The sequence below is a fragment of the Mycobacterium sp. 236(2023) genome (genome assembly GCF_029623955.1).
GTDB lineage: Bacteria > Actinomycetota > Actinomycetes > Mycobacteriales > Mycobacteriaceae > Mycobacterium.
The window spans coordinates 1,140,933-1,255,860 of record NZ_JARSBP010000002.1 but is presented as its reverse complement, the minus strand read 5'-3'; the positions used below and the strand labels follow the sequence as shown (position 1 = coordinate 1,255,860).

The following is a 114,928-nucleotide window of genomic DNA, read 5'->3' as shown; positions in this document are numbered from 1 at the left end:
CGGCAAGGTTGTCGGCGACTGCATCGAGTGCCCGTTCCACGGCTGGCGCTGGGGCCCCGAGGGCAACAACACCTACATCCCCTACCAGCCCGACCGGCCCAACCGAGGTTTGCGGCTGCGCTCCTACCCGGTCAAGGAGCAATACGGCTGTGTCTTCATGTGGTACCAGCCCCAAGGAAAGGAACCGCAGTGGGAGCTTCCCGACATCTTCCACAAGTTCCCGCAGTTCGAGACGGACGCGAACGCCTACTACCGGCCGTACCCCGAGTTCTCCAGCCGGGCCGACGCGATCCCGGTGCACCCGCAGATCGTCGCCGAGAACGGACCCGACAGCTCACATTTCCGCTACGTGCACGGCGCCTCCGTCACGCCCGTGTGCCTGCACTGGGAGAACGTCGATGAGGAATGGCGCTTCCTGACCGGATGGCCGGACGCCCGCAGTGACGACCCCGACAAGATGGCGCTGAAGATCCATAGCCACTTCTCGGGCCTCGGCTTCGCGATGAGCGCGTTCGAGGGATCCTCGAACCACCGCCTGATCTTCGCGTGCACGCCCGTCGACGACGAGGTGTCCGACATGTTCTATTCGATCTGGTGGCCGAAGGTTCCCGGTGAAGCGTCGGACATCCCGCCAGACGACGTCCGCGCCAAGGTGGAGCGCCAGTTCCTCAAGACCGTGTGGGAGGACTGCGACATCTGGCGATACCAGAAATACGTCGAGAACCCGCCATTGGCGAAGATCGACGCCAAGCCCTACATGACGATGCGTAAGTGGGCGCAGCAGTTTTACGAGGTGCCCCCGGTCGGGGAATCCGTCAAGGCATGAGGATTCCGCTCGCCGAACTGGTGGCACCCGGCCACACCGCGGTCGTCACCCAGGAGTGCCAGGGTGCGGTCGTCGGCCCCGACGCGGGGTTGGCCGTGCTGGCCGACGAAGCCAGGCGGGAGGCGCTGCCGAACATCGCGCGGCTGTTGCCCGTGGCGCGCGCCGCGGGCACGTCCGTCGTGCACTGCCTCGTGCAGCGCCGCGCGGACGGACTGGGCGCCAACCACAACGCCAAGATCTTCGCCGTCGGCGCGTCCGGTGTCGACATCACGCCCGGCAGTCCGGGGACGCAGCTGGTCCCCGAACTCGACCAGCAGCCAAGCGATCTCGTGCTCTACCGCTGGCACGGCCTCGGCCCGATGGGCGGCACCGACCTCGACGCGATCCTGCGCAACCTCGGCGTGACGACGATCGTGGCCGTCGGCGTCTCGGTCAACGTCGCGATCACCAACCTGGTGATGGACGCGGTCAACGCCGGCTACCGCGTCGTCGTCCCCCGCGACGCCGTGGCCGGCATCCCCACCGCCTACGCGACGGCGGTCGTCGACAACACCCTGTCGCTGCTGGCCACGGTGACGACCACCGATGACCTGCTCGAAGCGTGGAAGCCGTGAGCGCGACTAGACAACTTTCACCCAACTGTCCACTCGTCCCGCGGGGCCGTCTAGAGTCCATCGCATGAACGAGTCGATTCAGTTCACCGTCCCGGCCGCCGCCGACGCCGTCGCGGCAGTGATCGGCGAGCGCGAGTTCATCATCCAGGGTGATCGTCGGTTCACCTTCGCGCAGATCGTCGAGCGGTCGAACCGCCTCGCAGCGTTCCTTCACGCGCAGGGCCTGGGCTGCCACACCGAACGCTCGGAGCTGCCCGGTCACGAGGTGGGCCAGGACCTGCTCGGCATTTACGCCCACAACGGCCCCGAGTACGTCGAGGGCATGCTCGGCGCCTGGCGCGCCCGCGTCGCACCGTTCAACGTGAACTACCGCTACGTCAAGAGCGAGCTGCAGTATCTGCTGTCCGACGCCGGCGCGACAGCGCTGCTCTACCACGCGGCGTTCGCCCCGCGCCTGGCCGAGGTCATCGCCGACCTGCCCGACTTGAAGGTCCTGATCCAGATCGCCGACGGATCCGGTAACGAATTGCTGCCCGGCGCAGTCGATTACGAATCGATCGTGGCCGAGGGTCCCGCGCAGGCTCCGCCCGTCGAACCGTCGCCCGACGACCTCTACGTGCTCTACACGGGCGGCACCACGGGGATGCCCAAGGGGGTGCTGTGGCGCCAGCACGACATCTTCATGACCTCGTTCGGCGGCCGCAGCCTCTACACCGGGGAACTCGCCACGTCCTACGACGACATCGCCAAGCGCAGCGCCGAGAATCCGGGCACGAAGCTCATGGTGCTTCCGCCGTTGATGCACGGCGCCGCGCAGTGGGCCCTGTTCACGGCGATGAACACCGGCCAGACCGTCGTGTTCTCCCCCGTCGTCGATCATCTCGACGTCGATGACGTCGTCGCCACCATCGAACGCGAGAAGGTGCTCGCGGTCACCGTCGTCGGCGACGCGATGGCCCGCCCGCTGGCGGATGCGTTCGAACGCACCAGCGCCGACCTGTCGTCACTGGCGGTCGTCGCCAACGGCGGCGCGCAGCTCACCCCGACCGCCAAGCAGCGCCTCATCGACGCCAAGCAGAACCTGATGGTCGTCGACGGTGTCGGCTCGTCGGAGACGGGCGCGCAGATGACGCACATGTCGGCCCCCGGTGCAGTGTCGACCGGAAAGTTCACCGCGGGACCCGACACGTTCGTCGCCGCAGAGGATCTCGCGACGATCCTGGAAGCGGGGCACGACGGCATGGGCTGGCTCGCCCAGCGCGGCTATGTCCCCCTCGGCTACAAGGGCGACGCGACGAAGACGGCGGCGACGTTCCCCGTCATCGACGGGGTGCGCTACTCCGTGCCGGGTGACCGCGCGCGCCATCTCGAAGACGGAGCGGTCGAGTTGCTCGGCCGCGATTCGGTGACCATCAACTCCGGCGGCGAGAAGATTTTCGCCGAAGAGGTGGAGTCGGCCGTCGCATCGCATCCGGCCGTGGCCGACGTCGTGGTCGCCGGCAGGCCCAGTGAGCGGTGGGGTCAGGAAGTCGTGGCCGTGGTCGCGTTGGCCGACGGTGCCACCGCGACCGCGGAGGAGCTCATCGAGCACGCGTCGGCGGTGATCGCCCGCTACAAACTGCCGAAGGCGGTCGTGTTCCGCTCCGTCATCGAGCGCAGCCCAGCAGGCAAGGCCGACTACCGCTGGGCGCGCGAACAGGCCATCAGCGGGTCCTGAGCCTTTTCTGCGTGCGGCGGTGCGCCATCCGCAGCGCCAGCGTGGTCGTCAGCCGCATCGACCGGGTGAACGGCGGTGCCGCGCGACCGGTGATGGTGAACGGCAGATCTGAACCGACGACGGTGCGGTGGTGGCTGAACGCGTCGAAGCCCGCCTTTCCGTGGTAGGCGCCCATCCCGCTGCGGCCGACGCCACCGAACGGTGCCGATGACGGAATCATCTGGGCGGCAAAGTCATTGCGGGCCACCCCGCCGCTGCGCGTGGTCCTGACGAAGCTGCGGAACTCGTCGTCGTCGGGCCCGAACCAGTACGCCACCAACGGCGACGGGCGGGCGTTGACGTAGTCGACGACGTCGGTGAGCTGCTCGTAGGGGCGCACGGTCAGGACCGGACCGAACGTCTCCTCGGACGCCAGCAGCATGTCGTCGTCGATCCCCTGCACGATCGTCGGAGCGATCTTGCGGCTGCCGCGGTCGGGCAGCTTCTCCCCCGGCGGGCCGACGGATTCGACGTGCGCGCCCTTGGCTCGCGCATCCTCGATGAGACCGACGACGCGGTCGAAGTTGGCCTCGTTGACCGACGAACAGTAATCGTCGCTCGCGATGATCGACGGGAACATCGCTCGCCAGGTCTCGCGGACGGTGCCGACGAACTCGTCGACCCGCGCGGCGGGAACGAACACATAGTCCGGACAGACGCAGACCTGACCGCCGTTGATCATGCGGCCCTGCGCAATTCGGGTGGCAGCGCGCAGGACGTCGGCGCTTCCGGACACGACGACAGGGTTCTTCCCGCCCAGTTCCAACGTCACCGGGACCAGGTTGGGTGCGGCAGCCTGCTGGACCAGCGCACCCACCGACGGCGACCCGGTGAAGAACAGATGGTCGAACGGCAGCGCCGCGAAATCCGCTGCGACATCGGCACCCCCGGTCACCACCGACAGTTCGGCCGGCGTGAAGTAAGCGGCCGCCAACGATGCCATCAGCTCGGCGGTGCGCGGCGTGACCTCCGACATCTTGATCATCACGCGGTTGCCCGCGGCGAAGGCCGCCGCGGCGGGCAGGATGACGAGGTTCAACGGGAAGTTCCAGGGGCCGATGATCCCGATGACGCCAAGCGGCGACGGTTCGACTTCGGCGCGCAGCCCGAAGACGCGGGCCGGGCGCATCAACCGGTTCGGGCGCATCCACTGGGCCACATGGGATCTGGTGTGCTCGATCACCGACATCATGCCCATGATCTCGGTGAACAGCGAGCCTGCCCGCGGCCTCGTGCCGAAGTCGGCGGCCATCGCGTCGACGAAGTCGTCGACGTTGTCGAGCACCAGGGCCGTCAACCGGTCGATGCGATTGCGCCGCAAGGCCGCATCGGGTGGGCCGTCGGCGATGAACGCAGCACGCTGGCGTTCGAGGACGGCCGCCATGGGTTCCTGCCGACGGGCGTTCACGCTGTCGAGTACCACGGCCATGCGCGACTCCTCTGTCTTGCGGTAAGGGCAACAGTAACAGTCGCCGGGTGATTGTCGGAGGCACGCGGATTGTTTACAGTCATGCCTACTGTCGTAATTTCGGGAAAGCGGTGCGCATGGGTGTCGATAGGCGCAGGATCGTCGTCGTCGGAGCGGGTTCCGGTATCGGGGCCGCCGTCGCCACGCACTTCCACGACGCCGGTGATCATGTCCTCGCCGTCGATCTGCGCCCCAGCGATACCCCGGCCTCTGAACACGCCCAGTGCGACCTCCGCGACCCTGCGAGCGTCGCCGCACTGCTGGAGCGCATCGGCACGGGGTGGGACATGCTGGCCCACGTCGCGGGCGTTCCGGGGACCGCTCCCGCCGACGACGTCCTGACCGTCAACTACCTCGGCATGCGCCGGATGGTCGAGGGGATGCTGCCGCGGATCCGGCGCGGCGGCTCCGTCGTGGCGGTCGCCTCGATCGCCGGAATCGGCTGGGAGCAACGGCTCGAGGAACTGTCCGAACTTCTGTCGGCCACCGATGCCGAGAGCGTCGCGGCCTGGCAGGCCCGCCAGGATCCCAACTATCCCGTCTACACGTCGTCCAAGCAGGCCGTCATCCTCTACGCCAAGCGTCTCGCGGGCGCGGCGCTGGCCAAGTACGGCGTGCGGATCAACACCGTGAGCCCCGGACCCGTCGAGACGCCGATCCTGGTCGACTTCGAGAAGACGATGGGCAAGGACATCCTCGACGTGCTGCGCGACACCTACGGCAGGCATGGCACGGTGGCCGACATCGTGCCGGTCATCGCGTTCCTCGGCTCCGATGCCGCCCAGTGGATCAACGGCCAGGACGTGCACGTCGATTCGGGCTTCGTCACGTCGATGACCTCGGGCGTACCCATCGCACTCTGAGCGATGCTGTACAGGTAGATACTGTAAGAGTTACAGTAACCGCGTGGAGACTCCGGTACTGGACGTCGCGATGGAGGAACCCATCGACTTGCGCGACCCCTACCCCATGTTCGCGCGCCGCCGCGCCGAAGGCGGCGTGTTCCGCGGTTCGGTGATGGACTGGTCCAAGACGCCGGACTCACTCAAGCCCGAGAACCTCTATGCGGCGGTCTCGTTCGATGCCGTCAATCGGGTGTTCCGCGACGGCAAGGTGTTCAACTCGAAGATCTACGACGCCACCATCGGCCTGTTCATCGGGCCGACCATTCTCGCGATGGAGGGCAAACCCCACTGGGAACACCGCAATCTGGTCTCCGCGGCGTTCAAGACGCGTTCGCTGGCGCGCTGGGAACCCGAGATCGTCCGACCGGTGGTCAACGAGCTGATCGACGAGTTCATCGACACCGGCGAGGCAGATCTGGTGCGCGACTTCACCTTCGAGTTCCCGACGCGCGTCATCTCGCGACTGCTGGGACTCCCGCAGGAGGACCTGCCGTGGTTCCGCAAGCGCGCGGTCGAACTGATCAGCTACACGATCAAGTACAAGCGCGCCTTCGAAGCCTCCGCCGCTCTGAAGGACTACTTCCTCGACCAGATCGAGAAACGGCGCTCCGCCCCGACGGACGACATCATCGGCGATCTGGTCTCGGCCGAGATCGACGGGGAACGCCTCACCGACGAGGCCATCTTCTCGTTCCTGCGGCTTCTGCTGCCCGCCGGACTGGAAACCACCTACCGGTCGTCGGGCAACCTCTTGTACCTGTTGCTGACTCACCGGGATCAGTTCGAAGCGGTCAACGCCGACCACGAGCTGATCGGCCCGGCGATCGAGGAGGGCCTGCGACTCGAGACCCCGCTGACCACAGTGCAGCGGTTCGCCACCGAGGACACCGAAATCGACGGGGTCGCCATCAAGGCGGGCTCGGTGATCGACGTGTGCATCGGCTCGGCGAACCGTGACGAACAACGCTGGGAGCGCTCCGAGGAGTTCGACATCTTCCGAAAGCGAGTGCCGCACTTGTCTTTCGCCGCGGGCGAGCACACCTGCATGGGCCTGCACCTGGCCCGCATGGAGACCCGGGTGGCCGTGGAGACCTTACTGACCCGGCTGTCCGACATCCAGCTGGTCACCGACGGCGACCCGCACATCTACGGTCAGCCGTTCCGGTCGCCGACGGCGATCCCGGTGACGTTCACCCCCGCGCCCGCGGAATAGCATTCCGGGCTGCCGTTCTCGCCGAAACCACAGCCCTGGCTTCACGCTCGCGGCCGGGCGTCAGCTCTGCCGGCGTTCGCGCCGGGCAATGGTCTTGGTCTCGAGGTACTGCTGAAAGCCTTCGATGCCGCACTGCCTGCCGACGCCACTGCTCTTGTAGCCCCCAAAGGGTGCGTCGGCGCCGTAGAACATCCCGCCGTTGACACCGAACGACCCGGTGCGGATGCGACGGGCGATGCTCATGCCGCGCTCGGCGGAGCGCGACATCACCGCCCCGGCAAGGCCGAACGCGCTGTCGTTGGCCAGTCGCACAGCCTCGTCGTCATCGTCGAACGGCAGCAGCACCAGCACCGGACCGAACACTTCCTGCTGGGCGATCCCGGCACTGTTGTCGACGCCGGTGATGACCGTCGGTGCGACGAAATGCCCGCCGGCCAGATGCTCGGGCAACCCGGCGACCTCGCCTCCCCCCGCGGTGATCTCGGCACCGTCGCGGCGCGCCCCGTCGATCGCCGACAGCACGCGCTCCTTCTGCGCGGCGCTGATCACCGGCCCGACCAACGTGCCGGGATCGGCCGGATCACCCACCGGCACAAATTGATACGCCATGGTGATGTCGGCGACGGCCTGGTCGTACAGAGACCGGTGGATGAGCATCCGGCTGGTGGCCGCGCAGGCTTGCCCCGCATGAACGCACACCCCGACGGCGGTCGGCACGATGACAGCGGGGTTCGCGTCGTCGAGAACGATGGCGGCGGACTTGCCGCCGAGCTCGAGGAACATCCGCTTCATCGAGTCCGCGCCCTGACGCATCAACAGTTTCCCCACGGCGGTGGAGCCGGTGAACGACACGAGGTCGACGCGCGGGTCGGTGCCGAGCAGGCCGGCGACGTCGTTGGACGGCGTCGTGACGATGTTGAGCACACCGGGCGGGATGTCGGTCTTCTCCGCGACGAGACGGCCGAGGCGGGTCGCGTTCCACGGTGTGTGCGGGTCGGGTTTGAGGATGACGGTATTGCCCGCGGCGAGCGCCGGGCCGAGCTTGTTGAGGATGACCTCGATCGGGAAGTTGGACGGCGTCACTGCGGCGACGACACCGGCGGCTTCCTTGACGACGAGCCGGATGTTGCGGTCGCCGAACAGGCCGCCACCGTCGAGCACCCGCTCCCACTCGAAATCGTCGATCAGCGTGGTCGGGTACCGAAGCCCCTCCGACAGCGGCCAGTCGAGCTGTGCGGACTCGGTCGTCATCACCGGGCAGCCGACCTCAGCGACGAGTTCCTCACGCAGCGCGTCCTTCTCGGACTCGATGGCCGCCTGCAATTGTTCGAGGCACCGCTTGCGCAACGCGCGGTTCGTCGACCAGTCGGTGGTGTCGAACGCTCGGCGCGCCGCCGCGATGGCCCGGTCCATGTCGTGTTCGTCGGCGGCCGCCGCCACGCCGAGTACCGCACCGGTGGCGGGGCTGTGGTTGTCGAACTCCGCGCCGGAGGCGGCAGCGACAAGCTTCCCGTCGATCAGCATGCGACGCTCGGCCCCGGCAGCGGCGCGCCGGCCTATCTCGACACTCGAGCTCACCTGGCACCTCCGGCTGTTTCTCGGATGATCAACGGTAAACATTACAGTATCTGACCTCCGCTAGACTCCCCCCAAGGCCGAAAGACGTCGTCGTCAGAAGGGGTTCGCATTGATCAAGGTGATGGAGGGCGTCCGCGTCCTCGAGGTTGCACAGTTCACGTTCGTCCCCGCGGCAGGTGCGATCCTGGCCGACTGGGGCGCCGACGTCATCAAGGTCGAACACCCGGTCCGCGGCGACACCCAACGCGGGTTCGTCAACATGGGCGGGTTCCAGCTCGACCCGAATCGTCATCCGCTGATCGAGCACCCCAACCGGGGAAAGCGCAGCGTCGGCATCGACGTGTCGAAACCCGAAGGGCAGGAGGTGCTCTACGAGATCGCCAAGACGGCCGACGTCTTCCTGACCAACTACATGCCGCAGGCTCGCCAGAAGAACAAGTTCGACATCGAGCACATCCGCGCCGTCAACCCGAACATCATCTATGCACGTGGCAGCGCGTACGGCGACAAGGGACCGGAGCGGCTGGTCGGCGGATTCGACGGCACCGCCTTCTGGACGCGCAGCGGCGTCGGCCACGCCCTGACCCCCGAGGAGCTGGGTGGCGCTCTGCCCCAGGGCATTCCGGCCTTCGGAGATTCGATCGGCGGCATGAACATCGCGGGCGGGATCTCGGCGGCGCTGTTCCACCGCGAGCGTACCGGGGAGGCCGTCGAGCTCGACGTGTCACTGCTGAGCACGGCGTGGTGGGCGGCGGGCGCCAGCGTGACGCAGGGCATGGAGACCGGCGAGACGATGCGCTCGCTGATGCCGGGCACCACGACATCGGTCAACCCGTTCATGGCCAACTACGCGACCTCCGACGGCGGCACGATCAACCTGTGCATCGTCAGCCCGACCGGCTACATCCGCGACACCTTCGAACATCTGGGCTTGCCCGAACTGGCCGACGACCCGCGGTTCTGCGACGTGATGCCGCTGATCCAGAACGCCGAAGCCGGTGTGGAACTCATCGCCGCCGCGATCGCGGCCAGGCCCTTCGAGTACTGGCGTCAGCACCTGAAGTCGATGAAGGGTCAGTGGGCCCCGTTCCAGAGCCTCGTGGACCTCGGCACCGACGAGCAGGCCATCGCCAACGACATGATCACCGAGGTGGAGGCGAGCGACGGCGGCAGACCGTTCAAGGTGGTTCGTGGTCCCGTGCAGTTCAACCACGAGCCGCTGGAGACCACGCGCGCCCCGCAGGCCTCCGAGCACACCGAACTCGTGCTCATGGAGATCGGGCTGGAATGGGACCGCATCGAAGAGCTCAAGGACGCCGGCGCAATCGCCTAGACCCGATCGACGCGGACGGGAACTCCTGTCAGCCAAGCCATCCCGGACAACGACTCCACGTCGCCGGGATCACTCGACGTCAGCTGATTCACGTTAGCGCCACCGGCCTTGTTGGCGACCTTCCAGCCGCCGGTCCCCTTGTGTCCCCAGCCATGTGGCACCGCGATCACCCCGGGCATGATGTCCTTGGTCAGCGTGATGGGCACCGTGATGGCGCCGTAGGGCGAGCTGACCCGCACCTCACTGCCGTCGATGACATCCAGCTCCGCGGCGTCGTCGGCGTTCATCAGCCCGTGGTGGCTCCGATCGCCGCGCATCAGCAGCGGGGCGTTGTGCATCCACGAGTTCTCCGAACGCGGTTCGCGCATCCCGATCATCCGCAGCGGAAACGACTCCGGCTGTTCGAGCCCCAGCAGCGTCGCCACCTCGTCGGCGACGTCCCTGTGCTCCAGCTGAATTCGACCGTTCGGGTAGGAGATCGCCTCCTTGAGCACCCCGGTCTTCAGGTGCGGTGTGATCACCTTGCCGTGCGCGTGGTCGCGCGACAGCCGCCCGAAGTTCAGCCCACCACGACGAAGCCCGAAGAAGTCCCCGCCCGCCGAGAACCGGATGATCCCGTCGGCGATCATCCGCGGATCGAACTGAATGCCTAACCGCCGCATGGCCTTACCCGATGCGGTCAGCGCACCGAACACCCGTGATTCCTTCGACAGCCGTCCGATCAGATCGCCGACGATCTCCCACTCCTGGCGGGCCTGCCCCCGTGGCGCGACGACGGCTTCGGTGGCCTGACGGAACGGTGTCGCCTGGAACGGCTGGAACGTCAGCGGGAAGTCGTCGCGCTCGTACATCGTCGTCACCGGCAGCACGTAGTCACAGTGCGCCGTCGTCTCGGTCAGGTAGAAGTCAAGGGCGACAGACAGATCCAGCGCGTCGAGCGCTCCCTCGAGTTCGTCGCCGTTGGGCACCGACAACACCGGGTTGCCCGCGCTGATGAACATCGCCCGGATCTGCCGCTCCCCCGGCGTCAGCATCTCCTTGGCCATCAGTGCCGCCGGCTCGGAGCCGATGATCGCCCGGAAGCCGCCGATACGGGACTTCCTGCGCCGGTAGGTGCGGCGCAGGATCGCGCCCATGCCGATGTTCACCAGCCGCTGGGCCGGCAATCCGAGGCCACTGATGACCGAACCTCCCGGCTTGTCGAGGTTGCCCGCGACGAGGTTGACGACGTCGATCAGGTACGACGTCAACGTTCCGTACCGGCCGACGCATGTCCCCAGCCGGCCGTACACCGCCGCACGCGGGGACGCGACCAGGTCACGGGCCAGTCCACGCACCACGTCGGGGTCGATGCCGGTGTGCGGTGCCGTCGCCTCGGGCGAGAACGGGGTCACCTGCCGCTGGAGCCAGTCGAACCCGTCGACCATCGAGGCGGTTCCTCGGGTGCGGGCCAGTCCTTCGGCGAACATCACCTGCAGCAGCGACAGCAGCAGCAGCGCATCGGTGTCCGGGACGATGCCACACCATTCGAACTGCGCGGCGGTCTCCGTCTTGCGCGGGTCGATGACCACGACCCGCCCGCCGCGCTTGACGATGTCGTGCATGCGGTCCTTGATGCGTGGCGCGGTGAGGAAACTGCCATGGGAGACCACGGGATTCGCGCCCATCACGACGAGAAGATCCGTCCGGGTCAGGTCCGGGATCGGGACACTCGTCGGCGTTCCGTACAGCAGCTGGCTGGCCATCAGCCGGCTGTTGGTGTCCTGCGAGGACGCCGTATAGAAGTGGGTGCCGCGGCCGATTCCCTTGATGAAGGCCATGATCGACGACACGTGGGCGTAGCTGAACGCCCCGGGGTTGCCCATGTACCAGCCGACCGAACCGGCCCCGTGCGTGCGCAACACCGTGGACAGCCGAGACGCGATGTCGCCGAGGGCTTCGTCCCAACTGACCGGCACGAACCCCTCCGGCGTGCGCCGCAGCGGCGTCGTGACGCGGTCGGGGTCGTTGACGACCTCGGTGAACGCGATGCCCTTCTGACAGGCGAATCCCGCCGACAGCGGATGGTCCTTGTCGGGGCGCAACGCGGTGAGCTTGCCGTCCTCGACCGTGGCGATCATCCCGCAGAGGGGCTCACAGATCCGGCAGAACGTGACCTTGTTTTCGACGTGCGTGGCCATATCGATCCTCTTCTGGGGCTGTACTACTTCGATAGTCTGCGGTGGATGCGCTGGATTGTCGATGGAATGAATGTGATCGGGTCGCGGCCCGACGGCTGGTGGCGTGACCGGCACGCCGCCATGGTCACCCTGGTCGAGCGACTGGAGCGGTGGGCCGAGATGGAGGGCGCCGACGTCACGGTGGTCTTCGAGCGTCCCCCGTCACCACCCATCGAATCCGCCGTCGTCACGGTGGCCCACGCACCCGCGTCCGCACCGAATTCCGCCGACCACGAGATCGTCAGGATCGTCGGCTCTGACCCGAACCCCGACGAGATCATGGTCGCGACGTCGGATCGGGAGCTCGCGGGGCGAATACGGGACTCGGGCGCGAAAGTCTCTCCCGCCGAGAACTTTCGGAGACTCATCGACGAGTGATTTCGGCGTAGTTGGTCACGCTGACGTTGACCAACTACGCCGAAATCGCGAGTCACGGCAGGATCCGCACCGGTACGTTGGCCCACCCCGACACGTTCTGCATGCTGACGCGGCGGCAGCCGTCCCAGCGCACCTCGTAACGAGGCATCAGGTCGAGGAGTTTGTTGATCGCCACAGAGCTCTCCAGCCGCGCCAGCGCCGCGCCCAGGCAGCTGTGGATGCCGTAGCCGAACGCCAGGTTCTGCGCCTCGGCGCGGTCACGATTGATGTCGAACACATCCGGGTCGGTCCACGCGTCGGGATCGCGATTGGCCGACGCGCCGAGCAGGAACACCGGCGCTCCTGCCGGAATCGTCACGCCGTGCAAAGTCACCTCGGTGTTGGACCGGCGCACGTTGTACTGCACGGGCGCGTCGTAGCGCAGCAGTTCCTCGATCGCGACTGCGACCTTGCTGCGGTCGTCGAGCAGTTGTTGCCACTGGTCGGGGTGCTTCGCGAACGTGTACACGGCGCTGCCGACGAGCTTGGTGACGGTCTCGGCGCCGGCGCCGCCCAGGAGGGTGGCGAACCCGGCGATCTCGGAATCCCTGAGCCGGTCGGAGGTTCCGTCGTCGCGGGTGACCTCGGCGGCGATCAGGGCGGTGATCATGTCGTCCTGCGGATCGTCGCGCCGCTGCTTGATCAGGTCGTAGTACATCAGCCACATCTCGGCCATCGCCTGCATGCCGGACTCCGACATGTCGATCTGGCCGGGCTCGCGGTGCAGTGACTCATCGATCCACAGCCGGACCTGCTGTCGATACCTGTCCGGAACCCCGAGCATCTGGGTGATCACGTCGACCGGGAAGTACACCGAGAAGTCCTGCACCACATCAAATTCCCGATCGCCGGCTTCGACCAGGAAGCGCTCCACGGTGTCGGAGACCATCGCGCGCAGGGCTTCGATGGCACGGGGCGTGAACACCTTGTTGACCAGACTGCGCATGGCGCGGTGCTCGGGCGGGTCGATCGAGATGATCATCTTTGCCGGCACTTTCTCGCCCCGGCGGACCATACCCAGATCCACTCCGTAGGCCGACGAATACGTGGTGAAATCCTTCAACCCTGCCGCGACGTCGGCATGCCTGCTCAGCGCATAGAAGTCATGGGTGGCGTTGTAGAAGACCGGCGCCTGCGCGCGCAGCCGCGGGTACCAGGCGTGCGGATCGCTGTAGAAGTCCGCGCTGAACGGGTCGAAGACCACGTCCGTCTCCACGACGCCCACGACGACCTCCTGTAAGCCATCCAGTTGTGCTTTCGATAACCGTCACCATATCCTGCTGATGGCCGCCGCCGCGCGCAGACAGGACGGGACGTGACTGACGCCTATTACGAGCTCGTCGACAGCGACGATCCTCGCGGGGAGAGGTTCGCGGCGTCCGACCACGTCATCAGCACCTGGGGCGCCTCCATGCAGAACGCGGCACCGGTGTCGGCGCTGCTGGTGCGGGCCGCGGAGAACTGCGCACCCCGTGACGACGCCCGGCTCAGCCGCGTCGTCGTCGACCTGTGGGGCCCGGTGCCGACGAGCGATGTCTGGGTGCGCGCCACCGTCGAAAGGCCGGGCCGCCAGATAGAGTTGGTGGGCGCCGAGATGACTGCGGCAGGTCCCGACGGCGCGCTGCGGGTTGTCGCCAAGGCGTCCGCATGGCGGTTCCTGCGCTCGGAAACCGAGACGCTTCCCGCCACCCCTATCGAGCCGATGAGACCGGTCGGTGACGGCACCCGCCGGCTGCCCGACGACGGAGCCGACCCGACGTACATCCAGAGCCTGGATTGGCGCTGGCTCAACGACATCCTGCACAGCGTGCAGGCCGAATGCTGGGCGACCCCGCTGGTGGATCTGGTCGCCGGCGAAGAGATGACGCCGCTGCAGCGGTTGTTCTCGGTGGCCGACATCGCCAACGGCATGGGCAGCCGGCTCGATCCGAGCAAATACACGTTCCTCAACACCGATCTCGCCGTACACATCCACCGCGTCCCTGAGGGACGCTGGATCGGCGTGCGGTCGGAGAACCATTACGGCTCCGACGGAGTCGGGGTATCCAAGGGCACTCTGTTCGACGAACAGGGTCCGGTGGCGGCCATCCAGCAGGCGCAACTGGTGCGCGCACGGCTTTGAGTGAAAGGAAGCCTGACCCATGCACGACGTCGCGATCATCGGGGTGGGACTGCACCCGTTCGGCCGGTTCGAAGGCAAAACCGCCATGCAGATGGGTGTCGACGCGATCGCCGCCGCGGTGGCCGATGCGGGCATTTCGTGGAACGACATCCAGTTCGGCGTGGGAGGCAGCTGGACGGTCGCCAACCCCGATGCGATCGTCGGGATGATCGGGCTGTCAGGCATCCCGTTCACGAACGTCTTCAACGCCTGCGCGACGGCGGCAAGCGCCACCAAGGCCTGCGCTGACGGAATCCGGTTGGGCGACTATGAGATCGGCATCGCCGTAGGGCTCGACAAGCATCCGCGCGGCGCGTTCACCGAGGATCCCGGACTGGTCGGAATGCCCAGCTGGTACGCGGAGAACGGCCAGTACCTCACGACACAGTTCTTCGGCATGAAGGCCAACCGGTATCTCCACAGCCACGGCATCAGCCATCGAACGCTGGCCAAGGTCGTCAACAAGAACCTGCGCAACGGAGCCCTGAACCCGAATGCATTCCGGCGCAAGCCGATGGACGAGGACGCGATCCTCAACTCGCCGATGCTCAATTACCCGCTGACGCAGTACATGTTCTGCTCCCCGGACGAGGGGGCCGCCGCCGTCGTCATGTGCCGGGCCGACCTTGCCCACAAGTACACCAACAAGCCCGTCTTCGTCCGGGCCGTCGAGGTGCGCACCCGCAAGTACGGTGCCTACGAGGTCAACACGACGTTCGCGCCGGTCGACGAGGATGTCGCCCCGACGGTCTACGCGTCACGGGCGGCTTTCGAGAAGGCGGGAATCGAGCCGTCGGATGTCGACGTGATCCAGTTGCAGGACACCGATGCCGGCGCCGAGATCATCCACATGGCCGAGGCCGGTTTCTGCGCCGACGGCGATCAGGAGAAGCTGATCGCCGACGGCGCGACGGAGATCGGCGGCGCGATGCCCGTCAACACCGACGGCGGCCTGCTCGCCAACGGGGAGCCGATCGGCGCGTCCGGGTTGCGGCAGCTGCACGAGATCGTGCGCCAACTGCGCGGTGAGGCCGGCGACCGCCAGATCCCGGGCGAGCCGAAGGTCGGCTTCGCCCAGCTCTACGGCGCCCCCGGCACGGCGGGCGCCACCATCCTCAGCACGTAGCGATTTGGGCGTGCTGGGTCGCGCTGAGCGCGACCGCGCACGCCCAAATCACTTGGCAGGCGAGTAGCTCGGCTTGCCGAGGCCCAGGACGTGCTGCGCGATCATGTTGCGGAACACCTCGAGCGTGCCGCCGTAGATGCCGACGAGCGGGGCAAACCGGTACACGTACTCGGCGGCACCGTCGTCGGCGGCACCGTCGGTCCCCACGGGCAACGCCGAGGCGGCCCCGAGGATGTCCATCAGATCGGGTGAGATGTCGCGCATGGTCTGCGCGAGCGCCACGCGGCCGAAGATGCTCGGCGCCGACAGCGACGCTTCGAGCCGGGCCACGCTGCGGCCCAACCGGTACGCCACCGCACCGTCGTCGATCAGCCTGCGGCCGCCCGGATCCGCCACCGCCGACTTCTCGGCGGCCTTGTCGACGGCGTGCGCCATGAACATCGCCTGATGCATCATGATCGCCACATCGGCCAGGCCGTCGTCGGCCGCCGCCACATCACCGTGCTCGGCGTTGAGCGGTTCACGGACGACGGTCCAGCCTCCGTTGACGTCGCCGAGCCGATAGCGATCAGGCACCCGGACATCGCTGTAGTAGACGATGTTGGTGCGGTCACCGTCGACGGTGCGGATGCCCTGGATCTCGACGCCAGGGGTGTCGAGCGGGACGAGAAACATGGTGAGGCTCTTGTGTTTCGGAGCGCTCGGGTCGGTGTTGGTGATGAGGAAGACGTACTGGCAGTTGTGTGCGCCGGTGGTGAACATCTTCGACCCGTTGATCACCCAGTCGTCACCGTCGCGGACGGCTCGGGTCTTACAGGTCGCGACGTCGGAGCCGCCCTCGGGCTCGGTGTAGCCGAGGCACATCCGAACGTGTCCGCTGTAGACCCGCGGCAGCACTTCGTCCTTGAGCTCTGCGGACCCGAACTTCTCCACCGACTTGGTGATCATCGCCGTCGTGCCCGAGGTCACCCACGGCACATGGTAGCGACGCTTCTCGAGTTCCCAGATCCGCCGCTCGACCCGACTGAACGCCTGCGCGGAGCCGGTTTTCCACTCACGCTCCAGGTATCCGGCGTCACCGAGCGCGAGGTGCACGCCCTCGTCGAAGTTGTCGCCGGTCTCCCGGTCGCGACGGATGACGTCGTCGGTGACGATCTCGCTCAGGAACGACCGGACCTCGTCCTGAAACTTCTGCTCGTCATCGGACAGTGCGACCTGTGAGAAATCCATGGTCAGTTCCGTCCTTCGCGGTCGGCGACGATCGAGGCGATGTACTTGGCGGCAGCTCCCGGGTCTCCCCCGGCGACCGCCCATCCCCTGGCCCGCACCAGATAGGCCGTGGCCGCCGCTTCCGCGGAGACGCCGAGGCCGCCCTGGACGTGGACGGCCATCGTCGCCGCCTTGGCGGCCTCCTCGGCCATGAAGACGAACACCGACGGCGCCAGCTCGCGCCGCTCGTCGGGCTCGTTGTCGAGAAACCATGCCGCGCGGCGGGCCAGGTTGCGACCGGCCTGCACGGTGATGGCGATGTTGGCCAGCGGATGCGAGATCGCCTGCAGCGTCGAGATGGGGACGCCGAGGGTGTAGCGCGTCTTGGAGAACTCGGCGGCGATCGTCATCGTCGCCTCGACCAGACCGACAAGTGCGGCACCGGTCAGAAGCCGCCATTCATCCACGGCGACTTGATATTCGGCGAGCGCTGCCGCCCCACTGCCCAACACCTCACGGTTGTCGGCGGCAGCGGGATCCGCCCACGCCATCGGCAGCTTGCCGATATTGTCGACCCGCGCGGGCCGGGACGAGAAGCTGAGGAGCACGATGTTGTCGCCGTCCCGGACGATCACGTGGTCGGCGACCGATCCCGCCGGCACCAACCTGGCGCCCGAGACGCCGTCCTGCGCCGGGTCGAGCGCGACGAGTTTCGTGCCGTTGACGACGTCGGGTTCGACCGCGCCGAGCCGAGCCAGCAGACGCGCGGCCACCACATGGTCGATCCACGGCACCGGCGCGAGCGAGCGCCCGATCTCCTCGGCGACCAACGTCAGATCGACCAGCGTCGCGCCGTCACCGCCGACCGATTCCGGCAGCGCCATCGTCGTTGCACCCATGGCGCACAACCGCTCCCAGAGGTTCTTGTCGAAGCCTGACTCCTCGGCGGCGCGAACCGTCTCGATGGTGCAGCGGGTTTCGAAGAAGTCCTTGTAGGCCGCCTGCAGCGCACGATGATCCTCGGACAGGCTGTAATCAAGCCTGCGCAGTTCATAGCGGTCCATCAGGATCCCTTCTGCCCGAAGAAGAAGTCGTCGGCGTTGTTGTAGAGGTAGTTGTCGAGCACATCGGGCGGCAGATCGAGCGCCAGGGCCTCGGGGACGACGCGGCTCTGCCGCAGCACCGGCCAGTCGGAGGCGAAGATCACCTTGTTCTTGCCGCGGGTGCGCATGAAGTGAAGCAGGCTGTCGGGCAAGCGTTTCGGCGACCAGGCCGACGTCATGATCCGTAGGTTGGCGTACTTGATCAGCAGCCGGATCGCGACGTCCCACCACGGGTCGGCCCCGTGGATCATGCACAGTTTGAGCTCGGGGAATCGGACGCACACCCGGTCGAGGTGGATCGGGTTTTGCACCTCACCGGGGATCGGCGGCCCGGGCAGCCCGGTGTTGATACACAGCGGCAGTTCGAGTTCCGCACATTTCGTGTACAGCGGGTAGTACACGGCGTCGCTGGGCGGGTACATGCCGTCGCCCCAGAAGCTCGGCCCCACCGCCACATAGGCAACGGGGAGGTCGGCGACGACGGCCGACAGTTCCCGCAGTGCCGGCATGGGGCGCAGCAGGTTGACGCCGCCGATCGCGAGCGCGAACTTGTCGGGTCTCTCCTCGGCGAACTTGCGCGCCGTCACCGATGGCTTGACGAGGTTGTCCATCAGGATGGCCTTCTCGACGCCGTGCTCGGCCATCTCGTCGAGCAGGGCAGGCAACTCCACCTGGTCGTAGAGCGACTGCGGGCCCTTGAAGTAGTCGTCGCGGACCTTGAGCATGAACTCGGGCTGCTTGGCGGTCTCGCCGAAATGGACGTTGACCAGGCAGTCAATCACTCTCCGCGTCACGAATTCACCGCCGCACCGTGCTGCGCCACATGACTTTTCGCCCACCGGTAGTCAGCCTTGCCGTTGCCGAGCCTGCGGACCTTGTCGACGAACACGACCTCCTTGGGAGCCTTGAACCGCGCCAATTCCGCGGTGCACGCACCCACCAGCGTTTCTGCATCGACGTCTGCGTTCGGATGCCGCTGGATCAACGCGACGATCTCCTGACCCCATCTGTCACTGTCGCGCCCGACGACCAGCGCGTCGGCGACGCCTGGCTGTGCGCGCAGCACGCCCTCGACCTCTTCCACGAACACCTTCTCACCCCCGGTGTTGACCACCAGCGAGTCACGCCCGAACAGTCGCAGCGTGCCGTCGACTTCCAGCGACGCGCGATCCCCGGAGACGACGACGCGCAGTCCGTCGACCACCGGGAAGGTCTTCTGCGTCGCCTGCGCATCGTCGAAGTAGCCCAACGGGATTCGTCCCTTACGGACCACCCATCCGACTTCCGCCTCCCCGGGGGCGACGAACCGGCTGAGGTCCTCGGAGACCACGGTGCCGCCTTCGCGGAGGTCGAACGTCTCACGGTGCGATCCGCGCTGATTGTGGCCGAATCCCATGTTCCCGGTCTCGGATGAGCCGTAGCCGTTGATGATCGTCAGCTGCGGCAGCTTGTCCAACAGCGCGCTGACGTGTTTGGGATTGGTTGCGGCACCGCCGGTTCCGATCGCGTACAGCGACGACAGATCGTAGGCGCAGCGCTGCAGTTCGCCGATCAGCGGAGCGGCGTACGCATCACCGACCATCGTCATCAAGCCGACCTTTTCCTGCTCGGCCGTCTTCCAGACCCGCTGCGGATCGAACTTGGCCCTGTCGTCGTAGAGGACCACCGGCAGGCCCGCCAACGAGCCGGAGAACACGGTCCACAGCCCTGCGGCGTGCATCAGCGGCGAGACGGCGAACCACGCCGCCCCGGTGTTCCCGGTGACCTTGTCGTGGATCTCGGTGGCCGACGCGTGGTCGGCGCCGACCATCGATGAGACGTACGTGTCGCTCTGACGCCACATCACGCCCTTGGGCCGGCCCGTGGTGCCTCCCGTGCAGTACATGATCACGTCGTCCGGCGAGCCCTGAATTCTGTTGTCCGGATTCCCCTGCGCGACAGCGTCATCGAGATTCACCGCGCCAGAAAGGCTGGGCCCGTCGCTGCCGTCGTCGACCTCGACGAGCAGTTCGGCGCTCGCGGGGAGTACGTCGGCGAACTTGGCGCCCAGCGCTTTGTGGTAGACGACCGCGCGCGGCTTGAGGTAGTCGAGCAGTTCGGCGACTTCGCGCGGCGTGTAGTGATGGTTGATGTTGACCGGGACGGTGCGCGCCTTCAGGCAACCGATCACGAGTTCGGGATAGCGATCGTTGTACATGATGAGCGCGACGCGATCCTGCCCGCACTCCCAGTTGTTCAACTCGCCGCGCTCGCGGTGAGCGCCGAATCCCCTGTCCGCGAGGAAGTTGGCGAATCGGCGTGTACGCAACGCCATGTCACCGTAGGTGGTTCGGCGATCCCCGCACAGCGTCATCGTGCGCTCGGGAATCGCCTCGGCGATGGCGTCGACGACACCGCCCAGCGTCCACTCGCCCATGTCAGTGCGACGTCAATACGTGCGCGCCGACGAGCGTGAGTGCGTTGTCCCGCATCACTTTTCGGGTGTCCTCGTAACTGAACTCGGGGAACTGCGGGATGTCGGCGGTGAACGTCATCGGATCCGCCAGACCCTCACCGTGGGGCCAGTCCGACCCGAACAGGATCTTGTCCACTCCGATGGTGTCGGCCAGGACCTTCACGTCGTCCTCGTAGTACGGCGCGATCCACACGTTGTTCTTCAGCTGCTCGACCGGATCTTCCTTGTAGTGGCCCGGTGCTGAGTTCGCGGACTTCTTGAGCCGCTTGATCAACCGGTAGACGAAATACGAACCGTTCTCGATGCTCGCCACCTTGAGCTTGGGGTGCCGGGTGAAGACCTGGTGCACGATCATCGACGCCATCGCGTCGTGAATGGCCCGGTCGTCCATCAGCACCATGTCCAGCGGGTCGCGCTTGCCGAACCCTTCGAACGTGTCCTTGCCGCCCCACAGTGCGGGGACCGCCATGTAGCCGCTGTCGGACAGGTGGAAGACCACCGGCACCCCGGCTTCGGCCAGGCGCGCCCACACCGGGTCGTGCAGCGGGTCGCCGAGCGAGCGCGGCTTGACCACGCCGGGCACGGGAGCCGGCCGCACGCACACGATCTTGGCGCCCCGGCCGAGCACGAACTCGACTTCCTCGACGGCCTTGTCCGGGTCGGCCAACGAGATGATCGGCGCAGACAGGAAGCGGTGGTCGGGACGGTCGAAGCCCCAGTCTTCGTCGAGCCACAGGTTGAAGGCGTGCACGGAGACCATCGTGGCCTCGACGTCGTGTTTGAGCGCTTCTTCGACGCCGCAGGCGAACGTCGGCAGCATGAACACCGTCTCGAGATTCTGCTTGTCGAGGATCTTCACCCGCGCGTCCCGGTTGCGGTACTCAGGATGGTCGGAGATCCGGTCCACCTTCATCAGCGAAGCCGGGTTGACGCCTTCGGGGATCTCGCCGCGGAACAACAGGTCCAGACAGCCCGGTTCGATGATCGGGTCGAACGTGGGGTTCGGGATGAACGTGTTGACCCGCCCACCCATGACCGCCCAGGTGCGCTTGCCGTCCTGGTACATCTGCACGCCGCGGCGGCTGAACTCCTTGGGCAGGTGCCGGGTGAACGAGTCGATCGGCTCGTAGTAGTGGTTGTCGACGTCGATCGCGCGGTAATCCAGGGGCGCAACGTTGGCGGTCATGGCTGATCCTCCTTGAGCGGTGGGAAGTTCGGCTGTCGCTTTTCGAAGAAGGCGGTGATGCCTTCGATGAAGTCGGGCCGCTGCATCGACTCGTGCATCAGTGTCTCCGCACGACTGCTGGTGTCGTGCACGTTTCGCAAAGCATCGTCGTAGAGCTGGCGCTTGATGACCTCGAGGGAACTCGGCGCGCAGTTGCGGGCCATGTCCTGGGCATAGGCCAGCGTCCGGGTCATCAGCTCGTCGGGTGCCACGACCTCTTTGACGAGACCCAGCTCCTTGGCTTCCTCGGCGAAGAACGTCCGACCCGACAACAACAGGTCCTGCGCGGCACCCCAGCCGACCAGCCGGGGCAGGATCCACGAGATCCCGTACTCGGCGATCAGACCCCGCCGCGCGAAGGCGGTCGTGAATTTGGCGCCGGCCGCGGCGAACCGGATGTCGCACATCAACGCCTGGGTGAGCCCGATGCCCGCGCAGGCACCGTTGATCGCCGCGATTACGGGCTTGCGGAGCTGGGTCACGAAATGCGGGTGACGTTCCCCGACAAGCTGCGTGACGTCCGTGTCGCCGTCGGTTCCCGCTCCCCCGATCGTGTCCAGATCACCCATGTCGGCGCCGGCACAGAACGCCCGCCCGTTGCCAGTGAGAACGATGACGCGGACATCGGGGTCGGCCTCGGCGCGGTCGATGCACCGGTAGAAACCGCGGGCCAACCCGCCGCCCCAGGAATTCATCCGCTCGGGCCGGTTCAGCGTGAGGAGCGCGACGCCACTGTCGAGCTTGGAGAAAAGCACCGCGTCGGCGGCCTGGGAACCAGCCGGTTCCGCAATGCTGTCGACAGTGCTCACTTGACCTCCTCAGCTCGATAGATGCTCATACTGTACACCTATCGGTAGTGGCTTCCGCAATCGCTGCGGACCCCTATCCGTCGACCAATCCGAGGGTCTTGTACGCGGCGCGAATCTGGTTCTGCGCCAACTGCGGAAGCTCCGCCTGCGGCGGTCGGGAATGCGGGTATGCACCGATCGGGAGGCCCAGCACCGACGCTGCGAACTTGAACGCCCCGCCCCAGTGCGTGAAGTAGTCCGCGCGGCCCGGATAACACGTGAACCACGAGCCCATGTCGAGGTCGAACTGGTCGAGGCCCGAGTCGCGGCCGTAGTCCATCGCCTCGATCAAACTGCCGGAGACGATGAGGTCCCAGTATTCGGAAAAGATTGGGCGCTGCGGCGTTTCGAACAGGTACCCCGCCGTGCCGAGCTGCGCCGCGCACACGATCCCGTCGCGCAGCCAGCCGGCTCGGTAAACCGTCTTGTCACACTCCCAGATCGTCAGGTCCGGCGCGAGTTGGTGCAGCATCCGGCTGGCCATGGGCCGGAACGCGCCCTCCTTGGTGGCGCACACGGCCGGGATCTCGTCATAGATCCGGGCGCTCTCCGCGGGCGTCAGCACATATCCCGACGACGGCGAGTTGAACATGCCGAGGGCGATGTCGGTGCGGTCGGCGATGTAGGAGAAGAACCTCAGCACGCCTTCGCCGCCGTGCGCCTCCATCATCGGCGTTTGGATGTAGACGATGTCGGCGCCCGCGTCCTGCGCATGGCGGGTCAACTCCAGGCAGTCCTTGGCCGACATGGCCGCCGTGCACGCCTGGATCACCACGTCCGGGTTGGCCGCGCGCCCTTCGTCAATGGCCACTTCTAGCAAGGATTTTCGCTCGTCGAGCGTCAGCGACCAGAACTCGGAGATGCCGCTGGTGCACCACAGCAGAGGATGCCTCAGATCACCGACGCAGTAGCGCACCAGCGTCCGGTAGGCCTCCCAGTCGATGTCGTCGCCGTCGGGACCGCAGAACGGCGTGTACAGCGAGTCACCGATGCCACGCAGGGCGACGCGCGCCCAGTCCCGAGCTTCCTTCGCTGTCGCCATACCGCTCTCCCGTCAGGTGAAGTCGCTACCGCCGTCGACGTTGATGTTCGCGCCGGTCATGTACGAATTGCGCCGCGATGCCAGGAACGCGACGACGGGCCCGATCTCGGTGGGCAGACCCGCCCGCGGCAGGTGTGCGGGATGGCCGAAATGCTCGTCGATCGCGGCCATCAGCGCATAGGGGTCGGCGCCGTCGACACCGACCGAATCCGCCCAGCCCACAAGCGCTTCCGATGCGATGCTGCCCGGGGACACCACGTTGACAAGGATCTCGTCGCGGGCCAGCAGCAGCGAGAGGTTCTTTGAGACGCTGGTGACCATCGCCTTGGCCGCGGTGTACGCGGGCAGGATCTCACTCTGCCGCTGCGTCGAGTGCGCGGAGAAGTTCACGATCCGGGCCCACTCGGCGGCGCGCAGCAGCGGAAGCGCCGCGCGGACGCAGTGCACCATGCCCATCGCACCTTCGTCGATGGCTTGGCGCCAATCGGCGTCGCTGAGTTCGTCGAACGTGCCGCGCACCGATGGCCCGACGGCGTTGACGAGGATGTTCAACTGTCCGCCCCACCGGTCACCCAGGTCCGAGAAGGCTTGGCGCACAGCATTTTCGTCGGAGGTGTCGGCGACGACCCCGATCGCATCGGGGCTGCCCCGCTCACGAAGTTGAGCGGCCGCCGCGTCGAGCAGCGCGCGAGTACGTCCGATCAGCGCAACGCGGGCGCCGTCGTCGGCGAAGCAGTGGGCGGCCGCCAGTCCCATCCCGCGGCCGCCACCGACGACGACCGCGGTGGCGTCCCGCAGACCCAGATCCATCAGCCGGGGGCGGCTACGTGCCCGTCCAGTTGGGCTTGCGCTTCTCGGCGAACGCCGTGGCACCCTCCATCGCGTCCTTGGATCCGAAGACCGGGTAGGCGATCTCACCCTGCTTCTTCCACATCTCGGCCTCGCTCCACTCGGCCGACTTGATGATGATCTCCTTGGTCGCGGCGACCGCCAACGGCCCGTTGGCCGTGATGCGCGCGGCCAGCTCCAGCGCGCCGTTGAGCGCTTCGCCCGGCTCGGTGAGGACGTTGACGAAGCCCCACTGCGAGGCCTCCTCAGCGGTGAAGCTGTCACCGGTCAGCGCGAGCTCCAGCGCCTTCTGATACGGAATCCGCTTCTGCAGCCGAAGCAGCCCGCCGCCCGCGGCCACCAGACCGCGCTTGACTTCGGGGATGCCGAACTTGGCGTTCTTGGCCGCAACGATCAGGTCCGTCGCCAGGACGATCTCCGTACCGCCGGCCAAGGCATAGCCCTCGACCGCGGCGATCACCGGCTTACGGGGCGGGCGCTCGGTGAAGCCGATTCCGCGACCCTCGATCGCGGGCACCTCACCGGCCATGAAGGCCTTCAGGTCCATGCCTGCACAGAAGTTGCCTCCCGCACCGGTGACGATCGACACCGACAACTCCGGCGAGTTGTCGAGTTCGTCCATCGCATCGGCCAGCCCCTGGGCCACTGCGAGGTTGAAGGCGTTGCGCGCCTCCGGACGGTTGATGGTGATGATCAGTACTCGACCCTGACGTTCTACGAGAACCTCGTCGGACACTTGTCGCCCTTCATCTTTCGTGCGGGGATACCACCGGAGAATGCTCCGAAAAGCTTACTATAGGTCTTACTGTAAAAGGCGTGAAGAGCGGTGGCCGCTGCTCGTCACGCCCCTGACGGTAAGGTCGCGTACACAGTACCGCCGCGACACGGCTGCAAAGGCGCAGTTCAGGGTAGTCGGCGCGAACGCGAGAACGCACGGAGACGATGGAGGTGCCCCGGTGGCCAAACAAGCGACTGCGGAGAAGCGCCAGCGCCGTGAACGCGGGTCCATCAACCCCGACGACATCATCAAAGGCGCGTTCGAACTGGCCGAGCAGGTCGGCATCGACAACCTCAGCATGCCGCTGCTGGGCAAGCACCTCGGTGTCGGCGTCACCAGCATCTACTGGTACTTCCGCAAGAAGGACGACCTTCTCAACGCGATGACCGATCGTGCCTTGAGCCAGTACGCCTTTGCCACGCCGTACGTCGAGGCCAAGGACTGGCGTGAGTCGCTTGCCACCCACGCACGGTCGATGCGAAACACCTTCAACGGCAATCCGATCCTCTGCGATCTGATCCTCATCCGGTCCGCGCTGAGTCCCCGTGCCGCGAAAGTGGGTGTCCAGGAGGTCGAGAGAGCGATAGGCAGCCTCGTCGAGGCGGGCTTGTCCGCCGAGGACGCCTTCAACACGTATTCGGCGATGTCGGTTCACGTCCGCGGATCGGTGGTGCTGCAGCGGCTGCGGGAGAAGAATTTGGCGGGCGAGGACGGGCACGGCGACATCGACGACACCATGGCCTTCGATCCCGAATCCGCTCCGCTGTTGGCCAGCGTCACGCAAAAGGGCCACCATCTGAGCGCCCCCGATGACCGCAACTTCGAATACGGCCTCGAATGCATCCTCGAGCATGCCGCCCGCCTGATCGACGGAGACGCCCCGGTCGATGAAGAGAGGAAGCCGGCTCGCAAGGCCACCGCCCGCAAACGCTGAAACCCGTTACGCCGAAACTGCATTCCGGCAGAGTGCCTCTCGCACTGTGCCTGCTGGAATGCAATTCCGGCGATCGTGGGTCCTACACCTCGATGACGACGCCGCCACCCTGGCCGCCGCCGGCGCACATCGCGGCGACACCGATGCCGCCGCCACGACGCTGCAGTTCGTAGACCAGCGTGGTGATCATGCGCGCGCCGGACGCCGCGATCGGGTGCCCGAGGCTGCAGCCGCTGCCGGAGAAGTTGACCAGTTCCTCGTCGATGCCGTACTCGCGAACTGCGGCGATCGGCACGGAGGCGAACGCCTCGTTGATCTCCCACAGCGCCACATCGGACGGCTTGAGACCGGCGCGGTCGAGCACCTTGCCGACGACCTTGACGCCGCCCAGACCGGTGTCGCGGGGATCGACGCCGACGGCGCCCCAGGCACGAACCTTGGCCATGACGTTGAGCCCGTTGGCAGCGGCGTAGTCGGCGTCGGCCAGGGCCACGCCTGCAGCCGCGTCGTTGGTGCCGCTGGCATTGCCCGCGGTGATCGAGAAGCCCTCGATCTCCGGATGCAGCACCTTCAGGCCCGCGAGCTTCTCGACCGAGGTGTCACGACGCGGTTGCTCGTCGACGCTGAAGTCGATGACCGAGCCGTCGAACTGGGTGACCTTGAGCGGAACGATCTCGTCGAGGAACTTGCCCGCGTCGATCGCGGCGATCGCACGATGGTGCGAGCGGGCGGCCCATTCGTCCATGTCCTGGCGCGTGATGCCGGCAGCCTGAGCGGTGTTCCAGCCCACGGTGATCGACATGTCCTTGGTGGGCGCGTCCGGGGTCTCGACGTGCGTGGGGGGCATCCAGCGCTCTTCGAACTTCAGCTCGGGGCCGGGGATACGCCAGTTGACCAGGGGCGTCATCGACAGCGACTGCACGCCGCCTGCGATCAGCACACGCTCCATGCCGGAGCCGATCTGCGCCGAGGCATTGCCGATCGCCGTGAGGCTGCCCGCGCAGTGCCGGTTGACCGACTGGCCGGGCACGTGCTTGAGACCAGTGGCGTCGGCGGCGTAGCGCGCCAGATCGCCGCCGCCGTAATGCGATTCGGCGAAGATGATGTCGTCGATGTCGGCCGGATCCACGCCGGAGCGGCGGACGATCTCCGGGAGCACCGTGGTGATCAGGGTCTCGGGCGGCGTGTTGACCAGGGTCCCCTTGAACGAGCGGCCGATGGCCGTCCTGGCTGCTCCGACGATGACGGGTGTGGGCATGCTCTTGACCTCGGTTTCGTGACAGACGGACGTTACAAAAGTAACAGAGAATGTAGTGCTGAAAGTAGGTGACCCGAGTCACTCGGGTTCTGGGACGAAGAAATGCTCGTCACGCAGGCGGAATGCCTCCTTGGTGCCGTGCTGCGCGCGGGTCTTGACGAAGTTGAACTCGCCGTCGGCGAACTGCAGGTTCGTGCCGTAGGCATGGAACAGATAGCTCGCGACCTCTTCACCCTGGTAGGCCTGACTCTGCTCGACGAGGCGGAACGCCTCCTTGGCGATGACCACGCCGTCGGCGGGCATCTTGGCGGCCTTCTCCGCCCAGTACCGCGCGCGGGCCGTGACCTTCTCCGGCTCGCAGGTCTCGGTGAAGACGCCGAGATGCTCGAACTCCGCCGCCCGGATGATGTCCCCGGTGAGCAGCATGCGCCGGGCCAGCACGGGGCCGAGCCGGTGGAAGAACATGTGCAGACTCCCCAGTGCGGGCCCGAGGAAGCGCGTGGCAGGCATCCCGATGCGGGTATCGCGGGCGATGACGGAGATGTCGGTCATCAACGCCATCTCGAAACCGCCGCCGAGCGCGTAACCACTGATCTCACCGACGGTGACCTTCGGGAAGCCCATCAGATTGTGATAGAAGCCGAACGACTTGCGGTCGACGGTCAGGCGGCGCCGCTGGGACGGCCTGCTCTTCTTCTCGGGTTCCCGACCGGGGCCGTACCAGCCGTACGCGTTGTTCATGTCCGCACCCGTGCTGAAGACACCCTCGGCACCACGGAGCAGCACCACGGTGATGTCGTCGTCCTCGGCGACCTCGTCGAGGTAGCGGCCGAGCAGATTGCGCATCGACGCGTCGTAGGAGTTGCGCTGCTTGGGATTGTTCAGCGTGATCGTGGCGATGCGCGAGTCGCGGTCGACATCGAACAGCACACGGTCGTCTTCGGTCGTCGTCATGGCTGAGCCTTTCACGGTGAGATCAGTTTGGCTTGAATGAATTTGGTTTCTCCGTCGGCCCCGACAGCGAGCGTGTTGCGACGCGCGGCGGCCAGATGGTCCTGGGCCAGACGGACCGCGCGGGCGGAGTTGCCGTCGGCGATCGCGTCGATCAGCTTCTCGTGATCGCGCAGTGCCGCGCGCATCGTCTTGGGCTCCATCGGATCGCTCGGGTGGTACTCGTCGCTCCACACCGACGACTCGTGGGCCGACCAGATGACCTCCAGCGACCCGATCAGAAGGATCATCGGCTCGTTTCCGCACCGCGACACGATCGCCTCGTGGAACTTGCGGGCGTTCGGTACGTAGCGCGCCGGGGTGCCGAAGTCCTCGATCTGCGCGTCGATCGCCGCACGCAGGTACGGAACGACTTCGGCCGCACGGTCGTCGCGGGCAGCGCACATACCTGCGCACACGGGTTCGAGGTGCAGCAGCGCCTCGCTGACGTCACCGGGGGTGGCCGACCGGGTCTGCAGGACCATGCCGATCATCTGCGCCGTGCGCTCGGCCGAGGGAAGGTGTACCACCGCGCCCCCGACATTGCCGCGCCGCACCGAGATGAGGCCGTCGGACTCGAGGATGTGGATCGCCTCACGCACCGCGGGCGGGCTGACGCCGAACTCGGCGAACAGCGACTCCTGCGACGGCAGCACGTCGCCTTCCTTGAGCCGGCCCGTGAGGATGTCGTCGCGCAGCCGAGACGCCACGAGTTCGGCAACCCGGGGCTGACGAATTCGTGGTCCTGGCAGTTGAGACGACACTGTTCCGCCGCTGGCCTTTCCTTGCTAACTTGTACAGGATAGTAATCGTAGTACCAACTGTATGGCTATCTGTAAAGCGATGTTCCTGATCCGAGAGGACGGTTCCCCGGTGCGCGACGATGCGGACGCAGGCGCGGTGCGACTGTCCACAGACCAGGGCATCCTGCGCATCACCCTCGACCGGCCAGACCGGCGAAACTCGTTGAGCCACACGATGGTCGACGACCTCGTGAAGGTCCTCACCGAAGCCGCCACCGACGACTCGCTGCGGGCCATCCACCTCGCGGGAGCGGGCGACGACTTCTGCGCCGGCGCCGACTGGGTCGCCACGAACAGCGGCGATCGCAAGCCCCGGCCGGGCAATCTCACGCGGCGCATCCCGCACACCGCCAACCGCGTCATCGAGCTCGTCGCAACCATCCAACTTCCCGTGGTGTGCAGCGTGCAGGGGTGGGCGGTCGGACTCGGATGCAATCTGGCGCTCGCCGCCGACTTCACCGTGGCTGCCACCGACGCCAACCTGTGGGAGCCGTTCATCGACCGCGGGTTCAGCCCCGATTCAGGTGCGACATGGCTCCTCCCCAGACTCGCCGGCGTCACCAGAGCCAAACGGATGTTGCTGCTCGGCGAGAAGATCACCGGAGATGACGCCGCCGACTGGGGTCTCATCTACGATGCGGTACCGCGCGACCAGATCGCCGCTGCCGCAGACGATCTGCTGAAGCGCCTCGCGTCGGGCCCCACCGTCGCGATCGGATTGGCCAAACGCGCCATCAACTTCGGCTTGCACGCCACGCTGTCCGACTCGATGGACCACGAGTTGTCCAGCCTCGAACTGTCTTGCAGAACAGCTGATTTCAAAGAAGGCCTGGCCGCGTTCCGTGCTCGTCGCGGGCCGGATTTCCAGGGTCGATAGACGAAAGAAGGCCCGTGAGTCCCTCCAGCTACGACACCATCTCCTACGACGTCGACGGCCACAAGGCCACCATCACACTCAATCGGCCCGAGGCTCTCAACGCGCTGTCGCCCCACATGGTGACCGAACTACGCGCCGCCTACGACGAAGCCGAGGGCGACGACAACATCTGGCTGATGATCGTCACCGGGACGGGCCGGGCGTTCTGCACCGGCGCCGACGTCAAGGAGATCCCCGAGGACGGCAAGGTGATCTACGAGCGTCCCTACCTGTCCACCTACGACCAGTGGGAGGCGCCGCAGGAAGGCACTCCCCCGTTCCGCCGGATGGCCAAACCTGTTCTCGCCGCGATCAACGGGATCTGCTGCGGGGCCGGCCTGGACTGGGTCACCACCGGTGACATCGTCATCGCCTCCGACAAAGCCACCTTCTTCGACCCCCATGTGAGCATCGGACTGGTCGCCGCGCGTGAGATGGTGCGGCTGGCCCGCGCGCTGCCACGATCTGTGGCCCTGCGAATGGCGTTGATGGGCAAGCACGAACGGATGTCAGCGGAACGCGCCTACGAACTCGGCATGATCACCGAGGTCGTCGAACACGACAAGCTGCTCGAGCGCGCCCACGAGATCGCTGACATCGTGAACTCCAACGCGCCGCTGGCAGTTCGCGGCACCCGGCTGGCCATCCACAAGACACTCGACCTGCCTCTCCTGGAGGGCGAGATCCTCGCCGAGACGTTCCGCGAGCGGGTGGTCCGCACCGAAGACGCCCAGGAAGGGCCGCTGGCCTTCGTCGAGAAGCGCACACCCAATTGGCAGTGCCGATGACGCAGTTCGACACCATCCTTCTCGACCTCGACCACGACAGTCGCGTCGCGACCGTCACGCTGAACCGGCCCGAGGCGTTGAACTCGTTCAACCGGACCATGTGCGAGGAGATGCGCGACGTCTGGCACACGATCAAGTCCGACGAGGAGATCAACGCTGTCGTGCTGCGCGCGGCAGGCGAGCGAGCCTTCAGCGCCGGCCTCGATGTGAAATCCAGTTACGGGCAGCCCGAGATCGTCTGGAACCACGAGGATCCGGGTGAACTTCTGAGTCCGAAATGGCAGAAGATGTGGAAGCCGGTGGTGTGCGCCGTCCAGGGCATGTGCACCGCCGGGGCGCTGTACTTCGTCAACGAGGCCGACGTCGTCATCTGCTCCGACGGCGCGACCTTCTTCGACTCCCATGTCAGCGCCGGACTGGTCTCCGCACTGGAACCCGTCGGGCTCATGCGACGCGTCGGTCTCGGCGACACACTCCGGATGGCGTTGATGGGCAACGACGAACGTGTCGGAGCGCAGACCGCGCTGCGGATCGGGTTGGTCACCGAAGTGGTTGCCGAGGGCCAACTCTGGGACCGCGCACAGGAGATCGCCGCCACCATCGCCGCCAAACCACCGACCGCCACACAGGGCACGGTCAAGGCGATCTGGGAATCGCTCGACAAGCCGTACCGGACAGCGATGGACCAGGGCCTGATCTACACCCGCCTCGGGAACCCGATCGCCAAAGCCGAGCTGGCGAAGCGTCCCATCCCGAAATCGAAGCCGCGGGTCCGCTAGTGCGTCATCCCCTGTCGCGGCGGATCGACGACGTGCTCGCGATCGAGCCCACCGCCCCAGCAATCCAGTTCAGCGGCGAATGGTCCACCTGGGGCCAGGTGGGCACGCTCACGGCGCGCATCCGTGATCTCGTCGGCACCGCACGGGCCGGAATCATGCTGCGCAACAGCCCGGTCCACATCGCCGCATTGCTCGGTGTGCTGTCGGCAGGTGGCACCGTCGTCGTCATCAACCCGTCGCGCGGTAACGACCGGACCCGGGCAGACATCGACCAGTTGCGTCTGCCGATCATCATCGGCACCGCCGACGACCTCGCTGCGCTCGCGTCCGGGACCTCGGCGACGACGATCGCACTGTCCGATCTGGATTCCCCGCCGGACGTCGCGCCCGGCGCCGCGACCGACCACCCGGGCCGGCCCGGCGTCGCGGTCTGGATGCTCACCAGCGGAACCACCGGTCCCCCCAAACGGGTGGACCTCACCTACGAGATGCTGGCCCGCAGCGTCATGGGACGGGAACCGTCGAAGTCGCCGTCCCCCACCGAACTTCGTCGGGGCGTCGCGATCGTCAACTCTCCACTCGTCCACGTCGGCGGGGTGTTCCGGGTGTTGCTCTGTCTGGCCGAGGCCCGCCCGTTCGTCCTGCTCCCGAAATTCGACCTTCGGCAGTGGGCCGATGCCGTGCGTGAGCACCGACCGAAGGCGGTGTCGCTGGTACCCGCCGCGCTACGCATGGTGCTGCACTCCGACCTGACCCGCGACGACCTCGACAGTGTGCGCGCGGTGACGTCGGGAACGGCACCGTTGTCAGCCGAAGACGCCGACGCGTTCACCGAGAAGTTCGGCATCCCGGTGTTGACATCCTATGCGGCAACCGAATTCGGCGGCGGCGTCGCGAGCTGGACGCTGGCCGACCACCAGAAGCACTGGCGCGACAAGCGTGGCAGCGTTGGCCGGGCCAACCCGGGCGCGCGCCTTCGCGTCGTCGACGACAACCGCATCGAAGTCCCGCCCGGCGGGCAAGGCCTCCTCGAGGTCATCCCGGCGCAATTGGCCGAAAGCGGCGAATGGATGCAAACCACCGACGTGGCGCGCATCGACGCCGACGGATTTCTCTGGATCCTCGGACGCGCCGACCAGGCGATCATCCGCGGCGGCTTCAAGGTGATGCCCGACGACGTCAAATCCGCGATCGAGGGGCACCCCGCCGTTGCCGGCGCCGCAGTGGTCGGCCGGCCCGACGAGCGGCTCGGCGAGACGCCGGTCGCCCTCGTCGAGCTTCGCGCGGGCACCACCGTCACATCCGAGGAGCTGCTCGCGTATCTCCAGACCCGCTTGGCGCGCTACGAGATTCCCACAGCGGTGGTGATCACCGGCGAGATTCCCCGGACCCCTTCTGGTAAGCCCGATCTCACCGCCGTCCGGTCGCATTTCCCCGCGCCGTGAGCCCCGCGCCGACCACCATCGCCGGCGTCCTGCGCGAGCAGCGTCGGTACGCCGACAAACCCCTGCTGATCTGTGACGACGAACACCTCACCTATGTCGAGGCCGACACCCGATCGGCGGTGCTGGCCGAGCATCTCGTCGAACTCGGCGCGGGCAAGGGAACGCACATCGGCCTGCTGTATCCCAACGGACCGCAGTTCGCCGTCGCCACGCTGGCCGCCGCGCGTATCGGTGCCGTCGTCGTCCCCTTTTCCACCTTCAGCACCGCCCCGGAACTTCGCAGGCAGCTTCTCGACAGCGACGTCGCCATCCTTCTCGCGACGTCGGCGTACCGGGGGCACGACTTCGTGGCCGACCTCGGCGAAGTGGTCGGACTGCCGACTGCCGAGGGTCCGCTGTTCAGTGCCGAGATCCCGGTGTTGCGCCACATCGTCTTCGACGTCGAGGCCGTCGCCGGTGGCGGGCCCGCGATCCTGGAAGGCCTCGAAGATCAGGTCGACGGCTCTGACGTGCTCGCGATCATCTACACGTCGGGCTCGACGAGTGATCCCAAAGGTGTCGTCCACACCCACGGGTCGCTGATCGCACACCAGCGAAGTCTCAACGGGATTCGCGGGCTCACCGACGACGATCGCCTGTTCTGCAACTCACCGTTCTTCTGGATCGGCGGCTTCGCGTTCGGGCTTCTTGCTACCCTCCTCGCCGGTGCCACGCTGATCTGTTCGAACGCCACCGACGCCGCAATCACACTCGATCTCCTCGAATCCGAGAAGCCCACTGTCACCAACGGCTTCGTGGCAGGAATCGCCCACCTCGCCCGTCATCCGACCTTCGCCTCCCGCGACCTGTCCTCGATGCGGCGCGGCAATCTGTACCCCATCATGGCCCCCGAGACCAGGCCCGCGGATCCGGCTTTGCGGCACAACATGCTCGGCATGACCGAGGCCGGCAGCGTCGTACTGCTCAGCGGCGACGAATCCGACCAGCCCGAATCCCGGCGTGGCTCCTACGGTTACCTGGCACCGGGCTTCGAGGCACGCATCGTCGACAGCGAGCTCCTGCTGCGCGGCCCCCATTTGATGCAGGGTTATTACGGCCGCAGCCGCGAGGAGACCTTCGACGCCGACGGCTGGTTCCGCACCGGAGACCTGGTGCGCCGTGACGACGACGGACTGTTCTACTTCATCGGTCGGGCCGGCTCGATGATCAAGACCGCCGGCGCCAACGTCGCCCCCGCCGAGGTCGAGAAGGCTGTCACCGCAGCACTGCAGACAATCGACGCCAGCGTCGCGGTGCACGTCCTCGGCCTGCCCGACGACGAACGAGGGCAGATCGTGGCCGCTGCGATCGCGACCGACTCCGGCGCGGTGATCGACCGCGACACCGTGTCCGGTGCCGTGCGATCGCTGTTGTCCGCGTACAAGATCCCACGCCGGGTCGTTTCGCTGCGGCACGGCGACGTCCCGATGCTGTCCAGCGGGAAGGTCGACCTCCCCGCGCTGCGAAAGCTCTTCGATGAGTGAAACCATCGACGGATTGATCCGCGACCGAGCATTGCTGGGGTCGAAGGATGCGATCGTCGATCCCGTCGACCGGATCACCTATGGCGAGATGGACCGGGATTCCCGCGACCTCGGCGCGGCGTTCGTCGCCGCGGGAATCGGCAAGGGTGCGCGGGTCGCCCTGCTGATGCCCAACGGTGTGGAATGGGCCCGAATCGGACTGGCGCTCATGCGCATCGGCGCGGTACTCGTGCCGTTGAGCACACTGCTGACACCACCCGAGCTGGCCGCCCACCTGCGGACCGCCTCGGTGCAGCATCTCATCGCCGTCGAAGAGTTCCGCGGGCACCGCTACCTCGATCAACTCGAAGGACCGCTGCCTGCCCTGCGAACCATCTGGACTGCCGAGGAGGTAGCCGCACTGCCGCGTCATCCGGCTGCGGTCAGCACCGCCGAGGCGATGGCACGCGGCATCCGGCCCGCCGATCCGATGGCGATCATGTTCACCTCCGGCAGCAGCGGACCACCCAAGGGAGTTCGGCACTCCCACGGCAACGCCCTCGGCGCGGTCCGATCCGGACTCGCGGCACGCTGCATCGGCGCCGACACCCGGCTCTACCTGCCGATGCCGTTCTTCTGGGTCGGCGGGTTCGGCGGCGGCCTGTTGTCGGCACTCGCCGCCGGCGCGACATTGGTGACCGAGCCTGTCCCCCAGCCTGATTCGACATTGCGCCTGCTTGCCGCAGAGCGGGTGACGCTGTTCCGGGGCTGGCCCGATCAAGCCGAAGCGCTCGCGCGACACCTGCCCGCGTCGAGGGTGCAGCTCACGACACTGAGACCGGGCAGCCTCGACGCGCTGCTTCCAGCCGGGCTGCAAGGGCGACCCGGATCCCGTGCCCGGCTGTTCGGCATGACGGAGTCGTTCGGGCCCTACTGCGGCTATGCCGCCGATACCGACATGCCCGAAGCAGCGTGGGGCAGCTGCGGAAAACCATTCTCCGACGTAAATGTTCGGATAGCAGACCCCGACACCGGCGACACCGTGCCGGCAGGAACCATCGGGATGATCCACATCCGCGGCCCGCACATCTTGCGCGGCATCTGCGGTCGGACCCGTGAGGAGGTGTTCACCGCCGACGGCTACTATCCGACCGGCGACCTCGGCCACCTGACGGACGACGGATTCCTGTTCTACGACGGCCGCTCCGACGACATGTTCAAGGTCAGCGGCGCCACCGTGTACCCCATCGAAGTGGAGCAGGCGCTCCGCACCCTCGTCGGTGTCCTGGCGGCATTCGTGACCAATGTGCCGGGCCCGCAGGGCAATCGCGTCGGGGCGGCCGTCGTGTGCGACCCCACCCACACTGCCGACGGGCTTCGCGAGGCGGCACGCAAGGTGCTCAGCAGCTTCAAGGTGCCCACGGTCTGGACACTCCTCGACAACGACTCGGTGATCCCCCGGGGTGCGACGGGCAAGGTCGACACCGTGCGGTTGCGTGATCTGCTGAGCGGCTGACCGCTATCCGGTGTCGAGTAGGGAGCGGGCGGTGTCGAGGATCGTGTCGTGCACCGGACGCGGCATCCAGCCGAGGAGTTCCTTCGCTTTGGCGTTACTGATTCGCGGGCGTTTGCCGAGTTGACTGAGCGCCTCGCGAAACACCGGATCGCTCTGCGCCAACTCCCGGACCTCTTCGTCGGAGAATTCGGCAGTCGGGACCCTGCTCGCCGATTCGCCCAGCCCCTTGCGGAGAATCGTCGCCGGACCCAGAAAGCTCTGCGCGGGGCCGTCGGCGACGACGAGGATGCGTTCGCCTGCCGCCGCATCTGTGGTCATCGCGCGAAGGTGGGCGTCTGCGACGTCGCGAACGTCGACCACCCCGAAGTATTGCGGCAGCACACGTTCCATCTCGCCGGTGAGCATCGCCTGGATGAACCGCACCGACGTCGACAGGTGCTCGCCGATCGTCGGTCCGAAGATCCCGACCGGGACGATCGTCGTCAGTTCGAGGCTTTCCCCTTCGGAGGCAACGAAGTCCCACGCGGCGCGTTCGGCGATGGCCTTCGAACGGATGTAGGCCGTGTTCGTGTCGGACGGGTCCGTCCAGTCGGCCTCCGACCAGTTGTCCGTACTGCTGGGCGAGTAGCCGACCGCGGCGAAGGATGAGGTCAGCACCACCCGCGAGCATCCGGCGTCGCGTGCCGCGGCCAACACCCTCAGCGTCCCATCCCGTGCGGGGGCGATGATCTCGTCGTCGGTGCGGGGTGTGTGCGACGGGAACGGTGAGGCGACGTGCATCACAAACGTTGTGCCAGTGGCTGCTTCGCGCCAGCCCTCATCGGCGCCGAGATCGGTGAGGGCGAACTCCAGCCTGCCGGTGTCGAGCGCCTCGGCGGCGACATTTCGGCGCACCTCGTCGGCACGCCGGTCACTGCGGACCGCCGCGCGGACGCGGTAACCGCGGCGCAGTAGCTGGTTGACCACATGGCTGCCGACGTAACCTGCGGCCCCTGTGACGAGTACGGTCGTATCGCTGTGCATTGGGGATTACCGCGCGAACACGTTCTGCAGAGTCCGAATCGCGAGATCGATGGCGGCAGAAGCCGCCGCTGTGTCCCTGACCGGATTGAGCATCATGAAGTCGTGGATGATGCCGTTGACACGCACGCTCGTGGTACGGACGCCCGCCGCGGTCAACTTGCGCGCGTAGGCTTCACCTTCGTCGCGCAGGACGTCGTTCTCGTCGACGATCACCAGTGCGGGCGGAAGCCCACGAAGATCGTCGCGCGTCGCCCGCAGCGGGGACGCCGTGATCTCTGACCGCAAGGCGATGTCGGGAAGATAGCAATCCCAGAACCACGCCATCGATTTCGCCGTCAGGAACGGGCCGTCGGCGAACTCTGCGTAACTCGCCGCGTCTTGCGCCGCATCGGTGACCGGGTAGTACATCGACTGATGAACGAACGTGACGTCGCCGCGCTGCTTCGCCATGAGGGCTACCGCCGCAGTCATGTTGCTGCCCACGGAATCTCCCGCGACGGCAAGCCGTCCGGCATCCAGGCCTTCATCCGCTCCGTGGCGGGTGATCCATTGCCCCGTCGCGTATGCCTGTTCGATCGCGACGGGGTAGCGGGCCTCCGGTGACCGGTCGTACTCCACGAAGACGACCGCTGCGTGGGCACCCACGGCAAGCTCACGTACCAACCGGTCGTGCGTGCCGGCGTTCCCGAGAACCCAGCCGCCACCGTGAATGTAGAGCACGACGGGGAGCGGGCCGTCACTACGGGCGGGGGTGACAATTCGCACCGGGACGTCTCCGACGTCGCACGGGACGGTGATCCATCGTTCCTCGACGTCGAGCTTGCCGACCGGAGCGGCCTGCACGTCGTCGAGCACTTTTCAGGCGCCCACCGGCCCCAGTTAGTAGAGAAACGGTGGCTTGGCGGTCGCATCCGCGAAGGCTTGCGCCGCAGGTTCCAGCACGTGTTTATCGGTCATGAATCCAGGAATACCAGCGGCCGGTGCCGCGATCACCCCGGAAAGTCCGTAGTCCTCGCGACCCGTGGTCAGACGACGGACCGCTCCCGCAGCCCGGCGATCTCGTCGTCGGTGTAGCCGATTTCTGCGAGGATCTCGCCGGTGTGCTCGCCGAGCAGCGGCGCCCGACGACGAATCTCGCCCGGGGTGGCCGAGAGCCGGAAGGGTGTCTCGATGATCGGCACGCCCTGCGAGGTCCCGGGAAACGGAATCCGCTGCAGGTAGCCCATCGCCTGCACATGGGGGTCGTCGAGGACATCCTGCGTGGAATGCATCGGCGCGGCAGGCAGTTTCGCGGCCTCCAAGAGTTCGAGCACCTCGGCCTTGGTCTTGCCGGCGCACCAGTCGGCCATGATGCCGTTGAGCACATCACCGTGCTTCCACCGCAGATCGTCGTCGGCGAACCGCGGATCGTCGAACAGATCGAGCCGCTCGACCAGGCGGCACCATCGTCTGAACATCGGCGCCCCGGCGATCTGCAACAGGACCCAGCCGTCGTCAGAAGTCCGGTACAGGTCGCAGGGCGCCACCGAGGCGCCTTGATTGCCCATGCGGGGCTTGTCGATGCCGAGCAGGTCTCGCTCGATCAGGAAGGCGTTCGACAGCATCATCGCCGTAGGCAGCAACGCCCCTTCGACGTGCTGGCCCACGCCGGTGCGGTCGCGGTGGAACAGCGCCATCATGACCCCGATGGTCAGCGTGAGCGCCGTGCCGAAGTCCGCATACGGCACCACCGTCCGGATGGGCATCTCCGGCAGACCCTGTCGGTAGACCGCGCCCGACATCACCTGGCCGGCGCCGTCGAACCCGATTCGCTCACTGTAGGGCCCGCCCTCGCCGTAGGCCGTCGCGCTGGCAAGGATGATGTCGGCCTTGATCGCCCGCAGCGTCTCGTAATCCAGACCGCTGGAACGCATTCCGGCCGCTGGCATGTTGGCGACGACGATGTCCGCGTCGGCCACCAGCTTGCGGGTGATCTCTTTACCTTCGTCGGTGGTGGTGTCCAGCGTCAGCGACCGCTTGTTGCGGTTGCACTGCAGGAAGGTGCCGCCCTCCCCACCCTCGGTGACCGACTGCACCCAGCGGTCCTCACCGCCTTCGCGTTTCTCCACCCGGATCACGTCGGCACCCATGTCGGCGAGCAACGCCGAGCACCATGGTGCTGCGATGAACCTGCCGTAGTCGAGCACGCGTATGCCGTCGAGAACCCCCATCAGCTGACCACCCCGCGGTCGGTGAGATGGTCGATCAGCGGCCCCGCGGCCGCACACAGGTGTTTCGACATGGCCGACCGCGCCGCCTCCCCGTCGCGCTTCTTCAGTGCGGCGAGGAGCAGGCGGTGATCCTTCATCGAATGGGCGGGCCAGCCTTTGACGGTGGGATACACCGATTCGAGCGCGAACCGGGTGATCTGTCCCATCAGCTGTGCGAGTTTCGGTGACCCCGCCGCGAGGTTGACAGCCCGGTGGAACTCGTGGTTGAGCCGCACCGCGGCCTCGTGATCGTCTGCTTTGTAGGCGCTTTCGAGTTCCTGCTGGATGCGGGTAAGGTCGCGCAGCTGTTCGTCGGTGATGCACTCGGCGGCGCGGCTGGCTAGCACCCCGCCGATGTGGGCCTGCACGTCGGCGACATCGGCGATATCGCGTTTCGTGATCGGCAGGACGACGAATCCGCGCCGCGGCAACAGGTCCAGCAGACCCTCGGCGCGCAGCCCGAACAGCGCCTCCCGCACCGGGGTGACACTGATACCGAGTTCGGCAGCCAACTGCTCCAACCGGATGTACTTCCCCGCCGGATAGGTGCCCTCGAAGATGCGTCGGCGCACGAACCGGGCGACGTCCTCGGCCAGCTGCGGCCTGGCCGCGAATTCGGGGATGCTCATCGCCCTAGACCCGGTAATCTGCCAGCAGTCTCTTGCTGATGATGTTCTTCTGGATCTCGCTGGTGCCTTCACCGATGAGCAGGAACGGGGCGTCGCGCATCAGCCGCTCGATCTCGTACTCCTTGGAGTAGCCGTACCCGCCGTGGATCCGGAAGCTCTGCTGGGTCACCTCGGCACACACCTCGCTCGCGAAGTACTTGGCCATGCCCGCCGCGACATCGTTGCGGTCGCCGGAGTCCTTGAGCCGCGCCGCGTTGACCATCATCAGGTGCGCTGCCTCGACTTTGGTTGCCATCTCGGCCAATTGGAACGCGATGGCCTGGTGTTCGGCGATCGGCTTGCCGAAGGTGCTGCGCTGCTGGGCATACCGGACCGCCAGCTCGAACGCCCGCACCCCGACCCCGCAAGCACGGGCGGACACGTTCACCCGTCCGACCTCGACGCCGTCCATCATCTGGAAGAAGCCCTGCCCCGGCGCCTCGCCGAGGATGTCGGTGGCCTTGGCCTGGTACCCGTCGAAGACGAGCTCGGTGGTGTCGATGCCTTTGTAGCCGAGTTTGTCGAGCTTGCCCGGAATGGTCAGCCCCGGGACGACTTCGCCGAAGCCCGTGGGCTTTTCGACCAGGAACGCCGTCAGGTTGCGGTGGGCCTTGTCGGCGCCCTCGTCGGTACGGACCAGTGTCGCGACCAGTGTCGAACTGCCGCCGTTGGTGAGCCACATCTTCTGGCCGTCGATCGTGTAGGTGCCGTCGCCGTTGTTCTTGGCGCGGGTGCGGATCGCCGCGACATCGGATCCGAGTTCGGGTTCCGACATCGAGAATGCGCCCCGTGTCTCGCCGGTGGCCATTCGCGGAAGGTGGTGCTGCTTCTGCGCATCGGTGCCGTGCTGGCGGATCATGTACGCGACGATGAAGTGGGTGTTGATGACACCCGAGACGCTCATCCAGCCGCGCGCCAGTTCCTCGACACACAGAGCGTAGGTGAGCAGCGATTCCCCCAGTCCGCCGTACTCCTCCGGGATCATGAGCCCGAACAGGCCCATCTCCTTCATGGCGTCGACTATCGCCTGCGGGTAGGTGTCGCCGTGCTCGAGTTCCTGGGCGGTCGGGATGACTTCCTTGTCGACGAATTGCCGTACCGTCGAGACGATCTCGGTTTGAAACTCGGTCAGGCCAAGCGTCTGAGCCAGTCTTGTCATGACACCCTCTCGAAAACAGCCGCGAGACCCTGCCCGCCACCGATGCACATCGTCTCCAGGCCGTAGCGGCCGTCGCGCCGGTGCAGCTCACGCGCCAGGGTCGCAAGCATCCGTCCGCCCGTCGCACCGACGGGATGCCCCAACGAGATTCCGGAACCGTGGACGTTGGTGCGCTCCAGGTCCGCGTCGGTGAACGTGAACTCCCGCATACAGGCCAACGCCTGCGCGGCGAACGCCTCGTTCAGTTCGATGAGATCCATGTCCGCCAGTGTGAGGCCGGCCTTGGCCAGGGCGACGTCAGTGGCGGGGACGGGACCTATGCCCATCACGTTGGGGGCAACCCCGGCGACACCCCAGGACACGATCCGGACGAGTGGTTGCAGGCCGAGTTCGGCGGCCTTCTCCGGAGTCGTCACCAGACACATCGACGCGGCGTCGTTCTGGCCGCTGGAGTTTCCTGCGGTGACGGTGGCCTCGGGATCCGACTTGCCCAGTACGGGTTTGAGTTTGGCGAGCGCCTCGACCGACGTGTCGGAGCGCGGATGCTCGTCGGTATCGATCACCTCGTCGCCGGAGCGACTGGATACCGTCACCGGCACGATCGTCTCCGCGAGCAGGCCGTCCTTCTGGGCCGCCACCGCACGCTGATGCGACCGCACGGCGAGTTCGTCCTGCTCCTGCCGCCCGATTCCGTACTCACGGCGCAGATTCTCCGCGGTCTCGAGCATGCCGCCCGGTACCGGATAGTTCTTGCCTCCGGCGGTGCTGCGACCGCGGGCCAGCGCGTCGTGCACAGTGACGCCGCTTCTGGCTCCGCCCCAGCGCATGTCGGTCGAGTGGAAGACGACGTTGCTCATCGATTCGGCGCCGCCGGCGACGACGAGATCGTTGTTGCCGCTTGCCACTTGCATGGCTGCCTGGATGACGGCCTGCAGTCCTGAACCGCAGCGCCGGTCGATCTGCATGCCGGGCACGCTCACCGGCAGGCCCGCGTCGAGGGCGATCACCCTGCCGATGGCGGGTGCTTCCATGCTCGGGTAGCAGTGTCCGACGATGACGTCCTCGACCACCTCGGGTGCGACCCCGGTGCGGTCGAGGAGTCCCTGCAGTGCCACAACCCCGAGCTCGACGGCTGTCAGCGACTTGAACATCCCGTTGTAGCGTCCGATCGGTGTGCGGACCGGTTCGCAGATGACCGCGTCGCGCATCACAGGTGCCGTCCGCCGGTGACCTCCAGGACGGTGCCCGTCATGTAGGACGACAGATCCGAGGCCAGGAACAGTGCGACGTTGGCGACCTCGTCGGGTTCGCCGGCCCGTCCCATCGGGACCTCGGCGACCTTGGAGTCCCAAATACGTTGCGGCATGGCCTCTGTCATGGCCGATCGGATGAGACCGGGCTGGATGGCGTTGACCCGGACGCCGAGGTAGGCGAGCTCCTTGGATGCGGCCTTGGTCATGCCGACGATCCCGGCTTTGGCGGCCGAGTAGTTGGTCTGCCCGACCATGCCGACCTTTCCGGAGATCGACGACATGTTCACGATCGCGCCGCGCTTGTTCTCCCGCATGACCGCACCCGCGGCACGCAGTCCGTTCCAGGTGCCCTTCAGGTGCACGGCGATCACCTGGTCGAAGTCATCCTCACTCATCTTGCGCATCGTCGCGTCGCGGGTGATCCCCGCGTTGTTGACCATGACGTCGAGCCCGCCGAACTCGACCGCCGCCGCGACCAGCGCCTCCACTTCGGCAGCGTTCGTCACGTCGCACCGGACCGCGCGGGCCACGTCGGCGCCGCCGAGTTTCTCGGCGGCGACCTGCGTGGCATCCAGGTTCAGGTCACCGAGCACGACCCGCGCACCCTCGTCGACGAACCGCTGCGCGATCGCGAAACCCAATCCCTGAGCCGCTCCGGTGACCACGGCGGTCCGACCTGCCAGCAATGACATCTGTTTCACCCATCCTCGTGCCCGTAAGGGATGCCCGACATTCGGGACGCTATCGTATTTCATATACGATATTGGCCGTTCACGTCCCCCGCGAGATCGCCCCGAGGAGCACCTGACGATGACCGCACCTGAAGTCAGCGACGAGGATTTCGAGGCGATCCTGTCGCAGACCCGCCACTTCGTCCGTACCGCCGTGGTGCCGCGTGAACAGGAGATCCTCGCCGACGACCGCGTGCCCGACGACCTGCGGGAGCAGGTCAAGAAGATGGGTCTGTTCGGTTATGCGATCCCCCAGGAGTGGGGTGGACTCGGCCTGAACCTCGCCCAGGACGTCGAACTGGCGATGGAACTGGGCTACACATCGCTGGCGTTGCGCTCGATGTTCGGGACCAACAACGGCATTGCCGGTCAGGTGCTCGTCGGCTACGGCACCGACGAACAGAAGTCGGCGTGGCTGGAGGGAATCGCCTCAGGCGACGTGGTCGCTTCCTTCGCGCTCACCGAACCCGGTGCCGGCTCGAATCCGTCCGGTCTGCGGACCAAGGCCGTGCGTGACGGGTCCGGGACAGACGCAGACTGGATCATCAACGGGCAGAAGCAATACATCACCAACGCTCCCGACGCCGACCTGTTCGTCACGTTCGCCAGGAGCAGACCGGCCGACGATAAGGGCGCCGGTATCGCCGTCTTCCTCGTTCCCGCCGACAGCCCGGGGGTCGAGGTCGGCGCCAAGGACAAGAAGATGGGCCAGGAGGGCGCCTGGACCGCGGACGTGAGTTTCACCGACGTGCGAGTCCCCGCAAGCGCACTCGTCGGCGGAGCCGAGGACATCGGTTACCGCGCCGCGATGACGTCACTGGCGCGCGGCCGCGTCCACATCGCGGCACTGGCGGTCGGCACCGCACAGCGCGCACTCGACGAGTCGGTGGCCTATGCCGCCACCGCGACACAAGGTGGCACACGCATCGGGGTCTTCCAACTTGTGCAGGCGATGCTGGCCGACCAGCAGACCGGCGTGATGGCCGGCCGCGCACTGGTCCGCGACGCTGCCCACCGGTGGGTCACCGAGCAGGATCGCCGCATCGCGCCGTCTGCCGCCAAGCTCTTCTGCACCGAGATGGCGGGCAAGGTCGCTGATCTCGCGGTCCAGATCCACGGCGGCAGTGGCTATATGCGCGACGTGCCGGTCGAGCGGATCTACCGCGACGTGCGCTTGTTGAGGTTGTACGAGGGCACCAGTGAGATTCAGAGATTGATCATCGGAGGAGGACTAGTGAAGGCAGCGGCGAAGGCGGGCAAGCGATGACCGGCAGGCTGGACGGACGGGTCGCCTTCATCACCGGCGCTGCCCGCGGGCAGGGCCGGGCGCACGCGGTGCGGATGGCCAACGAGGGCGCCGACATCATCGCGGTCGACATCGCGGGTCCGCTGCCCGCGTGCGTGCGCTACGACCCTGCTACTCCCGACGACCTGGCCGAGACCGTGAAATTGGTGGAGGCGACGGGTCGCCGCATTCTGGCGTCGGCGGTCGACACCCGCGACTGCGACGGGCTGAACGCCGCGGTGGCAACCGGGGTAGCCGAACTCGGCAGGCTGGACGTCATCGTTGCCAATGCCGGTGTTGCCGCGCCTCAGGTGTGGGATCAAATTCGGCCTGAAGACTTCCGCGACGTGATGGACATCAATGTGACCGGAACGTGGAATGCGGTGATGGCCGGTGCCCAGAAGATCATCGACGGTGGCCGCGGCGGCTCGATCATCCTGATCAGCTCTGCAGCGGGAGTCAAGATGCAGCCGTTCATGATTCACTACACGGCCAGCAAGCATGCGGTCACCGGCATGGCGCGCGCCTTCGCTGCCGAATTGGGTAAACATTCGATCCGCGTGAATAGCGTTCACCCGGGCCCGGTTCTGACTCCCATGGGTAGCGGCGAAATGGCCGCGGCGATCGGTAAGACGCTGGAGACGAACCCGCAGTTGCAGCACATGATGACGCCCTTTCTACCGACCTGGGTGTTGGAACCGGAGGACATCGCCGACACCGTGTGCTGGCTGGCCAGCGACGAGGCCAGATACATCACTGCGAGCGCGATCGCGGTGGATCAGGGCTCCACTCAGTACTGAGCGCCCACGGCTTTTCTCAGGAACGCGACCTGATCGTCGACGGTCTTGTCGAACCAGTCGTTGCCCGGCCAGACATCGAAGTGGTCGCACGGGTAATGGTGCACCTGTGCCCGGCCGTGCGCGGCGGTCGTCGCGACGGCACCGGCGGGAACGTACTGGTCGAAGTCGGCGATCTGGACCAGAAGCGGGCACCTCAGCTTCTTGGCTGCCGCCGTGGTGCGCACCCCGAGGACCTCCAGCCCGATCGAGCTGTCGATCTCGTTGCGCCACGTGGGACCTGCGAGCGCGGTGTAGCTTTCGAAGGCACCGGCGAGCGCCAGCGCACCCGACTCCCCCACGGGTGAGACCAAGGGCATGAGCGTGGGAGTCTGACCGCGCCGCACCGCGATTCGGCTCTTGATGCCGGTCAGCGTCCAGCGCAACGACGTGACGACGTCGCGTGACGACGCGGCGGCGCGGCTCACGGCGATCCCGCTCGTCAACGGCGTCAATGCGATCACCGCCCCGATGTCACCCCGCTCGGCGGCCACCTGCAGGACGTGCCCGCCGGAGAACGAGGCGCCCCAGACCGCGATCCGGCCGGGATCTACCCCGTCGAGCCCCTTGGCCGCCTCAACGGCGGCGTGGTAGTCGTCGATCTGTTTGCGCACCGAAAGCGATTGCCGGGGTTGGCCTCCCGATGCTCCGAAGCCTCGGTAATCGAACGCGAACACGTCGAAGCCCGCCGAGGCGAACCGTGTGGCGAACGGTTCCAGACCGGAATCCTTGGTACCGCCAAAGCCATGGGCCATGACGATCACCGCACGTTTCGTGCCCGCAGCGGCGAAATGCCATGCGCTGCAGGTATCGCCACCGCTGACGAAGCTGATCTCGGTATGGGCCATCACACCGCCACCCGCGCCGCCCGCTTGATGCCCGCGGGGATCTCGCGCGTGCGCAGATCGTGCTCGTAGATGAAGTAGTCGACCTGCTGGGTGTGGCGCGGACGGTCGGTGCAGTGACCGGCGTGAAGGTGTTGGTCAGCGTCGATGACGCGCTCCATCTCGTCGACCGGCGGTAGCACGTACCGTCCGACGGCGTAGGCGGCGAGCAGACGCGCTTGGCACTCGACGAACGGGAACAACGTCGGCACCGCCTGGGCGAAGCCCATGAAGACCAGATTGTCCATGCCCGGCAGGAACATTCGCTTGTACAGGCGCAAAGTGTTGCCCGGGGCGCTGATGAAGTCGGGATCGAAGAACGGGAACGTGATGTTGTATCCGGTCGCGTAGACGATGACGTCGAAGTCGCTGCTCGTGCCGTCGATGAAATGCACGGTGTCGCCGTCGAGGCGTTCGACGTTCGGCTTCGGGGTGACGTCGCCCGAGCCCAACCGCAACGGCAACTCGACCGACTGGGTGGGATGCGCTTCGAACAGCTTGTGATCCGCAGGCGGCAGGCCGTACATCGTCGGATCGGTCCCCAGCATCGGGGCGATGAACTGAACGGCCTTGCGCTGCCACGACAGTGGCAGGTGAGGTGAGGTTCGGAACAGCGTGTCGCCGGGCCGTCCCGCAATGTATTTCGGCACGATCCAGGCTGACGACCTGGTCGACAACGTCACCTGGTTACGCAGAGCCTTGGACGAGAGTTCGACGGTGATGTCGGCGGCACTGTTGCCGATCCCGACGACGAGGATGCGTTTGCCGGTGAGCGCCAGTGGTGTCGTGGGGTCGATGTAGGAGTGCGAGTGGATCGACTCACCGGCGAACGCGCCGGGAAAGTCGGGCAACCGGGGGTCCCAATGGTGGCCGTTGCCGACCACCAGGAGGTCGAATTGCCGTTGTGCTCCGGCCTGATCGCGGATGAGCCACGTGCCGTCGTCGGCCTTGGCCGCGTGCACCACGCCGTTGCCGAACTCGATGTGATCGAGCAACCCGAACACCTCGGCGTAGTCGTCGAGGTATGCCTTGACCTCCGAGTGGTGTGGGAACGACGGGTAATGGGCCGGCATCGGATAGTCCTTGAACGACAACCGATCCTTGGACGTGTCGATGTGCAACGACCGGTAGGCACTGCTGTGCCCGTTGGGATTACCGAACGCCCAGTTCCCGCCGACACGATCTGACGTCTCGAAGGTGGTGTAGTCGACGCCGTAGTCCTTGAGCATCTTGCCTGCGGTCAGGCCACTGATTCCGGCCCCGATGATCGCAACCCGCGGGTGTGTTTGTTGCACCGTCGCTCCTCACGCCAAATGGCAATCTAGAAGCGTTTTTGACGTACGTCAATAGTTTCTGACGCATGTCGCCGCGGTGCGGAGGTCCGGACTCAGCCGATGAACCGCACGATCGATTCGGCCACCGCCGCCGGCTTCGAAGCGCCCTCGATTTCGACCGTCGTCGTCAGGGTCGCCTGGACGGCGTTGTCGAGCTGAGCCACCGACGTGATCTCGGCCCGGGCACGCAGCTTGGCGCCGACGCGAACCGGCGTGATGAATCGAACCTTGTTATAGCCGTAATTGATTGCCATCGCGACATTGCCGACCGTATAGAGCTGGTGGGTGAAATGCGGGAGCAGCGACAGCGTCAGCAGCCCGTGCGCGATGGTTCCTCCGAACGGCCCGTCCGCCGCACGATCGGGATCGACGTGGATCCACTGATGGTCCTCGGTCGCGTCGGCGAACAGGTTGACCCGATCCTGGGTGATCTCCAGCCATTCGGTGGGGCCGAGCTGCGCACCTTCGGCTGCGACCAACTCGGTCAGATCGTTGAACTTCTTCACGCCATCTCTCCTTTGGGAGCCGTTCTCCGATGTCGGGTCCGGGCGTCGTCAACGCTCACAGATCCGGCGCTCACTGTGCCACACCGCGAAAAAGAAACCATCCCGACGCCCCCCGATGTCGCCATCCGACAATGGCAATAATTGGCGTTACGCCGTCCATTTATGACGCCTCTCCGAATTCGCGATCGCGCCCACAGCGCCGTCGCTTCCGGTAGCCCAAAGACCGGGATAGACACAAAAATCGGGCTGGACGAGACCGTCAAATGTCGGTGCCGAGAATCCACGGCTGCGACAAAAACACCTTTCAGCAAATTTTTTCGAACTCGCTTCCCGGGCGCGGCAAATTCGCTGGGCGTGCCTCTGAATAGCCCGTCAATATTGAGTTACCCGGCGGTAACCATTCGTGGACGAGCATTCTTGTATGCACACCGGCTAAACAATGCGACGTCCCGTGCGACTTCGCGAGCAAAATTGTTCTTTCCCCTGCACCGCGCCGTGGTCCCCGCTCTACAGACCTGCAATGTTCGCTAAACCGCAAGAAGAGGCAATTTGACCTGCACGTACCGAGAAATTATTGATAGCTCATCTATCGGCTTAGCGCACGAAACCGCTTTCGGGCAATCAGCGGTGGTCGCCGAATTGATGGACACGAGACCTTGATAACTAACACTGCGCGGTCTTGTAGCGAGATACTTGACGGGCGTGCAGATAACGGCGCCTTCCCCCACGAAGTACAGCCGCGATCGAAGGCTGGCCCTGATGAATGGACGAATAGTGACCCTCCCCGATTTTCGCTCCCCCACCCGAGATTTCGCGCCGTTAGCGACAAGCCCGAACTACTGGGACCCGACCATCGAATGCTCGATGGTCTATGCGACACCGTCCACCGAACCCGATCTGTGGAACGACTACGTGCAGGGCGCGTACACGAGCTATCGGAAGCACAACATCGACGTTGCCCTCGACGTCGACGCCCTGCGCAGTGGACACGACACCGCACTGTTCGCCGCATGCGTCAACAGGTCGGGAAAGGTGATCGGCGGCCTGCGTGCTCGAGGACCCTACGGCTCCGCCGACGAGTGCCACGCCGTCAAGGAATGGGACGGACAGCCCGGCCAGGACGCCGTGTACAAGATGGTCGCCGACCGTATCCCGTTCGGCGTCGCCGAGATGAAGACCGCCTGGGTCACCGACGACCCCGAAGAGGGCCGACGCGTCACCACAGCGATCGCCCGAACCCCGCTGCACGCGATGACGCTTCTCGATATCCAGTTCGTCGTAGCCACCGCCGCGTCGTACGTCCTCAAACGCTGGGTCACCTCCGGTGGCGTCCTCGCCTCCAAGATTCCTGCCACGCCGTACCCCGACAAGCGCTACGGCACCAGGCTGGCATGGTGGGATCGTGCGAACTTCGCGAACCACGCTGAACCCAGGCAGGTTTCAGCCTTCTTCGCCGAGCAACGCCAGATGGCCGCAACCATGGAACCGAGGAGAACACCTGTCGTGAGCGACGTAGCCACTCGATGACCGATGCCGATGCCCGCCACCGCGCAGTGCTTCTGGATGCCGCCGACCCGGCTGACGCGCAGGAGATCGCCCGGCTGAGAGCCGATACCGGGATCGAGTTCATCGACCGAATCGAAACCGCCGGCGCCGCGCGGTGGGCGTACTACCCGTGGCGCCGCGCGGTGGTCCGGGTGCTGGGGCCGGACGAGTTCCGGCGTGTGCGACTGGACAGGAATCGCTACCTCATCACCGATTCCGAACTGGACCACCTCGGTTCCTTGCGGATCGGCGTGGTCGGGCTCAGCGTGGGGCATGCGATCGCTCACGCACTCGCGGCGGAGGGGCTGTGTGGCGCCCTGCGTCTCGCCGACTTCGACGATCTCGAGCTGTCCAACCTCAACCGGGTCCCGGCGTCGGTCTTCGATCTCGGGGTGAACAAAGCCGTGGCGTGCGCGCGGCGCATCGCCGAGCTGGACCCGTACCTGCCTGTCGACGTCACCCCGTCGGGCATCACGGCCGAGTCCATCGACGAGTTCCTCGACGGGCTCGACATCGTCATCGAGGAGTGCGATTCGCTCGATGTGAAGGTGCAGGTTCGCGAGGGTGCGCGCAAGCGGCGGCTGCCCGTTCTGATGGCCACCAGCAGCGGCGGCCTGCTCGATGTCGAACGCTTCGACGAAGAACCCGACCGGCCGGTGTTCCACGGTCTGCTCGGAGATGTCGACGCCGGCCGACTGGCCCAACTCAGCGCCAAGGAGAAGGTGCCGCACGTCCTGAGGGTGATCGACGCCGCCCTGCTCCGTCCCCGCATGCAGGCCTCGTTGATCGAGGTCGGCAAGACGTTGTCGACATGGCCACAACTGTCCTCGGAGGTCGCGGTCGGGGCGGCGACGGTCGCTGAAGCTGTGCGACGGATCGGGCTCGGCGAAGCGCTGCCCTCAGGCCGGGTGCGGGTCGACCTCCCCGCGATCCTCGACGGCATCCGCGACCCGGCGGGCGCCGCGCAGGCGCCGGATCGACCCGCAGACGCCACCACCGCATCAGCCCTACCGGTGTCCGGTGACGCCATCGCCGCGGTGGCCGCAGCGGCCGGCCGAGCGCCGTCGGGCGGCAACAGTCAGCCCTGGAGCTTCGAGTCCGACGACGAATCATTGACGATCCGGCTCGACCCCGACCTCACGTCCGCCATGGACGTCGGTTACCGCGGCAGCGCCGTCGCCATCGGGGCTGCCACCTTCAACGCACGGATCGCCGCCGCCGCCCACGGCCTGACCGCGAAGGTCGACTTTCGCGAGGGCGACGGACCCTCGCCGCTGACCGCGGTGATCCACACGAGCGCCGGCGGCGACAGTGGCAACGACGGCGACGGCGGGGACCTCGCGCAGCGCTACGAGGCGATGCTGCGTCGCGAGACGAATCGCCACGTGGGAAGTCGAGTGCCGATCACCCCCGAGGTGGTTGCCTCGCTGACACGCATCGCCGAGCACGAGGGCGCACGGCTTCGGCTGATCACCTCCAGCGCCGAGATCGGCAGCGTCGCATCGATACTGGGCGAGGCCGATCGGATCAGGTACCTGACTCCGCTGCTGCACTCGGAGATGATCAGCGAGCTTCGCTGGCCAGGAGATGCGCGACCCGACACGGGAATCGATGTCAGGAGCCTCGAGCTCGATAATGCCGACGTCGCGTTTCTCGACATCCTCCGGAGCCCGACGGTGATGGCCAACCTGGCCGCGTGGGACGCCGGCTCGGCACTGGGCGAGATCACCCACTCGGCGCTGCGTGCCGCTGCCGGCGTCGCCGTCGTCTCCGTGACAGGCGGTTCGCTCGCCGACTATGCGCGCGGAGGATCCGCCCTCGAGGCGGTGTGGATCGCTGCGCAGGAACAGAATTTGGCGGTACAACCTATCTCACCCGCGTTCCTGTACGCGCGGGAGCCTCGCGAACTCGACGCGCTGTCGCCGGCATTCTCGCGGCGCCTCGGCAACCTGCAATACTCTCTCGAAAGGTTCTTTGACATCGAATCGGATGAGTCGCTGATCCTGATCCTCAGGCTCTGCCGCGCACCCCGACCCTCGGTGCCGAGCCGGCGCCGACAAGTGCCCGGTCCTCCGGCATCGAACTGAAGCAGGACGGAGGTCAGTGTCCGAAAGTCTGGATCTCGTGGTCACTTCGGTGGCGACCCGTCTCATGGGTGTCGAGGCAGCAACCTACGTTGAGGCGAGCCAGCAGGTCCTGGCCGATCTCGGCCGGTATTTCGACGTCGATGCGAGCTTCCTGCGTCGCAACGATCATTCGATCCGAGCTTCGGTACTGGTGGCGGATTGGCCTCTTCGGCCCGGGGTGCCCGATCCGGATCCGCTGGGTGTCGTCTATTTCGCCGACGCGGATCCTGTCTTCGCCATGGCGGAACATCAGAAGGAGCCGGTGGTCATCCGCCCGGAACCGGCCACCGACGAATACCAGCAGACGATCAAGGAGAGCAGGCAGACTCCCGAGATTTCGATGGCCTGCGTGCCGTTGCTGTCTGGCGAGATCACCTCCGGGGTGATCGGCTTCATCAAGTTCGGCGACCGCGACTGGACCGACGCCGAACTCAACGCGCTCAAGGCGATCGCCTCGTTGTTCGCCCAGGCGCAGGCTCGGGTGCAGGCCGAGGAGAAGTTGCGCTACCTCGCCGAGCACGACGACCTGACCGGCCTCTACAACCGCCGGGCCTTGCTGGCGCATCTCGACGAGAGACTCGCCGAAGGTCGACCGGGGCCGGTGTCGGCACTGTTCTTCGACCTCGACCGGCTCAAGGCGATCAACGACTATCTCGGGCACACGGCGGGCGACTGGTTCATCCGCGTGCTCGCCGAACGACTGCGCAGGGGTGCCGAAACTCCGAACCTGATCGCCCGGTTGGGCGGCGACGAGTTCGTCGTCGTGCCGACGCTGCCGATGGACAGCGACGCGGCCATGGAACTCGCCGGCCATCTGCAGGCGGCCCTTCGCGAGCGCGTGTCCATCGACGGTGAAATGTTGACACGCACGGTGAGTATCGGTGTCGCGGTGGGCATCCCGGGAGTCGACAGCACCTCCGATCTGCTCCGCCGCGCCGACCAAGCTGTGCTGGCCGCGAAAAGCTCCGGCGGCAACACGATTTCGGCCTTCACCGACGACATGTCGCGGAAGAACGAGTTCAACAACGACATCGAGCTTCATCTGCAAAGCGTCATCGAGAACGGGGCGCTGCTGCTGCACTACCTTCCCGAGGTCGACATGCGCACCGGGGACATCCTGGCCGCCGAGGCGCTGGTCCGCTGGCAGCATCCCACCCGCGGACTCCTGTCCCCCGAATCGTTCATCGGCGTCGCCGAGTCGATCAATCTCGCCGGCGAGCTGGGCCGGTGGGTGATGCGCACGGCGTGTTCGGATTTCGCGGCCTGGCGGTCTCGCGGCATCGCGAAGGACGCGATCATGCGGATCAACGTCTCACCGGTGCAACTCGTCACCGACGATTTCGTGGAAACCGTCGCGAGCATCATCGACGAGTTCGGCCTCGACCACGGATCGGTCTGCCTGGAGATCACGGAGAGCGTCGTGGTGCAGGACATCGAGACGACCCGGGTGACGCTCAACAGACTCAAGGAAGCCGGTGTGCGGATCGCCATCGACGACTTCGGCACGGGTTACAGCGCGCTGTCGCACCTGAAGTCGTTGCCGGTCGACACGCTGAAGATCGACAAGAGTTTCGTCCTGCAGCTGGGATCCGACCCGGGTGATCTCGCCATCGTGCGCGCCATCATCGCGCTCGCCGAAGCTTTCGGGCTGGAGTTGGTCGCCGAGGGTGTGGAAACCGACGCGGCCGCGCTCACGCTGCTGCGCCACGGTTGTCATCGGGCGCAGGGCTTCCTGCTGTCGCGCCCGATCGCCGGCGCGGCGATGGAGTCGTTGTTCGCGAAAGGGCGGATCCCCGTCAGCTTTTCGAAGCCGTGAGTTCACCCGGGCGGCCAGCGACATCGGCGACCGCGCCGTCTTCGGTCAGCAGTTCCACGCGCCCGAACCGGCTCGCTTCCTTACCGACCAGCGCGACGGTCAGGGCGGTGCCGTCCGGAGAACGCACAGTGGCGCTCTGCCCGGCGTCAGGTGTGTTCCTGCAGATCAGCACTCCGTGCCGCGCGCGGATGGTCATGGGACCCCGGTCGGTCGTGAACACCGCCCCGACCACCACACCTTCGTCGAAGACCAGTCCGTCGAAATGTGTCACGGGCTCCGGCGTCAGGTCGCGCTCGTGTGCTTCTGCGATCAGCCACTCGCGTACCGATCCGATCGGACGGGACGGGTCCGGAGTCATCGACCCGATCTCGGCGATCTTGAGCAGGTTGCCGTCGCCGCAGTCGACCGTCGGTGATCTCCAGTCGGTCACCTGGGTGTAGAGGTAGCCGGTCGGCGACGGTATGCACGTGGCCGCCCACTCTCGTAACCGCCAACCCTCATACGGGGGAATCGGGCGGCGCCGGGCCGGGACGGGTTCACCGGCGCGACGCACCGGCAGGTCGGCATCGGCCTGGGTGAGCGCCGCCACGTCGATGTCGCTCGTCAATTCGCGGAGATACTCGAGCGTTCCCGCGTCGCCGGGCACAGAGAACCAGCTTCGCTGAGGGCGGCCGGGAGCCCGGTACCCGGGCGGTGGCAGCTCGGCGATGAAGACCTCACCGTCTTCGTCGACCGCCGAGATCGCCGTCGCGAGGCCACCGACACCGCTGTCGGTGCACACGACGTCGACTTCGTCGTCCCATTCGAACTCACAGGACAAGGTGTTTCTGCCTCGCAATTTGGGGTGGATTAGCCGGAGCGGAACCCGCTCGGCCGCTAAAGGCTATGACATGGCCGATAGACAACCAAACCGACGATGCATTTCAGGGTCGCCACAGCCGTGATGGGTTCTGAGGGGATTTGCCATCACGAACTGTGGCAACCGATGAAAAACCTACCACCGGTGCCGGAACGCCCACGGCGCGACGTTCTGCCGGTCGCACGCACCGCGACACCCCCCCGCCACGACGACCGATTCGCCCCACGGAATCGCACCCACATACCTTCCACTTAACTAACTAGGTTTACTGTGTGTGTACCGTGCGGCGGAAAGGAGACATCGATGGATCTGGAGTGGTCGAAGACCGACCTCGAGTTCCGTGACGAGGTTCGGGCCTTTTTCGACGACAAGCTCACCCCGGAGCTCCGGCGTGCCGGCCAGCTGATGACCAGCGTGTACGCCGATCATGACGCCAGCATGGAATGGCAGCGGATCCTGCACGAGCGGGGTTGGGCGGCGCCGGCATGGCCGGTGGCCCACGGCGGCTGCAACTGGAGCCTGACGCAGCACTACATCTTCAGCAGGGAATCGACCCTGGCCGGCGCGCCGTCGCTCTCCCCGATGGGCATCAGGATGGTCGCGCACGCGATCATCAAGTTCGGCACCGACGAGCAAAAGAAGTACTTCTTGCCGCGGATCCTCACCGGTGAGGTCTTCTTCTGCCAGGGCTACTCCGAACCGGAGGCGGGCTCCGATCTGGCCGCACTGTCGATGGCCGCGCGCGACGACGGCGACGACCTCGTCTGCACCGGCAGCAAAATCTGGACCACGCACGCCCAGGAAGCCAACTGGATCTTCGCGCTGGTGCGCACCACCCGCTCCGACAAGAAGCAGCGGGGCATCACGTTCATCCTCATCGACATGTCCGCACCGGGCATCGAGATCCGGCCACTGGTCATGACCTCCGGTGAGGAGGTGCAGAACCAGGTTTTCTTCGACGACGTACGGGTGCCCAAGTCCAACGTCATCGGCCAGATCGACGACGGCTGGACGGTCGCGAAGTATCTGCTGGAGTTCGAACGCGGCGGCGGCGCCGTCGCCCCGGCACTGCAGGTGATGGCCGAGAACATCGCGGCCGTCGCCGCCGACCAACCCGGTCCCGACGGCGGCCGCCTCCTCGACGACCCGGCGTTCGCCCGCAAGCTTGCCGACGCGCGCATGCGCACCGAGGTGCTCGAGATCCTGGAGTACCAGGTGCTGGCGGTCGTCGCCGAAGGCGGCAACCCGGGTGCGAAATCGTCGATGCTCAAGGTGCTGGGCACCGAATTGAGCCAGGCGATCACCGAACTCGCGATGGAGGCGGCAGGCCCCCGCGGGCGGGTGTATCAACCCCACGCGACGTTCCCCGGCGGCCCCATCGCCGATTTCGAGCCGCCCGCCGGTGACTACGTCAGCGGCGAGCCGTGGCAGGCCGTCGCCCCCCTGAGGTACTTCAACGATCGCGCCGGCTCGATCTACGCCGGCAGCAACGAAATCCAGCGCAACATCCTCGCCAAAGCCGCATTGGGACTCTAAATGGACTTCAAGCTCAACGACGAACAAACGCTGCTGCGCGACGGCCTGACCCGATTCCTCGCGACCCGTTACGACCTCGAAAAGAGCCGTGCCGCAGCGAAAACCGGGGCCGGCTGGCAGCCCGAGATCTGGCGGGCGTTCGCCGAAGACCTCGGCATTCTGGGCGCGGCGCTTCCCGAGGAGGCCGGCGGCATCGGCGGCGGCCCGGTGGAGATGATGCTGATCGCCGAGGCCCTGGGACATGCCCTGGTGGTCGAGCCGTACGTCGACACCGCCGTGGTGGCGGCCGGTCTGTTGCGCCGCGCCGGCGGGGATACCGCGTCCGCTCTGCTCGAGAAGATCGTCGAGGGCACCGCCCTGGTGTCCCTGGCCGCCACCGAGCCCACCTCGGGCGAGTTCTGGCAGGACGTGGCCACCGAGGCCGTCCGTGACGGCGACGACTGGGTGCTGACCGGCGAGAAGATCGTCTCCGCCGCGACCCCGCTCGCCGGCCACGTGCTGATCACCGCACGCACCTCGGGCGAGCGCGCCGACACCGACGGGATCTCGCTGTTCCTCGTCGACATCGCGTCCGCACCAACGGGTATCGAGCTCCGCAACTACCGAACCATCGACGACCGGCGCGCATCCGACATCACGCTGCAGGGTCTGCTGCTGCCGGCTACGGCGCTGCTCGGCGACGAGGGCGGCGCGTGGCCGTCGATCGCGAAGGCCCGCGACGAGGGTGCCGCGGCAGTCAGCGCCGAGGCCGTCGGATGCATGCGCCGCGTGCTCGCCGACACGGTCGAGTACTGCAAGCAGCGCCAGCAGTTCGGGCAGCCGATCGGGAGCTTCCAGGTGCTGCAGCACCGGATGGTCGACATGTACATGGAGGTCGAACAGGCCGCGGCGGCAGTGCTTTTGGCGATCCTCAAGCTCGACGAGGATGACGCCACTCGCGCGCAGGCGGTGTCGACAGCCAAGGCGACGGTGGGTCGGGCCGCTCAGTTCGTCGGCCAGCAGGCGGTGCAGTTGCACGGCGGGATGGGCATGACCGAAGAGCTCGCCATCGGCCACTACTTCAAAAGGCTGACGGCCCTGCAGTTCGAATTCGGGTCAACCGACCATCACGTCACGCGGTACGGCCGGCTGACAACGCGATAGACGTCACGCCGTCCTCGCGACGATGACGGGCGTTCGCGCCGACTGGACGACCTGCGACCCGACCGAGCCGAGCAGCATGCCGGCGAACCCACCCCTGCCGTGGCTGCCGACCACCAGCAGTTGCGCTCGTTCGGATTCGTCGAGCAGCCGGCGGGCCGGCTGGTCGCGGCACACCACCCGCGCCACCGTCACATCCGGGTAGCGTTCCTGCCAGCCCGCCAACCGTTCGGCGAGAAGCAAGTCTTCCTCGGGCTGAATCTCCGCCCAGCCCGCCTCGGGCAGCGCGTATCCCGCGTCGCTCCAGGTGTGCACCGCGACCAGGTCGACTCCGCGACGCGACGCCTGGTCGAAAGCGATGGCGGTGGCGTGCTCCGAGGCGGGCGAACCGTCGATGCCGACGACGACAGGCGCGTCGGCCGGATGCGGGATCAACGGGTCCTCGTCATGGATCACCGCGACGGGGCAGTGCGCGTGCTGGACCAGTCCGGTGCTGACCGAGCCGAGCAGGCGCCGCTCCCACTTCCCCAGTCCCCTGCTGCCGACGACGAGCAGGTCGGCGTTCTTCGACAGGTCGGAAAGTGTCGGCACGGGCTGTCCGGAAACGACCTTTTCGGTGATCTCCGGCAGCCCGGTGGCCGCCGCGTCGACGACGGCGCGTGCGTCGGCGAGAATCCTTGTCGCTTCTCGCTTTTCGTCTTCGTAGAACGCAGAAGGCAGTGGGACCTGGATCCAGGACTGCACGGCGGCGCTGGGCAGGACGTGCACCAGTGTCAGCGGCGCCCTCCGCATCGCGGCGTCGCGGGCGCCCCAGTCGACCGCCACTCTCGATGCTGCCGACCCGTCTACTCCGACGACGACGCCAAGCGGTGCTGATTGGGTGGACATCATGGGCCTCCTCACCGGGACGGCACTCCGGTGATTCCGGCGCCTTTGCCGTCCGACAGTTCCAAGCTATCGCCGCCCGGCGGTGCGGGACAGAGGCAGCAGTCCCTCGGGGGTGGGACGAAAGTCCTTTCGCGTGGTGGCGTGGAGCTCAGCCCACCGCCGTCGGGGCGTCGCCGACCTTGACCAGGGTGACTTCGGGCCGGGCGGGTACCTCATCGGCCAGGAACCAGCGGAACGCGAGGTTCCCTCGCGGATAATTCAGCGTCGTCAGCGAATTGGGATGGCTCGTCATCCCGCGGGAGACGACCACCGTCACCGACCCGTCGCTGTTGGGTACCGCTGTGGAGCCGTTGACCGAGCTCCGCGCGTCGAACACCCCTGGGACCGCCATGAATTGGTTCCAGACGACGAGGTTCCAGAACCGGCACGTCGGTGGCCGGTGCGTGATCACCAGCGCTTCGTCGTCGGCGAGGTCGAAACTGCCGTAGGCGTAACAGGCGTCGCGCGCCGACCACCCGAAGTTGGCGTCCGGCACCTGGTACGGCTCCGCGAAATCGTTGGCCGACATCGCGGTTTCGTGGCCGAGGTTGTGCGCGTCGGTGTTCTTCACACCGACGGCCAGCGGCAGGATCGCGAACATCGTGCGCAGCCAGGCGGCGCTGGCCCGCAACGCCGCCGCGGTCTCGGCCTCGCCGTGCCGGAACGGCTCCGGCGGATCGAGAGCCTCGATCGTCCAGGTCACCGGACGGCCCACCAGCGGATCGGCCTGGTAGTCCCGCGTCATCAACACCGCGGCGTCGGGTTCGGGTCCGAACTCGAAGGTGAAGTTGCCGTCCTCGTCGATGTCGAGGTCGTCGTCGCGCAGGATCGCGACAATCCGGTCCGACCAGGCGCCCGGCGAAGGCTCGTTGTACGCGGTCACCGAAAAATAGACGCTGTCACCGCGATTGCCGCTGATCCGGTAGCGCCGCGCCGGGTCGACGGGGCACATGTAGTAGATGGCGTCGGTGTTGTCGCCGCCCCACCGCCGATCCGGGCGGAACGGCGAGTTGACCTCGAGCCATCGCGGCCGGCTGGGGTCGGCGAACAGATAGGTGTCGAGCGCGACCCCGAGCGTCGTCGCGATCATCCGGTAGCCGTCAGCGACGTGGCGATCGTCGGTGACCGCCTTCGGTCCGGTCATGAACGACTCGTCGAGACCGCGTAGCGTATCGAGCAGTTCACGCCATGCGTCCGTCGCCTCGTGGGTTTCGGCGGTCATGCACTGATTCCTTTCGTGATGAGCCTGGCGGTGTGGTCGATCCATGTCTCGTCGACGTTCGCACCGCGAGTGATCAACGCCAGCAATGTCATTCCGGCAACGGCCTCGGCGAGGTCGGATGCGGTGACATCGTCGCGGACCGCACCGCGCGTGATCGCGTCCCGGAGATAGTCGCTGAGCTCGCGCACGAGGATGTCGCCGAATCGTTCCAGCAGCGCGGAGTGCAGTGTCGGGTCGGACGCCATCTCGCCGATGAGTCCTGGCAGCGCTGCACGAGCCGCAGGTGTGCTGAGCACGGCCAGGGTGCGCCGAATCATCTCGCGCACATCGCCTTCCAGCGTGCCGGTGGCAGGGATCTCAGTGGTGGCGTTGATGGGGAACACCGCCTCGTGCACCAGGTGCGCCTTGCTCCGCCACCTCCGGTAGATCGCCGGCTTGCTGGTGCCGGCCCGTGCTGCGACGACCTCGAGCGACAGATCAGCGTAGGAGGACTCGCCGAGCAGCGCGACCGTCGCGCGGAGCACCGCGTCGTCGATCGCCCGATTTCGGGGGCGTCCAACGTCTGTTCTCATTACGATACTCAGAGTAACATAACCTGCCGTGACGGATATCGCAGACGGCGTGATCTACCTCGACGACCTCTCGGAACCTCGATACAGCGCTGAGGCACAACAACTTCGGCAGTTGATGGCGTCCCTGGCGGCCGACTGCCCGCTGGACGCCGACGTGCTGCACACACGAGCGCGCGAGGCGACGGGGCTCGACGACTTCGGACCCGACGACTACCGCGAACGGCTCGACCTCTACCTGGCGGAGCTCGGTGAGATAGACATGCACGAACCGGGAATCGTGAACTTCCACGCGCAACTCGTGCAGTGGCTGAAGAATCGCCTCCTTCTCACCGACCTGCTGGCGCGCCATCCCGAGATCGACGACATCGAACTCGCCCCACCGGTCATCATCGCGGGTCTCCCGCGGTCCGGCACCACGCATCTGCACAACCTGCTGGCCGCCGCCCCCACCTTCCGCAGCCTCCCGTACTGGGAGAGCGTCGAACCGTTCCCCCTGCCCAGCGAGAGCGGTATGGACCCGGACCCCAGAATCGGGCGGATGGACATCGCCGTCCAGACAATGGACCTGCTGATGCCGCATTTCGCGTTGATGCACGAGATGACCACCGACCACGTCCACGAAGAGATTCAGTTATTGGCCAACGACTTCTCGACGATGTTGATGGAGACGCTGGCACACGTTCCCCGCTGGACGGAGTACTACTGGAACCGCGACCAGACGCCGACGTATGAGTATCTGGTCACCCAGCTCAAGGCATTGCAGTTCCTTCGCGGCGGCGGGCGATGGGTGCTGAAGTCACCGCAACACCTCGGTGAGCTCACCGTTCTCAATCAGGTCGTACCGAACGCCAGTGTGGTGTTCACACACCGAGATCCGGTCCCCGTCGCGTTGTCGATGATCGCGATGGTGACCTACTCGGGTCGGATGCACCTCGACAAGGTCGACGTCCCCACGGTGGCGGCCGCCTGGGTCGACCGGCTGGAGAAGCTGCTCGGCGCGGTGGTCCGGGACCGCGACACCGTTTCCGCCGACAGGTCGATCGACGTGCGCTTCGACGACTTCATGAACGACGAGATGGGAGTCGCCGAGTCCGTGTTCACACTCACCGGCGACCCCTTCGACGGGCCTGAGCGATCAGCCATCGCCGACTATCTCGACAGCCACCGCCGTGGGCGGCACGGCCGCGTCCACACCTCGGCGGAGATGTTCGGCCTCGACACCGCTGAACTGCGAGAACGCTTCGCGCCCTACACATCTCGCTTTCTCAGCTGAGCGAGCCGCCCGCGCGCTCAATCCGAACCGCCAGCGGCCGGTGGTCGGAGACGGGCAGCTCGGGCGTCTCCCAGGAGTAGGCGGCCAACGAAGGATCATCGGTGAGCACATGGTCGAGCTGGCGCGACGGGCGGTCGGAGGGGAAGGTCGCCGCCGACGCAAGCGGTCGAAGGCGGGACCATCGCCGGACGGCGGCAGCCGACATGTTGAGGTCGCCCGTGACGATCCGCGGCCACGGCAGGCCGCGGGCATCGCGCATCAACCTGCGCAGTTGCAGGCGGTTCCAGACCGGGACGAAGGACAGATGGGTGTTGATGACGGTCATCTCTCCCATCGGTGTGTCGAACCGGCCGATCACCGCGGCCCTGGGCTCCTCGTCGACGATCACGATCTTGCCCGGCTCGCGCAGATAGAGAGGAAAGCGGAACGGGATGCGCGGCAGCCGCGACACCTGCCAGCTCAGCGCGGGATAACGCGACAACAGCGCCACGCCGTACGCAGCCGTCCCCGGCTGCTCCTCCCCCGTCGCGGCCATCCAGGTGGCGCCGGGGGTCCCGGCGATCGCCGCGACGAAGCGGTGGCTGCGCGCCCCCATGGCTTCCGCCGCCAGCGCGGTCAGATCCGCCAGGCCCGACCTGGCCTGTATCGAGTCCACTTCCTGCAGCGCAAGGATGTCGGCATCCAGCGCTCTGACACATTCGACGAAGCGGTCCAGGTTCACCCCGTCACCGGGCGTGCGCCCGTGCAGGATGTTGAAGGTCACCAACTTCATGGGTACCCAACTACCCACCCTGAGACAGAAACCAACGGCGGTATTACATGTCCCACGAAGATCTGCGTGACGCGCTGAAGCGGGCCGCGTCGGCCCTCAACGCCGACGGCCCACCGTTCGCCCTGGCCGGCAGCTATGCGCTGTGGGTGCACGGCGCACCCGAACCGGTCCACGACGTCGACTTCGTCGTGGCCGAGCAGGACGTCGAGGCGGCGGCGGCCACCTTGTCCAAGGCGGGCTTCGACATCCGGCGTCCACCGGAGGAGTGGCTCTTCAAGGCCGCGCTCACCGTGGACGGTCCCGTTGTCGTGGACGTCCTGCACAAGATCAACCAGGTACCGGTCGATGCCTCGCTCATCGAGACCGCCGAGATCCAGGACGTCCTCGCCCTCGCCGTTCCAGTGCTCTCGCCGACCCAGGTCGTCACCCAGAAGCTGCGTGCGCTGCACGAGCACCACTGTGATTTCGCCGCCCTGCTTCCCGCGGTACGGGCTGTGCGCGAACAGCTCGACTGGGCGGAGCTGCGTCGCAACACCTCCGAGAACCCGTTCGCGACAGCCTTCCTCTCGCTGTGCGAAAGCCTTGGCATCAGCGAAAAGCGTTGACACCCAAGCCCACAATCCAGCGGCACGACTAATTCGCTTGCGTGGCACGGGGAGCCGGGGTCACGATGGGAAGGTCATGCAGGTGATCTAGGGGGCTGGAAATGGCGCGTTATCACAAGGGAGACAAAGTAACCGCGCAGCGAACGATCGAGGACATCGACGTTCCCGTCGTTCCGGAAGGCGCGGAGGGCACAGTGGTGACGACAACGGTATTCGGGCGACCCAAGCATGTGGCGTTTGCTGTGTCCGACGGTTGGGGGCTCAAGCGTTTCCAGGCCAGGGTGCGTCCCAGCGACGTCCGGCGGGCTCGCGCCATCGACGAGTAGCTGCTAATTTACGGATGCTCTTGACCGTGTAATACGCACAGCCTGTGGAGGCGGCTCCGGATCAAGCGCGTGAGCCGGAGAGGGCAGTGTGAACGACGTATTGGCGCGGGCGGCCATCTTTCAGGGCGTGGACCCCGAGGCTGTGGCGGCACTGAGCAGCCAATTGCAGGAGGTTTCCTTTCGCCGCGGCCACAAGGTGTTCACCGAGGGCGAGCTGGGCGACCGGCTCTACATCATCACTGCGGGCACGGTGAAGGTCGGCTGCACTGCGCCCGACGGCCGCGAGAGCCTGCTGACGCTGATGGGCCCGGGGGATATGTTCGGTGAGCTCGCGATTTTCGATCCCGGGCCACGCACGTCGACGGTGACCACGCTGTCGCCGCTGCAGGCCGTCACGATGGACCGTGATGCGCTGCGCTATTGGATCGCCCGGCGTCCGGAGATCGCCGAACAGCTCCTGCGGGTGCTGGCGCGCAGGCTGCGCCGCACCAACGACACGCTCAGCGATCTGATCTTCACCGATGTTCCCGGTCGCGTCGCCAAGCAGCTCCTCGATCTCGCGCGCAGATTCGGCACCCAGCAGGGCACATCGCTGCGCGTCGATCACGGGCTCACGCAGGAGGAGCTCGCGCAGCTCGCGGGCTCGTCTCGCGAGACGATCAACAAGGCCCTGTCCGAGTTCTCCCAGCGCGGCTGGATCGAGCAAATGGGCAAGACGACCATCATCCACGATCCCGCACGGCTGGCCCGACGCGCGCGTCGTTAGCCCGCCGGGCCTTCTTCGAAGCGTGCGGTCTTCGCCCTGCCCCGGGCCTTGGCCTGATACATCGCAGCATCGGCGTCCCGGAACACCTCGGCGATGTTGCGTGAATCGTCGGCTGTGACCGTCGTGATCCCGATGCTCGCGCCGATCAGCAGCGTCAGCGGGCCCAGCACGATGTCCTCACCGAGCGCATCGTGCAGTCGGGAGGCCATCGCCTCCAACTCGGTATCCGCGATCGGGCCGAGAAGCAGGAAGACGAACTCGTCGCCGCCCATCCGCGCGACGAGATCCTGAGGTCGTGCGACGGAGCGCATCCGGTGCGCGACGTTGCGCAATACATCGTCACCGATGGGGTGCCCGTAACTGTCGTTGATGACCTTCAGCCGGTCGAGGTCGATGAACAACACCGCGGAGAGCCGGCCCGCTCCCGTGTCGGCAAGCATCGCCGCGGCCTTGTCGAGCGCGTGTCCCCGATTCGGCAGGCCGGTCAGCCAGTCGTGGGTCGCATCATGCAGCAGTTGCTTGCGGGCAGCGTGATGCTCCGTGATGTCGGTGAAGGACAACAACACTCGCGATGTCTGCGGGTTGTCCGGATCCATCAGGCAGCCGTGCCCGGTGACCCATACGCGCGAGTCGTCGAGCCGGTCGACGCCGACCACCTGGCCGCCGACGTCCTGCCCGGTCGCCACAATCCGTCTGAGCGGGTGCGATTTCGCGGTGATCGGCTCACCATGGGCGTCGTACATCAGCAGATCCACACCGCGACTGCTGTGGTGCATGCCGACGAGGGCGTCGGCTCCGCTGTGCAGGATTTCGCGTGCGGCCTTGTTGGTGAACTCGAACCGGCCGTGGTGGCCCATGATGACCACGCCGACGTGGAGAAGATCAAGGACAGCGCGCATCCGCTGTTCGGCGATGTCGGTGGCGTTCACGATCTCGGTGAAGGTGAGCTCGTAGGTGCGCACTTCGTCGCGGATGCGCAGGGTCGTCTGCGCACGGACCGTGAGGACGCTGCCGTCGCCGCACCGAAGTGACAGTTCACAAGTCGGCAACACGTCCTCATCCGCCTGCAGAGTTGCCAGACTTTCGCGCACGATGGCTCCCGACGTCCCCGCTACGACGTCGTCGATCGGGCGGCCGACGAACTCCGTCCCGAGGGCTCGTGTCGCCGCCGGGTTCGCATACTGCACGGACCGCCCATCGTGGATGACCACCGGAACCAGACTTCGGTCCAGGAACCGCCGGTACTCGGCCTCAGCGATCACGGGAACGGCTGGGTCGTCACAAGGTCCCTCCGAACGCTCATCGCCGAGCAGCGTTGACTGAGCCACCTCCCCGCGGCCTGAAGGGTCAGGCTAACAAGGCCGATGCCCTGGGGTGGTCATGTCGGACAAGTCGCTGGTGAGGGGATCTGGCGGCACGCACGCTGACCACCAGCCTGCGATGCGCGCGGAATTACGCTGACCCGATTTGTCGGTGGTCGAATGTATGTTCGAAGAATGTCGACCGGGGAGCTGCAGGCCAAGGTTGCCGCGCTGCGCTCTGCATACGCCGACGTGGCGGCTTGCGAAGTCGATCTGTTGACTCGGCACGAACTGGTCTCTGCCCTCGATGAACTCGAGGTTCTCGGCTGTCAGTTGCCGTCGGTGAGTCACCGACTGCTGGCGCGGCTGCAGGTGGAGTCGACCCCGCAGCAGATGGGCGCCAAGTCGTGGAAAGAGGTGCTGTCGGTGCGATGGCGCATCTCCACTTCCGAGGCCCATCGCCGCCTATCTGAGGCGTCGGTGTTGGCGCCGCGCCAACCGATCACCGGGCCCGCCCTGCCGCCGGTGCTGCATGCGACGGCGGTGGCCGCGGCCCAAGGGTTGATCAACGCTGAACACGTCACCGTGATCCGCAAAGCGGTGGCCAAGTTGCCGGGTTTCGTCGACACGGTCACCCGGGAGCAGTTCGAAGTCACACTCGTGCGGGCTGCGGTCGGCAACGGACCCAAAGAGGTCAAAGAGTCCGCGGAGTTGATGCTGTTCCTGCTCGATCAGGACGGCCCTGCACCCGACGACACCGAGCGTGGCCGTCGGCGAGGCGTCACGATGGGCACGCAGAAGCCTGACGGCACGACGGATCTGACCGCGACGTTGACCCCGGAACTGCGAGCAATGGTAGAAGTGCTGTTCGCCAAGTACGCCGCCCCCGGGATGTGTAACCCCGACGATCCCGAACCGTGTACCTCGGGCACACCGACACAAGAGCAGATCGACAACGATCACCGCACCCTGTTCCAGCGCCAGCACGACGCCTTGACCGCGGTCCTGCGGATCGCGTTGATGAGTGGCGGGCTCGGCCAACTCAACGGGCTGCCGGTCACCGTCATCATCCGAACCACGCTGCAGGATCTGGAATCCCGCGCCGGGGTCGGGGTCACCGGGGGTGGCACGAAGCTGCCGATCGCCGAAGTAGTGCGCATGGCCGGCCACTCGAACTGTCAGCTCGCCGTGTTCGACAAAGCCACCGGCTCCGCCCTGGACTTGTTCCGGGCACGACGGGTCGCGTCACCGGCGCAGCGGATCATGCTGATCGCCCGCGACGGCGGCTGCACCAAACCCGGCTGCACCATCGGCGCCTACGGCTCACAAGCCCATCACGTCGTCACCGATTGGATCAAAGGCGGCAACACCAACGTCGACGAACTCGGCCTGGCCTGCGGGTCCGACAACCGCAGCGTCACCGACGGCGGCTGGACCACCACCATGAACGACCAGCATGAGGTCGAATGGATTCCCCCCGAACCCTTGGACACCGGGCAAGCCAGGGTCAACAACTACCACGTTCCCGAACGCCTCCTGCGCCCCGAAGATCCAGAACCCCCAGCCGACAACACCATTGACGACCCTGCCGAGCCCACCGATGGCGGTAAGGCAGCCGACGAGGAAGCAGGCCAGATACAGAGCGACGACCCCGGCGAACCCGGCGGCCCCGCACCACCCGACAACCAAGTGGCGTGACCGCCGCACACCTTCACACAGCGCAGCCGGACCGGACGTCGCCTATCCGTAGGCGGGATAGCGGCCCTCCCAGATGGCGAGCTGCGCAACACGATGTTCGCGGGCGATTCCTGTCTCGGACCCGAGCAGCATCGTCGCGCCGCCGGCACCGTCGTAGCGTTCCCACGGCGCTCCCCCGCGGATGAACTCCACCCAGAGGTCTTGAACCGCATCCGACATGTCGCGCGCAGCCTCGTCGTCACCGGCCAGTGCCCGCGCCGCGTCAAGGTTTCCGAAGAGCAGAGGCAGGCACGAATCGTGGCACGCGCCGAAACCTGGCCGCGGAGAGGGCCATTGCAGTTCGTAACGGAACACGGCATTGCCGCGCCCGGCGTGCGCCCGCACGAATTGCTCGGTCGGTGCGGTGAAGTGGTAGTCGGTGACCATTGCGCTGGCGACATCGCGAAGCGTCTGTTGGCCTGCACGGTACATCGCCACGACCGAGTCGGCGTCATGACGATCCCCGGCAAGCGCGTGCGCCCTGTCCCGCACGTACTGCTCGGTGAAGACCTCGTCGTCGAGAGCCGCGTCGAAGATCCGCCACTCGTCGCGCGTCGTCCCTGCGAGGATGGGGATCGTCGAAGTGTGCTGGGCCAGCAACGGATGCTCGGCGATCACGTCACCGTCGATGCAGGGATGGAAAGGGCCCTGCGGCGGCACGAACCCGCTGTCGATGCGGCGTTGCGCAGCAAGGACTTCCTCGACGCTTGCCTCGCCAGTGAGGGTGCCGAGTTGCCGGGCAACCGCTGAGGACGCCGCCGTGGACCGGACGCGTTCCAAGCCGCCGCTCTGCAGGATCGCACGGTCGAAGAGATCGCACCCGCCGGCGAGCAGGGCCGAGATCGCGATCGCACCGGAGGACTGTCCCGCCACCGTGATGGCGCCGGGGTCGCCGCCGAACGCGGCGATCTGCTCGCGCACCCACTGCAGCGCGTGGCGCTGGTCCCGCAACGTCAAATTGGTGGAGTCTGCCCCGAGCTGCCCCGGTACGTAGAGCGCACCCAGCGCACCGAGCCGGAAATTCATTGTCACGACGACGATGTCGCCCCGGCGCGCGAGACGCGCACCATCGAGCAGCGGCGCGGATCCGTGCCCCTGCGTCTGCCCGCCACCGTGCAGGAAGACCAGCACGGGTCGGTCGTGGTCATCGACCGCGGGCGTCCAGATGTTGAGCGTGAGGCAGTCCTCGCTCATCGACAGGCCACGCTTGGCGAGCCGCTCCGGCGAGATGTCCTGGGGTGCAATGGCACCGAACTCGATCGAGTCCCGCACACCGACCCACGAGGGCGGAGGCTGGGGCGGCCGCCAACGGTTCGGTCCCGTCGGCGGTGCGGCGTACGGCACACCGCGGAACGCGACGATGCCCTGGCTCGCATCGCCGCGCAGCGCTCCGTACGAGGTGTGCGCAACGGTGGTCACGGGCGCTCGGTCAACGGGTACGCCGCCCCCATCTCGCCGCTGAGCACCCGCGTCATGAAGTCGCGGCCTTTGAAGCTCACGACCTCGACGCGAAGCCCACTCGCCGGATCGCGCAGGAACGCGACGCCGGCACCGATGCGCTCCAATTCCCAACCTTTGCTCTGCAATCGGGCGGTTTCGTCGCGCCAGCGCTGTGCGTAGAAGCCGACGTGATGGATGCCACCGAGCTTCGGTTCGGCGAAGATGGAATCGGCTGCAGCGACGACTTCGATCAGTTCCAGGTACGACGGGCCGGACATCGAGAATGCGATGCGCACCGGCTGGTCGTCGGCCGACCCGTCCGCGCGGGTAAATCCGCTGCGCATCTCGAACGGTGGGGCCCACGTGATCTGCAGGGACCTGCCGAGTGTCTGCATGGCAGCTGACAGATCCGGGACGACGTGGCCGACGTGGTAGACGTTGTCGAAGGCCGCTGCGGCGAGCGTGTTGAGTGTCGGGTCCATGTCAGATCCGGTACCTGCTGCGGATGGCGTCGAAGCGTGCATGCAGTTGGGCGGCCCGCTCCTCCTGCGTGACGCGCCGGGTGTCGGCAGGTAGGACGGCATCCAGTTCGGCGAGACTGACGACCCTGGTGCTGACCTCGGGCAACTGCCTGCTCCCGATGACGCGCATCGTCAGGTAGCCCTCGCTGAAGCGCTGCGTGTCGATCCAGTTGTGTACACCGGGGTCGTTGTGCGCCATCACCATTCGCACGCACCCGTCGGAGTCGATCGCCGACCTGGCCGGCGTATAGCTCACGGGCCGATACAGATAGTCCATGCTGTTCCAGAATGCGCCCATGTTCGTCAGCATCCAGAACTCGTTGTCGTCGGCGAACTCGAAAATCAACGCTTCGTCCGGCTCCAGACGCCACGGCATGGTGACAATGAGCCGGCCGCGGCGCGCGTCACGTTGCTCGGCGGTGCCCGCAAAACGCGCACCCGGAAACACGTTGGGTTCGGGTTCGCCGAAGAGCGAGCCGATCTGCAGTTCGCGATCCGGCCAGTCCGTCATGACCCCGGTGAGAAAATCGCCGGCCCACTGCATCGACGCGATGAGATCCTGCGGTTCCGGAACGGGACGAGGCTCGTCCATGTCGATGCGCTCGATGCTGAACTGCGCCGAGCGCTCGGTCCACGAGTCGAATCCCTGACGCATGAAGAGCTTTCGCGAACCAGGAGTGGTGGGAAGCCAATTCAGTTCTCGTCGTTCACCTCCGACGTACAGCACGAAGCTGCCGTCGGACTCGGTGACCAGATCGTCGCCGGTGATGTTCGCTTCGGGAGTGTCACCGAAGGGCTCGTGCAGGTTCGGGTGGTCGGCACCGTAATACACGTCCTTGTCGGGGCGCGGACCCTGCACGGTGAAGTTGATGAACCGCGCCGTGCCCCGGTCGCCCGCAATCCGGTAGGTCGAGCCGCCGTCGATCCATGCCTGCAGATAGACGAAGTCGGCGTTGTCACCGCCGAGCTTTCGGCTCGGCCCGCAGAACGGATGAATCACCGGATAGCGGGTGTCCTTGGTCTCGAGCGCCAGATCATAGGCCTGCCCCAGATTCTGCGTCAGATAGCGGAACGCGTCGGCCCGCTGCAGGGCGTTTCCCGGCGAGGTGTCCTTGAAGGCGAGGTCCCCAGCCGCCTTGAGCCGGTCACAGAACCGATGCCACGCCGCGCGCAGCGGCTCGTCGTCGTCGCTGTCCCCGAACGCCATCAGCGCCTCGTCTCGATGTCGATGCCGAATCGCTGGCGATAGTCGGCGAATTCGTTGTGCAGCTGCTCCACCGGGACCGGCAGCACATCGGTGGAGTAGGTGAACTTGCCGTAGCGATCGCTGCGGTTGGTGACGAGGTAGTCGCGCATGCCCTTTTCGGCTTCGGCGGACAACTGCAGACCGGCGAAGTCGTAGAAGCCGCCGATGGTGGCGACCGGGTCCGCGACGAAGTCGCGGTAGCGGACGTGGTGGATGCGCGGATCGTCGACGAGCGGATCGGTCAGGTAGGCATGGAAGTTGGCCCGCGAGCCCTCGATCGTCGCCCGGGCGTACTGAGTCCAGTCCAATCCCCCGGCAAGGCTCTCGTTGATCTGCCCGAAAGCAACGATCTGCGAGGCCAGCACCTGCACGGGATCACGGTGCACCCAGACGATGCGGGCGTCGGGATAGGTGTCGAAGAGCGCGCGCAGACGTCGGCCGTGAAATCCTTTGAGAATCCAGCGCTTCGGGGGTCGGGCGTGTTGGATGTGCTGCAGCATCATCAGGTGCAGTGCGTACTGCGCGTGATGGTCTTGCGGGAAGTTCTTGATGGTCATGGGAACTCGCCACCAGGCGCTCGGGTTCGTCGCGCGGAAGTCGAAGGCCCACGTGCGTTCACACTCGGGCAGACCGTCGCCGAGCAGGTCGTTGTACGGGTGACTGATGACCCACGGCGGGATGCGGTCGAGGATGTCGCGCCAGTCGGCGTCGGCCCGGGCCCGGCGCGGGTCGTCGATCGCGGCCGGACCGGGCGGCGGCGACGGGTACATGACTTCCCAGAACCTCAGTGCGCGCGAACCCTCGTCCTCGGCGAGCAGGGCGTGCAGCAGCGTCGTGCCCGACCGCGGCTCGCCGGTCGCGAACAGCGGGGATGTGATCTTTTCGTCCGCGAGCGGCAGCCGCGCGTGGTCGGCGACGAAGCGCAGGCGGCTCGTCAGCAGGCCGTTGATCGTGAGTGCGGCTGCCTGCAAGCCTGGTTCATCCAGTTCGGCGCTGTTGACGCTGTCGACGACCAATGCCACACGCTCAGGCAGGGTGTCATCCCCGAAATCGCTGAGCCCCTCCGATTCTCGCGCGTCGGCGATGAGGACGTCGGTCTGCAAGAGTGTCATGTCGTACTTTCCGTGAGCTGCAACAGAGCGTCCTCGACCTCGCGTACTTTGCGGGCCGACTCGGCGGCATAGTCCTGTCCGGCCATTCCGCTGTAATCGAGCACCGAGACGACGCGGGCACCGGCCTCGCCGAACTCGGCGATCTGCTCGGCGACCTGCTTCGGTGTGCCATGCGGAACGACAGACAGGATTGCGGCCGGGTCGACGTCTTCGAAAAGCTGGAGCAGTCTGTCGCGGGTCAGCACGCGCGGATCGATGTCCTGGATGCCTCGCCAGGTCTCCCCCATCGGATGGGGGTGGCCGGCGGCTGCCAGTGCGTCGCCGGTCAGTTGCAGCACGAGCGACTTCACCAACGGCTTTCGCATGATCGCGCTCAGTTCGTCGGGTTCGCCGATGAGGCAGACGACCATCTTCGCCGGCGTGATCGCCAGCGGGTCGCGGCCCGCCCGTTCGGCCGCCTCCCTGATGCGCGCCAGCTGGGCGGCGTACGTCTGCGGACCGGCACTGCCCGTCGGCCACCAGCCGTCGCCGAACTCTCCGACCAGCTGCAGCATGCGGGGTCCGTTGGCCCCGATCCAGACGGGCGGCGGACCCGTGTGGTGAACGTCGGTGTCGAGCCGTGCGTGTTCCAGCGTGAAGTGCTCACCGGTGAAGTCGACCGGTCCATCGGCGTTCCAGAGGAGGCGGATCAGCCGGAGCGCCTCGGCGAATCGGCCGACGGTACGCCGGTGGTCGAATCCGTAGGGCGCCAGGTTCTCGCGCTCACCGGCACCGAGTCCCAGGATGAACCGGCCACCCGACAGGTGGCTCAGGGTCAGAGCCGACTGGGCCAACATGACGGGGTGGCGGCGGACGGTGTCGAGCACGCTCGTCGCGAGCCGAGTGCGTTCCGTGCGCGCAGCGACGGCACCGGCGAGTGCGACGGTGTCGAGGTAGCGGTGCGGAGACGGCGACGCGTGCGCGAGGTCGGTGAACTCGGGCGTCCAGATCGAGTCAGGCCAGAAGCTCACGAGGTGATCGGGCAGCCACAGAGAGTGGTAACGGCCGTCGTCGAGAGCATCCAGCCTGCCGAGATCGAGCGGCAGAGTCGTCCTGAAGAACGAAGCCAGCTCCAAGGGCATGAAGCGCAAGCTACACGCACGATGACGACTACGTCAGCGAAATGCTGTGCATCTGCTCAGCACGACTTCGAAGCGCCCGCGGCCCCACTCTTGCAAGAATTCGTTGGTGACGCGAGACCCAGCGATCGACGGCGTTCGCGGGCTCTGCATTTTCAGCATGGTCATCGGCCACATCTGTTTCGGCTCGACGGTGTGGCGGATCGTTCATCCGGTGCCATGGATCGACGGTGCGTCCGGGTTCGTTCTGCTGGCCGGACTGGTCCTCGGCATGGTCAGCCGGCGGCGCGTTGATTCGGCCGGCGTGGTGCGCTCTCAAATTCTCCTGATGCGCCGCATGGCGCTGTTGTACGTCGCTCACGTTGGCGTCACGACACTGGCAGTTGTCGTATCGCCCATGACGCCTCACACCGATCCCGGGCTCGCCGATATCGGCGAGGCCTCCCCGGCGCAGATGGCGTGGTGGCTCGCCACGATGCAGATCAACCCCGACCGCGTCGACATCCTGTCGATGTACGTCGCGCTGCTGGCACTTGCGGCCGTGTGGGTCTGGGCATTGAGCCGCCGATGGTGGCCCCTGGTGGGGGTCTCGTCGGCTGTGCTCTACACCGCGGCGGTGACCCTGGATTGGGGCCGGTTTCCCAACCGGCCGGACGGCTGGGCGTATTTCAACACTGCGGCGTGGCAGGCATTGTTCGGTGTCGCTTTCGTTGCGGGCTGGTACTGGTCCCGGCTACGCGATCCGCTTCGCGGGCGGGCGGCCCTGGCGATCGCGTCCGGCGGTGGGTTGCTGGTCGCCGCGGCCGGCGTTGCGCTGCACCACTTCGGGACGGGCGCATGGCTTTTCGACAAGGCCAACTGCGGGCCGGGCCGAATTCTGTTGGCGTTGGCTGCCTTCGTGGTGCTCTACCAGATGATGCGATTCGCGATCGCGTATGTACCGAGGCTCGTCGCGCCCGTGGTGCTGGTGGGTTCGCGCAGCCTTGCATGCTTCGTCGCATTATGCGTCGCCGGAACACTGCTACCGCTGGCGATCGGCTATCACCCGACGAGTGCCGCCGCTCAGATCGCGGCGGTGCTCACGCTGCTGGCCATGTACCCGGTCGCGCGCGCTCGCGGAGCAGCCGGAACGGCACTGGCCCGCCGGCGCTGATTGACACACCCGACAGTCGGTGCCATATTTCATTCGAAATATGGATCATTGCATTCCATTATTGGAACATGAATTGGGGCGTCGATGCACACGCAGGAATTCCTGGACCACATCGCCACGGCAGAGCAACTGGTGCGAAATGCAACACACGTCGAAAGCGAGGCCGATCTCCTCGAAGGCCTGCAGTACTTGGCCGGCTGTATCGCGGCCTGCACCCGCCTCGCCTTCGACCACGACCGCGATCACCCGTTCCTGCACACGGGCACAGGGCCTTTCACGAAGATGGCGCTCGACAATCCGGACACGCTGTATTTCGGCACGTGGCTCCAGCGCGGCCACGAGTACGTCCTCACGGGGCGCCGCGGCACCACAACCGACCTCAGCTTCCAACTGCTCGCCGGCGACTACACCGACGACAACGTGCCCGACAGCCAGTTCGCCTTCGACGATCGCGAACTCGACCTCACCGCCGACGGCCGTTTCCAATGGCACTTCACCCCCGACTGTGACGCCCAATTGGTCGTCCGCGAGGTCTACAACGACTGGTCAGCCCAGCGAGGCACCATCGCGATCGCGCGCACGGACGGCGCCGACACCCGGCCTGGCACACTCACGCCCGAGCTGGTCGCGGCCCGCTATGCGGCTGCCGGCAAGCACCTGACGCGACGCATCAAGACGTGGCTGTCGTTCCCGCAGTGGTTCTACCTCAATGTCCCCGTCAACACGTTGACCGCGCCCCGCATCACCCCGGGCGGACTGGTTACCCAGTACTCCTCGGTCGGGCACTTCGACCTCGGTCCGGACCAGGCCATGGTGATCACTCTGCCGGCCGGCGCCGCCCCCTACCTCGGCTTCCAACTCGGGAGCATGTGGTACATCTCGCTGGACTACATCAACCATCAGACGTCCCTCAACGGCACGCAAGCACACGTGGACCCCGACGGAATGATCCGGATCGTTGTCGCACATGAGAGCCCGGGTGTCACGAACTGGGTCGAAACCCTGGGCCGTCGACGGGGTTACCTGCAGTTCCGCTGGCAACGGACATCACGTCAGCTCACAGACGCCGACGGCCCGACGGCCGAGGTCGTGGACTTCGACGCGATACCGTCCCGACTGCCCTTCTTCGACCACAACACCATCAGCGATGACGACTTCCGAACGCGGATTGCCCTGCGCCAGAATCACATTGCCAACCGGATGGTGGCCTAGCGCTATTCGGCGCCGCGGAAATAGGGTTCGACTGTCCCGTTGAGCTTGACCATCATCGGATTTCCGCGACGGTCCTTGGCGGTCGGCACGGCAACACGCACCCAGCCCTCGGCCACGTTGTACTCGAGGACATTGGTTTTCTCGGACCCATTGAAGCGAATACCGACGTCGCGGCTAAGCACCTCAGCGTCATACAGAGGGCTGTTCGGATCAATGGAAAGGGCATTCGGCGGAACGTCGGCGATCTGGTCCTCGGACATGATGTCTTTCGTTAGATGCTGCGTCTGAGCTGCCTGTTCAAATGGGTGGAGCTAAGGGGATTCGAACCCCTGACCCCCACACTGCCAGTGTGGTGCGCTACCAACTGCGCCATAGCCCCTTGTTGTGCTCATCGAAGTTACACCACGAGGAGTATGCCTTCAAAATCGCTGGTCACGGCACTTCTCCGCCGGCCTCCGGTCCCAGCGGACGCGACGGTGTGTGCTCCGTCGACGGCTCCGGGCGCGTTTCCGGAGCGAAGATCCACCACACCGCAGCGAGGCCCAGGATGATGCCGCTGACCAGGAACGCCAACCCGAACGACGTGTACTGCGCGATCAAGCCGACCAGCAGCGATCCGCCGATCGAGCCGAAGTCGGCCATCATCTGGAACGTCGCCACCGCCGTTCCGCCCCGCGACTTGCTGCCCACCACGTCGGCCACCGCGGCCTGCTGCGGTGAGACGAAGATGCCCGTCGCCGCCCCCGCGACGTAGGCCGCCACCAGGAACACCGGCATCGACGTCGTGTAGCCGACCAGCGCCGTCGACACCGCCGCCAACGACAGCCCGAAGATCATCAGCTTGCGTCGCCCGAATCGGTCCGACAGATACCCACTCGGGATGACCACCGAGATGTTGCCCACCGCGAACGCCGTCAGCGCCAGACCCGCCGCACCCGGTCCGCGGCCCAGCACCTCCACGATGAACAGCGGCACCAACGCGATGCGCAGACCAAACGACGCCCACCCCGTCGCGAAATTGGAGAACAGCGCCGCCTTGTACGCCCGGTGCCGGAACACCTCCCGGAACGGCACAGGCGGACCGGTGTCCTCGTCCGACTGCCCGATCACGGCCGAGTTGCGCAGGCTGACGAACACGACCGTCGCCGCGACCAACAGCGCCGCACCGTAGATCAGGAACGGCGCCGAGAGCCCGAACCCGGCTGTCAGGCTGCCGAGGATCGGCCCGCCCACCGACCCGAACATGAACCCCGACGAGAACAGTCCGGCCACCCGGCCACGCGCGTCGGTCGGCGAGATCCGGATCATCAGCCCCAGCGACGACACCGTGAACATCGCCGACCCGACACCGCCGGCCGTGCGGAAAAGCAGCAGCTGCCAATAGGTTTCAGCGAATGCACACGCCGCGGTCGACACCGCCACGATGATCAGGCCGCTGATGTAGACCCGCCGCTCCCCCAGCTTCTGCACCAGGAACCCGGCAGGCGGTGCACCCACCAACCGCATGACGGCGAAGGCAGTGATGATGAACGTCGCTGCGCTGATGCTGACCCCGAAGTGCCGCGCGTACTGCGGCAGCACCGGGGCCACCACCCCGTAGCCCAATGCGACTACGACATTGGCGGCGACCAGAACCCAGACTTCTCGCGGCAACCGGCGTTTGGCCTGAGGCTGACACTCGCCCTCCGTCCGCGTCACGCGATGACTGAGTTGACCACGGCGCGCGCAGCGTCCTGAACTTCGGTGAGATGATCTGGGCCGCGAAACGATTCCGCGTAGATCTTGTACACGTCCTCAGTGCCCGACGGGCGTGCGGCGAACCACGCGTTCTCCGTCGTCACCTTCAGCCCGCCCAGCGAGGCACCGTTGCCCGGTGCGGTCGTCAGTTTCGCCGTGATCGGCTCACCCGCCAGCTCGGTCGCGGTCACCTGATCGGCCGACAGTTTGGCCAGCCGCGCCTTCTGCTCGCGGTTGGCAGGTGCGTCGATGCGGGCATACGTTGGGGCGCCGTACTTTTCGGCGAGCTCCGCGTACCGCTGCGACGGCGTTGACCCTGTCACCGCGAGGATCTCCGACGCGAGCAGCGCCATGATGATGCCGTCCTTGTCGGTCGTCCACACCGAGCCGTCGCGGCGCAGGAGCGACGCGCCCGCGCTCTCCTCGCCGCCGAAACCGATCGTCCCGGAGATCAGCCCGTCGACGAACCACTTGAATCCCACCGGCACCTCGACCAGCGTGCGACCCAGACCGGCCACCACGCGATCGATGATCGACGAACTCACCGCGGTCTTGCCCACCGACGTGTCCGGCGCCCATTCCGGCCGGTGCGCGAACAGGTAGTCGATCGCCACCGCGAGGTAGTGGTTCGGGTTCATCAGGCCGCCGTCGGGCGTGACGATGCCGTGCCGGTCGGAGTCGGCGTCGTTGCCTGTGGCGATCTGGTAGGAGTCCCGATTGGCAATGAGCGAGGCCATCGCGTTCGGTGAGCTGCAGTCCATCCGGATCTTGCCGTCGGTGTCGAGGGTCATGAAGCGCCACGTGGCGTCGACGAGCGGGTTCACCACGGTCAGCTTCAGGTTGTGACGCTCGGCGATGGCACCCCAGTAGTCGACGCTCGCGCCACCCAGTGGGTCGGCGCCGATGCGGATCTCCTCGGCGCTGATCGCGTGCAGGTCGACCACGTTGGGCAGGTCGGCGACGTAGGCGTCGAGGTAGTCATGGCGCTGCGCAGTACCCAGAGCGCGAACCAGCGGGATGCGCTTCACGTCCTTGAGGCCGCCGCGCAGAATCTCGTTGGCGCGCTTGGCGATGACGCCGGTGGCGTCGGTGTCGGCGGGACCGCCGTTTGGCGGGTTGTACTTGAAGCCACCGTCGCGGGGCGGGTTGTGCGACGGGGTCACGACTATTCCGTCTGCGAGATCACCCTCGCGCCCGCGATTGAACGCCAGGATAGCGTGGCTGACCGCAGGCGTCGGGGTGTAGCGGTCCGCCGAATCGATCATCACGACAACGTCGTTGGCGGCCAGCACCTCCAACGCCGACGCCCACGCCGGCTCGGACAGCGCGTGCGTGTCGCGGCCGATGAACAGCGGGCCGGTGGTGCCCTGCGCGGCGCGGTACTCGACGATGGCCTGCGTCGTCGCGACGATGTGCGCTTCGTTGAACGCCGCGTCGAGGCTCGATCCCCGGTGCCCCGAGGTGCCGAACACGACCTGTTGGTCGACGTTGTCGGGGTCGGGACTGACGGTGTAGTACGCCGTGACGACCTGGGCCACGTCGATGAGGTCTTCGGGCTGCGCCACTTGGCCGGCACGCGGATTCGCCATGCCGTTGATTCTGCTCCTACCGCCTCCCGCACGGCACGGGCAGGGATGGGCATACTTTGCCAATGGCGCTCGACCGGCGAGAACTGGCTGCAGTGTTCGCCGGTGGCGCGGTGGGCACGCTGGCGCGCGCAGGCTTCGAGGAACTCGCCGCGCCGGATCCGGGCCGCTGGCCATGGCCGACGTTCACGGTCAACATCGTCGGCGCGTTCCTGCTCGCCGTGTTCGTCACCCGACTCCTGGAACGCCTGCCGGTGTCGAGTTATCGGCGGCCCTTCCTCGGCACCGGTCTCTGCGGCGGCCTCACGACCTTCTCCACGATGCAGGTCGAGACCATCAAGATGGTCGAACACGGCCATTACGGTCTGGCGGCCGGCTATCTCGCGGCCAGCATCGCGCTGGGCCTGCTCGCGGCCTATTTCGGCACGATGCTCGTGCGCCGCGCGAGGGTCTGGCGATGACCGACGTGCTCGTCTGGATGGGGGTGGCGCTGCTCGGCGGTCTCGGTGCGGTCACCCGGCTGACCGTCGACAAGGCCGTCTCGAAACGCGCGGGGACGGCGTTCCCCGTCGGGACGCTCGTCGTCAATGTCAGCGGTGCCCTGCTCCTCGGGTTCCTCGCCGGCCTCGCGCTGCCCCCACATCTGGCACTGATGGCGGGGACCGGCTTCGTCGGGTCCTACACGACGTTCTCCACGTGGATGCTCGAAACCCACCGACTCGCCGAGGAACGCCAGATCTGGCTCGCGGTGGCCAACATCGCGGTGAGCCTCGCGCTGGGGCTTCCGGCGGCCTTCGCCGGCCAGACGCTGGGGGCATGGGTATGAGCGACATCCTGACGCTGAAGGTGTACTTCGCCGAACGTGAGCGCAGCGGGGACCGATTTCTCGCCGACGCGATGCTCGACCTCTTCGAGAAGCGCGCGATCGCGACCAGCATCATGCTGCGGGGCATCGCCAGCTTCGGACCCACCAACATCCTTCGCAGCGACCGCTCGCTGAGCCTGTCCGAGGACCCGCCCGTGACGATCTCGGCGATCGACACCTCGGACAAGATCACGGCACTGGCCGACGACGTCGCCGCACTCACCCGCCGCGGTGTCATCACCGTGGAGCGCGAAGGCGAACCCTCCGGTATCCCGCACGACACCGTCCGCATGACACTTCACCTGGGCCGGCGCCACAGGATCAGCGGCGAGCCCGCCTATGTCACCGTCTGCGCGGTCCTGCACCGCCACGGGTTCGCCGGCGCCGACGTCTATCTCGGCGTCGACGGGACAGTCGCAGGCCTGCGGCACCGCGCGAAGTTCTTCAGCCGCAACAACGACGTCCCGCTGTCGATCGTCGGTGTCGGCACCGGCGCTCAGGCCGACGCCGCTGTCGACGAACTCCGCGGGTTGCTGCCCGACGCATGGTTCACGATCGAGCCCACCCTCCTGTGCAGGAACGGCGGTCAACGCCTGGCGTCACCGGCGCTGCAGGACAGCGGGTTCTACGCACTCGCGGTCAGCACGTCCGAATCGTCACTGCACGACGGGCGCCCCATCCACCGACAGCTGATCCGGCGGCTCAAAGAGTCCCCCCATGCCAGCGGTGCCACCGTGCTGCGTGGAATCTGGGGGTTCCGCGGGGCCGAACGCCCGCACGGTGACCGGTTCCTCCAGCTGGCCCGCCACGTACCGGTGACGACGGTCCTGCTCGACACGGCGGAGAACATCGCCGCGTCCTATCCGATCGTGGACGACCTGACCGAGCACGAGGGACTGGTCACCATCGGGGTGCTGGCGAGGATGTTCGAGGTGCACGGTGAGGGCCACCCTAACAAAGTGTGAGGGTAGCCTATCTTTAGCTGACCGAGTAACCTGTGCCGCCATGACCACTCCGAACACCGTCGGCGCCGCCCTCGAGGAGATCCTGCGCGACGACCTCAACGTCGACATGAGCCGGGTGACGCGCGACTCGCGCCTCATCGACGACGTCGGCCTGGATTCGGTCGCGTTCGCCGTCGGCATGGTGGCCATCGAGGACAAGCTCGGCGTGGCGCTCACCGAGGAAGATCTGCTCACCTGCGACACCGTCGGCGATCTCGAGTCGGCAATCCTGGCGAAGGTGCCCGCAGCCCAGTGAGCGTCCTCGCTACCGCACTGTCGGAGGCGATGACCTCGTCGACAGATGACCTTGTGCTGCTCGATCGTGCCAGCGGACAATGGATCCGGCATCCGTGGCAGGAACTGCACACGCGTGCGGAGAACATCGCCCAACGCATCCTCGACGGGCACGACGGTGCCGTCGGCCTCGTCGGTGATCCCACCGCCGAGTTCGTCGCAGCGATCCAGGGTGTTTGGATGGCGGGCCGCTCGCTGTCGATCCTGCCCGGACCCGTGCGCGGCGCCGACAACCGGCAGTGGGCCGACGCGACCGCACAACGCTTCGCCGGGATCGGCGTCCGCCAGATCTTCACCCACGGCGACTACCCGGAACTCCTGCGCAGCAACGACTTCGGCGTCGACGTTCATGACGTGACCGCCGTCGGTCATGCGCAACGCGCCACGACGCTGGCCGCGCTGCCGGCACCGCCGGGCGTCCCGGCGGTGTTGCAGGGCACCGCCGGATCCACCGGATCTCCCCGCACCGCGATGCTGTCCCCCGAGGCGGTCATGGCCAACGTCACGGCCCTGCTCGAACACACCGGAACCGACAAGACCAGAGACCGCGGCCTGACGTGGCTGCCGCTCTATCACGACATGGGCCTTACATTCCTGCTGACCGGGTTCCTCACCGGCGGCGAGATGTGGCTCGCACCCACGGCATCCTTTGCCGCATCACCCTTCCGTTGGCTCAGCTGGCTGTCGGAGAGCCGGGCAACCCTGACGGCCGCACCGAATTTCGCGTACACCGTGCTGGGCCGATACGCGCGCCGTATCCCCGACGTCGACCTCGGCAACCTGCGTTTCGCGCTCAACGGCGGCGAGCCGATCGACTGCGACGGGTTCGAGCTGTTCTTGACCGAGCTCGCCCGATTCGGACTCGATCCAGGCGTGGCCGCCCCGTCCTACGGGCTGGCGGAATCGACCTGCGCCGTCACCTCCCCGAGGCCGGGAACCGGTCTGCTCGTCGACGAAATCCTCGATGCGGCAACGGATTCAGTACAGCGCCACGCCGTCCTCGGCAGTCCGATCCCCGGCATGGAAGTGCGTATCGCGCCGTCCGACGCCGCGGACGGGTCCGCAGAGCGGGAGATCGGCGAGGTGGAGATACGTGGCACCTCGATGATGTCGGGCTACCTCGGCGGCGAGCAGCTGGCCGCCGGAGAGTGGTTCCGCACCGGCGATCTGGGCTACCTGACCGACGATGGTCTCGTCGTGTGCGGTCGGGTCAAAGAGCTGATCACCGTGGCCGGGCGCAACATCTTCCCCAACGAGATCGAACGCGTCGCCGCCCAGGTACGCGGTGTTCGCGAAGGCGCCGTCGTCGCGGTCGGCACACAGGCCGATTCGGCGCGACAAAGCCTCGTCATCGCCGCGGAGTTCCGTGGACCCGACGAGTCGGGCGCCAGAAGTGAAGTGGTGCAGCGCGTTGCGTCGCAATGCGGCGTGGTGCCGGCCGACGTGGTGTTCATGGCGCCGGGTTCGTTGCCGCGCACCAGCTCGGGCAAGCTGAAACGTCTCGAGGTGAAGAGAAACTTTGAGGGTGCGCGGGTATGACCGTCGAGGCCTACCGTGAGCTCCTGGACGAGACGTTCGGCGAGTCCGTGATCGGGTGGACCGCCGAAGCCGAGGCCTCGGAACGCTTCCCCCGCAAGATGATCGAGCATCTGGGCACCAGCGGCGTCTTCCGCAGCAAGTGGGGTCCGGCCGGCACGCAGCACCCCGACGTGGCCAAGCTCAACGAATTGGCGTTCCGGCTGGGCCATCTCGGTTCCGCAGGCATCGGCGTCGGCGTCAGCCTGCACGACTCGGCCATCGCGATCCTGCGCCGGTTCGGTAAGTCCGATCACCTCAAGACGATCTGCGAGCAGGCCATCGACGGTGAGGCGGTGCTGTGCATCGCCGCATCCGAAGAGTCAGGCGGTTCGGATCTGCAGATCGTCGAGACCGAAGTCCGTTCCGCGCGAGACGGTTTCGAGATCCGCGGGATCAAGAAGTTCGTCTCGTTGTCTCCGATCGCCGACCACATCATGGTGGTGGCTCGCGGCGTGGACCACGACCCGGCCAGCAGACACGGCAACGTCCTGGTGATCGCAGTGCCCACGAAGCAGGTCGACGTACAGACCCCGTGGCGCAAGGTCGGAGCGGGCCCCCTCGACACAGCTGCGGTGCACATCGACACCTGGGTGCCCGCCGACCATCTCGTCGCACGGCCCGGCGCCGGCCTGGCCGCCATCTCGTGGGGGCTGGCCCACGAACGCATGTCGATCGCCGGCCAGGTGGCCTCGTCGTGCCAGCGCGTCCTCGGTATCACGCACGCCCGGATGGTGCAACGCCGACAGTTCGGCGCCACGCTGTTCGAGCACCAGGCGCTGCGGCTGCGCATGGCGGACCTGCAGGCCCGCGTCGACCTGCTCCGCCACGGCCTGAATGGCATTGCTGCACAAGGCAAGCTGGATCTCCGCTCGGCGGCAGCGGTGAAGGTGACCGCGGCCCGGCTCGGCGAAGAGGTGCTGTCAGAGTGCATGCACATCTTCGGCGGATCGGGCTACCTCGTCGACGAGACACCGCTGGGCCGCTGGTGGCGCGACATGAAGCTGGCGCGCGTCGGCGGCGGCACCGACGAGGTGCTGTGGGAGTTGGTGGCCGCTTCGATGAAACCCGACTTCGACGGCTACGCCGAAATGATCGGCGGGCCCGCCGAATAAGTGCGCACGTAGATCAGGCCGGCCGGTTCATCGCGTACAGCGCCATCCGCCGGTTCGACATCTGGTGCTCACCGAGGAAGTCGCACTTGGCGTATTCGCACAGCCGGCGTGCGCCCGTGTTGCGATGGTCCGGATCGAACATGATGCGTCGGCACTGCGGTTCGATCGTGAACAGACTGGCGGCCAGGCGCGGCAGCAACAGCGGGCCGAACCCGCGGTTGACGATGTTGAGGTCGGCGATGGCGGCATGCAGCCCGAGGTCGTAGGGGTCGGCGTCGTAGCGCGGCGCGATCGAGTCTTTCGCGGCCCGATACACCTCGACGTAGCCGTGCGGTTCCCGTTTGTAGGTACCCATCAGCGGCCGCGAGTAGGTCCCGGCCAACTGCGCGCGCAGGTAGCCGTGCCACCACTCGACGGGCCGGTCGTACTCCCACGCCTCGGCCAGGTGCGGACGGTTCATCCACTCCGAGATCACCGCTGCGTCGGTGTCGGGATCCACGATTCGGATCTCGTAGGGCTCGGACAATTGCGGAATCGGCGGCGGTGGCACAGCGCGAATCTCGTCGCTGAGCTCGGTGAGCTCCCTGGGCAGGATCGGCAGCACATCAGTCATCGTGAGCGCAGAGCCTACCGGAGTCAGGTGAGGCTAGGTTTACCTCACAGCAGCAGCGTTACGCCGGCGACGGCGAGCGATACCACCTTGACGAACTCCAGCGCGACGTAGACGTAATGCGCGCGCGAGCGCGGACCGTCAGAACCCGCCAGGACGCGATCCGACCGCCGCGTCAGGGCGGGCCGCACCGCCACGATCTGCGCGACCAGCATGACCGTCGCGACGACCACCGCCGCCCGAGCGCCCGCCGACGAGGCGGATCCGAACGCCCCGACCAACGCCGCCGCGGCCAGGACGACCTCGCAGACATTGAGCGCGCGGAACACCAAACGCCCGATGCCGAGCCCGATCTGCAATGTCACACCCGGAGCGCGGAACTTCAGTGGCGCCTCGAGGAAGGAGATCGCCAACACCATGCCCAGCCAGACGAACGACGCTGCAACGGCGAGGGCGAGAAGGCCGGGCATTCGCGGAAGCTTAGGTGACAAGCTTGTCGCATGGACGTTGACCGTGTCGCCGAGTTGCGGCGCTGGGAGGATTCCGGGGCCGTGTGGCGGGTGATCGGCCGCACCGCAACCACCGTCACGGTGGCGCTGCTGACCTGCGACGGCGGCGAAGAGGTCGGAAGATTCACCAGCGACGAGCCGCACCTTCTGGGGTTCCTCGGCAAACGATCCGCGAGCGACGACTGAACGTGGCACCGTACGTCCATGGCGACGATGCCTCAGAATCCGTTCTCACAGCACGGCCGCTTCGTCGGACGTGTCGGCGCGCTCGCGGTAGCGCTCGGTATCGGCGCCGCCATCGCACACGGGGCGGCCGTCGCGATGGCCGACGACGGTCCGCCTGGTTCTGAGTCGTCCTCGACCTCCGACGGCGCTGGCACGAGCAAGCGCGACCAGCCTTCCGATCCCTCGGCGGATTCTTCGATAGATACGACGGCCCCGGACACCGACGACGAGCACTCGGATGCCACAGACGATGACACTGAGGAAAAAACTCAGGACGAGGACGCCGCGGCTGACGACAACTCCGGCCACAAGACCAAGCGCACCGCGAAGGTCGAGTCCGCCGCACCCGAGAACGACGATCCCGACGTCGTATCCGAGGCGCCCTCGACGCCGGCGGTGACCTCGACCGGCCCGGAGGCCCCGACCGAAACGGAATCCGTCACCGTCGCCGCGGCGAGTAGCCCGTTGGGAACTGAGCAGCAGTTGGAAGCGGAGAGGATCGCGGCGCGGACCGTCAAGACACTGCCCGTGCAACTGATGAAGCTCGTGCTGGCGGCGGGCTGGCTGACCACCGCGCAGCGCGAGTACAGCGAGATGGGTGGTATCGACGGGAAGAACTACTGGCATCTCGGTCGGTCCATCGACGAGTACGCCCTCGGCGCGGCATTCCAGCAGCAGCTGCTCAATCCGATGAAACCGACGGTGGTCACGCAGGTCGCTCCCCCGCACTCGTGGTACGGCCGTGACGTTTCCGGCTCGCGCATCCTGTACGACAACCCCGACACCATCTACCGGTTCATGGGCGTGAACATGACGTCCACGTATGTGATCAAGGGTCAGTTCACCGGAGCGATGCCCGCGGACACGAACTTCAGTGTGTTGACCGGGCTTTCGGGCGTCACCGCCGACAACCTGAGCGGCCGCCAGTTGATCGTCGAGCCCGATGGCTCGTTCACCATCACCGTCAGCGGCGACCCGGCCGTCCCCGGCCAGGGCAACCATCTGCAGCTGACCGCCGACACGACTCTGATCGCGGTGCGAAACACGCTGTCGGACTGGGGTACTCAACCGCCGATGAGCTTGTCGATCGAGCGATTGACAGGCCCACGCGACAGCTTGTTCAGCCAGCTCGGCGGGTTCGCCATACCGGGCCTCGGACCGATGGTCACCAAGAGCCCGCTGCTCACGGCGTTGGTGTCGCTGATTCCGCCGATGAAGGAGCCGCCCCCGCTGTTGCGGGGCGCGTTCACCGCCATCGTGATGGCCCTCGGCCTGGGCCAGGAGTCGAAATACATCAAGGTCGCCACCACCGACGCCGAGACCGGTGAACGCGTGCAGCCCAACGAGTTGAGGAACCCGACCCGCAACGCCGAGTTCCTCGCAACGCAGTTGCAGAGCGCAGGCTACTTCGACCTGGCCGATGACGAGGCGCTCGTCGTCACCATCACCCCGGGCAACGCCCGCTACTTCACGGTTCCGGTGACCAACCTGTGGACCATCACCGACAACTATTGGGACGAGCAGACGAGCCTCAACAATGCTCAGGCCGTTGCCAATCCGGACGGCAGCTTCACTTTCGTCATCTCACCGACCGACTCCCGGGTCTACAACTGGGTGTCGACGGGCGGATTCAACAAGGGCACGATCTCGATCCGATTCCAGGATCTGAACCTGACGTCATCCGTCACGCCGACCGTCACAGCGCAGAAGGTGTCGCTGGCCGAGCTGCCGGCTGTGCTGCCTCCGACGACGAAGTACGTCACCGGCCCCGAGCGGCAGGATCAGCTGGCGATCCGAAAAGCCGGATTCGACAACCGTTTCGCGTACTGACGGTCAGTGCTTGACTTTCTTGCCGAACGGCAGCACGTGCACGACGGCAACCACAATGGCGCCCACGACCAGACCGATGACCGCCGAGATCGCGGTGTTGATCAGCCAGGCCAGCACCCCGCCGACAGCCGCGAGGTGTTTAACCGCTTCCTCGGCGTGGTGAACGAGTTCGTAGGGAGCGTGCCAGCCGAGTTCGTCGACCCCGACGAGCAAGATATGACCACCGACCCACAGCATCGCCACGGTGCCGATGACCGAGAGGGCCGACATCAGCTTGGGCATCCCGGCGACGAGGCCGCGGCCGATTTTCTGGGCGAACGCCGATGACCGCTGGGTGAGGGCGAGCCCGACGTCGTCCATTTTCACGATGCCGGCGACGACGCCGTAGACCGCGACGGTGATCACCACGGCGACGACGAGCAGGATGATCAGCCTCGGCACGAACGACTGGTCGGCCACCTCGTTCAGGGCAATCACCATGATCTCGGCCGACAAGATGAAGTCGGTCCGGATCGCTCCGGTCACCATGTATTTCTCGGCGTCGGGGCCCGATCCGGCAACGGGCGACGCATGCGAGTCGTGGCCCCGAATCATCCCCCAGACTTTCTCCGCGCCCTCAAAACACAGATATGTCGCGCCCAGCATCAGGATCGGCGTCAGCGCCCACGGCAGGAACTGGCTCAGCAGTAGTGCTGCCGGGAGGATGAAGACGACCTTGTTGCGCAGCGACCCGATCGCGATGCGCTTGATGATCGGCAGCTCGCGTTCGGCGGCGATGCCGTGGACATATTGCGGTGTGACGGCGGTGTCGTCGATGACGACGCCGGCGGCCTTCGCGGTCGCCCGTCCCGCTGCGGCACCGATGTCGTCGACGGACGCGGCGGCAAGGCGCGCCAACGCTGCAACGTCGTCAAGGAGCGCGAACAGGCCCCCGCTCATCGAGTCATCCCGATTGCTCCGGCGGTCATGCCACCGAACGTTACCCAACTGCCACAGGCATGGCGATGCCGCTGAAGGCCTGACCCGACACGCGGGCCGTCGTTGCCCGACACGCGGCAAACTATCCCCCTTTGACCTGCGCGTGAGCTAGTTTTAGGGACTGGCCACCACAGGCTGCTGCGCAGCAGCGCCCGCGGGGGCTGATTCTGGGGGTGCGTGATGTCGAGTTCGATTCGTCCATGGGTCACGGCGGGTATCGCCGTCGTGGGCGTAGGCGTGATCGCCGTGGCTCCGTTCGAGCCACTGCCGCCCGGTGACAGCATCCAGATCACCAATTCCGCCGTCGAACTGAACACGACACCGCGCCCGTTGGACTACTACCCACAAGTCGTGATGCGGTCGCTGGAGAACGCCAGCGATCGTCTCGCTGAGTATCTGGCCGCTCCACTGCCCATCGTCACAGCGGTCCTTGAGAGTCAGTACGACGCGATCACGGACATCGTGAGCGCAGGCGAAGATCGCGATGCGGTCGCCGTCGTCAACGCGCTCGTCGGCGCCGTCGCGCTACCCGTCGTCAATCTGACGAAGGTCGTCGGCAGCGGTGAGCCGTTCGACATGATCGCCAGCCTCATCATCCGGCTGGCGCTACCGATCGTCAGCGGCGTCCTCGCCGCCGGCTCCACGGTCGGCGACGTCGTCGAGTCGTTGCTCGATCTCGACGTCGTCGGTGCCGTCAGCGCCATCACCAACCTGCCAGCGCGAATCGTCGACGGCATACTCAACGGGCGCGTCGACCCCGCCGGTAACGCATACTTCGGCCTGCTCGCCCCGGTGGCTGATGAGCCGGTCACCGACCAGTTGACCGGCCCCGTGTCGTTTCTGATCGACTCTCTCCAGGGCATCGGCGACACCATTTCCGCGCCCGCTCCGGTCGGCGTCGGCGAAGGCCCGGCCGACCTCCCACTGGTCGGGTCGGCGACGGTGACAGTGCCCGTCACGCCGCCCGCGGGCGCGCCGTCGTCCGCAGGACCGGGGACGCCGAACTCGGACAGATCCGACGATCCGCCGACGGATCCGCCGGATGCCGGCGGGGTCGACGAGCCGCCTTCGTCGGATCCAGAAGACTCCGCACCCGAGGAGTCCGTCGATCCCGAGCAGGCAGAACCCGGCGGGAACCCCACAATCGGCAGCGAACCGGCGAGCGTAGCGACGGCGTCCGATGACGCAGGGTCCGACGACGAAGCCGGCCCGCCGTCCAGCGACGGGCCGGACGCTTCGACCAGCACGGGTGACTAGCCACAACCTGCGGCGAGTTTGCGTCATTTTCATCGGGGTACCAACGAAGAGTTCCTCGACAGTCAGGTGGACCCATGCGAACTCAACGGACAACAGCGGTAGCCACACTCGGCGGCGCCGCACTGCTGATGCTTGCCGTCGGATGCGGCGGCAGTGACAGCGGGGAGGAATCGACCTCCACTACCTCCGAAACGTCGGAGACCACGAGCGTGACCACAACGACGCCGACCGCGACGACGGTTGCACCCACCGAGACGACCGCGCCGGAAGGCGGCGGCGGAGCCGACGGGGGCGGCGGATCGATCCCCGGCGGACCCACGGGTGGCGGCGGAGCCGACGGCGGCGGCGGATCCATCCCCGGCGGACCCACCGGTGGCGGCGGACCCGGCGGCGGCGGCGGATCCATCCCTGGCGGACCCACCGGTAGCGGCGGACCCGGCGGCGGCGGCGGATCCATCCCCGGCGGACCCACCGGCAGCGGCGGACCCGGCGGCGGCAGTGTCACCATTCCCGGCGGGCCGACAGTCGCCATCCCGGCTCCCTGATCCGGAGTGACGTCCGAAACACGGCGCCCCGCTGTTCTGTTCGACATCGACGGCACGCTGGTTGATTCCAACTATCTCCACGTGTACGCGTGGCTGCGGTCCTTCGACGAAGAAGGTCTGCCGGTCGACGGTTGGCGGATTCACCGCGGCATCGGCATGGACGGGACGAGTCTCGTGCGCTCCCTCGCCGAGCATGCCGGCCAAGATGTGCTCGACCGACTCAAAGACGGGCACGACCGGTTCTACAAGGAGAGTTCCGGTCTGCTCGCCCCGCTACCGGGTGCACGCGACCTTCTTCGCTGGGTGGCGTTGAAAGGGCTACAGGTGGTGTTGGCAACATCGGCACCTGAAGACGAATTGGCCATGCTGCGAGACGTTCTCGATTGCGAAGACCTGATCGCGGCAGTGACTTCGTCAGAGGATGTCGACACGGCCAAACCCAAACCCGACATCGTCGAGGTCGCACTGGACCGAGCCGGTGTCACCGCAGAGCAGGCGGTGTTCGTCGGCGACGCGATGTGGGACTGCGAGGCGGCGGGACGGGCGGGCGTCCCGTCGATCGGCGTGCTCAGCGGCGGCGTCTCACGCGCGGAACTGCTCGACGCAGGCGCGTCCCAGGTCTTCGACGATGCGGCCGACCTTCTGGCGAAGCTGGATTCGACACGCATCGCCGAGTTGGCGGTCAGCGACTCGCGGTAGCCGTCTTGGTGCGCAATGCGGCCAGTCGTCGTTGCGACGCGGCGGTCTGGATCTTCTGCGGCCACCAGAACCACCGCCCCAGCATCGCGGCGACGGCTGGTGTCATGAACGAACGCACGATCAGTGTGTCGAACAGCAGACCCAGTGCGATTGTCGAACCCACCTGTGCCATCACCTTCAGGTCGCTGAACGCGAACGTGGCCATGGTGAACGCGAACACCAGACCGGCGGAAGTGACGACGGACCCGGTGCCGGCCATAGCGCGGATGATGCCGGTTTTCAGACCGCCGGACAGCTCCTCCTTGAAGCGTGACACCAGCAGCAGGTTGTAGTCGGAGCCCACCGCCAGAAGAAGGATCACCGACATCGGCAGCACCATCCAGTGCAGTTCCAGCCCGATGATGTGTTGCCACAGCAGAACCGAGAGCCCGAACGACGCACCGAGGGACAGCAGGACGGTGCCGACGATCACCGCGGCGGCGACCACGCTGCGCGTGATGATCAACATGATGACGAAAATGAGTGTGACAGCGGCTATTCCGGCGATGAGCAGATCGTAGAAGGCGCCGTCCTTCATGTCCTTGTAGGTGGCGCCGGTGCCCGCGAGGTACACCGTGGATCCTTCCAGCGGAGTGCCTTTGATGGCTTCCTTCGCCGCGGTCTTGATCGGCACGATCTGCGAGATGCCCTCGACCGTCGCCGGATCGCCCTCATGGCTGATGATGAAGCGCACCGACTTGCCGTCCGGGGAGATGAAGTTCTCCATGCCGCGCTTGAAGTCGTCGTTGTCGAACGCCTCCGGCGGCAGATAGAACGAGTCGTCGTTCATCGAATCGTCGAACGCATCGCCCATGGCGTCGGAGTCCTCGGACATCGCTGCGTTCTGATCGAGCTGACCCTTCTGGGTCTGGTACTGCCGCAACATCATTCCCTGCATCGAGCGCATCGTCTCGATCTGCGACGGCAGCAGCGCGATCAGCTGCGGCATCGTGGCGTCGAGTCGTTCGAGTTCGGGGACGAGTTCCAGAATGTCGTCGGTCAGCGGGTTGATGCCGTCGAGGGTGTCGAAGATCGACCGCATGCTCCAGCACACCGGGATGTTGAAGCAGTGCGGTTCCCAGTACAGGTAGTTCCGGATGGGCCGGATGAAATCGTCGAGATCGGAGATGTGGTCCCGCAATTCGACGATGTCGACCGCCGTGGCTTTCGTCTTCTCGACCATGCTGTGGGTGACTCCAGACATCTGGGTCATCAAGTTGGACATCCTGGTCATCACGTCGATGTTGGTCTGCATCGTGTCGGCCTGGACCAGCATGTCGGCCATCCGGTCCTGCATGTACTTCTCGTTGAGCTGGCTCGTCGTGCTGCGCATGCTCATCTGGAACGGGATGGTGGTGTGCTTGATCGGCTTGCCGTCGGGTCTGGTAATCGTCTGGACACGCGCCACTCCGGGCACCTTGAAGATGGCCTTGGCGATCTTGTCGATGACCAGGAAATCAGCCGGGTTTCGCAGATCGTGGTCGCTTTGGACCATCAACAGTTCAGGGTTCATGCGCGCGGTACCGAAGTGCTTGTCGGCGACGGCGTAACCGATGTTGGCGGGCACCTCCTCGGGGAGGTAGTCGCGCGCGTCGTAATTCGTCTTGTAGCCCGGCAGGGTGAGAAGCCCGACAAGGGCGAGCGCCAACGTCGCGGCCAGTACTGGTCCCGGCCACCGCACGACGGCGACACCGACGCGCCGCCAGCCCCGGGACCGAATGGCGCGCTTGGGTTCGAAGAGCCCGAAACGACTGCCGACCACGATGACTGCGGGGCCCAGCGTCAGTGCCGCGACGACGGCGACGAGGGTGCCCACCGCACACGGAACACCCATCGTCTGGAAGTACGGCAGCCGGGTGAAGCTCAGGCACAGCATCGCGCCGGCGATCGTCAGGCCCGAACCCAGGACGACGTGCGCGGTGCCGTGAAACATCGTGTAGTAGGCGGTTTCCCGGTCCTCGCCCGCGCCTCGGGCTTCCTGATATCGGCCGATCGCGAAGATGGCATAGTCGGTTCCCGCGGCGATCACCATCAGGGTCAGCAGGTTCACCGCGAATGTCGACAGACCGATGATCTCGGCGTTGGCGAGGAACGCGACCATGCCGCGAGCCGCTCCGAGTTCGATGAACACCATCAGCAGGACCAGAACCGTGGTGGCTATCGAGCCGTAGACGAGCAGCAGCATCACGATGATGACGCCGAAGGTGATCATGGTGACGCGGAAAACGCTCTTGTCGCCGGCGCTGTGCTGGTCGGCGACCAGCGGCGCACCGCCCGTCACATAGGTCTTCACCCCTTGCGGCGCGGGCACCTCGGCGACGATCTCGCGCACCGCGGCCACGGCCTCGTTGGCGCGCGGCTCCCCCTGATTGCCGTGCAGATACACCTGGACGTAGGCCGCCAGGCCGTCGGTGCTCTGCGCGCCCGACGCGGTCAGCGGGTCACCCCAGAAGTCGGCGACGTGCTGGACGTTCTCGGTGTCGGCTTCCAGCTTGTCGATGAGCTCGTCGTAGTAGCGGTGCGCCGCGTCGCCCAGCGGCTGCTCGCCTTCCAGGACGATCATCGCGCTGCTGTCGGAGTCGAACTCCTGGAAGTCGGCGCCGATCCGCCGCATCGAGATCATCGACGGCGCATCGTTGGCGCTCAGGCCGACAGTGTGTTCCTCACCGACCTTCTCGAGCGGCGGGACGGCGACATTGGTGACGACTGTCAGCGCGATCCAGCCGAGAATGATCGGAAGTGCAAGGAGGCGGATGATCCTGCCGATCCCGGAGCGCCCGGCACCTGCCACGTCCACCGCCCCCGATCAAGCCTGACACCGGCACGCTCAGCGGCGGCCTGCGTGACACTCAGTGTGTCGCGTGTCATACATGTAGCCCGTCAAAGCATTCCCTGTCAATTGCGAATTGACAGCGAGTTCACAGCTTGACCAGCACGTTCGGGGATGGATGCCGGCGCGCAGGCGCGCCGGTCCGTCAGATCACCAGTCGCCGATAGCGGGACCGGGCGCGTAGCTGCCCTGGAACTCGCGGGCCCTGGTGCCGGTGACCGCTTTGACGCTGTCGCGGACCTCGCCCTGGGCGCTCACGATGCCGGCGTCACCGAGACGCGCCTCGGAGGTCCCCCGGGCAACACCGAAGTCGTTGATGCGGATCACGGAGTTCTCGGAGGCCTGGCGGCTCGTCACAATCGGGCCGGGGGCGATCTGGTCGACTTCGGCCCCGGCTACCCCGGAACCCATACCGATGAACGCCGCGGCGCCGAATGCGCCGAGTCCCACCACTGCGAGCGCTTTCACACTGCGAGTCAGGACGATGGAACGGACGCGGGTCATTCGAGGACTCCTCGGCGGTTGAGAATCAGGGATCGTTCGCTTGCGCCACTACAGTCCCACATGAATACAACCGATACACAGCTAACTCCGACAAAACTGTCAGCCGGGCCTGAATCCACAGCTTCCTCTTAGGTGGACACCAGCACATCGGTCAACGAGGGGCGTTCAGCTCATCGAGGGCGAGTTCGGCGCCGCGGTTGAGCGGCACCGGGTCGGTGTCACGCGCGTTCTCCAGTGTGATGCCCTTAGCGGCGCCGACGACCTGCGCCAGCTCCGGCTGCTTCTCGAACAACGTCTTCGTCAGCACGCAGGCCAGATTGGCGTCGAGGTCATCGCGGACCAGCAGCACGTTGGGCACGACGATCGTCGGGACTGCCGACGGCAGCTGGTAGGTCTCGGCAGGGATCAAACCCTCTTCGTAGGCGGGGCTGATCTCGGCCATCGGACCCAGCTGCGACGTGATGTCGATGAACGCGACGTCGTTGCGGGCGGAGGTGAACAGGTCGGTGATGCCTGGTGTCGGCAGACCGCCGGACCAGAACATCGCGTCGATCGACCCGTCCTTCATGCCGTCGACGGTCTTGGTGAGGTCCAGTCGCTGCGCCGCGACGTCCGATTGCGGGTTGAGGCTCGCCGATTCCAGCAGCCGGTTGGCGATGACCTCGGTCCCCGACCCCGGCGACCCGGTGGACACCCGCTTGCCCCGCATGTCGGCGATGGACGTGATGCCACTGTCGTTGCGGACGATGACCTGGGTGTAGTTCGGATAGATCCGCGACAGCGCCTGGATCGGTTGCTCTTTACCGTCGAAGCTTCCGGTGCCTCCGATCGCGTCGGACGCGGTGTCGGCAAGCGAGAACGCCACCTGATAGTTGCCCGAGACGAGCTGCTGGATGTTCTGCACCGAGGCCCCGGTCTCGGCGGCGGTGGCCTTGACCGTTCCGTTGGTCGCGGCCGAGATCTGTTCGGCATAGGCGTTTCCGAGGGAGAAGTACACGCCGGTCGAGTTGCCCGTGGCGATGCTCACCCGGGTGTCCGAGCCCACCTCGCAGGTGATCTCGCCGCCGGAATCGGCCGTCGGGGTGTCCTGCCTGCCCCCGCACCCGGTCGCGGCGGCAACGGTGAGCACCAGCGCGGCGAACACCGTCACAGTGCGTTTCATGTCGATCTCCTCTTGTTGGTGATAAAGGTCAGCGCAACCGCGCCGAGTAGGCACGCGAATCCTGCCGCGATCGTCCACGGATTCAGGAACAGCAGCAGCAGAGCCGCAATTGCCGTGAGAATGCGGCAGATTCGGCCCATCGCGCCGGCGCCGAGCGCCCAGCCGCCCGCGGCGAACGACAGCGCGACGATGCCGATACATGCGACCGCCGATGCCCAGATGACGCCGAGCACCGGGCCGCGGCCCAAGAGGTACTCCCCCGGGTCGGTCAGCACGAACGCGATGGGCACCAGGAAGGCGGGCGCCGCATAACGCAACGCCTGCCACATCGTCGGGATCGCCCGACCACCGGTGACCGCGGACGCGCCGACGGCCGCCAGCGCGGTCGGCGGGGTCACCTCGGACAGCACCGAGTAGTAGAAGACGAACATTGCGGCCGCCGGCGCAGGGACGTCGAGAGCCAGCAGGGCCGGGCCGATGATGACCCAGCCGATGACGAACGACGCGGTCACCGGGATCGCGAGGCCGAGCAGCGCCAGCGCGATCGCCGCGAACACCGCCGTCAGCGCCAGCATCACCGTCCGGTTGTCTGTCAGGGCGTCCACCCCACCGACGAGTACCGACGAGAACTGCGCTCCCAGACCGGTTTTCGTCGTCATCGCGGTGATCACCCCGGCGGCCGCGCACACGGCGACGACCGGCAGCACGCCGCGAACACCGGCACTGAGCGCGTCGAACAGGCGGCGCGGCGTCAGCTTATAGCGGCGGTCGAGAAAAGAGAGCACGAAGGCCAGCGCGGTCGCGTACACCACGGCCCTGGTGGCCGACATCCCCACTGCCAGCAGCACCACGATCGCGATCAGCGACGAGAAGTGATACCCGAAGCGGCCCAACAGCTTCCACACCGACTGCGTGTCCAGGTGGGCTGCCTTCATCCCGAACCGTCGGGCGTCGATCTCGACGGCCAGCAGGATGCCCAGGTAGTAGAGGACGGTGGGGATCATGGCCCAGCCCAGGACCGTCAGGTACGTGACCTCAAGGTATTCGGCGACGATGAAAGCCGCGGCGCCCAGCGTCGGCGGCGACAGCAGCGCGCCGACCCCGGCGGCAGCCAGCACTCCGCCCGCGCGTTCGGGGGTATAGCCCGCCCGCCGCATGATCGGCCACGTCACCGCGCCCACGCTGACCGCGGTCGCGGTCCCCGATCCGGACACCGTGCCCAGCAGGAAGCCCGATGCCACCGCCGTGCGCCCCGCAGCGCTGCGACTGCGGCGGAAGGCGGCGACCGACAGGTCGACGAAGAACCGTGCCCCGCCGGAGAGTTCGAGGACGGCACCGTAGATGGTGAACAACACGATGTAGGTCGCCGCGACGTCGAGCGGGGTTCCGTAGAACCCGCTGCCCGAGTTGTACAGCGCGTCGACGATCTGATCGAAGTCCAGGCCCGCGTGCGCGATCGCCCACCCCTGCGGCAGCAGACCGCCGTAGTAGCCGTAGGCCAGGAACACGGCGCACACGATGGGCAACGCCCACCCGGTGGTCCTCCTGCACGCTTCGAGGATGAGCACGAGCAGCAGTGCGCCCATGACGACGTCGGCCGGTTCGAGCATGCCCTGCCGATCCAGGAACGCGTTGTAACCGCCACCGCCGGACCCCATGGCCATGGGCAGCACCGGATACAGACACACCGCCAGCGTGAGCACGGCGAGCACCCAGTCGACGATCCCCGGCCGGTCCTCCGGATCGAGCCTGCCCCAACCGGACCGGTACACCAGATACACCAGCGGCAACGAGCCGGACAGGAACACGATGAGGTAGAACTGGCTGCCCTGCGCGAGCGGCCGGAACACCTGCCAGATCGTCAGGACCGCGACGGCGAACGCCACGCCCGCGACGAAACGTTGGGTCCAGCCGCCGAGTTCGCGTCCGGGTTTCTCCTGATCGTCGACCTGGGGTACGGCAGAGCCGCCTGCCGCCGCTGAAGAGGGTGCCGCCGTGGCGACTACGGTCGGCGAGTCGCCGGGCTCCGTTGATGGGCTCCGGTCCATATGCACCAAACGTTAAGCGCCGATCGTGACGATCGCGGCGGAATCCCGACTTCCGTTGGCGCAGGACCTTTATCGCGGCGCCTCGGCCCCTAGGCTGGGCGGATGAGCACCGACGAGCAGCGTGCCGGCGTCGATCTGACCAACCTCGACCAGTCGCTGTCCGACACCGCGGGGGCCACCAAGCGCGACCTCGTCGACTACCTCGACGCCGTGGCCGACCGGATGCTGCCGGTACTCGCCGACCGGCCGCTGACGGTGCTGCGCGCGCTTCGCGGCCGGGCTCCGTTCATGCAGAAGAACGTCCCCAAGTACACGCCGGACTGGGTGCGCACGGTGCCGATCTGGGCTGAGGCGTCCCATCGCGAGATCCATTACGCGCTGTGCGACGACCGCCGCACGCTGCTGTGGCTGGCCAATCAGCGCTCCATCGAATACCACCCGGCGCTGGGCCTGGCCGACAACATCTACCGTCCGACCCATCTCATCCTCGACCTGGACCCGCCCACCGACGACGACTTCGCGGCCGTGGTGGCCGTCGCGCACCTCGTTCGCCGGGCGCTCGACGATTGCGAGTTGGCCGGTGCGGTGAAGACCAGCGGCTCCAGAGGCGTGCACATCTTCGTGCCCATCGACGACAGCGCCCCGGTCGAGGATGTGGCCGCGGCGACGCGCGCGCTGGCCGCCCGTGCCGAGGCCCTCGACCCGTCGATCGCGACGACAGCGTTCATCGTCGAGGACCGTGAAGGGAAGGTGTTCGTCGACGCCACCCGGGCGGGCGGCGCCACCGTCGCCGCGGCGTACAGCCCCCGGCTACGTGCGGGCACGCCGGTCTCGTTTCCGGTGGCCTGGTCCGACCTCGACCGGGTGCGGCCGGGCGACTTCACGGTGCACACCGCGGTCGACGCGCTGGCCGGGAGCGACCCGTGGGCGGAGTCGATGCCGGCACCGCAGCGACTGCCCGACGACCTCATCGAACAGGGGCGCACGATTCCGGTGGCGCGAGTGGCGGCGATGCACGAGGGGAAACGCCGCGCCCGGGCCAGACGGGGTGAGGAAAGGTAGATCGGTTACGGCGCGGGCGCCGGCTTGACCGTCACCACGTCGGTCAAGCCGCTGACCGTCAGCACGGGCAGCAGCATCGGGTTGACGACCAGTTCGATGGACTTGGCGTATTCGAACAGGACATTGATCGCCCCGCTGTCGAGGTACTCGACCGCACTGAAGTCGACGCGCAGCGGTGACCCGTCGGACCCGACCACCGAGTGCGCCAGGGTGTTGGCGAAGACCTCGACATTGCTGAGGTCCACCTCGCCGATCGCGGTCAGCACAAGGCGGCCGTCGTCGCGACGGTCGGTGCTGAGCTGCAGCGGGGTGGCCATCAGGCGATCCTTGTATTCATGTGCACGGTGGTGCCGGTGGTCTCCGATTCGATGGTGACATCGTGCATCAGCGCCCTCATCAGCGCGATGCCACGTCCGCGATGCACCGAGGCGATTTCGGAGGGTGTCTTCCACGTGCCGGTGTCGATCACGGTCAGCTGCAGACGGTCGGGCATTGCGATCGCATGCAGCCGGACCCGCCCGTCCGGGCTGTCCCGGTGACCGTGCTCGATGGCGTTGGCGAGCGCCTCACCGGCGGCGATGAGGACATCGAGCGCCTGGTCGGGCGGCACGCCCGCACTTTCGAGCCACCCTCGCAGCGCGCTGCGACTGCCGGCCAGTTCACCGACGTCGGCGGCCATGTCGAGGTCCAGCGGCGCGGGCTGCCGGTAGAGGAGGAGAGCCACATCATCGTGATACCCATCCGCGGGCGCGAGCCGCGACATGATGACGTTGGCCAGCTCGTCCAGGTCGGTGGCGCGGTTGTCCTGGACGACGTCGGTCGCCCGGGCGATGCCGTCGTCGATTGACTCACGACGGCGTTCCACCAGTCCGTCGGTGTACAGAAGCAACGTGGCGCGCGGCGGAATCATCTCCCGCGCCTCGATGCGGTGCGGCGGGTCCTTGAGCCCCAGCGGCGTTGCGCGCGCGCCTTCGAGCAGCCGCGTCGACCGGTCGGCGAAGACCAGGATCGGGGGTGGGTGCCCCGCGCACGAGTACACCATCTCGCCGGTCTCCGGATTGAGCACCGCGCACAGCGCCGTGGTGCACCGTGCGCCGGGCAACCGGGCGGCGAATCGGTCCAGCGCCGACAGCGTCGCCGCGGGACTGGGATTCTCCAGAAGGAGGGCACGGCAGGCGCTCCGCAGCTGCCCCATGACGGTGGCGGCGGCCAGCCCGTGGCCGACACAGTCGCCGACGATCAGGCCGATCCTGCCGTCGTCGAGGTCCACGACGTCGTACCAGTCGCCGCCGACCTGCAGCGGCCGGGTCGCCGGCTGGTACCGCACGGCGAAACCACCCGACAGAGCCGGCCCGAGGATGGCGTGCTGCAACGCCAGCGCGGTCTCTCGCTGCTGGTCGATCTGATGCACGCGCTGCAGCCCCTGACCCAGCCGGCCGGCGAGCACCGTCAACAGGGTGTGGTCCTCCGACGTGAAACGCCGATGCTCGAGAAGTTCGATGTAGACGACGAGCACACCGCGCGGATGCCGCAGCGCGACTCCCGCCTCGCCCGCCACCGACGTGTCCGGGTCGAGCAGATCGCCGTCGCGCAGCGCAGTGATCGCATCGCGCGTGCGAGCCGACAGATCACCCCACCGGATGGGCTCCCCCACGACGACGACGTCCGGCGGGTCGGCCGTGTCGGCATCACCGGTCCACGTAGCGGCGAGAACCCGCCGCGCTTGCCACACCGTCGAAAAGCCTTCGGCCGCAGCGGCGATGGCGTCATCAAGGGTGTCGGCCTGCGCGAGCTTCTCGTTCAGTGACGCCAGCGCGGACTCGCGCTGCACGATGTAGCGCTCCGCGGTGACGTCACGCAGCGTGCCCACGACGACGTCGCGGCCGGTTTCGGGATCCTCCACGTGGGTGAACGTCACGGAAACCCAGATGCGGTGACCGTCGCGATGGGCGACCGGCACCGCGTTCAAGGTGCCGTGGGATTCGTCCATCACACTGTTGAACGCATCAGCCACCCGCCGGTGCGCGATGGGGTCACCGTCCGCCGACGGCCACCACGGGTACTGCGGTCGGTACGGCAGGCCGGCGGCGTCGAAACCGAGGATGTCGGTGAAGGCCGGGTTGATCTCGACGACGGCACCCTCTTCGTCGCAGACGAAGAAGGCTTCCTGAAGCGATTCGACAAGTGCTGTGCGCCAACGTGCGTGGTGGTCGCGCAGCCGCGCGAGTTCCACGTTGGCACGTACCCGGGCGAGAAGCTCCGCGGCGGCGAACGGCTTGACGAGATAGTCGTCAGCTCCCGCACGCAAGCCGCTGATCGAGGCCTCCTGGCCTGCCCTCGCCGACAACAACAGCACCGGGATCGCGGCGGTCCTGCGATCGGCGCGCAATTCGGCCACGAGACCGAGCCCGTCGAGCCGCGGCATCATCACGTCGCTGACGACGATGTCCGGCGCGCTGGCGCGAACGGCCTCCACGGCTTCAATTCCGTCGACGACGGCGTCCACCTGATAGCCGTCGGACCGCAGCAGCCGGGTCAGATACTCCCGCATGTCGGCGTTGTCGTCGGCGATCAGGACACGTGCAGGCGGTGCGGAGCCTCGTTCGGATGTTGATGCCGCATAGGTGAATTCGGACACCGACCCGCTGACGTCGGTGGGAATCCAGCGCAACGCCTCTTCAACGTAGGCGTCCGCGCCGCCCGCCGTCCTGCGGTGTGCATTCGGCGAGGCGATCGCGTCGGCGGGAAGATGCGCCGCCCCGAACGGCAGCCTGATGGTGAAGGTGGTCCCCCGCGCTTCGGCGCTGTCGGCGGTGATCGTGCCCCCGTGTAGTGCGATCAGTTCTTGCACCAACGCCAGACCGATGCCGCTGCCCTCATTCGAGCGCGCTCTGGCGTTCTCGATCCGGTGGAACCGTTCGAACAGGCGCGGCATCTCGTCGGCCGGCACCCCGGTGCCAGTGTCGGACACCTCGACCACTGCCTCGGTGCCGTCCTGGCGGGCCGTCACCGAAACGCTGCCCTCGAACGTGAATTTCAGCGCGTTGGACAGCAGGTTGAAGATCACCTTCTCCCACATGTCGCGATCGATGTAGACCACGTCGTCCATCGGTTCCGAGTCGACGTCGAATTCCAGTCCGGCCCGCTCGATGGCAGAGCGGAACACGCTGGCCAGCTCCGCGGTCAACGCGCCGAGGTCGACGGCCTCGTAGCGTGCCTGAGTACGTCCCGCCTCGATCCTGGAGAAGTCGAGCAGCGTGTTCACCAGCTTCGTGAGCCGTAAACCGTTGCGCCACACCACATCGAGTTCTTCGCGGGCCGCTTCGTCGACCGTGCCGGACCGGCGCAGTTCGGAGACGGGGTCGAGGATCAACGTCAGCGGTGTACGGAACTCGTGGCTGATGTTGGAGAAGAAGGTGGTCTTGGCGCGGTCGAGTTCGGCCAGCTCCTCGGCCCGCTTCTCCTGCGTGCGGTAGCTGCGGGACAAGCCGATGCCCGCGGCGATGTGGCCGGCGACCAAGGTGACGAAGCCCCGGTACGCCTCGTCGAGCGGCCGGTAGCGGTTGAGGCCCGCAACCAGGAATCCACTGGGCGAACCTCCGTGCAGGAGCGGCACGACCAGTGCCTGCTTGGGCGGTTCGCGCCAATCTCCGCTGGGCAGAGCCGGATACATGCCGCCGCCGACGTCGACGAGAGTCGAATCGCCCAGGGTCGGGTCTGCCAGCGACCAGAATTCGCCGTCCACTCCGGAGAGCAACGCGGGCGCCGCCGGGTGATCGGCTGTGATGCCGCTCGTTCCGGCAAGCGCGGCAGTCCCGTCGTCGTTGAACAGATAGGTGAGTGTGAAGGGCAGGTCCCGAAGGTTGTGCGACAGCTGCTGGTCGACGTAGCGCAGAATGTCGCGCTCGGTGCGTAACAAACTGGGATCCGACCCGAGGTCGCGCAGCGTCGCCATCCGGCGCTCGGCGACCACCTGCAGCGTGTCTTCGCTGACGACACACAACATCCCGACGATGCGGGCATCGTCATTACGCAGCGGGCTGTAGGAAAACGTGTGGTAGGACTCCTCCGTGTAGCCCGACCTCTCCAGGAACAACAGCAACTGCGTGTCCCAGGTCGCCTCACCGGTCGTCAGAACCCGGTCGATACGGGGCCCGATGTCTGCCCAGATCTCGGCCCACACCTCGGACGCCGGCCGACCCAACGCCCAGGGATACTTGCGCCCCAGCGTGTCCCGGCGATATGCGTCGTTACAGAAGAACGTGAGCTCAGGCCCCCAGGCCATCCACATCGGGAACCGCGACGACAGCAGGATGCTCACGGCCGTCAGCAGGCTCTGCGGCCAGCCTTCCGGGGGGCCGAGCGGAGTCGCCGACCAGTCCACCTGCGCATGGTCGCGGCCGACGTCGCCGCCGTCGGCGAAAACCTGTGCAGGCGAGGACCGTTCATGACCGTTGCCGCTCACTGCGGGTCCTCCAGCGTCGCAAGGGCCTCCGCCAGCGTCGGGTACGGAGGCAGCACGGCATTGACTCTGGTCACTTCGATGGGCCGGAGCACCTCGGCGTTGGTGGCGACCACCCGCACCGCGACCGACTCCGCCCGCGCCTTCTCGCAGCAGTTGAGGAGCGCGTTGAGTCCTGCACTGCCGAAATAGGTGACCCCGTCCAAGTCGATGACGAGCGCCCGCGTGCGATGCGAGGCTGCCGCGGCCACCGCGGCCTCCAGCGCCGCGGATAGCTTTTCGATTGTGCCGGTGTCGACTTCACCGCGGGCACGGACGACCACCGCGGCATCACCGACGTCCTGTAGGACCTCCAACAGTTCCACGCGCTACCGCACCCTCACTCGACGCGCTGATGCACGGTGAGCAGGAGATGGTCGAACTGCCTTCTCAGTTCATCGCGTGCTGCGCTGATGGTGGAGAACTCGGCCACGATCTGAGCGGCCAGCGACCGCAGCTTCGTGTTGGTCTGCTGCGAGCGCCACTGCAGGAGCTCGAAAGCCTGATCTGCGCCTACCCCGTAGACCAGCATCAGCGCGCCCTTGGCCTGCTCGATCTCCGCGCGGGCGGCGAACAGATCGGGCAATGAGGTGTTCAGGGCGTCGCGGCGAACCTGCCGCAGCGTGTCGGTCAGTTCGACGTAGTGCCCCTCGGTGCCCACCACCGCTCCGCTGGCGTCGAGCATGCGGTCGGCGAGGACGAGAACGGTGTGCTCGCGACCCTGGGTGTCGATGAACCGATGGCGGCTGGAGAACGCACCGCCCGAGTGCAGAGCGTGGTCGAGCAGTTCCTGCACATGCCGGCGGTCGTCCGGGTGTTTGTGTGCGAGCAGGAGTTCGGTGGTCGGCGTGACGGTGCCCGGTTCGTAGCCGTGCATGCGGGCGACCTCATCGGACCACTCCCACCTTTGCCCGACGAACCAGAACCGGAAGCTGCCCACGCCCAGATCGCCACTGGACCTCGGCAACGCGTCCAACGCGGGTTCGGGCACCCGGTCAGTGTGCGGCATTGCCGCATTATTCCACTTGACCGGGAACCGCAAACCTTCTTCAGCCCTGCTGGCGCGCGGTGTGAGGCCCGAACTCGTTCGCCACCGGGACGACGACGGTCGCCGGGAAACCACCGCGGCGGGAATGCTCCCGGATGGCCTCCTCGTCGTCCGCCTCATGGATGCAGTACACCTTGTCGCCCGCGACATAGCTGGTGATCCACCGGTAGGGAACGCCCAGCGATTGCATTGCCGCGTTGGATGTTTGGGAGATCTCGGCGAGCTGCTCCTTGGTCAGCTCCGAGGCCCCCGGGATGTCGCGTTCGATGAGGAAGCGTGTCATTGGCGTCTCCTGGTTGTCTGGTCGTGGTGTGGTCGGCCGGTCGGCCATCACCAACAGTGCGATCCGACTGCCGTGGCAGTCATCGGTAATACCTCCCCATTTGCCGCCGGAGGCACGTTTTCCCTGGTAAGAGCGGTCTATTGCCGATAAGATCGGCGCGTGACGCTCACCGAGCGCGAGCGGGAGCTCGATCAGCTCGCGGTTTGGGAGGCCGCTTCCCGCGCGGGCCGCGGAAGCGCCGTGATGGTGTGCGGCGAGTCGGGCGCGGGCAAGACCACGTTCGTCGAGGCGTTCGTCAGCGGGCTGGCCGAGGGAACACGCGTGCTGTGGGGTGCGTGCGACCCGCTCTCGACACCGCGCCCCCTGGGACCGCTGCACGATCTCGCCCACCACTTCAGCGCTGCGACGCAGAAGCAGCTGAAGAGCAGCGACCAGCCGTACGACATCTTCGGGGCGGTGTTCGACGAGTTGCGCGGCCAACCGACTGTCCTGGTCCTCGACGATCTGCACTGGGCCGATCAGGGCACCATCGACCTGTTGCGATTCCTGCTGCGCCGCGCGCCGCAATCGCGACTGCTGACCATCGGCACCCTGCGTGACGACGAGGTCAGCCTCGCGCATCCGCTGCGTGGCCTGCTGGGCGACATCGCGCGGTCGACGCATGCGAACTCGGTAACACTGCACCCGCTGAGCGTCGCGGGCATCGCGACGCTGGTGGGCGACCGCGGCGTGGATCCGGTGTGGCTCCATCAGGTGACCGGTGGCAATGCGTTCTTCGTCTGCGAAATGCTCGACCATGACAGTTCGGCAGGAAGCACCGAGCTGCCCACGACGGTGCGCGACGCGATCCTTGCCCGTACCGCCGATCTGAATCCGGACGCCTGGGATCTGCTGAATCTGCTGACATGCGCCCCTGGTGCCATCGGCGATCACCTGCTCACCGATCTCGGTGTGACCCTGCCCGCGCTGCGGGCACTTCACCAGGCCAAGCTGATCAAGCGGGACGCTCGCGGTGTGGCGTTCCGGCATGACCTGTGCCGGCGCGCGGTCTCGACCGTCATCCCTCCCGGTGCCCAACCGGGGCTGCACCGCCGCCTGCTCGAAGCTCATCGCGCCGCCTTCGACGAGGATCCGGCGGTGCTCACCCACCATGCGCTGGGCGGCGGCGACAAGACCCTGATCACTGCGGCAGCGGCCGAAGCGGGTCGCGCGGCCGCCCGATCGGGCGCCCACACCCAAGCCTGCGAGTTCTTCCAAATCGCGATGGACCGAGGCGGAATGCTCAGCCCCGCAGCGGAGGCCGAGGTGCTGGAACAGCTGGCCGACGAGTACTACCTCACCGACCGGCTGGACGACGCCGTCGGCGCATGCCACCGGGCGATGCGGATCCGCGAGGATATGGCGGCACCCGTCGCGGTGAGCGCCAACCATCATTCGCTCGCTGTGTACGAGTGGTACAACGGCAACCGGACGATCGCCGACCACCACGTCGCCGAGGCCATCGCCACGCTGAACACTGCAGCGGCACAGGACGACCCGTGCTGGACTGCCCAACTGGGACACGGATTGGCCATGCGGGCCTTCCTCGCCGTCCAGTCGAGTCAGGCCGAGGACGCAGCCCGTGCCCTGGAGCAGGCGCGCACGATTGCCGACGAGATCGGCGATCCTCACCTGTCCGTGCGGGTGCGGCTCATCGGGTACTACCGGGAGATCCTCGTCGGCCGCGCGGCGGTGCGCGATCAATTGCTCTCGGAGTTGGCCGCCGGTCCCCGCCACATCGACGAGACGTACTCCGGCGGGTACACCAATCTGACCTACTTCGACGTGGAACAGCGCCGCCTCGGCGCCGCGGCCTCGCTGTTGGACACCAGCATTCCGTTGATGGTCGAGCACGATCTGCCCATCTGCCGGATGGTTCAACTGGGATCGCGTAGCCGGATGAGGCTGCTGACCGGGGACTGGGATGAAGCCCTCGTCGACGCCGACTCGGTCCTGGGAGGTCCCAGTGCCCCGTTGGCGCGCACCTGGCCGCTGCTGATCCGCGCGTTGGTCGCGTTGCGCCGCACGGGCGACGACTCCGGTGCCATCGACGAGGCATGGCGATTGGCTTGTCGCTTCGGCGAACTGGTGCGGGTGCTGCCGGTGGCTTCGGCGATCGTCGAACGTACCTGGCTGACCGGCGTGGCCGACGCCCGCGTGCAGGAGTGCGGGGCTCTGCTGCGCACAGCGCCCCGGCAGGGTCTTGAGTGGGCGCGCGGCGAACTCGGTATGTGGCTGCGGCGCATCGGCGAATCGCCCGATCCCGGTGCCGCCGCCGACATCGCGCACCCGTATGGGTTACTCGCCGACGGCGACCACGAAGGAGCCGCGGCAGCATTCGACGGGTTGTCGACGCCTTACGACGCCGCACTCGCGCTGATCGATTCCGGCGATCCGGCGGCGGCCCGCCGTGCTCTCGACGTGCTCGATCGGCTCGGCGCCGATGCCGTTGCCGCGAAGGTGCGGTCCGATCTTCGCGCCGCGGGCGCACCGGTGGTCCCCGGCCCGCGGCGGGCATCGACACTGGCCAACCCCGCCGGCCTGACCACCCGTCAGATCGAGGTGCTCCGTCTGCTGGGCGACGGACTCACCAACGCCGAACTCGCCGAGCGGCTGTTCCTGTCGGTCAAGACCGTCGATCACCACGTGTCGGCCATCCTGACCAAGCTGGACGTGTCGAAGCGACGTGACGCGGTGCGTCGCGCCCGCGAGGTCGGCATCCTCACCTGAGCCGGAGGCGGGCCGTGCCCGTCAAAATAGGTAACCGCTCCCGATGGCGCTGCACCTGCGGTCGACGATCCTTCTCGCAACACCATCGACAGATTCGAGGATCGACATGACCACTGCGGACACCGGCGTCCTGAGTGACGCGGAGGCCGACCGCCAACTCAAGGCCAAGCACCGCGCCCTGTGGGCGTCGGGCCACTACGAGGCCGTCGCGACTGAACTCATCCCTGCTCTGGGACCGCGTCTCGTCGAGGCCTGCGGAATCGGGTCCGGACAGCGCGTCCTCGACGTCGCGGCCGGAGCCGGGAATGCGGCCATCCCGGCCGCCCTCGCCGGAGCCACCGTCGTCGCGAGCGACCTGACGCCCGAACTGTTCGACGCCGGACGGAGCCAGGCCGCCCAGCGAGGTGCGGACCTGGAATGGGTGGAGGCCGACGTCGAGTCAATGCCGTTCGCCGACAACGAGTTCGACGTGGTGATGTCGTGCGTCGGCGCAATGTTCGCCCCGCACCATCAGGTAGCCGCCGACGAGATCGTCCGAGTCACCAGGCCGGGTGGCACGATCGGGATGATCAACTGGACGCCCGAGGGATTCATCGGCCACCTCTTCACGACGATGAAGCCCTACGCTCCCCCGCCGCCACCCGGCGCCGGCCCGGCACCGCTGTGGGGCAGCGAAGACCATGTCCGAACACTGTTCGGCGCCAACGTCTCCGACCTGACGATGCAGCGCCAGACGGTCGTGTTCGATCGCTGTGCGACACCCCTGGAGTTCCGCGAGTACTGGAAGACGAACTACGGCCCGACCATCGCGACATACCGGTTCAACGCCGGCGACACCGAGCGCACCGCCGCACTCGATCGCGAATTCCTCACGTTCCTCGAGGACTGGAACCGAGCCGCCGAGCTTGGCATGACCCGTTACGAAGCCGAGTACTTGCTGGTGACGGCCACCAAGCGGTAGGCGGATCCGCGCGGCGCTTCAGCGAATTCACGACGGCGTCAACCAGGTTCGCGGACAGACCACCATTGCCCCGACGGGGTGCGCTGACCTACGGTAAGCCTTACCGGAACTGCGGCGGATTCGACGACAAGGCCGGCGACGGCTGTGCATATAGCGCACGTCGAGGATCCTCAAAGTGGAGGCGACACATGGCGTCTGACCGGAACATGGCCTTGGCCGCACGGCTCGGAGGGCTCGCCGCCGCGGTCGGGGCGGGAACCGTGATCGCCTGTAGCGTCGCCGCGCCGGCGTGGGCCGCCGAGGACGGAACGACAGCATCGTCAGCGGCTTCCGAGACGTCGAAGGACAGCGGGTCCGCCGAAACCGCGTCGCCGTCTTCGCGAGAAGGTCACGCCACGAAGCGAAGCGAACGCACCGAGCAGGCTGCCGACGCCGGCGGCCGCGCCACCGACGACGGTGACGACGCCGCGGAGGACACCGAACAGCACACCACGAAGACCCGAATCGCCATCGGCGATGACGACGAACCCACCGGCGACACCGTCACGACGAAGGACACTGAGCCTCCTGCGGCCGGCCCGGCAGTCTGGTCACTGCTCGGCACAGCCCGCCGCAGTGACGATGCCGAGGATGCCGCCGATAGCGCCGACGCGGCGCCGACATCACAGGCGGGAACCGGGCATGTCGTCGAACCAGTGGCGGCACAGACGGAATCGACGTCCGAACTCCTCGAGGACGGACCCGAGTGGGAGTCGCTGTACACGGGCGAACCGTCGTGGTTCCACAACGTCGTCACCGCTGGCCTGAATGTGCTCAAGGTGGTGTTCAAGCCGCTCGGCGGACTACTGCGGTACACCAGCCTGAAGATCCCGATCTTCACCGACGGCGTACCGCCATTCTTCGTACGACCGGGACTCGACGTCGAGCGCACCGAATTCGAGGGAATGAAGGTCTGGTCTCTCGCCCCGCGCGAGAACAAGACCGACAAGGTCGTCGTCGCGCTGCACGGCGGCTCCTACGAAGGCCAGGTCAACGTCTTCCAATGGTCGACGTACGCAGTCATGGCCCGTGACACCGGCGCCACAGTGGTCGTGCCGCTCTACGAGCTGGCACCCAAAGGCACCGCCGCCACCGAGGTGCCTCGCACCGCGAATTTCATCACGACGATGATCGACGAGCACGGTGCCGAAAACGTCAGCGTGCTGGGCGATTCGGCCGGCGGCGGGTTGGCACTGGCCGCGCTCCAGGAAGTCGCGCGGCGCAATTCGCGACAGCCGTCGAGGCTGGTGCTGCTGGCGCCGTGGCTCGACGTGTCGATGAGCGATCCGCGCAGCGAAGAGATCAAGGACCCGCTGCTGGACATCCCCAACCTCGCGAGGCCGGGCGCGCAGTGGGCCGGGCCGGCCGGCACCGCGGATCCGATGGCCAGCCCGCTGTTCGGATCCCTGGATGGACTGCCGCCGACCTACGTCTACAGCTCGTCGCGCGACCTACTCACCGTCGACACACTTCGATTGCGCGATCGCGTTCTCGCCGAGGGCATTCCGGATGTCACCTTCCGCCTCCGCGCCGGGTTGATCCACGATTGGTACATCTTCCCGTTCCTGCCCGACGCCCGAGCCGAACGGCCCAATGTCTATGCGGACCTGCTGGGTTCGCCTGTTTCAGCGCCCGCCTTCCTGGCGACGAAATAGAGCACCACGCCGACCGCCAGGAGGGCAGCGCCGAGCAGCCACACTGTCGCGCTCTGCTGGGTCAGCAGCAGCAGGCAAGAGCCGATGCCGAGAACCGGCACGAACGTCCACACCCGGAAGTGGTCGTGGTCGACGCGGTCGCGGCGCAGCACGAGAACCGACACATTCGCCGACAGGAACACGAACAACAGGAGCAGCACCACCGTCTCGGCCAGCGTCGAGAGATCGCCGATCAGCGTGAGCAGCATCGCGACCACCGTCGTCGCGACGATCGCCACCCACGGGGTGCGCCGGTTCGGTAGCACCCGCGCGAAAACACTTGGCAGCAGGCTTTGTTCGGACATGCCGAATGTCAGCCGGCTTGACATGATCATCGTCAGCAAGGCCCCGTTGGCCACCGCGATCAGCGCGATCAGGCTGAACAGCCAGTCGGGTACCGCCACCCCCGACGCCGCGACGACATCGAGCAGCGGCCCCGACGACTGCGAAAGCTCTTCCGGCGGTAGTGCGATCGCGCTCGCGAGGCCCACCAGCACGTAGACGACGCCTGCGGTGAGCAGCGCCGAGAACAGCGCGCGCGGGTAGACGCGGCTGGGGTCGGTGATCTCTTCGACGACGTTCGCAGACGTCTCGAAGCCGACGAAGGAGTAGTACGCCAGGATGGCGCCACCGAGAATTGCGAGCCCGGGGTTGGCTCCGTCGGGGAACTGACCGACCCGTGCGACATCCCCGTCGCCCCGACCCACCATCAGCGCGACCACCGCGATCACCAGAACGAGGCCGGAGAGCTCGATGACCGTCATGACGACGTTCGACTTCAGCGATTCGCTGATGCCGCGTGCGTTCAGGCATGCCACCAGCACCAGGAACACGAGGGCCGCCACGGTGACGGGGACGTCGATGAACGTCGCGAGGTAGTCGCCCGAGAACGCCACGGCCAGTCCCGCGGCACTCGTCACGCCGGCGGCGAGCATGCTGAACCCCACCAGGAACGAGATCAACGGCTTTCCGAAGGCCCGCTCGGCGAACACCGACGCACCGCCGGCGCGCGGATACTTCGTCACCAGTTCCGCGTACGAACCCGCCGTGAGCAGCGCCAGCAATAGCGCGACCGCCAGCGGCGCCCACAGCACGCCGCCGACCTCCGCCGACAATTCGCCCATCAGCGCGTAGACACCGGCGCCCAGGACGTCGCCGAGAATGAACAGGAACAACAGCGGCCCGGTGATCTTGCGCGCGAGCTTCGTCGGGGCGTTGCCCGCCTCGGTCGTCTCGGATGACATGTCCGCGTTTTACCCCACCGCAGACGTTCGATACATGGGGACTTCGCGAGGGCCAGAGGCGCCGGTCTAGCCTGGGCTCCCGGCAAGCGCTTTGAAGTCGGCGATCGCGTCGTCGAGGACCGTGCCGTAATCCCGGGCGGTGCGGTCGGCGGCCCATCGCGCGAACGCGACCTTGAACACGGCGAGACCGGCTTCGGCAGCCATCTGTGCCGGTTCGGGGGCGACACCTCTGCCCCGCAGCGCCCGGGCCATGGCGTCGGCCAACGTCGCGAGCTTGCCCAATTCGCGTTCCTGCAGGCTGAGATTGGCGTCGATGACTCGCTGCCGCTGTCGTGCCCGATCGCCGCGCGCGTCGAGATACGGCGCAAATGCCGCCAGGCCCGCTGCCACGGCGTCGAATGCGGTGGCAGATGCCGGGTGCGAGGTGACGGCGTCGGTGACCGTGTCGATCAACATCTCCTGGCCCGAGAACAACACCTCACGCTTGTCGGCGAAGTGCCGGAAGAACGTCCGCTCGGTCAGGCCCGCGCGCTGGGCGATGTCGTTGACGGTGGTCTGGTCGAAACCCCGTTCGGTGTAGAGCTCAAGCGCGGCGTTCTCCAGACGCTCACGCGCGTTCGGCTGCCAGCGGCTCATCCGTCGATGGTAGAGGGAATGTCAGCGGCTGACATCGCGTTGGGACCCGATGACAGTCACTGACATCGAGGAGTTGCCATGAAGGTTTTCGTCACAGGAGCATCCGGATTCGTCGGGTCGGCGGTTGTCGCCGACCTCCTCGCCCACGGACATCACGTCGTCGGGCTCGCGCGGTCGGAATCAGCCGCACAGCGGGTCGCCGACGCCGGCGCGGAGGTGTTGCGCGGAGGTCTCGACGACCTCGAGAGCCTTGCGTCCGGCGCCGCGGCCGCCGACGCCGTCATCCATCTGGCGTATCACCACGATTTCGCCGACTACGCCGCCGCAGGCCGGCTCGACCGGCAGGCGATCACGGCGCTCGGAGAGGCGCTGGCCGGATCGGACCGCGGGCTCGTCGTCGCCTCCGGGATGGCCGGACTGGGCCAAGGCAGGCTTCTGACCGAAGCCGACGTCGTCGCCGCGGACTCCCCTAGAGGTTCGGAACCTTCTGTGTTCGCGTGGGCCGACCGCGGCGTGCGCGCCTCGGCGGTGCGGCTGGCACCCACCGTGCACGGGGAGGGCGACCACGGCTTCGTCCCGACGCTCATCGCCGGCGCCCGCACCGCGGGCGTCTCGACCTACCCCGGCGACGGGTCCAACCGCTGGCCGGCGGTACACCGGTGGGACGCCGCGGCACTGTTCCGGATCGCTGCGGAGCACGCCCCTGCGGGCACCGTCCTTCACGGCGTCGCCGAGGAGGCGATCGCCGTGCGCGACATCGCGGAGGCCATCGGAAAGGGGCTCGGCGTCCCCGTCGAACCCACGACCCCCGAAGCGGCGATCGAGCGCGACGGCTTCGTCGGAGCGGTGTTCGGGATGGACATTCCTGCGTCGAGCGCGGTGACCAGAGCGCGCTTCGACTGGACGCCGGTGCACCCCAATCTGCTGACCGACCTGGAGCATGCGCACTACTTTGGCTAGATGCGCTTCGGAAATTTCATGGCCCCGTTCCACCCGACGGGCCAGAACCCGACCCTGGCCCTGGAACGGGATCTCGACCTGATCGTCGCGATGGACCGCCTCGGGTTCGCAGAAGCGTGGGTCGGGGAGCACCACTCGGCCGGCTTCGAGATCATCGCCTCACCCGAGGTGTTCATCGGTATCGCGGCAGAACGCACCAAACACATCAGGCTCGGCACCGGCGTCAGCTCGCTGCCGTACCACAACCCGTTGATGCTCGCGGATCGCATGGTGCTGCTCGACCACCTAACCCGCGGACGGGTGATGCTGGGCTGCGGCCCCGGACAACTCACGTCCGACGCCCACATGCTCGGCATCCCCGCCGACGAGCAGCGCCCGCGGATGGAGCAGAGCCTCGACGCCATCGTGCGGCTACTTCGCGGCGAGATCGTCACGATGCACACCGAGGGCTTCACGCTGCAGGACGCGCGTCTCCAGCTGAAGCCGTACAGCGACCCGTGCTTCGACGTGGCCGTGGCGGCGTCGTTCTCCCCCACCGGACCTCGGGGCGCGGGAAAACACGGCATTGGCATGCTCTCGATCGCTGCCACCGCCAAGCAGGGAATGGATCTTCTTGCCCAGCACTGGAATACGTGGGAGGAGGTCGCGATGGAGCACGGTCACGTGGCGGACCGCTCCAAGTGGCGCCTCGTCGGACCCATGCATCTCGCCGAGACGCGGGAGCAGGCCGAGCGCGACGTCGAATACGGAATCGCCCAGTTCTCCGACTATTTCACTAACATCCTGCCGGCGGGACCGGTCCAGGGTGAGACGGCCGAGGAGATCATCGCGAACAACCGGCAATCGGGTTTCGCGGTCATCGGGACTCCCGACGACGCGATCGCCAAGATCGAAGAACTCGTCGAGGCGAGTAACGGCGGGTTCGGCGCATTTCTGCTCTTCGACCATGACTGGGCGCCGCCGGCGGCAAAATTGCGCAGCTACGAACTGTTCGCCGAGAAGGTGATTCCGCATTTCACGGGCCAACTCGGCGGACCCATCGCCTCCCGCGACTGGGTGACCGGCAGCGGCCGCACCTTCGTCGACCAGGCGGCCCAGGCCATCGGCAAAGCCATCGAATCGCACGCCGCCGAACAGCAGGCGAAGCAGGCGCCGGCCGCGAACTAGATGAATCCTGCCGATCTGGCCGACCTCGTACGCGAACAACTCGGCACGTGGTCGCTGCGCGCTGACGGTGCGCCGCAGCACGGCACCGCAACCGTTGTCGTCCCGGTGCGCACGGGCGACGGCGACGCCGCCGTCCTCAAGCTCGGCGTACCGCGACCCGACACCGAACATGCCCACCTCGTCCTGCGCCGCTGGGCTGGCCACGGCGCGGTCAGGTTGCTTCGCGCGGACCCGCACCGCAACGCGCTTCTCCTCGAACGCGCCGACGGGCCAGATCTCGCCTCGTTGCCGGATCATCATGCGTGCGAAGTGGTCGCCGAACTCTACGGACGTCTGCATGTGCCGGCGATGCCGCAATTGGACTCTCTCACCACCCATCTCGAGCGGTGGATCAGAGACTTCGACCAACTGCCGCGGGGCGCACCGATCCCGCACCGGCTCGTCGACCAGGCGTCGACGCTGGCGCGCGACCTTGTGGCCGAACCTCAGGACCGCGACGTCGTCCTTCACGGGGACCTGCACTACGGCAATGTCCTCGCCGCCGCTCGGCAACCGTGGCTGGCGATCTCTCCCCGGCCGGTCAACGGCGACAGGCACTTCGAGCTCGCGCCGATGCTGTGGCACCGCTGGGACGAACTCGCAGGCAACGTTCGGGACGGCGTCCGGCACCGCTTCTACACAGTGGTCGATGCGGCCGGCCTCGACGAGGATCTGGGCCGGGCATGGACCCTGGTCAGGGTCGTCCACCGCGCCGTCCGCGAAATATCCGATGGTGCAACCGAATTGACCAGGTACGTGGCGATCGCCAAGGCCGTGCAGGACTGAAAGGCGGGAACCGATGACCGATGAGCTGATGCAGGAGATGCTCGACGAACACGAGCTGCGCCGGCTGGTGCACCGTTACTGCCGGGCCGTCGACCGTGGGCACATCGACGAGTTGCGAAGCCTCTATCACCACGACGCGTCGGATTCTCACGGCGGCTTCTCGTCGGGATCGGCAGGGGACTTCATCGACCAGATCGCCGCGGCGCGCCCCTACCTGCGGTCGATGCAGCACCACGTCACGACCACCAACTTCGCGATCGACGGGGACACCGCCGAAGGCGAGATCTACACGATCGCGACCCACACGTTCATTGCCGACGGCCGCGATGTCGACATCATCGTCGGTGGCAGATACCTCGACCGCTACGAGAAGCGGGACGGGACATGGAAGATCGCCGAACGCGCGATTGTCACCGACACGGCACACGTCAACGACCCCTCCACCCGGGACCTCAGCCATCCGATCACCCGTGGCACCCCCGCCGGCTCGCCGGGCGACGACGACCCCTCGCACGCGTCATTCCGACTCCTGGGGACCTAGCTCACCTGGCGATTCCGGGAACTCAACGGCCTGCTCAGCTGTTATTAGAGTGAAAACTGAGACTTATGGGTATCCGATGCCCAACATCCAACCGCGTCAGGTCGAGGAGAGGCCCGTGGCTGTCCGCAACACCACTGCGCGTGCACGTCGGCTGCTGGTCGCCGCGGGATCGGCGCTCGCCATGTTCGCGACCGCAGGAACCGTGGCCATGCCCGTCGCCGCGGCCGCGCCGAAATGCAACGACATCGAGGTCGTTTTCGCCCGCGGCACCGACGAGCCGGCGGGGCTCGGCGTCGTCGGCACCTCACTCGTCGAGATCCTGCGCCCCATGGTCAAGGGCGAGTCGATCGGCACCTACGCCGTGAAGTATCCGGCGACATGGGACTTCGGGCAGGTGGCCGTCGGCGCCAACGACGCCAGTCGGCGCGTCCAAACCATCGCGGCGAACTGCCCCGACACCAAGATCGTGCTCGGCGGCTACTCGCAAGGTGCGGCCGTCATCGACGTCGTCGCGACCGCGCCGATGGCAGGGCTCGGCTACACCGCACCGCTACCGCTGGCCATGGTCCCCCACATCGCGGCGATCGCCGTGTTCGGCAACCCGTCGGCCCGCATCGGCAGACCGTTGACGGTACTCAGTCCTGACTTCGGGGCGCGCACCGCGGACCTGTGCAACACCGGTGACCCGATCTGTTCTCGCGGCGACGATTTCAACGCGCACGTGCGCTACCCGCAGTCCGGATTGGTGAAGCTGGCCGCACAGTGGATCACCAAGCATGTGCAACAACGGGTTTAGACTCCCAGTTCGCGCAGTCTCGCGTGGTAGGAGTCGACGCCGGCCAGCTTGATGTCTTCGTAGCCGCGCACCATATCGGGCAGTCCGGCGATTTCCACGGCGCGGTCGTAGTTGTCCGTGTCGAGTTCGACGGCCAACCGGGTGACGATATCGATGTACTCGGCGAGCAGTTCCCGCTCGACCTTGCGCAGGTGCGCGTATCCGAACGGATCGAAGATGGTGCCGCGCAGCCGCTTTCCCTTCGCGAGGACACGCAGGGCGACGTGGCTACGCGGGCCGAGTCCGATCTTCTTTGTGCGTCCCATCGCCCGCAGGGTCGGTGGGTGCAGCTTGTAGGTCAGCTTCTCGCCGCCGGGGACTTCCGACGTCACGTGGGCCAGGAATTCCGGGTCGGTCAGTAGCCGCGCGACCTCGTACTCGTCTTTGTATGAGGTGAACTTGTAGAGCCCCTTGGCGACGGCCTCGCTGAACTCGGTCCGGTCACCGACAGCCCGCTCGGCGGTCCAGAGCTGTTCGAGCAGAAGCACATAGCGGCGCGCGACCTTGGCGTTCTGATAAGCGACGAGATCGGCGGCGCGCCGGGCGATGAGATCGCCGACGTGGCCGGAAAAGGTGGTGCCTGCCAGGACATGCGCGGGTGCGACGGCGGCCGGTCGCCCATATACCGGCGAGACGATGTCG

Annotated in this window: 104 protein-coding genes, 1 tRNA gene and 1 pseudogene (2 of these 106 only partly in view); 50 read left to right on the top strand and 56 right to left on the bottom strand. The window is 66.7% G+C overall.

The window, feature by feature from the left end; genetic code table 11:
* From P9A17_RS08515 to P9A17_RS08505, 3 genes are all read left to right on the top strand, one after another.
* Positions 1 to 826, top strand: partial view of a Rieske 2Fe-2S domain-containing protein gene (locus tag P9A17_RS08515; RefSeq protein ID WP_278038110.1) — the 3' portion only. The gene continues 188 nt to the left of window position 1, outside the view; only the last 826 of its 1,014 coding nucleotides appear in the window; its start codon lies beyond the left edge, outside the window; the stop codon is at positions 824 to 826.
* Positions 823 to 1,440: a cysteine hydrolase gene (locus P9A17_RS08510; protein WP_278038109.1), complete on the top strand. Its 618-nt coding sequence runs from the start codon at positions 823 to 825 to the stop codon at positions 1,438 to 1,440. Before P9A17_RS08515 ends, P9A17_RS08510 begins: the two co-directional genes overlap by 4 nt.
* Positions 1,441 to 1,504: 64 nt before the next feature.
* Entirely contained in the window at positions 1,505 to 3,157 is a 1,653-nt protein-coding gene (locus P9A17_RS08505; protein WP_278038108.1) for an acyl-CoA synthetase, read from the top strand.
* Here P9A17_RS08505 and P9A17_RS08500 read toward each other — a convergent pair.
* Positions 3,144 to 4,625: a coniferyl aldehyde dehydrogenase gene (locus P9A17_RS08500; protein ID WP_278038107.1), complete on the bottom strand. Its 1,482-nt coding sequence runs from the start codon at positions 4,623 to 4,625 to the stop codon at positions 3,144 to 3,146. The two genes, P9A17_RS08505 and P9A17_RS08500, sit on opposite strands and share 14 nt — an antisense overlap.
* A 116-nt stretch (positions 4,626 to 4,741) precedes the next feature.
* On the opposite strand from P9A17_RS08500, the gene P9A17_RS08495 reads away from it, so the two are divergent.
* Both P9A17_RS08495 and P9A17_RS08490 read left to right on the top strand, forming a co-directional pair.
* Positions 4,742 to 5,527, top strand: coding sequence for a 3-alpha-hydroxysteroid 3-dehydrogenase (locus tag P9A17_RS08495; protein WP_278038106.1), 786 nt, complete (start codon positions 4,742 to 4,744; stop codon positions 5,525 to 5,527).
* A 43-nt stretch (positions 5,528 to 5,570) separates the two neighbouring features.
* The gene (locus P9A17_RS08490) at positions 5,571 to 6,782 is read left to right on the top strand and encodes a cytochrome P450 (RefSeq protein ID WP_278038105.1); all 1,212 of its coding nucleotides are present in this window, start codon (positions 5,571 to 5,573) and stop codon (positions 6,780 to 6,782) included.
* Between the two features lie 60 nt (positions 6,783 to 6,842).
* On the opposite strand, the gene P9A17_RS08485 is transcribed toward P9A17_RS08490, so the two are convergent.
* Entirely contained in the window at positions 6,843 to 8,402 is a 1,560-nt protein-coding gene (locus P9A17_RS08485) for an aldehyde dehydrogenase family protein (RefSeq protein ID WP_278038104.1), read from the bottom strand.
* 79 nt (positions 8,403 to 8,481) lie between these two features.
* On the opposite strand from P9A17_RS08485, the gene P9A17_RS08480 reads away from it, so the two are divergent.
* Positions 8,482 to 9,693 (top strand): CoA transferase, encoded by a 1,212-nt coding sequence (locus P9A17_RS08480; RefSeq protein ID WP_278038658.1) that lies wholly within the window; start codon positions 8,482 to 8,484, stop codon positions 9,691 to 9,693.
* Here the strand turns inward: P9A17_RS08480 and P9A17_RS08475 are convergent.
* Positions 9,690 to 11,873: a molybdopterin-dependent oxidoreductase gene (locus P9A17_RS08475; protein WP_278038103.1), complete on the bottom strand. Its 2,184-nt coding sequence runs from the start codon at positions 11,871 to 11,873 to the stop codon at positions 9,690 to 9,692. The two genes, P9A17_RS08480 and P9A17_RS08475, sit on opposite strands and share 4 nt — an antisense overlap.
* Before the next feature lie 45 nt (positions 11,874 to 11,918).
* On the opposite strand from P9A17_RS08475, the gene P9A17_RS08470 reads away from it, so the two are divergent.
* Positions 11,919 to 12,290 (top strand): NYN domain-containing protein, encoded by a 372-nt coding sequence (locus P9A17_RS08470; RefSeq protein WP_278038102.1) that lies wholly within the window; start codon positions 11,919 to 11,921, stop codon positions 12,288 to 12,290.
* A 52-nt stretch (positions 12,291 to 12,342) separates the two neighbouring features.
* Here the strand turns inward: P9A17_RS08470 and P9A17_RS08465 are convergent, their stop codons facing one another.
* Positions 12,343 to 13,554: a cytochrome P450 gene (locus P9A17_RS08465; protein WP_278038101.1), complete on the bottom strand. Its 1,212-nt coding sequence runs from the start codon at positions 13,552 to 13,554 to the stop codon at positions 12,343 to 12,345.
* A 90-nt stretch (positions 13,555 to 13,644) separates the two neighbouring features.
* On the opposite strand from P9A17_RS08465, the gene P9A17_RS08460 reads away from it, so the two are divergent.
* Together P9A17_RS08460 and P9A17_RS08455 are read left to right on the top strand one after the other, a co-directional pair.
* The gene (locus tag P9A17_RS08460; protein ID WP_278038100.1) at positions 13,645 to 14,451 is read left to right on the top strand and encodes a thioesterase family protein; all 807 of its coding nucleotides are present in this window, start codon (positions 13,645 to 13,647) and stop codon (positions 14,449 to 14,451) included.
* Positions 14,452 to 14,470: 19 nt separating this feature from the next.
* Entirely contained in the window at positions 14,471 to 15,616 is a 1,146-nt protein-coding gene (locus P9A17_RS08455) for a thiolase family protein (protein WP_278038099.1), read from the top strand.
* Between the two features lie 48 nt (positions 15,617 to 15,664).
* Here the strand turns inward: P9A17_RS08455 and P9A17_RS08450 are convergent, their stop codons facing one another.
* From P9A17_RS08450 to P9A17_RS08410, 9 genes are all read right to left on the bottom strand, one after another.
* A complete protein-coding gene (locus P9A17_RS08450; protein ID WP_278038098.1) occupies positions 15,665 to 16,846 on the bottom strand; it encodes an acyl-CoA dehydrogenase family protein in 1,182 nt (393 codons plus the stop codon).
* Between the two features lie 2 nt (positions 16,847 to 16,848).
* Positions 16,849 to 17,889, bottom strand: coding sequence for an acyl-CoA dehydrogenase family protein (locus P9A17_RS08445; RefSeq protein ID WP_278038097.1), 1,041 nt, complete (start codon positions 17,887 to 17,889; stop codon positions 16,849 to 16,851).
* Complete coding sequence (locus P9A17_RS08440; protein WP_278038096.1) at positions 17,889 to 18,722, bottom strand: amidohydrolase family protein; 834 nt, start codon at positions 18,720 to 18,722, stop codon at positions 17,889 to 17,891. The genes P9A17_RS08445 and P9A17_RS08440 overlap by 1 nt, the downstream gene beginning before the upstream one ends.
* A complete protein-coding gene (locus P9A17_RS08435) occupies positions 18,719 to 20,344 on the bottom strand; it encodes an acyl-CoA synthetase (RefSeq protein ID WP_278038095.1) in 1,626 nt (541 codons plus the stop codon). The genes P9A17_RS08440 and P9A17_RS08435 overlap by 4 nt, the downstream gene beginning before the upstream one ends.
* Before the next feature lies 1 nt (position 20,345).
* Positions 20,346 to 21,569, bottom strand: coding sequence for an amidohydrolase family protein (locus P9A17_RS08430; protein WP_278038094.1), 1,224 nt, complete (start codon positions 21,567 to 21,569; stop codon positions 20,346 to 20,348).
* A complete protein-coding gene (locus tag P9A17_RS08425; RefSeq protein WP_278038657.1) occupies positions 21,566 to 22,399 on the bottom strand; it encodes an enoyl-CoA hydratase in 834 nt (277 codons plus the stop codon). Before P9A17_RS08425 ends, P9A17_RS08430 begins: the two co-directional genes overlap by 4 nt.
* A gap of 91 nt (positions 22,400 to 22,490) precedes the next feature.
* Positions 22,491 to 23,498: a dihydrodipicolinate synthase family protein gene (locus tag P9A17_RS08420; protein ID WP_278038093.1), complete on the bottom strand. Its 1,008-nt coding sequence runs from the start codon at positions 23,496 to 23,498 to the stop codon at positions 22,491 to 22,493.
* Between the two features lie 12 nt (positions 23,499 to 23,510).
* A complete protein-coding gene (locus tag P9A17_RS08415; RefSeq protein WP_278038092.1) occupies positions 23,511 to 24,308 on the bottom strand; it encodes an SDR family oxidoreductase in 798 nt (265 codons plus the stop codon).
* A gap of 13 nt (positions 24,309 to 24,321) precedes the next feature.
* The gene (locus P9A17_RS08410) at positions 24,322 to 25,083 is read right to left on the bottom strand and encodes a crotonase/enoyl-CoA hydratase family protein (RefSeq protein ID WP_278038091.1); all 762 of its coding nucleotides are present in this window, start codon (positions 25,081 to 25,083) and stop codon (positions 24,322 to 24,324) included.
* Positions 25,084 to 25,303: 220 nt separating this feature from the next.
* On the opposite strand from P9A17_RS08410, the gene P9A17_RS08405 reads away from it, so the two are divergent.
* The gene (locus P9A17_RS08405) at positions 25,304 to 26,059 is read left to right on the top strand and encodes a TetR/AcrR family transcriptional regulator (protein ID WP_278038090.1); all 756 of its coding nucleotides are present in this window, start codon (positions 25,304 to 25,306) and stop codon (positions 26,057 to 26,059) included.
* An 82-nt stretch (positions 26,060 to 26,141) separates the two neighbouring features.
* On the opposite strand, the gene P9A17_RS08400 is transcribed toward P9A17_RS08405, so the two are convergent.
* The 3 genes from P9A17_RS08400 to P9A17_RS08390 all read right to left on the bottom strand — a co-directional run bounded on the left by P9A17_RS08400 (position 26,142) and on the right by P9A17_RS08390 (position 29,059).
* On the bottom strand, positions 26,142 to 27,317 hold the full coding sequence (locus P9A17_RS08400) for a thiolase family protein (RefSeq protein ID WP_278038089.1): 1,176 nt from the start codon (positions 27,315 to 27,317) through the stop codon (positions 26,142 to 26,144).
* A gap of 78 nt (positions 27,318 to 27,395) precedes the next feature.
* On the bottom strand, positions 27,396 to 28,271 hold the full coding sequence (locus P9A17_RS08395; protein WP_278038088.1) for an enoyl-CoA hydratase/isomerase family protein: 876 nt from the start codon (positions 28,269 to 28,271) through the stop codon (positions 27,396 to 27,398).
* 11 nt (positions 28,272 to 28,282) lie between these two features.
* Positions 28,283 to 29,059, bottom strand: a complete 777-nt coding sequence (locus P9A17_RS08390) for a GntR family transcriptional regulator (protein ID WP_278038656.1) — start codon at positions 29,057 to 29,059, stop codon at positions 28,283 to 28,285.
* Positions 29,060 to 29,150: 91 nt separating this feature from the next.
* Here P9A17_RS08390 and P9A17_RS08385 point away from each other — a divergent pair, with 91 nt between their 5' ends.
* The 6 genes from P9A17_RS08385 to P9A17_RS08360 are packed head-to-tail and all read left to right on the top strand — an operon-like array spanning position 29,151 to position 36,056.
* Positions 29,151 to 29,987, top strand: coding sequence for an enoyl-CoA hydratase-related protein (locus tag P9A17_RS08385; protein ID WP_278038655.1), 837 nt, complete (start codon positions 29,151 to 29,153; stop codon positions 29,985 to 29,987).
* Positions 29,988 to 30,001: 14 nt separating this feature from the next.
* The gene (locus P9A17_RS08380) at positions 30,002 to 30,814 is read left to right on the top strand and encodes an enoyl-CoA hydratase/isomerase family protein (RefSeq protein WP_278038087.1); all 813 of its coding nucleotides are present in this window, start codon (positions 30,002 to 30,004) and stop codon (positions 30,812 to 30,814) included.
* Positions 30,811 to 31,593: an enoyl-CoA hydratase/isomerase family protein gene (locus P9A17_RS08375; RefSeq protein WP_278038086.1), complete on the top strand. Its 783-nt coding sequence runs from the start codon at positions 30,811 to 30,813 to the stop codon at positions 31,591 to 31,593. Before P9A17_RS08380 ends, P9A17_RS08375 begins: the two co-directional genes overlap by 4 nt.
* Positions 31,593 to 33,038, top strand: a complete 1,446-nt coding sequence (locus tag P9A17_RS08370) for an AMP-binding protein (protein WP_278038085.1) — start codon at positions 31,593 to 31,595, stop codon at positions 33,036 to 33,038. The genes P9A17_RS08375 and P9A17_RS08370 overlap by 1 nt, the downstream gene beginning before the upstream one ends.
* Complete coding sequence (locus tag P9A17_RS08365) at positions 33,035 to 34,561, top strand: class I adenylate-forming enzyme family protein (protein WP_278038084.1); 1,527 nt, start codon at positions 33,035 to 33,037, stop codon at positions 34,559 to 34,561. Before P9A17_RS08370 ends, P9A17_RS08365 begins: the two co-directional genes overlap by 4 nt.
* Entirely contained in the window at positions 34,554 to 36,056 is a 1,503-nt protein-coding gene (locus P9A17_RS08360) for a class I adenylate-forming enzyme family protein (RefSeq protein ID WP_278038083.1), read from the top strand. Before P9A17_RS08365 ends, P9A17_RS08360 begins: the two co-directional genes overlap by 8 nt.
* Positions 36,057 to 36,059: 3 nt before the next feature.
* On the opposite strand, the gene P9A17_RS08355 is transcribed toward P9A17_RS08360, so the two are convergent.
* The 7 genes from P9A17_RS08355 to fabG all read right to left on the bottom strand — a co-directional run bounded on the left by P9A17_RS08355 (position 36,060) and on the right by fabG (position 43,100).
* Positions 36,060 to 37,079 carry an NAD-dependent epimerase/dehydratase family protein gene (locus tag P9A17_RS08355; protein ID WP_278038082.1) on the bottom strand — a complete coding sequence of 340 codons (1,020 nt, stop codon included), beginning with the start codon at positions 37,077 to 37,079 and terminating at the stop codon, positions 36,060 to 36,062.
* A 6-nt stretch (positions 37,080 to 37,085) separates the two neighbouring features.
* Positions 37,086 to 37,934: an alpha/beta hydrolase gene (locus P9A17_RS08350; RefSeq protein WP_347403830.1), complete on the bottom strand. Its 849-nt coding sequence runs from the start codon at positions 37,932 to 37,934 to the stop codon at positions 37,086 to 37,088.
* Between the two features lie 170 nt (positions 37,935 to 38,104).
* Positions 38,105 to 39,289, bottom strand: coding sequence for a CoA transferase (locus tag P9A17_RS08345; RefSeq protein WP_278038081.1), 1,185 nt, complete (start codon positions 39,287 to 39,289; stop codon positions 38,105 to 38,107).
* Positions 39,289 to 39,957: a GntR family transcriptional regulator gene (locus P9A17_RS08340; RefSeq protein ID WP_278038080.1), complete on the bottom strand. Its 669-nt coding sequence runs from the start codon at positions 39,955 to 39,957 to the stop codon at positions 39,289 to 39,291. Before P9A17_RS08340 ends, P9A17_RS08345 begins: the two co-directional genes overlap by 1 nt.
* A gap of 4 nt (positions 39,958 to 39,961) precedes the next feature.
* On the bottom strand, positions 39,962 to 41,155 hold the full coding sequence (locus P9A17_RS08335; RefSeq protein ID WP_278038079.1) for an acyl-CoA dehydrogenase family protein: 1,194 nt from the start codon (positions 41,153 to 41,155) through the stop codon (positions 39,962 to 39,964).
* Positions 41,152 to 42,363 (bottom strand): acetyl-CoA C-acetyltransferase, encoded by a 1,212-nt coding sequence (locus P9A17_RS08330; RefSeq protein WP_278038078.1) that lies wholly within the window; start codon positions 42,361 to 42,363, stop codon positions 41,152 to 41,154. Before P9A17_RS08330 ends, P9A17_RS08335 begins: the two co-directional genes overlap by 4 nt.
* A complete protein-coding gene (gene fabG / locus P9A17_RS08325; protein WP_278038077.1) occupies positions 42,363 to 43,100 on the bottom strand; it encodes a 3-oxoacyl-ACP reductase FabG in 738 nt (245 codons plus the stop codon). Before fabG ends, P9A17_RS08330 begins: the two co-directional genes overlap by 1 nt.
* 118 nt (positions 43,101 to 43,218) lie before the next feature.
* Here fabG and P9A17_RS08320 point away from each other — a divergent pair, with 118 nt between their 5' ends.
* Both P9A17_RS08320 and P9A17_RS08315 read left to right on the top strand, forming a co-directional pair.
* Entirely contained in the window at positions 43,219 to 44,406 is a 1,188-nt protein-coding gene (locus P9A17_RS08320; RefSeq protein ID WP_278038076.1) for an acyl-CoA dehydrogenase family protein, read from the top strand.
* Positions 44,403 to 45,224: a mycofactocin-coupled SDR family oxidoreductase gene (locus tag P9A17_RS08315; RefSeq protein ID WP_278038075.1), complete on the top strand. Its 822-nt coding sequence runs from the start codon at positions 44,403 to 44,405 to the stop codon at positions 45,222 to 45,224. The genes P9A17_RS08320 and P9A17_RS08315 overlap by 4 nt, the downstream gene beginning before the upstream one ends.
* Here the strand turns inward: P9A17_RS08315 and P9A17_RS08310 are convergent.
* The 3 genes from P9A17_RS08310 to P9A17_RS08300 all read right to left on the bottom strand — a co-directional run bounded on the left by P9A17_RS08310 (position 45,215) and on the right by P9A17_RS08300 (position 47,984).
* Positions 45,215 to 46,108 (bottom strand): alpha/beta fold hydrolase, encoded by an 894-nt coding sequence (locus P9A17_RS08310; RefSeq protein WP_278038074.1) that lies wholly within the window; start codon positions 46,106 to 46,108, stop codon positions 45,215 to 45,217. The genes P9A17_RS08315 and P9A17_RS08310 overlap by 10 nt on opposite strands.
* Complete coding sequence (locus P9A17_RS08305) at positions 46,108 to 47,439, bottom strand: NAD(P)-binding domain-containing protein (RefSeq protein ID WP_278038073.1); 1,332 nt, start codon at positions 47,437 to 47,439, stop codon at positions 46,108 to 46,110. Before P9A17_RS08305 ends, P9A17_RS08310 begins: the two co-directional genes overlap by 1 nt.
* A gap of 92 nt (positions 47,440 to 47,531) precedes the next feature.
* Complete coding sequence (locus P9A17_RS08300; RefSeq protein WP_278038072.1) at positions 47,532 to 47,984, bottom strand: MaoC family dehydratase; 453 nt, start codon at positions 47,982 to 47,984, stop codon at positions 47,532 to 47,534.
* 759 nt (positions 47,985 to 48,743) lie between these two features.
* Between P9A17_RS08300 and P9A17_RS08295 the strand changes: the two genes are divergently transcribed.
* From P9A17_RS08295 to P9A17_RS08285, 3 genes are read left to right on the top strand one after another with little or no spacing between them, the layout of a single operon-like run.
* Positions 48,744 to 49,511, top strand: coding sequence for a hypothetical protein (locus P9A17_RS08295; RefSeq protein ID WP_278038071.1), 768 nt, complete (start codon positions 48,744 to 48,746; stop codon positions 49,509 to 49,511).
* Complete coding sequence (locus tag P9A17_RS08290) at positions 49,508 to 51,616, top strand: Rv1355c family protein (protein ID WP_278038070.1); 2,109 nt, start codon at positions 49,508 to 49,510, stop codon at positions 51,614 to 51,616. Before P9A17_RS08295 ends, P9A17_RS08290 begins: the two co-directional genes overlap by 4 nt.
* A 16-nt stretch (positions 51,617 to 51,632) precedes the next feature.
* Complete coding sequence (locus tag P9A17_RS08285) at positions 51,633 to 53,471, top strand: EAL domain-containing protein (RefSeq protein ID WP_278038069.1); 1,839 nt, start codon at positions 51,633 to 51,635, stop codon at positions 53,469 to 53,471.
* On the opposite strand, the gene P9A17_RS08280 is transcribed toward P9A17_RS08285, so the two are convergent.
* Positions 53,452 to 54,291, bottom strand: a complete 840-nt coding sequence (locus P9A17_RS08280; protein WP_278038068.1) for a hypothetical protein — start codon at positions 54,289 to 54,291, stop codon at positions 53,452 to 53,454. The two genes, P9A17_RS08285 and P9A17_RS08280, sit on opposite strands and share 20 nt — an antisense overlap.
* A gap of 342 nt (positions 54,292 to 54,633) precedes the next feature.
* On the opposite strand from P9A17_RS08280, the gene P9A17_RS08275 reads away from it, so the two are divergent.
* Both P9A17_RS08275 and P9A17_RS08270 read left to right on the top strand, forming a co-directional pair.
* Positions 54,634 to 55,866, top strand: a complete 1,233-nt coding sequence (locus P9A17_RS08275; RefSeq protein ID WP_278038067.1) for an acyl-CoA dehydrogenase family protein — start codon at positions 54,634 to 54,636, stop codon at positions 55,864 to 55,866.
* On the top strand, positions 55,867 to 57,009 hold the full coding sequence (locus tag P9A17_RS08270; RefSeq protein WP_278038066.1) for an acyl-CoA dehydrogenase family protein: 1,143 nt from the start codon (positions 55,867 to 55,869) through the stop codon (positions 57,007 to 57,009). It abuts the gene before it with no gap.
* A gap of 3 nt (positions 57,010 to 57,012) precedes the next feature.
* Here P9A17_RS08270 and P9A17_RS08265 read toward each other — a convergent pair whose 3' ends face one another.
* The 3 genes from P9A17_RS08265 to P9A17_RS08255 form a co-directional block, all read right to left on the bottom strand.
* Positions 57,013 to 57,894 (bottom strand): universal stress protein, encoded by an 882-nt coding sequence (locus P9A17_RS08265; RefSeq protein ID WP_278038065.1) that lies wholly within the window; start codon positions 57,892 to 57,894, stop codon positions 57,013 to 57,015.
* Positions 57,895 to 58,042: 148 nt separating this feature from the next.
* Entirely contained in the window at positions 58,043 to 59,155 is a 1,113-nt protein-coding gene (locus tag P9A17_RS08260) for a DUF1214 domain-containing protein (protein ID WP_278038064.1), read from the bottom strand.
* A complete protein-coding gene (locus P9A17_RS08255; protein ID WP_278038063.1) occupies positions 59,152 to 59,727 on the bottom strand; it encodes a TetR/AcrR family transcriptional regulator in 576 nt (191 codons plus the stop codon). Before P9A17_RS08255 ends, P9A17_RS08260 begins: the two co-directional genes overlap by 4 nt.
* A 28-nt stretch (positions 59,728 to 59,755) precedes the next feature.
* Here P9A17_RS08255 and P9A17_RS08250 point away from each other — a divergent pair, with 28 nt between their 5' ends.
* The gene (locus P9A17_RS08250; RefSeq protein WP_278038062.1) at positions 59,756 to 61,000 is read left to right on the top strand and encodes a sulfotransferase; all 1,245 of its coding nucleotides are present in this window, start codon (positions 59,756 to 59,758) and stop codon (positions 60,998 to 61,000) included.
* Here P9A17_RS08250 and P9A17_RS08245 read toward each other — a convergent pair.
* The gene (locus P9A17_RS08245; RefSeq protein WP_278038061.1) at positions 60,993 to 61,772 is read right to left on the bottom strand and encodes an endonuclease/exonuclease/phosphatase family protein; all 780 of its coding nucleotides are present in this window, start codon (positions 61,770 to 61,772) and stop codon (positions 60,993 to 60,995) included. The genes P9A17_RS08250 and P9A17_RS08245 overlap by 8 nt on opposite strands.
* 47 nt (positions 61,773 to 61,819) lie before the next feature.
* On the opposite strand from P9A17_RS08245, the gene P9A17_RS08240 reads away from it, so the two are divergent.
* From P9A17_RS08240 to P9A17_RS08230, 3 genes are all read left to right on the top strand, one after another.
* Entirely contained in the window at positions 61,820 to 62,377 is a 558-nt protein-coding gene (locus P9A17_RS08240; RefSeq protein ID WP_278038060.1) for a hypothetical protein, read from the top strand.
* Positions 62,378 to 62,478: 101 nt separating this feature from the next.
* Positions 62,479 to 62,703, top strand: a complete 225-nt coding sequence (locus tag P9A17_RS08235; protein ID WP_278038059.1) for a hypothetical protein — start codon at positions 62,479 to 62,481, stop codon at positions 62,701 to 62,703.
* Between the two features lie 88 nt (positions 62,704 to 62,791).
* Positions 62,792 to 63,469: a Crp/Fnr family transcriptional regulator gene (locus P9A17_RS08230; RefSeq protein ID WP_278038058.1), complete on the top strand. Its 678-nt coding sequence runs from the start codon at positions 62,792 to 62,794 to the stop codon at positions 63,467 to 63,469.
* Here P9A17_RS08230 and P9A17_RS08225 read toward each other — a convergent pair.
* Complete coding sequence (locus tag P9A17_RS08225) at positions 63,466 to 64,731, bottom strand: sensor domain-containing diguanylate cyclase (protein ID WP_278038057.1); 1,266 nt, start codon at positions 64,729 to 64,731, stop codon at positions 63,466 to 63,468. The two genes, P9A17_RS08230 and P9A17_RS08225, sit on opposite strands and share 4 nt — an antisense overlap.
* A 219-nt stretch (positions 64,732 to 64,950) precedes the next feature.
* Between P9A17_RS08225 and P9A17_RS08220 the strand changes: the two genes are divergently transcribed.
* Complete coding sequence (locus tag P9A17_RS08220) at positions 64,951 to 66,468, top strand: HNH endonuclease signature motif containing protein (RefSeq protein WP_278038056.1); 1,518 nt, start codon at positions 64,951 to 64,953, stop codon at positions 66,466 to 66,468.
* Positions 66,469 to 66,510: 42 nt separating this feature from the next.
* Here the strand turns inward: P9A17_RS08220 and P9A17_RS08215 are convergent, their stop codons facing one another.
* The 5 genes from P9A17_RS08215 to P9A17_RS08195 are packed head-to-tail and all read right to left on the bottom strand — an operon-like array spanning position 66,511 to position 71,947.
* Positions 66,511 to 67,926, bottom strand: a complete 1,416-nt coding sequence (locus P9A17_RS08215; RefSeq protein WP_278038055.1) for a carboxylesterase family protein — start codon at positions 67,924 to 67,926, stop codon at positions 66,511 to 66,513.
* Complete coding sequence (locus P9A17_RS08210; protein WP_278038054.1) at positions 67,923 to 68,429, bottom strand: VOC family protein; 507 nt, start codon at positions 68,427 to 68,429, stop codon at positions 67,923 to 67,925. The genes P9A17_RS08215 and P9A17_RS08210 overlap by 4 nt, the downstream gene beginning before the upstream one ends.
* Position 68,430: 1 nt before the next feature.
* The gene (locus tag P9A17_RS08205) at positions 68,431 to 69,675 is read right to left on the bottom strand and encodes a DUF1214 domain-containing protein (RefSeq protein WP_278038053.1); all 1,245 of its coding nucleotides are present in this window, start codon (positions 69,673 to 69,675) and stop codon (positions 68,431 to 68,433) included.
* On the bottom strand, positions 69,675 to 70,826 hold the full coding sequence (locus P9A17_RS08200; protein WP_278038052.1) for a sulfotransferase: 1,152 nt from the start codon (positions 70,824 to 70,826) through the stop codon (positions 69,675 to 69,677). The genes P9A17_RS08205 and P9A17_RS08200 overlap by 1 nt, the downstream gene beginning before the upstream one ends.
* A complete protein-coding gene (locus P9A17_RS08195; RefSeq protein WP_278038051.1) occupies positions 70,823 to 71,947 on the bottom strand; it encodes an LLM class flavin-dependent oxidoreductase in 1,125 nt (374 codons plus the stop codon). The genes P9A17_RS08200 and P9A17_RS08195 overlap by 4 nt, the downstream gene beginning before the upstream one ends.
* A 106-nt stretch (positions 71,948 to 72,053) precedes the next feature.
* Between P9A17_RS08195 and opgC the strand changes: the two genes are divergently transcribed.
* Entirely contained in the window at positions 72,054 to 73,097 is a 1,044-nt protein-coding gene (gene opgC, locus P9A17_RS08190) for an OpgC domain-containing protein (protein WP_278038050.1), read from the top strand.
* Positions 73,098 to 73,181: 84 nt separating this feature from the next.
* Complete coding sequence (locus P9A17_RS08185; protein ID WP_278038049.1) at positions 73,182 to 74,309, top strand: hypothetical protein; 1,128 nt, start codon at positions 73,182 to 73,184, stop codon at positions 74,307 to 74,309.
* Positions 74,310 to 74,311: 2 nt separating this feature from the next.
* On the opposite strand, the gene P9A17_RS08180 is transcribed toward P9A17_RS08185, so the two are convergent.
* From P9A17_RS08180 to pgm, 4 genes are all read right to left on the bottom strand, one after another.
* The gene (locus P9A17_RS08180) at positions 74,312 to 74,569 is read right to left on the bottom strand and encodes a DUF3297 family protein (protein WP_278038048.1); all 258 of its coding nucleotides are present in this window, start codon (positions 74,567 to 74,569) and stop codon (positions 74,312 to 74,314) included.
* Positions 74,570 to 74,615: 46 nt separating this feature from the next.
* Positions 74,616 to 74,688: transfer RNA gene (locus tag P9A17_RS08175), tRNA-Ala, on the bottom strand.
* A gap of 53 nt (positions 74,689 to 74,741) precedes the next feature.
* A complete protein-coding gene (locus P9A17_RS08170; protein WP_278038047.1) occupies positions 74,742 to 76,007 on the bottom strand; it encodes an MFS transporter in 1,266 nt (421 codons plus the stop codon).
* Positions 76,004 to 77,635 carry a phosphoglucomutase (alpha-D-glucose-1,6-bisphosphate-dependent) gene (pgm, locus tag P9A17_RS08165; RefSeq protein ID WP_278038046.1) on the bottom strand — a complete coding sequence of 544 codons (1,632 nt, stop codon included), beginning with the start codon at positions 77,633 to 77,635 and terminating at the stop codon, positions 76,004 to 76,006. The genes P9A17_RS08170 and pgm overlap by 4 nt, the downstream gene beginning before the upstream one ends.
* Positions 77,636 to 77,697: 62 nt before the next feature.
* Between pgm and crcB (P9A17_RS08160) the strand changes: the two genes are divergently transcribed.
* From crcB (P9A17_RS08160) to mbtN, 6 genes and pseudogenes are all read left to right on the top strand, one after another.
* A complete protein-coding gene (gene crcB / locus P9A17_RS08160; protein ID WP_278038045.1) occupies positions 77,698 to 78,093 on the top strand; it encodes a fluoride efflux transporter CrcB in 396 nt (131 codons plus the stop codon).
* A complete protein-coding gene (gene crcB, locus P9A17_RS08155) occupies positions 78,090 to 78,458 on the top strand; it encodes a fluoride efflux transporter CrcB (protein ID WP_278038044.1) in 369 nt (122 codons plus the stop codon). The genes crcB (P9A17_RS08160) and crcB (P9A17_RS08155) overlap by 4 nt, the downstream gene beginning before the upstream one ends.
* Positions 78,449 to 79,462, top strand: coding sequence for a DUF190 domain-containing protein (locus P9A17_RS08150; protein WP_278038043.1), 1,014 nt, complete (start codon positions 78,449 to 78,451; stop codon positions 79,460 to 79,462). Before crcB (P9A17_RS08155) ends, P9A17_RS08150 begins: the two co-directional genes overlap by 10 nt.
* 37 nt (positions 79,463 to 79,499) lie before the next feature.
* Positions 79,500 to 79,757 (top strand): annotated as a pseudogene (locus P9A17_RS08145) (acyl carrier protein); the annotation flags it as partial.
* Complete coding sequence (mbtM, locus tag P9A17_RS08140) at positions 79,754 to 81,334, top strand: long-chain-fatty acid--ACP ligase MbtM (protein WP_278038042.1); 1,581 nt, start codon at positions 79,754 to 79,756, stop codon at positions 81,332 to 81,334. The pseudogene P9A17_RS08145 and the gene mbtM, both read left to right, overlap by 4 nt.
* On the top strand, positions 81,331 to 82,485 hold the full coding sequence (mbtN, locus tag P9A17_RS08135; protein WP_278038041.1) for a mycobactin biosynthesis acyl-ACP dehydrogenase MbtN: 1,155 nt from the start codon (positions 81,331 to 81,333) through the stop codon (positions 82,483 to 82,485). The genes mbtM and mbtN overlap by 4 nt, the downstream gene beginning before the upstream one ends.
* Before the next feature lie 13 nt (positions 82,486 to 82,498).
* On the opposite strand, the gene P9A17_RS08130 is transcribed toward mbtN, so the two are convergent.
* Together P9A17_RS08130 and P9A17_RS08125 are read right to left on the bottom strand one after the other, a co-directional pair.
* Entirely contained in the window at positions 82,499 to 83,098 is a 600-nt protein-coding gene (locus P9A17_RS08130) for a GNAT family N-acetyltransferase (RefSeq protein WP_278038040.1), read from the bottom strand.
* Between the two features lie 44 nt (positions 83,099 to 83,142).
* Complete coding sequence (locus P9A17_RS08125; protein ID WP_278038039.1) at positions 83,143 to 83,565, bottom strand: hypothetical protein; 423 nt, start codon at positions 83,563 to 83,565, stop codon at positions 83,143 to 83,145.
* A 30-nt stretch (positions 83,566 to 83,595) separates the two neighbouring features.
* On the opposite strand from P9A17_RS08125, the gene P9A17_RS08120 reads away from it, so the two are divergent.
* The gene (locus tag P9A17_RS08120) at positions 83,596 to 83,790 is read left to right on the top strand and encodes a hypothetical protein (RefSeq protein ID WP_278038038.1); all 195 of its coding nucleotides are present in this window, start codon (positions 83,596 to 83,598) and stop codon (positions 83,788 to 83,790) included.
* An 18-nt stretch (positions 83,791 to 83,808) separates the two neighbouring features.
* Entirely contained in the window at positions 83,809 to 85,659 is a 1,851-nt protein-coding gene (locus tag P9A17_RS08115; protein ID WP_278038037.1) for a hypothetical protein, read from the top strand.
* A 3-nt stretch (positions 85,660 to 85,662) separates the two neighbouring features.
* Here P9A17_RS08115 and P9A17_RS08110 read toward each other — a convergent pair whose 3' ends face one another.
* A complete protein-coding gene (locus P9A17_RS08110; protein ID WP_278038036.1) occupies positions 85,663 to 86,598 on the bottom strand; it encodes a DUF808 domain-containing protein in 936 nt (311 codons plus the stop codon).
* A 219-nt stretch (positions 86,599 to 86,817) separates the two neighbouring features.
* Between P9A17_RS08110 and P9A17_RS08105 the strand changes: the two genes are divergently transcribed.
* The 3 genes from P9A17_RS08105 to P9A17_RS08095 all read left to right on the top strand — a co-directional run bounded on the left by P9A17_RS08105 (position 86,818) and on the right by P9A17_RS08095 (position 89,138).
* Positions 86,818 to 87,894, top strand: coding sequence for a hypothetical protein (locus tag P9A17_RS08105; protein ID WP_278038035.1), 1,077 nt, complete (start codon positions 86,818 to 86,820; stop codon positions 87,892 to 87,894).
* Between the two features lie 74 nt (positions 87,895 to 87,968).
* On the top strand, positions 87,969 to 88,439 hold the full coding sequence (locus P9A17_RS08100) for a hypothetical protein (RefSeq protein ID WP_278038034.1): 471 nt from the start codon (positions 87,969 to 87,971) through the stop codon (positions 88,437 to 88,439).
* A 6-nt stretch (positions 88,440 to 88,445) separates the two neighbouring features.
* The gene (locus P9A17_RS08095; RefSeq protein ID WP_278038033.1) at positions 88,446 to 89,138 is read left to right on the top strand and encodes an HAD family hydrolase; all 693 of its coding nucleotides are present in this window, start codon (positions 88,446 to 88,448) and stop codon (positions 89,136 to 89,138) included.
* On the opposite strand, the gene P9A17_RS08090 is transcribed toward P9A17_RS08095, so the two are convergent.
* From P9A17_RS08090 to P9A17_RS08075, 4 genes are all read right to left on the bottom strand, one after another.
* Entirely contained in the window at positions 89,122 to 91,968 is a 2,847-nt protein-coding gene (locus P9A17_RS08090) for an MMPL family transporter (RefSeq protein WP_278038032.1), read from the bottom strand. The genes P9A17_RS08095 and P9A17_RS08090 overlap by 17 nt on opposite strands.
* 189 nt (positions 91,969 to 92,157) lie before the next feature.
* Positions 92,158 to 92,511 carry a hypothetical protein gene (locus tag P9A17_RS08085; protein ID WP_278038031.1) on the bottom strand — a complete coding sequence of 118 codons (354 nt, stop codon included), beginning with the start codon at positions 92,509 to 92,511 and terminating at the stop codon, positions 92,158 to 92,160.
* A gap of 151 nt (positions 92,512 to 92,662) precedes the next feature.
* Positions 92,663 to 93,673, bottom strand: coding sequence for a TAXI family TRAP transporter solute-binding subunit (locus P9A17_RS08080; RefSeq protein WP_278038030.1), 1,011 nt, complete (start codon positions 93,671 to 93,673; stop codon positions 92,663 to 92,665).
* A complete protein-coding gene (locus tag P9A17_RS08075; RefSeq protein WP_278038029.1) occupies positions 93,670 to 95,721 on the bottom strand; it encodes a TRAP transporter fused permease subunit in 2,052 nt (683 codons plus the stop codon). Before P9A17_RS08075 ends, P9A17_RS08080 begins: the two co-directional genes overlap by 4 nt.
* A 102-nt stretch (positions 95,722 to 95,823) precedes the next feature.
* Here P9A17_RS08075 and P9A17_RS08070 point away from each other — a divergent pair, with 102 nt between their 5' ends.
* Positions 95,824 to 96,783 (top strand): ATP-dependent DNA ligase, encoded by a 960-nt coding sequence (locus tag P9A17_RS08070; protein ID WP_278038028.1) that lies wholly within the window; start codon positions 95,824 to 95,826, stop codon positions 96,781 to 96,783.
* A gap of 5 nt (positions 96,784 to 96,788) precedes the next feature.
* Here P9A17_RS08070 and P9A17_RS08065 read toward each other — a convergent pair whose 3' ends face one another.
* Genes P9A17_RS08065 through P9A17_RS08045 form a run of 5 tightly spaced genes read right to left on the bottom strand, consistent with a single transcriptional unit; the run spans position 96,789 to position 102,615 of the window.
* A complete protein-coding gene (locus tag P9A17_RS08065) occupies positions 96,789 to 97,100 on the bottom strand; it encodes an STAS domain-containing protein (RefSeq protein ID WP_278038027.1) in 312 nt (103 codons plus the stop codon).
* Positions 97,100 to 101,248, bottom strand: coding sequence for a SpoIIE family protein phosphatase (locus P9A17_RS08060; RefSeq protein WP_278038026.1), 4,149 nt, complete (start codon positions 101,246 to 101,248; stop codon positions 97,100 to 97,102). The genes P9A17_RS08065 and P9A17_RS08060 overlap by 1 nt, the downstream gene beginning before the upstream one ends.
* A complete protein-coding gene (locus P9A17_RS08055; RefSeq protein ID WP_278038025.1) occupies positions 101,245 to 101,610 on the bottom strand; it encodes an STAS domain-containing protein in 366 nt (121 codons plus the stop codon). Before P9A17_RS08055 ends, P9A17_RS08060 begins: the two co-directional genes overlap by 4 nt.
* Before the next feature lie 14 nt (positions 101,611 to 101,624).
* On the bottom strand, positions 101,625 to 102,293 hold the full coding sequence (locus tag P9A17_RS08050) for a PAS and ANTAR domain-containing protein (protein WP_278038024.1): 669 nt from the start codon (positions 102,291 to 102,293) through the stop codon (positions 101,625 to 101,627).
* Positions 102,294 to 102,333: 40 nt separating this feature from the next.
* Complete coding sequence (locus P9A17_RS08045) at positions 102,334 to 102,615, bottom strand: DUF4242 domain-containing protein (RefSeq protein ID WP_278038023.1); 282 nt, start codon at positions 102,613 to 102,615, stop codon at positions 102,334 to 102,336.
* Between the two features lie 159 nt (positions 102,616 to 102,774).
* Here P9A17_RS08045 and P9A17_RS08040 point away from each other — a divergent pair, with 159 nt between their 5' ends.
* From P9A17_RS08040 to P9A17_RS08030, 3 genes are all read left to right on the top strand, one after another.
* Positions 102,775 to 105,384 carry a helix-turn-helix transcriptional regulator gene (locus tag P9A17_RS08040; RefSeq protein ID WP_278038022.1) on the top strand — a complete coding sequence of 870 codons (2,610 nt, stop codon included), beginning with the start codon at positions 102,775 to 102,777 and terminating at the stop codon, positions 105,382 to 105,384.
* Between the two features lie 106 nt (positions 105,385 to 105,490).
* Positions 105,491 to 106,345, top strand: coding sequence for a class I SAM-dependent methyltransferase (locus P9A17_RS08035; RefSeq protein ID WP_278038021.1), 855 nt, complete (start codon positions 105,491 to 105,493; stop codon positions 106,343 to 106,345).
* A 188-nt stretch (positions 106,346 to 106,533) separates the two neighbouring features.
* Positions 106,534 to 108,039 (top strand): alpha/beta hydrolase, encoded by a 1,506-nt coding sequence (locus P9A17_RS08030; RefSeq protein ID WP_278038020.1) that lies wholly within the window; start codon positions 106,534 to 106,536, stop codon positions 108,037 to 108,039.
* Here the strand turns inward: P9A17_RS08030 and P9A17_RS08025 are convergent.
* Both P9A17_RS08025 and P9A17_RS08020 read right to left on the bottom strand, forming a co-directional pair.
* The gene (locus P9A17_RS08025; protein ID WP_278038019.1) at positions 107,982 to 109,322 is read right to left on the bottom strand and encodes an APC family permease; all 1,341 of its coding nucleotides are present in this window, start codon (positions 109,320 to 109,322) and stop codon (positions 107,982 to 107,984) included. The two genes, P9A17_RS08030 and P9A17_RS08025, sit on opposite strands and share 58 nt — an antisense overlap.
* 66 nt (positions 109,323 to 109,388) lie before the next feature.
* On the bottom strand, positions 109,389 to 109,958 hold the full coding sequence (locus P9A17_RS08020) for a TetR family transcriptional regulator (protein WP_278038018.1): 570 nt from the start codon (positions 109,956 to 109,958) through the stop codon (positions 109,389 to 109,391).
* 78 nt (positions 109,959 to 110,036) lie between these two features.
* Between P9A17_RS08020 and P9A17_RS08015 the strand changes: the two genes are divergently transcribed.
* The 5 genes from P9A17_RS08015 (at position 110,037) to P9A17_RS07995 (ending at position 114,247) form a co-directional block, all read left to right on the top strand.
* Complete coding sequence (locus tag P9A17_RS08015) at positions 110,037 to 110,918, top strand: SDR family oxidoreductase (RefSeq protein ID WP_278038017.1); 882 nt, start codon at positions 110,037 to 110,039, stop codon at positions 110,916 to 110,918.
* On the top strand, positions 110,919 to 112,085 hold the full coding sequence (locus P9A17_RS08010) for an LLM class flavin-dependent oxidoreductase (RefSeq protein ID WP_278038016.1): 1,167 nt from the start codon (positions 110,919 to 110,921) through the stop codon (positions 112,083 to 112,085). It begins immediately after the preceding gene.
* Entirely contained in the window at positions 112,086 to 112,910 is an 825-nt protein-coding gene (locus P9A17_RS08005) for an aminoglycoside phosphotransferase family protein (protein ID WP_278038015.1), read from the top strand.
* A gap of 13 nt (positions 112,911 to 112,923) precedes the next feature.
* Positions 112,924 to 113,451: a nuclear transport factor 2 family protein gene (locus P9A17_RS08000; protein WP_278038014.1), complete on the top strand. Its 528-nt coding sequence runs from the start codon at positions 112,924 to 112,926 to the stop codon at positions 113,449 to 113,451.
* A 181-nt stretch (positions 113,452 to 113,632) separates the two neighbouring features.
* Positions 113,633 to 114,247 (top strand): cutinase family protein, encoded by a 615-nt coding sequence (locus P9A17_RS07995; RefSeq protein ID WP_278038654.1) that lies wholly within the window; start codon positions 113,633 to 113,635, stop codon positions 114,245 to 114,247.
* Here the strand turns inward: P9A17_RS07995 and P9A17_RS07990 are convergent.
* Positions 114,244 to 114,928: the final stretch of an indolepyruvate ferredoxin oxidoreductase family protein gene (locus P9A17_RS07990; RefSeq protein WP_278038013.1), read on the bottom strand. 2,774 nt of this gene lie beyond the right edge of the window; the window shows 685 of its 3,459 coding nt (coding positions 2,775–3,459); its start codon lies off the right edge, out of view; its stop codon occupies positions 114,244 to 114,246. The two genes, P9A17_RS07995 and P9A17_RS07990, sit on opposite strands and share 4 nt — an antisense overlap.

Excerpts from the sequence above, each read along its gene's own strand:
- P9A17_RS08335 (WP_278038079.1), bottom strand. The coding sequence starts at position 41,155 with ATGACAAGACTGGCTCAGACGCTTGGCCTGACCGAGTTTCAAACCGAG.
- P9A17_RS08320 (WP_278038076.1), top strand. The coding sequence starts at position 43,219 with ATGACCGCACCTGAAGTCAGCGACGAGGATTTCGAGGCGATCCTGTCG.
- crcB (WP_278038045.1), top strand. The coding sequence starts at position 77,698 with ATGGCGCTCGACCGGCGAGAACTGGCTGCAGTGTTCGCCGGTGGCGCG.
- P9A17_RS08315 (WP_278038075.1), top strand. The coding sequence starts at position 44,403 with ATGACCGGCAGGCTGGACGGACGGGTCGCCTTCATCACCGGCGCTGCC.
- P9A17_RS08485 (WP_278038104.1), bottom strand. The coding sequence starts at position 8,402 with ATGTTTACCGTTGATCATCCGAGAAACAGCCGGAGGTGCCAGGTGAGC.
- P9A17_RS08260 (WP_278038064.1), bottom strand. The coding sequence starts at position 59,155 with ATGACCGCCGAAACCCACGAGGCGACGGACGCATGGCGTGAACTGCTC.
- P9A17_RS08010 (WP_278038016.1), top strand. The coding sequence starts at position 110,919 with ATGCGCTTCGGAAATTTCATGGCCCCGTTCCACCCGACGGGCCAGAAC.
- P9A17_RS08125 (WP_278038039.1), bottom strand. The coding sequence starts at position 83,565 with ATGCCCGGCCTTCTCGCCCTCGCCGTTGCAGCGTCGTTCGTCTGGCTG.
- P9A17_RS08310 (WP_278038074.1), bottom strand. The coding sequence starts at position 46,108 with ATGGCCCATACCGAGATCAGCTTCGTCAGCGGTGGCGATACCTGCAGC.
- P9A17_RS08480 (WP_278038658.1), top strand. The coding sequence starts at position 8,482 with ATGGAGGGCGTCCGCGTCCTCGAGGTTGCACAGTTCACGTTCGTCCCC.
- P9A17_RS08035 (WP_278038021.1), top strand. The coding sequence starts at position 105,491 with ATGACCACTGCGGACACCGGCGTCCTGAGTGACGCGGAGGCCGACCGC.
- pgm (WP_278038046.1), bottom strand. The coding sequence starts at position 77,635 with ATGGCGAATCCGCGTGCCGGCCAAGTGGCGCAGCCCGAAGACCTCATC.
- P9A17_RS08015 (WP_278038017.1), top strand. The coding sequence starts at position 110,037 with ATGAAGGTTTTCGTCACAGGAGCATCCGGATTCGTCGGGTCGGCGGTT.
- fabG (WP_278038077.1), bottom strand. The coding sequence starts at position 43,100 with ATGTCATTGCTGGCAGGTCGGACCGCCGTGGTCACCGGAGCGGCTCAG.
- P9A17_RS08080 (WP_278038030.1), bottom strand. The coding sequence starts at position 93,673 with ATGAAACGCACTGTGACGGTGTTCGCCGCGCTGGTGCTCACCGTTGCC.
- P9A17_RS08105 (WP_278038035.1), top strand. The coding sequence starts at position 86,818 with ATGTCGAGTTCGATTCGTCCATGGGTCACGGCGGGTATCGCCGTCGTG.
- P9A17_RS08355 (WP_278038082.1), bottom strand. The coding sequence starts at position 37,079 with ATGCACAGCGATACGACCGTACTCGTCACAGGGGCCGCAGGTTACGTC.
- P9A17_RS08510 (WP_278038109.1), top strand. The coding sequence starts at position 823 with ATGAGGATTCCGCTCGCCGAACTGGTGGCACCCGGCCACACCGCGGTC.
- P9A17_RS08435 (WP_278038095.1), bottom strand. The coding sequence starts at position 20,344 with ATGGGCGAGTGGACGCTGGGCGGTGTCGTCGACGCCATCGCCGAGGCG.
- P9A17_RS08150 (WP_278038043.1), top strand. The coding sequence starts at position 78,449 with ATGGGTATGAGCGACATCCTGACGCTGAAGGTGTACTTCGCCGAACGT.
- P9A17_RS08110 (WP_278038036.1), bottom strand. The coding sequence starts at position 86,598 with ATGAGCGGGGGCCTGTTCGCGCTCCTTGACGACGTTGCAGCGTTGGCG.
- P9A17_RS08085 (WP_278038031.1), bottom strand. The coding sequence starts at position 92,511 with ATGACCCGCGTCCGTTCCATCGTCCTGACTCGCAGTGTGAAAGCGCTC.
- mbtN (WP_278038041.1), top strand. The coding sequence starts at position 81,331 with ATGACCGTCGAGGCCTACCGTGAGCTCCTGGACGAGACGTTCGGCGAG.
- P9A17_RS08100 (WP_278038034.1), top strand. The coding sequence starts at position 87,969 with ATGCGAACTCAACGGACAACAGCGGTAGCCACACTCGGCGGCGCCGCA.
- P9A17_RS08505 (WP_278038108.1), top strand. The coding sequence starts at position 1,505 with ATGAACGAGTCGATTCAGTTCACCGTCCCGGCCGCCGCCGACGCCGTC.
- P9A17_RS08430 (WP_278038094.1), bottom strand. The coding sequence starts at position 21,569 with ATGACCGCCAACGTTGCGCCCCTGGATTACCGCGCGATCGACGTCGAC.
- P9A17_RS08200 (WP_278038052.1), bottom strand. The coding sequence starts at position 70,826 with ATGACACTCTTGCAGACCGACGTCCTCATCGCCGACGCGCGAGAATCG.
- P9A17_RS08385 (WP_278038655.1), top strand. The coding sequence starts at position 29,151 with ATGTTCCTGATCCGAGAGGACGGTTCCCCGGTGCGCGACGATGCGGAC.
- P9A17_RS08270 (WP_278038066.1), top strand. The coding sequence starts at position 55,867 with ATGGACTTCAAGCTCAACGACGAACAAACGCTGCTGCGCGACGGCCTG.
- P9A17_RS08005 (WP_278038015.1), top strand. The coding sequence starts at position 112,086 with ATGAATCCTGCCGATCTGGCCGACCTCGTACGCGAACAACTCGGCACG.
- P9A17_RS08455 (WP_278038099.1), top strand. The coding sequence starts at position 14,471 with ATGCACGACGTCGCGATCATCGGGGTGGGACTGCACCCGTTCGGCCGG.
- P9A17_RS08495 (WP_278038106.1), top strand. The coding sequence starts at position 4,742 with ATGGGTGTCGATAGGCGCAGGATCGTCGTCGTCGGAGCGGGTTCCGGT.
- P9A17_RS08070 (WP_278038028.1), top strand. The coding sequence starts at position 95,824 with ATGAGCACCGACGAGCAGCGTGCCGGCGTCGATCTGACCAACCTCGAC.
- P9A17_RS08130 (WP_278038040.1), bottom strand. The coding sequence starts at position 83,098 with ATGACTGATGTGCTGCCGATCCTGCCCAGGGAGCTCACCGAGCTCAGC.
- P9A17_RS08420 (WP_278038093.1), bottom strand. The coding sequence starts at position 23,498 with ATGGCGACAGCGAAGGAAGCTCGGGACTGGGCGCGCGTCGCCCTGCGT.
- P9A17_RS08050 (WP_278038024.1), bottom strand. The coding sequence starts at position 102,293 with ATGCCGCACACTGACCGGGTGCCCGAACCCGCGTTGGACGCGTTGCCG.
- P9A17_RS08290 (WP_278038070.1), top strand. The coding sequence starts at position 49,508 with ATGACCGATGCCGATGCCCGCCACCGCGCAGTGCTTCTGGATGCCGCC.
- P9A17_RS08210 (WP_278038054.1), bottom strand. The coding sequence starts at position 68,429 with ATGGACCCGACACTCAACACGCTCGCCGCAGCGGCCTTCGACAACGTC.
- P9A17_RS08475 (WP_278038103.1), bottom strand. The coding sequence starts at position 11,873 with ATGGCCACGCACGTCGAAAACAAGGTCACGTTCTGCCGGATCTGTGAG.
- P9A17_RS08340 (WP_278038080.1), bottom strand. The coding sequence starts at position 39,957 with ATGAGCATCCCCGAATTCGCGGCCAGGCCGCAGCTGGCCGAGGACGTC.
- P9A17_RS08195 (WP_278038051.1), bottom strand. The coding sequence starts at position 71,947 with ATGCCCTTGGAGCTGGCTTCGTTCTTCAGGACGACTCTGCCGCTCGAT.
- P9A17_RS08500 (WP_278038107.1), bottom strand. The coding sequence starts at position 4,625 with ATGGCCGTGGTACTCGACAGCGTGAACGCCCGTCGGCAGGAACCCATG.
- P9A17_RS08185 (WP_278038049.1), top strand. The coding sequence starts at position 73,182 with ATGCACACGCAGGAATTCCTGGACCACATCGCCACGGCAGAGCAACTG.
- P9A17_RS08375 (WP_278038086.1), top strand. The coding sequence starts at position 30,811 with ATGACGCAGTTCGACACCATCCTTCTCGACCTCGACCACGACAGTCGC.
- P9A17_RS08470 (WP_278038102.1), top strand. The coding sequence starts at position 11,919 with ATGCGCTGGATTGTCGATGGAATGAATGTGATCGGGTCGCGGCCCGAC.
- P9A17_RS08345 (WP_278038081.1), bottom strand. The coding sequence starts at position 39,289 with ATGGGGGTTCTCGACGGCATACGCGTGCTCGACTACGGCAGGTTCATC.
- P9A17_RS08295 (WP_278038071.1), top strand. The coding sequence starts at position 48,744 with ATGAATGGACGAATAGTGACCCTCCCCGATTTTCGCTCCCCCACCCGA.
- P9A17_RS08205 (WP_278038053.1), bottom strand. The coding sequence starts at position 69,675 with ATGGCGTTCGGGGACAGCGACGACGACGAGCCGCTGCGCGCGGCGTGG.
- P9A17_RS08045 (WP_278038023.1), bottom strand. The coding sequence starts at position 102,615 with ATGACACGCTTCCTCATCGAACGCGACATCCCGGGGGCCTCGGAGCTG.
- P9A17_RS08255 (WP_278038063.1), bottom strand. The coding sequence starts at position 59,727 with ATGAGAACAGACGTTGGACGCCCCCGAAATCGGGCGATCGACGACGCG.
- P9A17_RS08120 (WP_278038038.1), top strand. The coding sequence starts at position 83,596 with ATGGACGTTGACCGTGTCGCCGAGTTGCGGCGCTGGGAGGATTCCGGG.
- P9A17_RS08180 (WP_278038048.1), bottom strand. The coding sequence starts at position 74,569 with ATGTCCGAGGACCAGATCGCCGACGTTCCGCCGAATGCCCTTTCCATT.
- P9A17_RS08400 (WP_278038089.1), bottom strand. The coding sequence starts at position 27,317 with ATGCCCACACCCGTCATCGTCGGAGCAGCCAGGACGGCCATCGGCCGC.
- P9A17_RS08395 (WP_278038088.1), bottom strand. The coding sequence starts at position 28,271 with ATGACGACGACCGAAGACGACCGTGTGCTGTTCGATGTCGACCGCGAC.
- crcB (WP_278038044.1), top strand. The coding sequence starts at position 78,090 with ATGACCGACGTGCTCGTCTGGATGGGGGTGGCGCTGCTCGGCGGTCTC.
- P9A17_RS08115 (WP_278038037.1), top strand. The coding sequence starts at position 83,809 with ATGGCGACGATGCCTCAGAATCCGTTCTCACAGCACGGCCGCTTCGTC.
- P9A17_RS08065 (WP_278038027.1), bottom strand. The coding sequence starts at position 97,100 with ATGGCCACCCCGCTGCAGCTCAGCACCGACCGTCGCGACGACGGCCGC.
- P9A17_RS08265 (WP_278038065.1), bottom strand. The coding sequence starts at position 57,894 with ATGTCCACCCAATCAGCACCGCTTGGCGTCGTCGTCGGAGTAGACGGG.
- P9A17_RS08445 (WP_278038097.1), bottom strand. The coding sequence starts at position 17,889 with ATGGACCGCTATGAACTGCGCAGGCTTGATTACAGCCTGTCCGAGGAT.
- P9A17_RS08450 (WP_278038098.1), bottom strand. The coding sequence starts at position 16,846 with ATGGATTTCTCACAGGTCGCACTGTCCGATGACGAGCAGAAGTTTCAG.
- P9A17_RS08075 (WP_278038029.1), bottom strand. The coding sequence starts at position 95,721 with ATGGACCGGAGCCCATCAACGGAGCCCGGCGACTCGCCGACCGTAGTC.
- P9A17_RS08240 (WP_278038060.1), top strand. The coding sequence starts at position 61,820 with ATGTCCCACGAAGATCTGCGTGACGCGCTGAAGCGGGCCGCGTCGGCC.
- P9A17_RS07995 (WP_278038654.1), top strand. The coding sequence starts at position 113,633 with ATGTTCGCGACCGCAGGAACCGTGGCCATGCCCGTCGCCGCGGCCGCG.
- P9A17_RS08275 (WP_278038067.1), top strand. The coding sequence starts at position 54,634 with ATGGATCTGGAGTGGTCGAAGACCGACCTCGAGTTCCGTGACGAGGTT.
- P9A17_RS08330 (WP_278038078.1), bottom strand. The coding sequence starts at position 42,363 with ATGCGCGACGCGGTCATCTGCGAACCGGTCCGCACACCGATCGGACGC.
- P9A17_RS08025 (WP_278038019.1), bottom strand. The coding sequence starts at position 109,322 with ATGTCATCCGAGACGACCGAGGCGGGCAACGCCCCGACGAAGCTCGCG.
- P9A17_RS08235 (WP_278038059.1), top strand. The coding sequence starts at position 62,479 with ATGGCGCGTTATCACAAGGGAGACAAAGTAACCGCGCAGCGAACGATC.
- P9A17_RS08360 (WP_278038083.1), top strand. The coding sequence starts at position 34,554 with ATGAGTGAAACCATCGACGGATTGATCCGCGACCGAGCATTGCTGGGG.
- P9A17_RS08030 (WP_278038020.1), top strand. The coding sequence starts at position 106,534 with ATGGCGTCTGACCGGAACATGGCCTTGGCCGCACGGCTCGGAGGGCTC.
- P9A17_RS08220 (WP_278038056.1), top strand. The coding sequence starts at position 64,951 with ATGTATGTTCGAAGAATGTCGACCGGGGAGCTGCAGGCCAAGGTTGCC.
- P9A17_RS08020 (WP_278038018.1), bottom strand. The coding sequence starts at position 109,958 with ATGAGCCGCTGGCAGCCGAACGCGCGTGAGCGTCTGGAGAACGCCGCG.
- P9A17_RS08000 (WP_278038014.1), top strand. The coding sequence starts at position 112,924 with ATGACCGATGAGCTGATGCAGGAGATGCTCGACGAACACGAGCTGCGC.
- P9A17_RS08415 (WP_278038092.1), bottom strand. The coding sequence starts at position 24,308 with ATGGATCTGGGTCTGCGGGACGCCACCGCGGTCGTCGTCGGTGGCGGC.
- P9A17_RS08245 (WP_278038061.1), bottom strand. The coding sequence starts at position 61,772 with ATGAAGTTGGTGACCTTCAACATCCTGCACGGGCGCACGCCCGGTGAC.